Source organism: Delftia deserti (assembly GCF_042653485.1).
In the GTDB taxonomy this organism is placed as follows: Bacteria; Pseudomonadota; Gammaproteobacteria; order Burkholderiales; family Burkholderiaceae_C; genus Comamonas; species Comamonas acidovorans.
In genome coordinates this window covers 553,122-667,099 of sequence record NZ_JBHSIH010000001.1, presented here as the reverse complement: position 1 = coordinate 667,099, position 113,978 = coordinate 553,122, and the positions used below count along the sequence as shown (strand labels likewise).

95 protein-coding genes and 2 tRNA genes (2 of these 97 cut by a window edge) are annotated in these 113,978 nt (G+C 66.7%); 58 read left to right on the top strand and 39 right to left on the bottom strand.

Annotated features, from left to right (window positions below):
* On the top strand, positions 1-859 hold the final stretch of the coding sequence (locus ACFPFG_RS03290; RefSeq protein WP_380105026.1) for an AI-2E family transporter. The gene continues 1,775 nt to the left of window position 1, outside the view; 859 of the gene's 2,634 nt are visible here — the last part of the coding sequence; the start codon falls outside the window, past its left edge; its stop codon occupies positions 857-859.
* Between the two features lie 6 nt (positions 860-865).
* On the opposite strand, the gene ACFPFG_RS03285 is transcribed toward ACFPFG_RS03290, so the two are convergent.
* Complete coding sequence (locus tag ACFPFG_RS03285; protein ID WP_380105024.1) at positions 866-2,002, bottom strand: iron-containing alcohol dehydrogenase; 1,137 nt, start codon at positions 2,000-2,002, stop codon at positions 866-868.
* Positions 2,003-2,273: 271 nt separating this feature from the next.
* Between ACFPFG_RS03285 and ACFPFG_RS03280 the strand changes: the two genes are divergently transcribed.
* Both ACFPFG_RS03280 and ACFPFG_RS03275 read left to right on the top strand, forming a co-directional pair.
* Complete coding sequence (locus ACFPFG_RS03280; RefSeq protein ID WP_380105022.1) at positions 2,274-3,278, top strand: alpha/beta hydrolase; 1,005 nt, start codon at positions 2,274-2,276, stop codon at positions 3,276-3,278.
* A gap of 70 nt (positions 3,279-3,348) precedes the next feature.
* Positions 3,349-4,212, top strand: a complete 864-nt coding sequence (locus ACFPFG_RS03275) for a YbgC/FadM family acyl-CoA thioesterase (RefSeq protein ID WP_380105020.1) — start codon at positions 3,349-3,351, stop codon at positions 4,210-4,212.
* Between the two features lie 35 nt (positions 4,213-4,247).
* On the opposite strand, the gene ygfZ is transcribed toward ACFPFG_RS03275, so the two are convergent.
* A complete protein-coding gene (ygfZ, locus tag ACFPFG_RS03270; protein ID WP_380105018.1) occupies positions 4,248-5,195 on the bottom strand; it encodes a CAF17-like 4Fe-4S cluster assembly/insertion protein YgfZ in 948 nt (315 codons plus the stop codon).
* A 46-nt stretch (positions 5,196-5,241) separates the two neighbouring features.
* Between ygfZ and mltG the strand changes: the two genes are divergently transcribed.
* The 6 genes from mltG (at position 5,242) to ACFPFG_RS03240 (ending at position 10,180) form a co-directional block, all read left to right on the top strand.
* Entirely contained in the window at positions 5,242-6,243 is a 1,002-nt protein-coding gene (gene mltG, locus ACFPFG_RS03265; protein WP_310889403.1) for an endolytic transglycosylase MltG, read from the top strand.
* 94 nt (positions 6,244-6,337) lie between these two features.
* Positions 6,338-7,012: a dTMP kinase gene (gene tmk, locus ACFPFG_RS03260; RefSeq protein ID WP_380110223.1), complete on the top strand. Its 675-nt coding sequence runs from the start codon at positions 6,338-6,340 to the stop codon at positions 7,010-7,012.
* A complete protein-coding gene (locus ACFPFG_RS03255) occupies positions 7,009-8,058 on the top strand; it encodes a DNA polymerase III subunit delta' (protein ID WP_380105016.1) in 1,050 nt (349 codons plus the stop codon). The genes tmk and ACFPFG_RS03255 overlap by 4 nt, the downstream gene beginning before the upstream one ends.
* A 144-nt stretch (positions 8,059-8,202) precedes the next feature.
* The gene (locus ACFPFG_RS03250; protein WP_012205228.1) at positions 8,203-8,562 is read left to right on the top strand and encodes a PilZ domain-containing protein; all 360 of its coding nucleotides are present in this window, start codon (positions 8,203-8,205) and stop codon (positions 8,560-8,562) included.
* 83 nt (positions 8,563-8,645) lie between these two features.
* Entirely contained in the window at positions 8,646-9,458 is an 813-nt protein-coding gene (locus ACFPFG_RS03245) for a TatD family hydrolase (RefSeq protein WP_063326318.1), read from the top strand.
* On the top strand, positions 9,449-10,180 hold the full coding sequence (locus ACFPFG_RS03240) for an ankyrin repeat domain-containing protein (RefSeq protein WP_380105013.1): 732 nt from the start codon (positions 9,449-9,451) through the stop codon (positions 10,178-10,180). Before ACFPFG_RS03245 ends, ACFPFG_RS03240 begins: the two co-directional genes overlap by 10 nt.
* Before the next feature lie 45 nt (positions 10,181-10,225).
* Here ACFPFG_RS03240 and msbA read toward each other — a convergent pair whose 3' ends face one another.
* Positions 10,226-12,043 carry a lipid A export permease/ATP-binding protein MsbA gene (gene msbA, locus ACFPFG_RS03235; protein ID WP_183020490.1) on the bottom strand — a complete coding sequence of 606 codons (1,818 nt, stop codon included), beginning with the start codon at positions 12,041-12,043 and terminating at the stop codon, positions 10,226-10,228.
* 189 nt (positions 12,044-12,232) lie between these two features.
* Here msbA and tolB point away from each other — a divergent pair, with 189 nt between their 5' ends.
* The 5 genes from tolB (at position 12,233) to ACFPFG_RS03210 (ending at position 15,925) form a co-directional block, all read left to right on the top strand.
* Positions 12,233-13,552 carry a Tol-Pal system beta propeller repeat protein TolB gene (gene tolB, locus ACFPFG_RS03230; protein ID WP_013802697.1) on the top strand — a complete coding sequence of 440 codons (1,320 nt, stop codon included), beginning with the start codon at positions 12,233-12,235 and terminating at the stop codon, positions 13,550-13,552.
* Positions 13,553-13,629: 77 nt separating this feature from the next.
* Positions 13,630-14,172, top strand: a complete 543-nt coding sequence (gene pal / locus ACFPFG_RS03225) for a peptidoglycan-associated lipoprotein Pal (protein ID WP_183020491.1) — start codon at positions 13,630-13,632, stop codon at positions 14,170-14,172.
* A complete protein-coding gene (gene ybgF / locus ACFPFG_RS03220) occupies positions 14,172-14,954 on the top strand; it encodes a tol-pal system protein YbgF (protein WP_183020492.1) in 783 nt (260 codons plus the stop codon). Before pal ends, ybgF begins: the two co-directional genes overlap by 1 nt.
* Positions 14,954-15,781 carry a tRNA threonylcarbamoyladenosine dehydratase gene (locus ACFPFG_RS03215; RefSeq protein WP_197956512.1) on the top strand — a complete coding sequence of 276 codons (828 nt, stop codon included), beginning with the start codon at positions 14,954-14,956 and terminating at the stop codon, positions 15,779-15,781. The genes ybgF and ACFPFG_RS03215 overlap by 1 nt, the downstream gene beginning before the upstream one ends.
* Before the next feature lie 68 nt (positions 15,782-15,849).
* Positions 15,850-15,925: transfer RNA gene (locus ACFPFG_RS03210), tRNA-Lys, on the top strand.
* 591 nt (positions 15,926-16,516) lie between these two features.
* Here the strand turns inward: ACFPFG_RS03210 and ACFPFG_RS03205 are convergent.
* The 5 genes from ACFPFG_RS03205 to ACFPFG_RS03185 form a co-directional block, all read right to left on the bottom strand.
* Complete coding sequence (locus ACFPFG_RS03205; protein ID WP_380105009.1) at positions 16,517-17,044, bottom strand: hypothetical protein; 528 nt, start codon at positions 17,042-17,044, stop codon at positions 16,517-16,519.
* Positions 17,045-17,062: 18 nt separating this feature from the next.
* Positions 17,063-17,350: an integrase core domain-containing protein gene (locus ACFPFG_RS03200; protein ID WP_380105008.1), complete on the bottom strand. Its 288-nt coding sequence runs from the start codon at positions 17,348-17,350 to the stop codon at positions 17,063-17,065.
* Between the two features lie 197 nt (positions 17,351-17,547).
* Complete coding sequence (locus ACFPFG_RS03195) at positions 17,548-17,874, bottom strand: hypothetical protein (protein ID WP_232245833.1); 327 nt, start codon at positions 17,872-17,874, stop codon at positions 17,548-17,550.
* A gap of 432 nt (positions 17,875-18,306) precedes the next feature.
* Positions 18,307-19,380, bottom strand: a complete 1,074-nt coding sequence (locus ACFPFG_RS03190) for a linear amide C-N hydrolase (protein WP_232245832.1) — start codon at positions 19,378-19,380, stop codon at positions 18,307-18,309.
* Positions 19,381-19,703: 323 nt separating this feature from the next.
* On the bottom strand, positions 19,704-19,889 hold the full coding sequence (locus tag ACFPFG_RS03185; protein WP_197956409.1) for a hypothetical protein: 186 nt from the start codon (positions 19,887-19,889) through the stop codon (positions 19,704-19,706).
* Positions 19,890-20,156: 267 nt separating this feature from the next.
* Between ACFPFG_RS03185 and ACFPFG_RS03180 the strand changes: the two genes are divergently transcribed.
* The 3 genes from ACFPFG_RS03180 to ACFPFG_RS03170 all read left to right on the top strand — a co-directional run bounded on the left by ACFPFG_RS03180 (position 20,157) and on the right by ACFPFG_RS03170 (position 22,819).
* Positions 20,157-20,636: a GNAT family N-acetyltransferase gene (locus ACFPFG_RS03180; protein ID WP_380105005.1), complete on the top strand. Its 480-nt coding sequence runs from the start codon at positions 20,157-20,159 to the stop codon at positions 20,634-20,636.
* 135 nt (positions 20,637-20,771) lie between these two features.
* A complete protein-coding gene (locus tag ACFPFG_RS03175) occupies positions 20,772-22,073 on the top strand; it encodes a UDP-N-acetylglucosamine 1-carboxyvinyltransferase (RefSeq protein ID WP_183020568.1) in 1,302 nt (433 codons plus the stop codon).
* Positions 22,074-22,639: 566 nt separating this feature from the next.
* Positions 22,640-22,819, top strand: a complete 180-nt coding sequence (locus ACFPFG_RS03170) for a CsbD family protein (RefSeq protein WP_012205309.1) — start codon at positions 22,640-22,642, stop codon at positions 22,817-22,819.
* 109 nt (positions 22,820-22,928) lie between these two features.
* Here the strand turns inward: ACFPFG_RS03170 and ACFPFG_RS03165 are convergent, their stop codons facing one another.
* Positions 22,929-24,104 (bottom strand): GGDEF domain-containing protein, encoded by a 1,176-nt coding sequence (locus ACFPFG_RS03165; RefSeq protein ID WP_380105002.1) that lies wholly within the window; start codon positions 24,102-24,104, stop codon positions 22,929-22,931.
* Positions 24,105-24,450: 346 nt separating this feature from the next.
* On the opposite strand from ACFPFG_RS03165, the gene ACFPFG_RS03160 reads away from it, so the two are divergent.
* On the top strand, positions 24,451-26,013 hold the full coding sequence (locus ACFPFG_RS03160; RefSeq protein ID WP_380105000.1) for a methyl-accepting chemotaxis protein: 1,563 nt from the start codon (positions 24,451-24,453) through the stop codon (positions 26,011-26,013).
* Between the two features lie 486 nt (positions 26,014-26,499).
* Here the strand turns inward: ACFPFG_RS03160 and ACFPFG_RS03155 are convergent, their stop codons facing one another.
* On the bottom strand, positions 26,500-26,793 hold the full coding sequence (locus tag ACFPFG_RS03155) for an H-NS histone family protein (RefSeq protein ID WP_183017835.1): 294 nt from the start codon (positions 26,791-26,793) through the stop codon (positions 26,500-26,502).
* Between the two features lie 799 nt (positions 26,794-27,592).
* Here ACFPFG_RS03155 and ACFPFG_RS03150 point away from each other — a divergent pair.
* A complete protein-coding gene (locus tag ACFPFG_RS03150; RefSeq protein WP_380104998.1) occupies positions 27,593-29,431 on the top strand; it encodes a methyl-accepting chemotaxis protein in 1,839 nt (612 codons plus the stop codon).
* A gap of 32 nt (positions 29,432-29,463) precedes the next feature.
* Here the strand turns inward: ACFPFG_RS03150 and ACFPFG_RS03145 are convergent, their stop codons facing one another.
* Positions 29,464-30,954 carry a GGDEF domain-containing protein gene (locus ACFPFG_RS03145; RefSeq protein ID WP_380104996.1) on the bottom strand — a complete coding sequence of 497 codons (1,491 nt, stop codon included), beginning with the start codon at positions 30,952-30,954 and terminating at the stop codon, positions 29,464-29,466.
* Positions 30,955-31,617: 663 nt separating this feature from the next.
* On the opposite strand from ACFPFG_RS03145, the gene ACFPFG_RS03140 reads away from it, so the two are divergent.
* Complete coding sequence (locus ACFPFG_RS03140; RefSeq protein WP_183017838.1) at positions 31,618-32,097, top strand: Lrp/AsnC family transcriptional regulator; 480 nt, start codon at positions 31,618-31,620, stop codon at positions 32,095-32,097.
* Positions 32,098-32,253: 156 nt separating this feature from the next.
* A complete protein-coding gene (locus ACFPFG_RS03135) occupies positions 32,254-34,704 on the top strand; it encodes a penicillin acylase family protein (RefSeq protein WP_380104993.1) in 2,451 nt (816 codons plus the stop codon).
* A gap of 106 nt (positions 34,705-34,810) precedes the next feature.
* On the opposite strand, the gene selD is transcribed toward ACFPFG_RS03135, so the two are convergent.
* Positions 34,811-35,869 (bottom strand): selenide, water dikinase SelD, encoded by a 1,059-nt coding sequence (selD, locus tag ACFPFG_RS03130; RefSeq protein WP_312379082.1) that lies wholly within the window; start codon positions 35,867-35,869, stop codon positions 34,811-34,813.
* A 107-nt stretch (positions 35,870-35,976) separates the two neighbouring features.
* On the opposite strand from selD, the gene ACFPFG_RS03125 reads away from it, so the two are divergent.
* From ACFPFG_RS03125 to yfiB, 4 genes are all read left to right on the top strand, one after another.
* Complete coding sequence (locus ACFPFG_RS03125; RefSeq protein WP_380104991.1) at positions 35,977-36,801, top strand: GNAT family N-acetyltransferase; 825 nt, start codon at positions 35,977-35,979, stop codon at positions 36,799-36,801.
* 183 nt (positions 36,802-36,984) lie between these two features.
* The gene (yfiR, locus tag ACFPFG_RS03120) at positions 36,985-37,542 is read left to right on the top strand and encodes a regulatory sequestration protein YfiR (RefSeq protein WP_183017842.1); all 558 of its coding nucleotides are present in this window, start codon (positions 36,985-36,987) and stop codon (positions 37,540-37,542) included.
* A complete protein-coding gene (gene dgcN / locus ACFPFG_RS03115; RefSeq protein WP_183017843.1) occupies positions 37,539-38,768 on the top strand; it encodes a diguanylate cyclase DgcN/YfiN in 1,230 nt (409 codons plus the stop codon). The genes yfiR and dgcN overlap by 4 nt, the downstream gene beginning before the upstream one ends.
* A gap of 1 nt (position 38,769) precedes the next feature.
* A complete protein-coding gene (gene yfiB / locus ACFPFG_RS03110) occupies positions 38,770-39,276 on the top strand; it encodes an outer membrane lipoprotein YfiB (RefSeq protein ID WP_183017844.1) in 507 nt (168 codons plus the stop codon).
* Positions 39,277-39,309: 33 nt separating this feature from the next.
* On the opposite strand, the gene ACFPFG_RS03105 is transcribed toward yfiB, so the two are convergent.
* The 8 genes from ACFPFG_RS03105 to ACFPFG_RS03070 all read right to left on the bottom strand — a co-directional run bounded on the left by ACFPFG_RS03105 (position 39,310) and on the right by ACFPFG_RS03070 (position 50,379).
* A tRNA-Sec gene (locus ACFPFG_RS03105) sits at positions 39,310-39,405 on the bottom strand.
* Positions 39,406-39,585: 180 nt separating this feature from the next.
* Entirely contained in the window at positions 39,586-41,517 is a 1,932-nt protein-coding gene (selB, locus tag ACFPFG_RS03100) for a selenocysteine-specific translation elongation factor (protein ID WP_380104988.1), read from the bottom strand.
* Between the two features lie 10 nt (positions 41,518-41,527).
* Positions 41,528-42,982 (bottom strand): L-seryl-tRNA(Sec) selenium transferase, encoded by a 1,455-nt coding sequence (gene selA / locus ACFPFG_RS03095; protein WP_197956401.1) that lies wholly within the window; start codon positions 42,980-42,982, stop codon positions 41,528-41,530.
* 46 nt (positions 42,983-43,028) lie between these two features.
* Complete coding sequence (fdhE, locus tag ACFPFG_RS03090) at positions 43,029-44,003, bottom strand: formate dehydrogenase accessory protein FdhE (RefSeq protein WP_197956400.1); 975 nt, start codon at positions 44,001-44,003, stop codon at positions 43,029-43,031.
* A 213-nt stretch (positions 44,004-44,216) separates the two neighbouring features.
* On the bottom strand, positions 44,217-44,843 hold the full coding sequence (locus ACFPFG_RS03085) for a formate dehydrogenase subunit gamma (RefSeq protein WP_183017848.1): 627 nt from the start codon (positions 44,841-44,843) through the stop codon (positions 44,217-44,219).
* The gene (gene fdxH, locus ACFPFG_RS03080; protein WP_012205325.1) at positions 44,840-45,769 is read right to left on the bottom strand and encodes a formate dehydrogenase subunit beta; all 930 of its coding nucleotides are present in this window, start codon (positions 45,767-45,769) and stop codon (positions 44,840-44,842) included. The genes ACFPFG_RS03085 and fdxH overlap by 4 nt, the downstream gene beginning before the upstream one ends.
* 10 nt (positions 45,770-45,779) lie before the next feature.
* Positions 45,780-48,845 carry a formate dehydrogenase-N subunit alpha gene (gene fdnG, locus ACFPFG_RS03075; RefSeq protein ID WP_183017849.1) on the bottom strand — a complete coding sequence of 1,022 codons (3,066 nt, stop codon included), beginning with the start codon at positions 48,843-48,845 and terminating at the stop codon, positions 45,780-45,782.
* A 358-nt stretch (positions 48,846-49,203) separates the two neighbouring features.
* Positions 49,204-50,379, bottom strand: a complete 1,176-nt coding sequence (locus ACFPFG_RS03070; RefSeq protein WP_380104984.1) for an AI-2E family transporter — start codon at positions 50,377-50,379, stop codon at positions 49,204-49,206.
* A gap of 231 nt (positions 50,380-50,610) precedes the next feature.
* Here ACFPFG_RS03070 and ACFPFG_RS03065 point away from each other — a divergent pair, with 231 nt between their 5' ends.
* The 5 genes from ACFPFG_RS03065 to ACFPFG_RS03045 all read left to right on the top strand — a co-directional run bounded on the left by ACFPFG_RS03065 (position 50,611) and on the right by ACFPFG_RS03045 (position 58,286).
* Positions 50,611-53,490 carry a 2-oxoglutarate dehydrogenase E1 component gene (locus tag ACFPFG_RS03065; RefSeq protein WP_183017851.1) on the top strand — a complete coding sequence of 960 codons (2,880 nt, stop codon included), beginning with the start codon at positions 50,611-50,613 and terminating at the stop codon, positions 53,488-53,490.
* 54 nt (positions 53,491-53,544) lie between these two features.
* Positions 53,545-54,807 carry a 2-oxoglutarate dehydrogenase complex dihydrolipoyllysine-residue succinyltransferase gene (gene odhB, locus ACFPFG_RS03060; RefSeq protein WP_183017852.1) on the top strand — a complete coding sequence of 421 codons (1,263 nt, stop codon included), beginning with the start codon at positions 53,545-53,547 and terminating at the stop codon, positions 54,805-54,807.
* 90 nt (positions 54,808-54,897) lie between these two features.
* Positions 54,898-56,325 carry a dihydrolipoyl dehydrogenase gene (gene lpdA / locus ACFPFG_RS03055; RefSeq protein WP_183017854.1) on the top strand — a complete coding sequence of 476 codons (1,428 nt, stop codon included), beginning with the start codon at positions 54,898-54,900 and terminating at the stop codon, positions 56,323-56,325.
* A 97-nt stretch (positions 56,326-56,422) separates the two neighbouring features.
* Positions 56,423-57,526 carry a cell division protein ZapE gene (zapE, locus tag ACFPFG_RS03050; RefSeq protein ID WP_013802657.1) on the top strand — a complete coding sequence of 368 codons (1,104 nt, stop codon included), beginning with the start codon at positions 56,423-56,425 and terminating at the stop codon, positions 57,524-57,526.
* 40 nt (positions 57,527-57,566) lie between these two features.
* Positions 57,567-58,286 (top strand): hypothetical protein, encoded by a 720-nt coding sequence (locus tag ACFPFG_RS03045; RefSeq protein WP_380104981.1) that lies wholly within the window; start codon positions 57,567-57,569, stop codon positions 58,284-58,286.
* A 9-nt stretch (positions 58,287-58,295) separates the two neighbouring features.
* Here ACFPFG_RS03045 and ACFPFG_RS03040 read toward each other — a convergent pair whose 3' ends face one another.
* Positions 58,296-59,066: a PP2C family protein-serine/threonine phosphatase gene (locus ACFPFG_RS03040; protein WP_012205334.1), complete on the bottom strand. Its 771-nt coding sequence runs from the start codon at positions 59,064-59,066 to the stop codon at positions 58,296-58,298.
* 136 nt (positions 59,067-59,202) lie between these two features.
* Here ACFPFG_RS03040 and ACFPFG_RS03035 point away from each other — a divergent pair, with 136 nt between their 5' ends.
* Complete coding sequence (locus ACFPFG_RS03035; protein ID WP_380104978.1) at positions 59,203-61,413, top strand: ATP-dependent DNA helicase; 2,211 nt, start codon at positions 59,203-59,205, stop codon at positions 61,411-61,413.
* On the opposite strand, the gene ACFPFG_RS03030 is transcribed toward ACFPFG_RS03035, so the two are convergent.
* A complete protein-coding gene (locus ACFPFG_RS03030) occupies positions 61,376-62,167 on the bottom strand; it encodes an outer membrane protein assembly factor BamD (RefSeq protein ID WP_183017858.1) in 792 nt (263 codons plus the stop codon). The genes ACFPFG_RS03035 and ACFPFG_RS03030 overlap by 38 nt on opposite strands.
* Before the next feature lie 211 nt (positions 62,168-62,378).
* Here ACFPFG_RS03030 and dnaE point away from each other — a divergent pair, with 211 nt between their 5' ends.
* The 5 genes from dnaE (at position 62,379) to sbcB (ending at position 72,022) form a co-directional block, all read left to right on the top strand.
* Positions 62,379-65,912, top strand: coding sequence for a DNA polymerase III subunit alpha (dnaE, locus tag ACFPFG_RS03025; protein ID WP_183017859.1), 3,534 nt, complete (start codon positions 62,379-62,381; stop codon positions 65,910-65,912).
* A gap of 133 nt (positions 65,913-66,045) precedes the next feature.
* The gene (gene clpS / locus ACFPFG_RS03020; RefSeq protein WP_016454840.1) at positions 66,046-66,423 is read left to right on the top strand and encodes an ATP-dependent Clp protease adapter ClpS; all 378 of its coding nucleotides are present in this window, start codon (positions 66,046-66,048) and stop codon (positions 66,421-66,423) included.
* Between the two features lie 63 nt (positions 66,424-66,486).
* Positions 66,487-68,823, top strand: coding sequence for an ATP-dependent Clp protease ATP-binding subunit ClpA (gene clpA, locus ACFPFG_RS03015; protein ID WP_197956393.1), 2,337 nt, complete (start codon positions 66,487-66,489; stop codon positions 68,821-68,823).
* 267 nt (positions 68,824-69,090) lie between these two features.
* On the top strand, positions 69,091-70,545 hold the full coding sequence (gene cls, locus ACFPFG_RS03010; RefSeq protein WP_312379122.1) for a cardiolipin synthase: 1,455 nt from the start codon (positions 69,091-69,093) through the stop codon (positions 70,543-70,545).
* A gap of 37 nt (positions 70,546-70,582) precedes the next feature.
* On the top strand, positions 70,583-72,022 hold the full coding sequence (gene sbcB / locus ACFPFG_RS03005) for an exodeoxyribonuclease I (protein ID WP_380104974.1): 1,440 nt from the start codon (positions 70,583-70,585) through the stop codon (positions 72,020-72,022).
* Between the two features lie 75 nt (positions 72,023-72,097).
* Here the strand turns inward: sbcB and ACFPFG_RS03000 are convergent, their stop codons facing one another.
* The 3 genes from ACFPFG_RS03000 to ACFPFG_RS02990 form a co-directional block, all read right to left on the bottom strand.
* The gene (locus ACFPFG_RS03000) at positions 72,098-72,415 is read right to left on the bottom strand and encodes a HepT-like ribonuclease domain-containing protein (RefSeq protein WP_465251918.1); all 318 of its coding nucleotides are present in this window, start codon (positions 72,413-72,415) and stop codon (positions 72,098-72,100) included.
* Positions 72,416-72,482: 67 nt separating this feature from the next.
* Positions 72,483-72,773, bottom strand: a complete 291-nt coding sequence (locus tag ACFPFG_RS02995; RefSeq protein WP_013802651.1) for a nucleotidyltransferase family protein — start codon at positions 72,771-72,773, stop codon at positions 72,483-72,485.
* A gap of 53 nt (positions 72,774-72,826) precedes the next feature.
* The gene (locus ACFPFG_RS02990; RefSeq protein WP_312379127.1) at positions 72,827-74,056 is read right to left on the bottom strand and encodes a nucleoside recognition domain-containing protein; all 1,230 of its coding nucleotides are present in this window, start codon (positions 74,054-74,056) and stop codon (positions 72,827-72,829) included.
* 148 nt (positions 74,057-74,204) lie between these two features.
* On the opposite strand from ACFPFG_RS02990, the gene ACFPFG_RS02985 reads away from it, so the two are divergent.
* The gene (locus ACFPFG_RS02985; protein ID WP_183017863.1) at positions 74,205-74,600 is read left to right on the top strand and encodes a VOC family protein; all 396 of its coding nucleotides are present in this window, start codon (positions 74,205-74,207) and stop codon (positions 74,598-74,600) included.
* 19 nt (positions 74,601-74,619) lie between these two features.
* Here the strand turns inward: ACFPFG_RS02985 and tam are convergent, their stop codons facing one another.
* Positions 74,620-75,393, bottom strand: coding sequence for a trans-aconitate 2-methyltransferase (gene tam / locus ACFPFG_RS02980; RefSeq protein ID WP_380104972.1), 774 nt, complete (start codon positions 75,391-75,393; stop codon positions 74,620-74,622).
* A 107-nt stretch (positions 75,394-75,500) separates the two neighbouring features.
* Between tam and ACFPFG_RS02975 the strand changes: the two genes are divergently transcribed.
* Positions 75,501-76,409, top strand: a complete 909-nt coding sequence (locus ACFPFG_RS02975; RefSeq protein ID WP_310889364.1) for a LysR family transcriptional regulator — start codon at positions 75,501-75,503, stop codon at positions 76,407-76,409.
* 9 nt (positions 76,410-76,418) lie between these two features.
* Here the strand turns inward: ACFPFG_RS02975 and ACFPFG_RS02970 are convergent, their stop codons facing one another.
* A complete protein-coding gene (locus ACFPFG_RS02970; RefSeq protein WP_183017866.1) occupies positions 76,419-77,336 on the bottom strand; it encodes a LysR family transcriptional regulator in 918 nt (305 codons plus the stop codon).
* A 75-nt stretch (positions 77,337-77,411) separates the two neighbouring features.
* On the opposite strand from ACFPFG_RS02970, the gene ACFPFG_RS02965 reads away from it, so the two are divergent.
* The 5 genes from ACFPFG_RS02965 to ACFPFG_RS02945 all read left to right on the top strand — a co-directional run bounded on the left by ACFPFG_RS02965 (position 77,412) and on the right by ACFPFG_RS02945 (position 82,481).
* Complete coding sequence (locus ACFPFG_RS02965) at positions 77,412-78,281, top strand: HpcH/HpaI aldolase/citrate lyase family protein (protein WP_380104969.1); 870 nt, start codon at positions 77,412-77,414, stop codon at positions 78,279-78,281.
* Between the two features lie 81 nt (positions 78,282-78,362).
* Positions 78,363-79,358 (top strand): tripartite tricarboxylate transporter substrate binding protein, encoded by a 996-nt coding sequence (locus ACFPFG_RS02960; protein WP_312379135.1) that lies wholly within the window; start codon positions 78,363-78,365, stop codon positions 79,356-79,358.
* A gap of 58 nt (positions 79,359-79,416) precedes the next feature.
* Positions 79,417-80,580, top strand: coding sequence for a CoA transferase (locus tag ACFPFG_RS02955; RefSeq protein WP_312379136.1), 1,164 nt, complete (start codon positions 79,417-79,419; stop codon positions 80,578-80,580).
* A complete protein-coding gene (locus tag ACFPFG_RS02950; protein ID WP_380104966.1) occupies positions 80,580-81,425 on the top strand; it encodes an amidohydrolase family protein in 846 nt (281 codons plus the stop codon). Before ACFPFG_RS02955 ends, ACFPFG_RS02950 begins: the two co-directional genes overlap by 1 nt.
* Positions 81,426-81,488: 63 nt before the next feature.
* Positions 81,489-82,481 (top strand): tripartite tricarboxylate transporter substrate binding protein, encoded by a 993-nt coding sequence (locus ACFPFG_RS02945; RefSeq protein ID WP_380104964.1) that lies wholly within the window; start codon positions 81,489-81,491, stop codon positions 82,479-82,481.
* Positions 82,482-82,501: 20 nt separating this feature from the next.
* Here ACFPFG_RS02945 and ACFPFG_RS02940 read toward each other — a convergent pair whose 3' ends face one another.
* Positions 82,502-83,647, bottom strand: coding sequence for a PQQ-dependent sugar dehydrogenase (locus ACFPFG_RS02940; protein WP_380104962.1), 1,146 nt, complete (start codon positions 83,645-83,647; stop codon positions 82,502-82,504).
* A gap of 227 nt (positions 83,648-83,874) precedes the next feature.
* Between ACFPFG_RS02940 and ACFPFG_RS02935 the strand changes: the two genes are divergently transcribed.
* Complete coding sequence (locus tag ACFPFG_RS02935; RefSeq protein ID WP_380104960.1) at positions 83,875-84,576, top strand: YebC/PmpR family DNA-binding transcriptional regulator; 702 nt, start codon at positions 83,875-83,877, stop codon at positions 84,574-84,576.
* A 72-nt stretch (positions 84,577-84,648) separates the two neighbouring features.
* Here the strand turns inward: ACFPFG_RS02935 and upp are convergent, their stop codons facing one another.
* From upp to ACFPFG_RS02920, 3 genes are all read right to left on the bottom strand, one after another.
* A complete protein-coding gene (gene upp, locus ACFPFG_RS02930; RefSeq protein ID WP_012205354.1) occupies positions 84,649-85,278 on the bottom strand; it encodes a uracil phosphoribosyltransferase in 630 nt (209 codons plus the stop codon).
* Positions 85,279-85,334: 56 nt separating this feature from the next.
* Positions 85,335-86,312, bottom strand: a complete 978-nt coding sequence (locus tag ACFPFG_RS02925; protein ID WP_232245829.1) for a threo-3-hydroxy-L-aspartate ammonia-lyase — start codon at positions 86,310-86,312, stop codon at positions 85,335-85,337.
* A gap of 147 nt (positions 86,313-86,459) precedes the next feature.
* Positions 86,460-87,986, bottom strand: a complete 1,527-nt coding sequence (locus tag ACFPFG_RS02920) for a helicase HerA-like domain-containing protein (RefSeq protein ID WP_380104957.1) — start codon at positions 87,984-87,986, stop codon at positions 86,460-86,462.
* A gap of 78 nt (positions 87,987-88,064) precedes the next feature.
* Between ACFPFG_RS02920 and ACFPFG_RS02915 the strand changes: the two genes are divergently transcribed.
* From ACFPFG_RS02915 to ACFPFG_RS02875, 9 genes are all read left to right on the top strand, one after another.
* Positions 88,065-88,784, top strand: coding sequence for a YebC/PmpR family DNA-binding transcriptional regulator (locus ACFPFG_RS02915; protein ID WP_012205357.1), 720 nt, complete (start codon positions 88,065-88,067; stop codon positions 88,782-88,784).
* Entirely contained in the window at positions 88,781-90,064 is a 1,284-nt protein-coding gene (gene purD / locus ACFPFG_RS02910) for a phosphoribosylamine--glycine ligase (protein WP_183017875.1), read from the top strand. Before ACFPFG_RS02915 ends, purD begins: the two co-directional genes overlap by 4 nt.
* Positions 90,065-90,068: 4 nt before the next feature.
* A complete protein-coding gene (hemF, locus tag ACFPFG_RS02905; RefSeq protein WP_380104955.1) occupies positions 90,069-91,043 on the top strand; it encodes an oxygen-dependent coproporphyrinogen oxidase in 975 nt (324 codons plus the stop codon).
* 249 nt (positions 91,044-91,292) lie between these two features.
* A complete protein-coding gene (gene rsfS, locus ACFPFG_RS02900; RefSeq protein WP_183017877.1) occupies positions 91,293-92,093 on the top strand; it encodes a ribosome silencing factor in 801 nt (266 codons plus the stop codon).
* 21 nt (positions 92,094-92,114) lie between these two features.
* A complete protein-coding gene (gene rlmH, locus ACFPFG_RS02895) occupies positions 92,115-92,582 on the top strand; it encodes a 23S rRNA (pseudouridine(1915)-N(3))-methyltransferase RlmH (protein ID WP_012205361.1) in 468 nt (155 codons plus the stop codon).
* 127 nt (positions 92,583-92,709) lie between these two features.
* A complete protein-coding gene (locus ACFPFG_RS02890; RefSeq protein WP_183017878.1) occupies positions 92,710-93,324 on the top strand; it encodes a Maf family protein in 615 nt (204 codons plus the stop codon).
* A 161-nt stretch (positions 93,325-93,485) separates the two neighbouring features.
* Positions 93,486-94,973: a ribonuclease G gene (gene rng / locus ACFPFG_RS02885; protein WP_013802635.1), complete on the top strand. Its 1,488-nt coding sequence runs from the start codon at positions 93,486-93,488 to the stop codon at positions 94,971-94,973.
* A 179-nt stretch (positions 94,974-95,152) separates the two neighbouring features.
* A complete protein-coding gene (locus ACFPFG_RS02880) occupies positions 95,153-97,057 on the top strand; it encodes a LodA/GoxA family CTQ-dependent oxidase (protein WP_183017880.1) in 1,905 nt (634 codons plus the stop codon).
* 9 nt (positions 97,058-97,066) lie between these two features.
* Positions 97,067-98,290 (top strand): NAD(P)/FAD-dependent oxidoreductase, encoded by a 1,224-nt coding sequence (locus ACFPFG_RS02875; RefSeq protein WP_380104951.1) that lies wholly within the window; start codon positions 97,067-97,069, stop codon positions 98,288-98,290.
* Here the strand turns inward: ACFPFG_RS02875 and ACFPFG_RS02870 are convergent.
* Positions 98,226-99,218, bottom strand: a complete 993-nt coding sequence (locus tag ACFPFG_RS02870) for a Bug family tripartite tricarboxylate transporter substrate binding protein (protein ID WP_380104949.1) — start codon at positions 99,216-99,218, stop codon at positions 98,226-98,228. The two genes, ACFPFG_RS02875 and ACFPFG_RS02870, sit on opposite strands and share 65 nt — an antisense overlap.
* A gap of 235 nt (positions 99,219-99,453) precedes the next feature.
* Between ACFPFG_RS02870 and ACFPFG_RS02865 the strand changes: the two genes are divergently transcribed.
* The 4 genes from ACFPFG_RS02865 (at position 99,454) to ACFPFG_RS02850 (ending at position 104,464) form a co-directional block, all read left to right on the top strand.
* Positions 99,454-100,341: a helix-turn-helix domain-containing protein gene (locus ACFPFG_RS02865; protein WP_380104947.1), complete on the top strand. Its 888-nt coding sequence runs from the start codon at positions 99,454-99,456 to the stop codon at positions 100,339-100,341.
* A 161-nt stretch (positions 100,342-100,502) separates the two neighbouring features.
* On the top strand, positions 100,503-102,716 hold the full coding sequence (locus ACFPFG_RS02860; RefSeq protein WP_380104945.1) for a TonB-dependent siderophore receptor: 2,214 nt from the start codon (positions 100,503-100,505) through the stop codon (positions 102,714-102,716).
* 30 nt (positions 102,717-102,746) lie between these two features.
* Positions 102,747-103,157, top strand: a complete 411-nt coding sequence (locus ACFPFG_RS02855; protein ID WP_183017885.1) for a cupin domain-containing protein — start codon at positions 102,747-102,749, stop codon at positions 103,155-103,157.
* Between the two features lie 65 nt (positions 103,158-103,222).
* Positions 103,223-104,464 (top strand): RhtX/FptX family siderophore transporter, encoded by a 1,242-nt coding sequence (locus ACFPFG_RS02850; RefSeq protein ID WP_465251927.1) that lies wholly within the window; start codon positions 103,223-103,225, stop codon positions 104,462-104,464.
* On the opposite strand, the gene fauA is transcribed toward ACFPFG_RS02850, so the two are convergent.
* From fauA to lptF, 7 genes are all read right to left on the bottom strand, one after another.
* Positions 104,461-106,683 (bottom strand): TonB-dependent alcaligin siderophore receptor FauA, encoded by a 2,223-nt coding sequence (gene fauA, locus ACFPFG_RS02845; protein WP_380104941.1) that lies wholly within the window; start codon positions 106,681-106,683, stop codon positions 104,461-104,463. The genes ACFPFG_RS02850 and fauA overlap by 4 nt on opposite strands.
* A gap of 74 nt (positions 106,684-106,757) precedes the next feature.
* On the bottom strand, positions 106,758-107,705 hold the full coding sequence (locus ACFPFG_RS02840) for a helix-turn-helix transcriptional regulator (RefSeq protein WP_374622992.1): 948 nt from the start codon (positions 107,703-107,705) through the stop codon (positions 106,758-106,760).
* Between the two features lie 84 nt (positions 107,706-107,789).
* Entirely contained in the window at positions 107,790-108,956 is a 1,167-nt protein-coding gene (locus ACFPFG_RS02835; RefSeq protein ID WP_374622989.1) for a pyridoxal phosphate-dependent aminotransferase, read from the bottom strand.
* Positions 108,957-109,014: 58 nt separating this feature from the next.
* On the bottom strand, positions 109,015-109,956 hold the full coding sequence (locus ACFPFG_RS02830; RefSeq protein ID WP_183017890.1) for a CysB family HTH-type transcriptional regulator: 942 nt from the start codon (positions 109,954-109,956) through the stop codon (positions 109,015-109,017).
* A 64-nt stretch (positions 109,957-110,020) separates the two neighbouring features.
* A complete protein-coding gene (locus ACFPFG_RS02825) occupies positions 110,021-110,434 on the bottom strand; it encodes a sirohydrochlorin chelatase (protein ID WP_312379291.1) in 414 nt (137 codons plus the stop codon).
* Positions 110,435-110,444: 10 nt separating this feature from the next.
* Positions 110,445-111,554: an LPS export ABC transporter permease LptG gene (lptG, locus tag ACFPFG_RS02820; RefSeq protein ID WP_183017892.1), complete on the bottom strand. Its 1,110-nt coding sequence runs from the start codon at positions 111,552-111,554 to the stop codon at positions 110,445-110,447.
* Positions 111,554-112,681 carry an LPS export ABC transporter permease LptF gene (gene lptF, locus ACFPFG_RS02815; protein ID WP_197956371.1) on the bottom strand — a complete coding sequence of 376 codons (1,128 nt, stop codon included), beginning with the start codon at positions 112,679-112,681 and terminating at the stop codon, positions 111,554-111,556. The genes lptG and lptF overlap by 1 nt, the downstream gene beginning before the upstream one ends.
* A 23-nt stretch (positions 112,682-112,704) precedes the next feature.
* Here lptF and ACFPFG_RS02810 point away from each other — a divergent pair, with 23 nt between their 5' ends.
* On the top strand, positions 112,705-113,978 hold the 5' portion of the coding sequence (locus tag ACFPFG_RS02810) for a leucyl aminopeptidase (RefSeq protein WP_380104937.1). Its footprint extends 304 nt past the window's final position; only the first 1,274 of its 1,578 coding nucleotides appear in the window; it begins with the start codon at positions 112,705-112,707; the stop codon falls past the right edge of the window.

Sequence of the window (113,978 nt, the reverse complement as noted above, 5' to 3'; positions counted from 1 at the left end):
ATTGCTGGTGCTGTCCGTCTTCAGCACCCAGCCCCAGACCGTGGTGCGCCAACTGATGCGCCGCGTGCGCCGCCATTGGCCGCACCTGCGCGTGGTGCTGGCGCTGTGGAATGCGCCGGCCGTGGTGTCCGACCCCGAGTTCGCGCGCCGCTGCGGCGCCGCCGCCTGCGTGTCCAGCCTGCGCGAGCTGCAGTTGTGGGTGGACGCCTTGCGCCTGCCCGACGCGGCAGGCCAGGGCCTGGCCGCCCCCATCCCCGAGGACGATGAGCAGCGCGTGCGCCAGCTGCACGACAGCGGCGTGCTCGGGCCCGGCCTGCCGCCGCTGTACCACGAGGCAGCCCAGCAGGCCGCCAATGCCTTCGATGTGAAATGGGCCCAGGTCTCCTGGGTCGATGCCGACCGCGTGCACACGCCGGGCAGCCTGCTGGTGGCGGACCAGGGCGACCCGGCTTCCGCCGGCATGCCGCGTGCGCAGTCCATATGCTCCTACGTGGTCCATGGCGGTGACGCCCTGGTGGTGCATGACGCCGCGCGCGACCCCCGATTCGCGGGCAACCCCGCGTTGCAGGCGATGCGGCTGCGCTTTTACGCGGGCGTGCCGCTCAAGAACCGCCACGGCACGGTGCTGGGCAGCTTTTGCATCATGGACGACGCGCCGCGCGAGGTCTCGGCGGCCGATCTGGAGCTGCTGGGCGTCATGGCCGAGCAGTTGATGCAGAACGTGGAGGTGCGCCGGATGATGGAAGCTGGCGCCGCGCCGGCTCCGGTGCAGACACCGGCACAAACTCCGGCGCAGGTGACATCCCGACCGCCACGCCAGACACCATCGACAGCACCCCATCCGGCTGCCGGCGACTGAGACCGCTCACAGCGAGGTGGCCAGCATCTGCTCGTAGTCGTCGGCGCTGGCCAGGCGCGGGTTCGTGCCGTGGCAATGGTCCTTGAGCGCGCCGCCGATCACGGCCGCGAACTGGGCGCGCTCCACGCCCATGGCCGCCAGGCCCGTGGGCAGGCCCAGGCGGGCGTTCATGTCGCGTATGGCTTCGGGAATGTCGCTGCCCGAGTCCAGGCCCATGGCGTGGGCCATGCGCTGCAGGCGCTGTTCGGCGCGCACGCTCTCTGCCTCGGCATTGAAGCGCACCACGGCGGGCAGGAACATGGCGTTCAGCGTGCCATGGTGCAGGCGCGGGTTCACGCTGCCCAGGCTGTGGCTGAGGCTGTGCACGCAGCCCAGGCCCTTCTGGAACGCCATGGCGCCCTGCATGCTGGCGCTCATCAACTGGCGGCGTGCCTCGGCGTCCTGGCCATTGCGCGTGGCGCGCTCGATGTGGGCCCAGCCGCGCGTGAGGCCATCGAGCGCAATGCCGTCGGCAGGCGGGTTGAACGCCGCAGCCATGAAGGTCTCCATGCAATGGGCGATGGCGTCCATGCCCGTGGCGGCCGTCAGCATGGCGGGCAGGCCGTAGGTCAGTTCCGGGTCGCAGATGGCGGCTCGGGGCACCAGGTGCCAGCTGTGAAAACCCAGCTTGCGGTGGTCGTCAACGATGATGATGGCGCCGCGTGCCACCTCGCTGCCCGTGCCGCTGGTGGTGGGCACGGCAATCAGCGGGGCCACGCGCTCGCTGATGCGCGGCGAGCCTCCCTCGATGGTGGCGTAGTGCGACAGCGGCCCTTCGTGCGTGGCCGCAATCGCCACGCCCTTGGCGCAGTCGATGGCGCTGCCGCCGCCCACGGCGATCAGGCCGTCGCAGCGCTGCTCCTGGTAGATGGCAGCGGCCGCGCGCACGGCGGCCTCGGTGGGGTTGGAGGGCGTCTGGTCGAACACCGCATGCGGCATGCCGCCCAGCGCATCCAGCGCCTTTTGCAGTACGCCAGCGGCCTTGACGCCCTGGTCGGTGACGATCAGCGGCCGCGTGATGCCCACGCGCTCGCACTCCTGGCGCAACAGGCGCACGGCGCCGAAGTCAAACTGGATCTGGGTGACGTAGTTGATGAAGGCCATGGTCGGTGACTCGTTGCGGGCCGCTGCGGCCCGTGGTGGGGATCAGGGGAGTGCGCCGAATCTAGACCGCGCGTGCTGCACTGCAAACAAAGCAAACCCTGAGAGGGCGCTGCGGCGGTCACGGGGGCGACAGCGCGGGCATGCGCTGCCATCGCATGGCTGCCAGGGCCTTGCGCTCGCGGCACAATGCCTGCTGCGCCTGGCCTGCCGCACCTTGCCGTCCGCACCGGATTGCCTTGCCAGATAGCCCCCGCCGAACCTGTCCCTGAACGTGCCCCTGAACGTGCCCCAGCCTGAATCCTCCTCCCATGCCACGCCGCTGCCGGCGTCCCTGACCCACCAGATGCGCGATGTGCTGCGCCGCATGGAGCGCGCCGCGCGCACGCCCCTGCACCAGCTGGGCGCCGAGGGCGCACGTGCCGCCTACGAGGCGGGGGCCGGCGTGCTCGAGATTCCCAAGCCTGTCCTGCCGCGTGTCGAGGATCTGCCGATTCCCGCGCGCGATGGCGCCGTGCTGCCCGCGCGGCTGTATGCGCCCGTGGAGCGCTGCCAGGCGCCGGCCACGGGCCTGCCCGCGCTGCTGTATCTGCACGGCGGCGGCTTCACCGTGGGCAGCGTGGCCACGCACGACGTGCTGTGCCGCCAGCTGGCCCGTCTGTCGGGCGCCATGGTGGTCTCGCTGGACTACCGGCGCGCGCCAGAGCACAAGTTTCCCACCGCCCACAACGATGCCTGGGACGCGCTGCAGTGGCTGGCCGCGAAGGCGGCCTCGCTGGGCGCCGATCCTGGGCGCCTGGCCGTGGGTGGCGACAGCGCGGGCGGCACGCTGGCCGCAGCCTGCGCCATCCATGCGCGCGACGCGGGCCTCAAGCTGGCCCTGCAACTGCTGATCTACCCGGGCACGACGGCGAATCAGGACACCGACTCGCACCGCCGCTTCGCCCACGGGCTGGTGATCGACGAGCCGGCCATCACCTGGTTCTTCGCCCAGTACCTGAACAGCCCCGCCGACCGCGAGGACTGGCGCTTTGCCCCGCTGCTGGCCCCCGATGTGGACGGCGTGGCCCCGGCCTGGATAGGCCTGGCCGAATGCGACCCGCTGGTGGACGAGGGCGTGGAATACGCCGACAAGCTGCGCATGTCCGGCGTGCCCGTGGACCTGGAGATCTACCGGGGCGTGACCCATGAATTCGTCAAGATGGGCCGCGCCATTGCCGAAGCGCGCCATGCACATGCCGACATGGCGCGCGCCTTGGCCGACGCCTTCGCGGCCTGAAGGCCAAGACGCACCAAAACACACAAAGACACACCAAGACACCCCAAGACAACAGGAGAGAAACACACCCATGCAACGCCAAGATTTCCGCACGCTGCAACGCATCGAAGTGCGCTGGTCCGAAGTGGACGCCCAGAAGATCGTCTTCAACGCCCACTACCTGATGTACGCCGACGTGGCCGTCACCGACTACTGGCGCCAGCTGGGCCTGCCCTATGAATCGTCCTTCGCGGCCCTGGGCGGCGAGTTGTTCGTCAAGAAGGCCACCACCACCTACCACGCATCGGCCACTCTGGGCGACGTGCTGCACGTGGGCATACGCTGCGCCAGGCAGGGCAATACCTCGCTGCTGTTCGAGGCCGGCATCTTCCGCGGCATGGAGCTGCTCAATACGGTGGAACTGGTCTATGTGTTCGCCGACGCCGCCACGCGCCAGCCGCTGCCCGTGCCGCAGCCGCTGCGTGACGTGCTCACGGCCTACGAGGCTGGCCAGAGCGTGGTGCGCGTGGAGTCGGGCAGCTGGAACGACCTGGGCCGCGACGCCGAGCGCCTGCGCCTGGCCGTGTTCGTGCACGAGCAGGGCGTGCCGCGCGAGATCGAGATCGACGAATTCGACCCCGTGGCCCGCCACGCCGTGGTCTACAACGGCCTGGGCCAGCCGATCGCCACCGGCCGCCTGGTCAGCGACAGCCCCGGCGCGGGCAGGATCGGCCGCATGGCCGTGGACCGCAGCGTGCGCGGCGGCCGCTGGGGCCGCATCGTGCTGGACAGCCTGGTCGAAGCCTCCCGCCAGCGCGGTGACCGCGAAGTCGTGCTGCACGCGCAGCGCCATGCCGAGTCGTTCTACCTGCGCGCGGGCTTCACGCCGGAAGGCGAGCCCTATGAAGAGGCCGGCATTCCCCACATCACCATGAGGAAAGTGCTCACCGCCTGAGCTGCAGGCAGCTCAGGCGGTGCAAGGCTCAAATCTCAAATGTCCTCGCGCAACGCGTAGGGCAGGGGCTTGAGCTGCAGCGCCACGGCCTGTGCGGCATCGGCGCGCTGGCCTTCGCCCAGTGCGGCGTGGGCCAGCAGGGGCTTGTCGGCCGAGCTGGTCTGCATGGAGATGATGGCATCCCAGCTGCCATCGGGTGCCGGGGCGGCCTGGACCACGGTCCCGGTGGCCTGCTCCAGATCCTCGGGCGTGAAGACTTCCATGCCAGCTGCCAGCGGCTGCTGGGCATGGGCGATGTAGGCACGGCGCTTGAGCGTGCCCCGGAACTGGCTGCGGGCCACCACCTCCTGGCCCGGGTAGCAGCCCTTCTTGAAGTTCACGCCTTCCACCGATTCGTAGTTGAGCATCTGCGGCACAAAGGCATCCACCACAGGTGCCGACAGCGTGGCAATGCCGCTGGCGACTTCGCTCCAGAGCCAGTCTGCCTCGCTGAGTGCAGGGCCTTCGGGCAGGGGCGCGCCCACGGGCGCCACGCGCAGGGCGCGCGGCTGGCCGGCGGCCGGGTACAGGGCGATCAGGCTGGCGTCGCCGTCATCGGTCTTGGTCCAGGGCACGGCTGCCGGGCCCTGGGCCTGCGCGGCGGCATCGCCAGCCAGCCCGTGCAGCGTGAATTCGGCCGTGGCGTCGCTGAGCTTGCACTTGGCGCGCAGCACGAACATGGACAGGCGCTTGAGCGTGGGCGCCAGCAGGCTGCGGTCGCACAGCAGCAGGATCTCGTCCTTGCTGCGCTTGAAGCCGATGAAGCTGGCCAGCATGCGGCCCTTGGCCGTGCAGAACGCCGCCAGACGCGCATGCTGCAGATCCAGCAGCGCGAAGTCGTTGGTCAGCTGTCCATGCAGGAACTGGGCGGCGTCTTCGCCGAGGGCGCGTATCACGCCGAGATGGGAAACGGAAGCAATGCCGTTCAGTAAAGGCTGGGTCATGGCTGAATTATGATCAGCCGCTCTATTGCTTGCTTGGACCGAGGTTGTGCGCTTTATCTTTCGCGCTTTGATGATGCTGCTGGTGCTGGCCGCCGTGCTGGCCGGTGCCGGCTGGTGGTGGCTGAACCAGCCGCTGCCGCTGGCCCAGCCTACGCTGGAGCTGGAGGTCGAACCCGGCACCACGCCGCGTGGCGTGGCCCGCGAAGTGGTCAAGGCCGGCGTGCAGACCGATGCGCGGCTGCTGTACGCCTGGTTCCGCGTCTCGGGGCAGGACCGGCAGATCAAGGCCGGCAACTACGAGCTGACCACGGGCCTGACCCCCTATGTGCTGCTGCAAAAACTCGCGCGCGGCGAGGAATCGCTCAAGGCACTGACCCTGGTGGAAGGCTGGAACTGGCGCCAGGTGCGCGCGGCCCTGGCCCGCGAGGAATTCCTGCGCCAGGAAAGCGCAGGCATGGACGACGCAGCCCTCATGCAGGCCCTGGGCCGCGCGGGCGTGGCGCCCGAGGGCCGCTTCTTCCCCGATACCTATACCTATGCCAAGGGCAGCTCCGACCTGGCCGTGCTGCGCCGCGCCCTGCATGCCATGGACCGGCGCCTGGCCGATGTCTGGGCGCTGCGCTCGGCCGACACGCCGCTCAAGACGCCCGACGAAGCGCTGATCCTGGCCAGCATCGTCGAGAAGGAAACCGGCCGCGCGGCCGACCGCGCACAGATCGCCGGTGTCTTCAGCAACCGCCTGCGCATCGGCATGCTGCTGCAGACCGATCCCACCGTGATCTACGGCCTGGGCGAGAAATTCGACGGCAACCTGCGCCGCCGCGACCTGCAGACCGACACGCCCTGGAACACCTACACCCGCGCGGGCCTGCCACCCACGCCCATTGCCATGCCCGGCAAGGCCGCCCTCATGGCCGCCGTGCAGCCCGGACAGACCAAGGCGCTGTACTTTGTGGCGCGTGGCGACGGCTCCAGCCATTTCAGTGCCTCGCTGGACGAGCACAACCGCGCCGTGAACCGCTACCAGCGTGGCCAGCAAAAGCCCTGAGCAAAAGCCCTGAGCAAAAGCCCTGAGATATTCCCCAGGGCTGCTGCGCTCTGCGCAGCGCTTGCGTATCCTCTCTTTCCATATGACCACTGCAATTCCCGCCGGCCTGTTCATCAGCTTCGAAGGCATCGATGGCGCCGGCAAGTCCTCGCACATCGCGTCGCTGGCCCAGGCTTTCCGTGACCAGGGCCGCACGGTGACGCTCACCCGCGAGCCCGGCGGCACGCCGCTGGCCGAAAAGCTGCGCGCGCTGATGCTGCACGACCCCATGGACCCGCTGACCGAGGCCCTGATCGCCTTTGCCGCGCGACGCGACCACCTTGTGCAGGTGATCGAGCCTGCGCTGGCGCGCGGCGAAGTCGTGCTCTGCGACCGCTTCACCGATGCCACCTTTGCCTACCAGGGTGCGGGCCGTGGCTTCGACTTGCAGCCGCTGGCGACGCTGGAGCGCATGGTGCAGACGGGCACCGCCCCCCAGCCCGATCTGCTGCGCGAGCCCCACCTGACGCTCTGGTTCGATCTGCCCGCCGAGGTGGCCGCCGAGCGCCTGGCCTCGGCCCGCGTGCCGGATCGATTCGAGTCCGAGCCCGGCAGCTTTTTCGCACGCGTGGCCCAGGGCTATGCGGCGCGCGCTGCCGCCGCGCCCCAGCGCTTTGCGCGCATCGACTCCAACGCCAGCCGGCATGTGGTCTGGCAGCAGATCACCCAGGTCATGGTGCGCCGGGGCTGGCTGGCCATCATGGTCGGCGGACAGGCAGGTGCCGCATGAGCGAGGCCCTGCCACAACCGGCCGAGACCGACACCGCCTGGATCGCCGGGCAACGCACGCGCCTGCTGGCCCAGCGCGGCCACGCCTGGCTGCTGCAGGGGCCTTCCGGCCTGGGCCAGTACGCACTGTCGCTGTCGCTGGTGCGCGCCTGGCTGTGCGAATCGCCGTCGCCCCAGGGGGCCTGCGGCCACTGCGGCAGCTGCCACGCCATCGACGTGCGCGCCCATGCCGACCTGTGCGTGCTCATGCCCGAGGTGCAGATGATGGCGCTGGGCTGGCCGCTGCCCGAGAAGGCCCAGGCCGATATCGACGACAAGAAGCGCAAGCCCAGCAAGGAAATCCGTGTCGAGGCCATGCGCGACGCCGTGGAGTTCTGCCAGCGCACCAGCGCGCGCGGGCGCGGCAAGGCCGTGCTGGTCTATCCGGCCGAGCAGATGAACGCCATCACGGCCAATGCGCTGCTCAAGACGCTGGAGGAGCCGCCGGGCGATGCCCGCTTCGTGCTGGCCAGCGAGGCGGCCCACCAGCTGCTGCCCACCATCCGCAGCCGTTGCCTGACCCACACCATGGCCTGGCCCGATCAGCAAGAGGCCCTGGCCTGGCTGCAGGAGCAGGGCGTGGCCCCGGAAGCGGCCGCCGTTGCGCTGCGCGCCTCAGGCGGGCGCCCCGGCGACGCGCTGGCATTGGCGCACAGCGGTGGCGGCAAGGACATGGCCGCATGGTCCCAGTTGCCGCGCGCGCTGGCCAAGGGCGATGTGGCGGCCCTGGCCGCCTATGCTCCGCCCCATGCCGTGGAGGCCTTGCAGAAGATCTGCCACGACCTGATGGCCCTGGCCGCAGGCGCCGCGCCGCGCTACTTCACGCCGGCCGACCTGCCGTCGCGGCCGCTGGACATGGGCCTGCTGGCCGAATGGTCACGCGCGCTGGCCCAGGCCGCGCGCACGGCGGACCACCCCTTCAACGCCGGGCTCATGACCGAGGCCCTGGCCGCCGAGGCCCGGCGCGTGCTCATGTCCGGCCAGCCCGCCCGCCAGCGCCGGGGATGAGGCGCGGGGAGCGGGGCGTGGCGACAGTGCAGCAGCGCGGCTGGGTGCTTTTCGCCACATGAAAGCCCGGCCTGTTAACCTACTGCCCTGGGCCCGGTGCCGATCGCGCCGGCCGCTCACCGAACCAATGTCTGCAAACCACCCATGAGCACCGCACCCACCACACCCCGTCCCAGCGTGATGCAACTGGCGATCAAGGAAAAGGCCGCGCTGTACGCCGCCTACATTCCCATGTTCGCCGAAGGGGGCGTTTTCGTGCCCACGCAGCGTGAGTACCGTCTTGGCGATGATGTCTACGTGCTGCTGACCCTGCCCGACGAGCCCCAGCGCTATCCCGTGGCCGGCCGCGTGGCGTGGATCACGCCCGCGCGCGCCTCGGGCAACCGCACGCAGGGCATAGGCATACAGTTCCCCAAGGACGAGAAGTCCGCCGAGCTCAAGGCCAAGATCGAGAACATCCTGGGCTCGGCTCTGGCCTCGGATAAGGCCACGCAGACGGTCTGAGTCCTGCGCCTGCCTCTGCCCGCATGCCGACACGGAGGAAATGCTCTCCGGTCGGCATGCCTGTTTCTGAACCACGAGATTCCATGTTTACCGATTCCCACTGCCATCTGAATTTCCCCGAGCTGCAAAGCCGCCTGCCCGAGATCCGCGAGGCCATGGCGGCCGCGCGCGTCACGCGTGCGCTGTGCATCTGCACCACGATGGAGGAATTCGGCGATGTGCACCAGCTGGCGCTGGACCACGACAATTTCTGGGCCACGGTGGGCGTGCATCCCGATACGGAACACATGACCGAGCCCAGCGTGGCCGACCTGGTCGAGCGCGCCGCCCTGGCGCGCGTGGTGGCCATCGGCGAAACGGGACTGGACTACTACGGCATGGAAGACCGCAAGGGCGGGCGCACGATTGCCGACCTGGAATGGCAGCGCGAGCGCTTTCGCGTGCACATCCGCGCGGCGCGCCAGACGCAAAAGCCCCTGGTCATCCACACGCGCAGCGCCTCTGATGACACGCTGGCCATCCTGCGCGAAGAAGGCGAGGACGGCTCGGCAGGCCAGGCCGGCGGCGTGTTCCACTGCTTCACCGAGACCATGGAGGTCGCGCGTGCGGCGCTGGACCTGGGCTACTACATCTCCATGTCGGGCATCGTCACCTTCAAGAACGCCCAGCACCTGCGCGACGTGGCCGCCTTCGTGCCGGCCGACCGCCTGCTGATCGAGACCGACAGCCCCTACCTGGCGCCCGTTCCCTATCGCGGCAAGACCAACAATCCGTCCTACGTGCCTTACGTGGCACAGCAGATTGCGCAGGTGCGCGGCATGTCCGTGGAGGACGTGGCGGCCCTGACCAGTGCCAACTTCGACCAGCTGTTCAAGGGGGTTGTCGCATGCGACTGAATGCTGCGGCCAGTGGCCGCGTGGGCGTGGACCGTCGCCACTGGCTGGCCCAGGCCGGCCAGGCCGTGGTGGCCCTGGCCGCAGCCCGCGGCGGGCTGGCGCATGCCAGCCAGTACGACGACTACGTGCGCGCCATCATCAGCGACAACGAGCGCGCCATGGTCAACCTGATCTTTCGCGGCTTCGACCCCAACACCCGCGACACGCGCGGCCGCCCGGGCCTGGTGGCCGCCTTGCACCAGGGCTCGCTGGGCGTGTTCGACGTGCTGCTCAAATCCCCGGGCATCAAGGTCAACGAAGCCTCCCAGCAGGGCGAAACGCCGCTGATGATGGCCTGCATCAAGGGCCACCTTGACCTGGCCAAGGAACTCATACGCCGGGGCGCCGATGTCAACCGCCCCGGCTGGACGCCGCTGCACTATGCCACCTCCGCCGACCTGCCCAAGACGCTGGACATCGTCAAGCTGCTGCTGGACAAAAGCGCCTACATCGATGCCGAATCGCCCAACGGCACCACCCCGCTGATGCTGGCCGCCCAATACAGCAGCGAAGCCGTGGTGGACCTGCTCATCACGGAGGGTGCCGACGTCGTCCTGCGCAACCAGCGGGGCTTCACGGCCGCCGACTTCGCCAGGCAGGTGGACCGCCAGTACATGGTCGACAAACTCACCAAGGCCATCAAGGCCGAACGCAAGACCCAGCCTTCGCGCGGAAGCTGGTAGCAGCAAGCCAGGCGGGTGGCACCGTCGGTGTCGCTGCTGTCCCTCTCAGGGCGTGTGGTTCCTGCTCAATCGGGCGTACAGGCCGTCCCGCGCCAGCAGCTCGGCATGCGTGCCTTGCTCTGCAATGCGGCCGCGCTCCATCACCACCACGCGGTCGGCATGCTCGATGGTCGAGAGCCGGTGGGCGATGACCAGGGTCGTGCGGCCCTGCATCAGCCGCGTCAGCGCCTCCTGCACCAGGCGTTCGGATTCATTGTCCAGGGCCGATGTGGCCTCGTCCAGGATCAGGATGGGCGCATCCTTGTACAGTGCCCGCGCAATCGCCAGCCGCTGGCGCTGGCCCCCCGACAGCTGGCTGGCGTTGTGGCCCACCACCGTCTGCAGTCCATTGGACAGGCCGCGCACATGGGTGCCCAGATTGGCGGCATCCAGCGCGGCCCACAGCTGGGCCTCGTCTTCCACCCCGCCCAGCGCCACGTTGGCGGCAATGGTGTCGTTGAACATCACCACGTCCTGGCTGACCATGGCGAACTGCTGGCGCAGCGCGGCCAGATCCCATTCGGGAAGGGGCGTGCCGTCCAGCAGCAGCTGGCCGCCCGTGGGCTGCAAAAAGCGTGGCAGCAGGTTCACCAGCGTGGTCTTGCCCGCGCCGGAGGGGCCGACCAGGGCCACCACCTCGCCCGGGCGCACGCGCAGGTCCACATGGCTCAGGGCGGGTGCCTTGTCCTCGCCAAACTGCACGGACACGTCGCGCAACTCGATCTCGCCGCGCGCCTTGCCGGGCACTTGCGTGCCGCCGGTCTCGTCGCCCGAGCCCTCCAGCAGATGCAGGCCACGCTCCAGTGCCGCCACGCCACGCGTGATGGGGTTGGCCACATCGGCCAGGCGGCGGATGGGGGCAATCAGCATCAGCATGGCAGTGATGAAGGCCGCAAAGCTGCCCACCGTCACATCCTGCACATTGGCCGCGGCGGCGCCCGTGCCCCGGCTTTGCCACAGCGCGATGCAGATCACGGCCGACAGGGCCGCGGCGGCCAGCAATTGGGTCAGCGGCGTCATGGCCGCCGAGGCGATGGTGGCCTTGATCGCCAGCTTGCGCAGTTGCCCGCTCAGGCCTCCAAAGCGCTTTTGCTGGCCTTGTTGCGCTCCATGCAGGCGCACCATGCGATGGGCCAGAACGTTCTCTTCCACCACATAGGCCAGGGAATCGGTGGCCTCCTGGCTGATCTTGGTGATGCGGTACAGGCGGCGCGACAGCGTCTTCATGATCCAGGCCACGCCAGGCACCACGGCCGCCACCACCAGCGTCAGCTGCCAGTTCAGATACAGCAGGTAGCCCAGCAGCGCCACCAGCGTGAAGCCGTCGCGCGAGATACCCAGCATGGCCTGCACCAGCAGCGTGGAGCCTGTCTGCACCTCATAGACCACGGTATTGGACAGCGATGAGGCAGACTGGCGCGAGAACAGCGCCATATCGGCCGCCAGCAGCCGCTCGAACAGGCGCCTGCGCAGCGCCAGCATGCCCTCGTTGGCAATGCGCGCCAGCGCGTACTGGCCCACGAACTGCGACAGGCCCCGCACCAGGAACACGCCGATGATGGCCAGCGGCACCGACCACAGCGGCAGCGTGCCGTCGGTGAAGCCGCTGTCCAGCAGCGGCTGCAGCAGGGCAGGGATCAATGGCTCGGTGACCGCGCCCACCAGCGTGGCAGCCACGGCCAGCGTCCAGGCCAGGCGCTGGCCACCAAAGTAGGGTGACAGGCGCTTGAGGCGCTGCGACAGGGTCAGGGTGCTGGCGAGATCATGGGCCGCCGGTGCGGCGGACGGCGCAGGGGCCGGCGGCGGTGAGGATGGTGCTTGCATGAAGCGCGGATTTTACGGCGGGCTTGCCTGGGGCAGCCTCATGGGGAACTGATGCGGCTGCCGGTGATCGAGAAAGCCTGGGCCGACAGACCCTACAGTGCACGTTCTTACATCGTGACGCATCCAGTGTGTGTAACATTCGCACCTGTGCAAGTACCGGGGTCTTCCCGTAGATATTGATGAATGCCAATGACTATTGACCGACTCCTTTCTCCCTCCTCCCTGGCGGCCGTGCCGCGCACTTCGCGCCGAACCCTGCTGGCCGCTCTCGCCTCAACCCCCGCAATTCCCGCGCTGGCCCAGTTCCGCGTCGAAGTGACGGGCGTAGGCCTGACCCAGTTGCCCATCGCCATTGCAGCATTCAAGGGAGAAGGGCAGGCGCCCCAGAAGATCTCGGCCATCATCCAGGCCGACCTGGAGCGCAGCGGTCAGTTCCGCGCCGTGGACACGGCAGGCGTGCAGCTCGATGAAACCTCGCGCCCCGACGTCGCCATGTGGCGCCAGAAAAGCGCCGATTCCCTGGCCGTGGGCAGCATCACGCGCCTGGCCGATGGCCGCTACGACGTGCGCTTTCGCCTCTGGGACGTGGTCAAGGGCCAGGACCTGGGCGGCCAGGGCTTTGCCGTCACCACGGGCGACCTGCGCCTGGTGGCCCACCGCATCTCCGACTACATCTACGAGAAACTCACGGGCGAGAAGGGCGTGTTCTCCACGCGCATCGCCTACGTGACCAAGGCGGGCAGCAACTACCGCCTGTGGGTGGCCGATGCCGATGGCGAGAACGCCCAGTCGGCCCTGTCCAGCCCCGAACCCATCATCTCGCCTGCCTGGTCGCCCACTGGAACCCAACTGGCCTACGTGTCCTTCGAGTCGCGCAAGCCCGTGGTCTATGTGCACGATGTGGCCAGTGGCCGCCGTCGCCTGGTTGCCAACTTCCGGGGCTCCAACAGCGCACCGGCCTGGTCGCCCGATGGCAACTCCCTGGCCGTCACGCTCAGCCGCGACGGCGGCTCGCAGCTGTACCTGATCAGTGCCCAGGGCGGCGAGCCGCGCCGCCTGATGCAAAGCAGCGGCATCGACACCGAGCCGAACTTCTCCAGCGATGGCCGCTCCATCTACTTCGTCAGCGACCGTGGCGGCGCCCCGCAGATCTACAAGGTGCCGGCCTCGGGCGGCAGCGCGGAGCGCGTCACCTTCACCGGCAACTACAACATCTCGCCCAGCGTCAGCCCCGATGGAAAGTGGCTCGCCTACGTCTCGCGCGTGGGCGGCGGCTTCAAGCTCCACGTCATGGACCTGGGCACCGGCACAGTGAATGCCATTACCGACACCACGGCCGACGAAAGCCCCAGCTTCGCCCCCAACAGCCGACTGATCGTCTACGCCACCCTGCAGCAGGGCCGCGAATCCCTGATGACCACCACGCTGGACGGAAAGATCAAGGCGCGGCTGGCAGGGCAGGGCGGAGACATCCGCGAGCCCGACTGGGGTCCGTTCCAGCGCCAGTGACAGCCGGCTTCCCCGATTTCTCTTCAGTCAACCAGTCAACTCAGCACGAAGTCCACCCGGACATACGGAGATTTTTCATGATCACCATCAAACGACTTTCCCTGGCACTTGCAGTCACCGCACTCATGGCAGGTTGCAGCTCGGGCGTCAAGCTTGACGAAACCCCGGTCACCGACGCGGGCGCCACCAGCACGGGCCAGGGCAGCGGTGCCGGCACCGGCAGCACCTCGCAAAGCGGCATCTCGGGCGTGGACCTGACCGGCTCGGCCGCCGACAAGGCAGGTCCCCAAGGCGTCAGCCGCATCGTCTACTTCGACTTCGACAGCTACGTCGTCAAGGCCGACGCCCAGCCCCAGATCGAAGCCCATGCACGCTTCCTGAAGGCATCGTCTGCACGCAAGGTGCAGATCGAAGGCCACACCGACGAGCGCGGCGGCCGCGAATACAACCTGGCCCTGGGCCAAAAGCGCGCCGAAGCCGTGCGCCGCTCGCTGGGCCTGCTGGGCGTCAGCGATGCGCAAATGGAAGCCGTGAGCTACGGCAAGGAAAAGCCTGCCTCCGAAGGCCATTCCGAAGACGCCTACGCGCAAAACCGCCGCGCTGAACTGTCCTACCGTTGATGAACATGCAGCGCTCCCCGATCCTGCATCGCACCGCGCTGCGCACGCTGCTGGCGGCCGGCCTGATGGCCGGCTACGCCGCCAGCGGCCATGCCGCACTGTTCGGCGATGACGAGGCGCGCCGCGCCATCCTGGAAATGCGCCAGCGCGTCGACAGCATGCAGCAGTCGCAGCAGCGCATGACCGAGGAAAGCTCGCAAACGCGCCGTGGCCTGCTCGAACTGCAGTCGCAGATCGAGCAGCTCAAGTCCGAGCAAGCCAAGCTGCGCGGCCAGAACGAGCAGCTGCTGCGCGATGTGGCCGAACTGCAGCGCGGCCAGCGCGACATCGCCAAGGGCGTGGACGAGCGCCTGCGCCAGTTCGAGCCCGTCACGGTGACGGTGGACGGCCAGGAATTCGCGGCCGACCCCGCAGAAAAGCGCGACTACGAAGCGGCGCTGGCGCAGTTCCGCGCGGGCAGCTTCGCCGAAGCCGGCACCGCCTTCTCGTCCTTTCTGAACCAGTGGCCCAAGAGCGGCTATGTGCCCTCGGCACGCTTTTGGCTGGGCAATGCGCAGTACGCCAATCGCAACTACAAGGATGCGATCACCAACTTCCGTGCCCTGCTGGCGGCAGCCCCCATGCACGGCCGGGCGCCGGAGGCGGCCCTGTCCATCGCCAACTGCCAGATCGAGATGAAGGACACCAAGGCCGCGCGCAAGACGCTGGAAGACCTCATCAAGGCCTATCCCAACGCCGAAGCCACGGCTGCGGCCAAGAACCGTCTCGCCAGCCTCAAGTGATGAACGACACGGTCTCTTCATCCCTCCCGGAAGAAGACAAGACAGCGCCTGAAGCAGGCGCTGTTTTTTCTGATGCCGACCTGCAGCGCCGCTTCGGCGGCCTGGAGCGCCTGTATGGCGTGCCGGGCGCCGCGCGCATCCGCGCCGCGCACGTCGTCGTGGTGGGCATCGGCGGCGTGGGCTCCTGGACCGCCGAGGCGCTGGCGCGCAGCGGCGTGGGCGAACTCACTCTGATCGATATGGACCATGTTGCCGAGTCCAACGTCAACCGCCAGATTCACGCGCTTTCCACCACCGTGGGCCAGGCCAAGATCGAAGCCATGCGCGAGCGCATCGCCCAGATCAATCCGGCCTGCCGCGTGCACTGCATCGACGACTTCGTTGACCCGGACAACTGGCTGCGCCTGTTGCCCCCCGACGCCGATGCCGTCATCGACGCCTGCGACCAGGTCAAGGCCAAGACCGCCATGGCCGCCCATGCGCGCGCCACGCGGCAATGCTTCATCTGCGTGGGTGCCGCCGGCGGCAAGCGCCTGGCTCACAAGGTCGATATCGACGACCTCTGCGCCACCACGCACGACCCACTGCTGGCCCAACTGCGCTACCGCCTGCGCCGCGAGCACGGCGCGCCCAAGGAGGGCAAGCGCATCGGCATCGCCTGCGTCTTCAGCCGCGAAGCCGTGGCACCGCCTGACGCCTCCTGCGCCATCGAAGGCGACGGCACGCTCAACTGCCACGGCTACGGCTCGGTAGTGGCCGTCACCGCCACCTTCGGCCAGTGCGCCGCAGGTTGGGTCATCGATCAACTGAGCCGCATCAAGAATTGAGGCGTAAAATTTGGTGCTAGAATCTATGTCTTCGCTGAGCAGCATCTGATGCATGCAAGGCGTGGTTCGGGTCTTTAGCTCAGTCGGTAGAGCAGCGGACTTTTAATCCGTTGGTCGCGAGTTCGAATCTCGCAGGACCCACCAACAAACACGCGGAAGCCGCGCTATCGTAAAGGTAGCGCGGCTTTTGTTTTATTCCCAATTTGGGAATAGAGGTCAGCCCAGGGACTGCCGTTTCGAGACCTTCGAGCGGTCGTAGACCCGGGCCGTGGTGGCCGAGCTGGCGTGAGCTCGGGTGGTGACCTACCCCCTTTAGACGTGCCAATGTTCAATTAGCGAGCCCAAGGTTGTGGAGACTACTTGATCACCGGAGAGTCACTGCGGGCTTTTTCTCTTGGAGCCATTAGCATTCATGCCCGTCGCATGGCGGGCTGGCTGCCGACCATAGGGTTTTTGAGGAGCGATCCTCTGAGATAATTGCTTCATGTCAGACATCATCTTGGTAGCGCTCTGCTTTCTGGCCGCGCTCATACTGGTTTCCAGCGTGTGGCGCTATCCCAGGCTGAGGTGGCTACTTGCCGCTTTGGTGTTTGCCTCGTTCCTAACTCGCTTTGATTGGTTCAAGACATTTGTCAGTTGGCGGATTTAGCGCCCAAGGAAAAAAGCCCGCCAGGTTCGCCAGCGGGCTTTTGTGTTTTTGCTCTGGTCAATCCAGGTGTTGGCGTGCCAGAAAGGCTATGGCTCGCGTCGGACAGACAGATAGCCAGGAAGTGCACTCTCTCCTTCAAGAAAGATAGTGATCAACAGTCCATCTTTTAGGATCATCTCGTCGGGGAACAGTGAGGTACCTGTCTTTTGGGCGTGACCAGCTTTCCTCTCTGAGACTGAGAAGATGTTTGGCATGCCACCATAGGATGGCTTTTTGCCAGCGCAGTACAAGTAAGCCATGCCTGAAAATTTATTCTTGATATCGCCGGCACATTCATTGGCATCCATCACCAAGACAGCCTTTCCTTCTGCATTTTTGAAACGCATGACAGGAATATTGTCTTCTACAGAAAGACTCGCCGATGTGATTTTTAAGCGATTGCGGCGGCTATCCGTCACTGTGTAGTTTCCAGTGAAAATAGGTATTGCATCGGAAGCATCTCTTTGTCTTTTGGGTTGCTGTGCCTGATTGGTGCTGTTGCGACTTTGGTCTGTGGTTGCGCAGCCGGCAAGCAAGGTTGTCGCGATAAGAAGAGCAATGTATTGAAGCTTCATGTGACCTTGAAAATTATGTCAATCGTTTCGAGTTGAATATATCCGATGCGTACACCAGACGCTGACCAGTTGCCGATGCATGTACTTACCGGCCACCTTCGGGTGTATTGACCCAGCGGTTTCTGCACAGGTCAGGCGGCTAAAGCATATGCCTCCGCGGGGGTCTTCGTCGCCAGCCTGGTGAGGGCGCCGGTGGTTGTACAAGCCGATCCAGTCTGCGATCACGCGGCGGGCGTGCTGCAGGGTTTCGAGCCGGTGGCGATGCACGCATGGGTCTTTGAGCGTTCTGATCACGCGCTTGACCATGCCGTTTTGCTCCGGGCTGTAGGGAATGATGAACTACTGCTGCAGGCCATGGCTCCTGACCCAAAGTTCCCGGAGTGCGCCTGTTATTCGATGCAAAGGGCTTGCGCCAGGTGGCCAAGATGCCGGGCGCGAACGGGCATGCCTTGCGCGTTTCTGCAGGACGAACAGATCCTGGGCTGGCTGGACGCCGCGCTCCGTCAATTCACTACCGAAATCTTGAGCACGTACGCCGATGACTTGCCCTGGCGGGCGGCTGCGCGGTTGAGGAAGACACGCACACGGTAGTCCCCGCTGGCGGGCAATGCACCGGTCCATGTGGGTCCGTCTGCCACCTCGCCCCGGTACAGCGCTTCCTCGCTGCCGGGTGGCAGCACGTTGAAGTAGGTGGAGGTGGATTTCGTCTCCATGTGCACGGTCATCTTCTGCCCGGCACCCGCACGCACTATGTAGTCGCGCGCCTGTACCTTGTTGCCTTGGAGCTTGCCTTGAACAGTGGCGCCCGACGTGCCTTTCTTGAAGTTCACCGCAGTGGAGGGAACATCCGCCTGGGCGATCGCTGGCACTTGCGCAAGCGTGATGGAAGCGAAAAACGCGGCCGCGCAAATTCTGCAAAGCATGCTGGTCCTTTCTAGGAGGCACCGATCGCCTCGCTTGCATGCAGGCTGCCAGACGATCGAGGAGGTTGACCGCCACGATGCTCAACGAGACCGGCTAGCCGTGGCAGACCGGGACCGACGGAAGATTTGACCGCAGGCTGCGCGGGGAATACCTGTCCATCGGGTGGTTTCGCTTGCACGAAAAGCTGTCTCGAATATTCTTTCTCCATGCACGGATTTTTCATGATATTCGCTGAAGACGTCATGGATGAAAAAATACCTGAAGCAATTGCGATATGCCGGTCCATGGGAAAATCATGCCGATTGATTGTTGCGACAGCGCCGCATGGAGCCGTCGTCTCAGAGACCCAGAAATTGAAACGGCACTGATTCCTGGAACTGCCGCGTGGCATCGCCCGAGAAGGTGTGGTTCTGGTCCGTTCCCAGATCTAGCTTGAGCACCTTGCCGGTTTTCTGGCTGAAGTCGAGTGCCTTGAGGTCTATCCAGAAGGTGTTTGGTGTCAACGCTGATTCGAAGAAGTAGAGCTTGCGCTGGTGATCGAACACGGTTCGCCAGCGGGTCGAGGAGATGTTGGGTTCCTCGGGCGTATTCAGGCCGTAGGGCACCGAAGCGTTGCGGATCACGCTGAAGACGCTGGCAAGGGCCTTGTTGGGGTCCTGATTTTTGGGGATGGCGTTGACGTAGAACGACGCGCGGGCAAACCGGTCAGCGGCGCGATTGGTGCCGGGCAGCATGGTGGTGCCGCCCACTTGCTGCCAATAGGTGTTCAGCGCCAGTTGCTGATCAAAGGTCGGCGAATTGGTCATGACCTGGTATTGCCGGCCGTGGTGTATCACCTGCCGGCCGTCGATGTACTCGACGATGGCGCTGTCGCCGGTGGCGTCGGACATCGAGAGATGCAGCGTCGTCAGCCGGTTTTCTCCGGGAACGTTGTCGGAGACGATGGTGAAAGGTTCTTTCTCCAGCGCCGCAACGGCTTCCTGGACGGTGGCGAAGTTGTCGAGCACGTATTGCGCCCAGGCTGCGATGGTCAGGCCAGGCTTGCTGCCGGTCCCGAAGGCCGGGTATTGGGACTCCACCAGCCAGAGCAGATTGGCGTTCAGGCCGGCTTCATTGACTCCGTCGGTGGTGGATACGTCATAGCCCGAGGTGATGACGCTTCCGTATCTGGAGGTCCAGCGCAAGGAGTTCGGGCCTGCCTTGCCTGTACGCTCCATTCCACGCGGCAGCACCCAGAGATTGCTGACGATGTCGCTTTTCCAATCCATGGAGCGCGCGGTGACGACTTGGCCGCTCGCACCGAGAAAGACAAGGCGGGTACATGCCCAGGTGCTGGAAAGGGCCGTAAGGCCGGAAAATCCCATCAGCAATGCACCCATTACGGGATGAATCTGCAATCTGCGTTTCTTCACGGCAACTCCTTTGCGGGCAAATGGACTGGTGCACCAGTGTAGTGCTCCATTTGCATTCAAAGTCAGAAGAAGGAGGGCAGAAAAATCCGCCTTGGGATCTTGAGAAAAAGGTGGCTCGGAAATCTGGCGGTCTTGTGGCTGCGGCGCAAGGACCTGGGGCGCAGGCGAGCGCAGGGCGGCGCAGCTGTCAGATGGCGTGGCTGAACATGGGGCTGGCCAGCATCGCCACCGCAAAGGAGATGGCGCAGATCGCAGACCACAGGAAAACGAGGAAGAGATGGCGCATCGTGCAGTTCTCGGCAGTTGCTATGGTTCTTGCCCGCTCAATTGCGGATGCGGTCCAGAATGCGCAGCCCGAGCATGGAAAGGCGTTCCAGCAGGGGGCGTGGCTCCATGCGCAGCAGCAATAGCTGCTGGCCGCCGCGCACGGGAAAGGCTTCCAGCAGGCTGCGGTGGTAGCGGGCATCCGGATCCGGGTTGAAGCTTTCTGTGGGAACGACTCGATGCATCTTGTATCTCCGTCATGTGGTTTCTGAAGCCTTGCCGGAGCGCAGCCTCTGACGGGGTTTATTTCAATTGGTTTCGCGGCGTTTCGGTGCGGGTCAAGTTTGTGGTCGCATGTAGGCCGGGTCTGTACGCCGCGTATGTGTTTTGCGGACGTGCCGTGCGGCTTGGCCGCAGATCTTCAGAAGGTGTGAGGAGTGCGCCGGCAACTGCTTGGTGGCGGCTGGCAGTCCCTAGAATCCGGGGTCCTCACCCCATTTGCCAGGAGTTCCATGTCGTCCGTTCCCACGCTTCAGATCCGGCCCGTTACACAGGCAGACCATCAGCAATGGCTTCCTCTTTGGCTGGGCTACAACGCCTTCTACGGGCGCGCTGGCGAGACGGCGCTGCCAGAGGGCATCACGCAGGCGACCTGGGAGCGCTTTCTCAACCCGCTGGAGCCGGTGTTTGCGCTGGTGGCCGAGAGCGAGGGTGAGCTGGTGGGCCTGGCGCACTACCTGTTCCACCGCAGTACCACGCGGCTGGAGCCCGTGTGCTATTTGCAGGATCTGTTTGCCGATGCACGCCGGCGCAAGCAGGGCATAGGCAAGTCGCTCATCCACGCGGTCTACGAACAGGCCTCCCAGGCGGGAGCGCGCCGAGTCTACTGGCAGACGCAATCTTCCAACGAGGCAGGCCGTGCGCTGTATGACCAAGTGGCCGAGCACCGTGGTTTCATCGTCTACGGACACGAAGTCCAGGGCCGAGCCTGACGCTTTGTTGTCGGCTTGGCGGCCCAAAGACGAAACCTGTTGAAACAGCGGGTGCGCACAGCCGCTGCGCAGCCGCCAAGCGGGCTGGCAACCCTAGAATCACGCGTTGTCCTTTCGCCGCTTGCGCTGCACCCCATGTCCAATCTCATCGTCCACGGCGGCACGCCTTTGCGCGGCCGCGTCGTTCCCTCTGCCAACAAGAATGCCGTGCTGCCGATTCTGTGCGCCACGCTGCTGACCGATCAGCCCCTGCGGCTGCATGGCGTGCCGGACATCACGGATGTGCGCAAGATCCTCGACATCTTTCGCACGCTGGGCAGCGAGGTGCAACTGGACGAGGCCACGCGCACCCTGCAGCTGCACCACCGCGACACGCGCTTCGACGCGTCCTCGCACCGCCTGCCCGAGGAAATGCGCTCTTCCATCATGCTGGTGCCGCCGCTGCTGGCGCGCTTTGGCGTGGCGCGGCTGGAGGACAACGTCAAGGGCTGCACGCTGGGCGTGCGCGAGATCGATCCGCACGTGGACATCTTTCGCTCCTTCGGCGGTGAGGTGGAGCGCGCCAGCGGCTCCCTGCTGATCCACAGTGCTGCGCCGCTCAAGGCCGTGCGCCACTGGCTGGACTACGCATCGGTTACGGCCACGGAGAACTTCGTGCTGTGCGCCGTGGCTGCGCAGGGCGAGTCCATGCTGACCAATGCGGCATGCGAGCCGCACGTGCAGGAGTTCTGTCGCTTCATGGTGATGATGGGCGCCCACATCGACGGCATCGGTACCTCGCGGCTGACGGTGCGTGGCGGTGCGCCGCTGGGCGGCGGCGAATTCACCTTCGAGGAAGACTTCCACGAGATCACCACCTTTCTCGCGCTGGGCGCGATCACGGGCGGCGATGTGGAGGTGCGCAACAGCACGCCGGACAACTTTCCGCTGATCGACCGCACCTTCGCCAAGTTTGGCGTGCAGGTGGAGCACAAGAATGGCTGGTCGCGCGCACTGCGCTCGGGGCCGCTGAAGGTGCAGACGCCGTTCACCAGCAATGTGCTCACCAAGGTGGAAGCTGCTCCCTGGCCATACTTTCCGGTAGATTTGCTGCCCATCTTCATTGCGCTGGGCGTGCATGCGCAGGGCAATGCGCTGTTCTGGAACAAGATCTACGATGGCGCGCTGGGCTGGACGGGCGAGCTGTCCAAGTTCGGTGCCCATGTGTTTTCTTCTGACCCCCACCGCGTGGTCACCTTTGGCGGCAATCCGCTGACGCCGGCCGTGGTGGAGAGCCCCTACATCATCCGCGTGGCGATTGCGCTGTTCATGGTCGCCAGCAGCATCGAAGGCCGCTCGGAGATCCGCAACGCCACGCCGATTCGCCGTGCGCATCCGCACTTTGTCGAGAACCTGCGCAGCCTGGGCGCGCGGGTGGAGTGGACCCACGAGGAGTGAGGTCAGGCGGCGATGCGCAGGCCGCTATGCCTGCGGCGCCGCACCCGAGAATCTCTTGGCCGCCCTGAGCAGGTAGCTCGCGGCATAGGGGATGGGCCATTCATCTCGTCGTCGTTCACGCGGTCAATGATTTGCAGCAGGCCTGAAGGTCGGCCTACATCTGTGGCAGCACGCTCAGCCCTGCGCAAGGCGCGCGCAGTCGTGCATGTCTGTGTCCGGCATGGTTGTGTTCCTGCGCAACAGGTCTGGGGTGCAGTGCTCGTACGCACGAGCATCGCGCAGTTTCGAATTGGATGAAGCCGGCGACACGGCCCAGGCCGGCCCGGACCTGAGACCGAAGCGCTCGATCGCCTGTGCACCGAAGCGGGTGAGGCTGCAGCTCAGCCCAAGGCCACGGGCGGCGCGCAGGCCCGTCGCACCAGCAGGAAGCCCCGAGGCTGTAGGCCCCAGACCACGCTCATCGTTGCAGCGCGCTGGCGCGCGCTCCGGTTTGCCGCGCGTATCGTTGCGTTGGGTCTTGAACAACCTATCCCTTTTTGAAGGCTCTTGCAGCAAAGGACGCAACTATGAACACGGATCAGATCAAGGGCACGCTCAAGGATGCCGCAGGCAAGGTGCAGCAAAAGGCTGGCGAGTTGATCGACAGCCCGGAGCAACAGGCCAAAGGCATTGCCAAGCAGGTCGAAGGCACGGCCCAGAAGAAGCTGGGCGATGTGAAGGAAGTCTTGAAGGACGCGAAAAAATAAGGCATTCGCCGTGCCTTCAAGAACAAGCCCGCCATACCCTGGCGGGCTTGTTCTTTTCCACGAATTTCGATGAATAGGCGCGCGAAGAAGGCGCACCGCGCTGTCTGTTTCAGGCGGTCTGCGGCATCCTGCGGCCGGGGTCCGTGGCCACATGCACGCGGTCGCGGCCTGCCAGCTTGGCGGCGTAGAGCAGGCCGTCGGCGCGCGTCAGTGCGTCGGTCAAGGCGGTGTTGGCGGCCACGGGCGCAATGCCGAAGCTGATGGTGACGCGCTGGCCGGCCGCCAGCACATAGCCGTCCGCGCTGAGCTGGGCGCGTATGCGCTGGGCAACGCGCTCTGCCTCCTGGGGCGTGGTGCGCATCAGCAGCAGCACGAATTCCTCGCCGCCAAAGCGTGACACCAGATCGTCGTTGCGCACGTGTTGCCGCAGGGTCTGGGCCACGGCCTGCAATACACGGTCTCCGCAGTCATGTCCCCAACTGTCATTGATGCGCTTGAAGTGGTCTATGTCGCCTATCAGCACGGAGATCGGGGCCATGTGCGGATCGGCCAGGCGCAGCTCGGCAGCCTCCTGGAAGGCACGGCGGTTGAGCAGGTTGGTCAGCGAGTCGTGGTTGCGCTCCTCGCGCAGCGCGGTGAAGACATCGCGCACCGTGCAGGCCAGCAGCATGAGGGTGAACAGCAGCGCAAACGACAGCGTGCTGACCAGGGTCACCAGCCAGTAGGTGGAGCGTGCAATCTCGTCGAGGTCGGTGCTGCCCAGGGCCAGCACCAGCAGCGGCCGGGCAGCGGTGTAGCCGGCAAACACCACGTAGGACCAATAGAGCATTCTCTCCAGCCAGTCCTGCGGCGGCCGGCGCCGCAGCATCGCGGGCGCCGGCAGCATCTGCAGCAGGCCCAGGCCGGTGTTGAGCCAGTGCACGCGCACCCACAGATCGACCTGGACCCGGCTGTAGTAGTACAGCGCAGCCAATACGACGGCGCCTATGAGCAGCCCCAGCAAGGGATGGGCCGAGACGCCATAGCGCCCCGCCATGCAGCGCGCGAAGCACCAGGTGCCGAACAGGTACATGGCGCCCGTGAATACGGCCCAGTGGTGCAGTTCTTCCCGGGGTGCAAGGCTTTGCCAGGCCAGTGCCAGGGAAACCAGGGCGTATCCGCCCGCCATCCACAGCAGGTAGCGCTGGCGCCGCTGCACCAGCCAGCACACGGCCAGCGTGCAACCGAGCAGCAGGATGCTCAGCGGCGCAATCAATACATAGAGGCGATCGGTATCGAGTGACACATCCACAGCGTGTTATGCACTTGCAGGTGCGGGTGGCGACAGCTTCGCGATTGCGGCATTGAATGGTGCTGCATTCCGGAGCGCCGGTCCATTTTGCATCCGTTGCCACGGTGCCGGCGGCTGCATGTGCGCATGTTCCGCGTTGTGCACGGCTGGCGATATCGGGCCTGCCCATGCCGTGGCCTCAAGTCCCGGGCATTTGTGACGAAAGAGCAGGTCATCTTTTCCGGATTGGTGGCCTATGCCGATATGGCAAGGCGTTGCGCCGGGAAACGGTCGCCGCTGATGTGCGCGGCCTGTTGTTTCACCTTTCCTGTATTCGGTTTTTCCGACGAGAGTGCTACGAATGAAATTTGATCAATGGAGCGTGTCCGCCAAGCTTTGGGGCACGCTGGGCGGCTTGCTGGCGATGATGCTTGCGGTATCGCTGTGGGCACAGTTTGCGGCGGCCCGCGCCATGGACCACGGCATGCAGACGCTGTCCGAGTACGAGAGCCGCATCAGCCTGGCCATTCAATGGAAGGGCGCAACGGAGACTACGGGCGAGCGGGTGCTGGCCGGCAATGCCTCCACCGATGAGGAACTGACCCGCCTGCTCGACGGCCGGGTCAAGGAAGGCTCGGCACTGATCACCAAGCTGCAGGCCGAGATCGTCAAGGGCGCCAGCGATGCCGACAAGGCGGCGCTGGAGCGCATTGCCGCCATCCGCACCGAGGTGCTGGCACTGAACAAGCGGGCGCGCGAGATCAAGCTGACCGGCGATGCAGCGGCATTCCGCGAGTTCGTCCAGCAGCAGTACCTGGGCGCCATTGGCCGCTACGTGGACTCGCTGGAAGTCTTCGTGCAACTGCAGCGCAGCCAGCGCGATGCAGCCCGCGAGCAGGCCCAGGCCGCCCGGCAGCAGGCCAGCGTGCTGGCCTGGATCGTCCAGGGCGTGGTCCTTCTGGCGGGCCTGGCGCTGGCCTTGGTGCTGACACGGGCCATCACCCGCCCCCTGGAACGTGCCGTGCAGCTGACGGACGCCATCGCCCAGGGCGACCTCACGGTGTCGGCCGATGACAGTCGCAAGGACGAGTTCGGCCACCTGCTGCGCTCGGTCTCGGGCATGGCGGCGCGGCTGCGCGGGCTGGTGACGGAGGTGCGTGACAGCGTGCATTCCATCTCCACCGCATCCACCGAGATTGCCGCGGGCAACCACAACCTGTCTTCGCGCACCGAGCAGACGGCATCCAATCTGGAGGAAACGGCCGCCAGCATGGAGCAACTGACCGCCACCGTGGGCCAGGCGGCCGACACCGCGCGCCAGGCCAATCATCTGGCCGGCAGCGCCGCCCAGGCCGCCGAGCGCGGCGGCGCCGTGGTGGGCCATGTGGTGGCCAGCATGGATCGCATCGGCGACAGCGCACGCCGCATCTCCGACATCATCGGTGTCATCGACTCCATTGCCTTCCAGACCAATATCCTTGCGCTGAATGCTGCCGTGGAAGCGGCCCGCGCAGGTGAGCAGGGCCGCGGCTTTGCCGTGGTGGCCGGTGAAGTGCGGGCCCTGGCCCATCGCAGTGCCGAGGCCGCCAAGGAGATCAAGGTGCTGATCAGCACCTCCGTGGACGCCGCGCAGGAAGGCTCGGCCCAGGTGGCCCAGGCCGGTCAGGTCATGGACGATATCGTGGGCAGCGTGCGCAAGGTCTCGGACATGATCGGCGAGATCACGGCATCTTCCACGGAGCAGCGCGACGGCATTGGCCAGGTCAACCAGGCAGTCAGCCAGCTGGACCAGATGACTCAGCAAAACGCAGCACTGGTGGAGGAATCCGCAGCGGCTGCGGCCGCCCTCAGCGACCAGGCGCAGCGCCTGTCGGGCATGGTGGCAGTGTTCAAGGTGGGCAATGCCGTGCCAGCCTTGCGTTGACCCGTACCAAGGCGCAATAGCACACGCAGAAAAAAGGACCGCCCGAGGGCGGTCCTTGAAGAGAAAAGCCGGTGCCCTTGCGGGCCTGCCAGGGTAAGTCAGTGAGAGGGGAGGGAGGAGATAGTCTCCCTGGCCCGGCTGGAAAATGGTTCGTGGTGTCTGCGGATCGCTCCAGTGGCCACCTGGACTTTGCTGCTGCGTGGTTGCATCCACATGGCCTGCGCTTGCCGCAAAGGCGTGGCTGACATGATTTTGGAGAGCAGGGTTGTAGGACGGTTCCCTGTGTGATACCTGCCGTTTCCCTTGTTGTGATTGCTTGGGTACCGAAACATGCCGGCACCCGTCGGCTCACGCATCAGCACTACATTGAAGAATTTGTAACTTCTGAGCAATAGGGTTAACCCGTTACTTCTGGCGGCAAAAAGCCCGCACTTGGCGGGCTCTGTCGCGGCTTGGTGGCTGCCAGGGGGCGGGTTGCGCCGGACATCATATGGCGAAGGGAGTGCGGTCCTTGCCTTCGATCCAGCGGGGCTGCTTGCCACGGCCGGTCCAGGTCGCGCCCGTGGCCGGGTCGCGGTACTTGGGGATGCCGACCACGCGGAAACCGCCACCAGCCTTGGCTTTGGACGAAGGGAAGACGTCGGCCTCGGTCAATCCGTACTGGTCAATGATGGTGCGCACCTGGGCAACGGCTCCGGACTTCTCGGTCTTGAGCACTTCGGCGATCTGGGCTTCGAGATGGGCTTTCTGCTGCAGCAGTGTCTTGTAGTCGGTAGTCATGTATATCAATGGATGTTGATCTGCCAATATAAAGGAATCTTACGAGACTTTTGGCAAAGTGAGCCTACACTGCCGCGCAACACCCGGACGACGACAGGCGTATTGCCTGAAACCTGTTTGAGAACAGGTTCCCATCTTGCCTGAGTCTAGGCAAGTCGGACGCTGATTTTTGTGGCGTATGGAAACCGAGCCATCGCGTCTGCCACAGCGGCGCAGGTGCTGGGGAACAGGGCTGTGTAGCAGGCGCCGGCCACTTTGATGATGCATCGCTTCATGTTTCTCTTCCCTTGAGTGACAGATCTGCCTTCTTATCGGCATTTTTGTATCAAGGTGAAACACTTTCTTGTCCGGCTCCCTGCCGGCCCCCGGTGGGAGGCCGCTCTCGATCAATGGCGGTCCATGCAGGGGAAGAAAAGGCCGCGTGGTGCACCCCAAAAATATGAGGGAGGGAAAAACACAGGGTGCGCGGCGCAAACGGCAGGGTCCTGGAAGCAAGGCTCTGGCGTTTGCGACAGAGAAGTCCAGCAGGCAGGGCGGACAATATCTGTGTTACAAATTGACACTATAGCACGCATCCATCAAGCTTGTGACCAGTTCTTGCAAAAAGCTGACGGTTGCGGCTTGGGTGGCGCTGCCAGCAATGCAGTGCCTGCACGAAGGCGCTAGCCACCGGGCTTCTTTGCCGGGAGAAGCGGGCAATTACAAGGGCAAGTACGCACTCTTCGAGCTCTGGCGGCCGATGCGTCTCGGATAGGCTCGGTGGGCATTCACAGCCCTCGTTTTGCCTTCACTACGCATCATGTTTCAAACACTTCGTGCCCGCCTGATCCTCATCTGCGTAGCAATCACCGTGGCCGCGCTGTTCGCGCTGTCCATGGCCACCTTCTGGACGGCGCGCGGCAGCACGCTGTCCGATATCGACGAAAACATCGGCCAGCTCACGCAGGCCCATGCATCCACGCTGACCGATTGGGTTCAGGACAAGCAGCGCATCACCGGCTCACTGAAGAAGGCGGTGGAACAGCCGGACCCCATCCCTTTCCTGCTTGCAGGCCAGCAGGCTGGCGGCTTCGATGACGCCTATTTCGTCCATGCCGACAAGCGCGCCGTGTTCACCCATCCCATGCCGGCGAACTACGACGGCACCCAGCGCGACTGGTTCAAGCAGGCCGTGCGCGAAGGCCGGCCGGGCGTGACGCCGGCCTATGTCGATGCCAGCACCGGCGAGTTGACCATCAGCTTTGTCGATCCGGTCGGTGCCTCGGGTGCCATCACGGCCGTTGTCGGCACTGATGTGCGGTTGGCCGCCATGTCCAGGAAAGTGGCCGCCATCCGTCCCCAGGAAAAGAGCTTTGCCTTTCTGATTGATGGCGAAGGCCGCCTGCTGGCCTACGCCAAGCCTGAGCTGGCGCTCAAGCCGGCTTCGGCGATTGCGCCTGAACTCGATGCCGCGCTGATCAAGCGCCTGGCCGAGCAGGGCGGCCGCGCCGATCTGGTGCTCGATGGTGAGCCGCAGATGGTCTACGCCGCCAAGGTCGAGGGCACGCCCTGGACGCTGGCCGTGGTGATCGACCGCGCTCAGGCCACGCATTCGGTGCGTGCGCTGCTGCAGGTGGCCGCCCTCATCACCGTGCTGTCCGTGCTGGGCGCAGCGGTGCTGCTGACCGTGGCGCTGCGCCGCATGCTCAACCGACTGGCCGTGGCGCGCGATGCACTGCAGGACATCGCCTCGGGCGAGGGTGATCTGACCCGCCGCCTCACCTCTGCCGGCCGGGATGAGCTGGCGCAGATCGGCCAGTCCTCCAACCAGTTCGTGGACAAGATCGCCACGGTGCTGCTGCGCATTCGCGAGTCGTCGGAATCGGTGCGCATGGCGTCGGCAGAGATTGCGGGCGGCAACCAGGACCTGTCGTCACGCACCGAGCAGCAGGCCAGCTCGCTGGAGCAGACGGCAGCCGCCATGGAGCAGATCACGGCAACCGTGCAGCAGAACGCGGCCAATGCCCGCCAGGCCAGCGAGCTGGCCACCAGCGCCTCGCAGATCGCCACGCAGGGCGGAGAGGCCGTGGGCCAGGTGGTGCAGACCATGGGTGGCATCGAGGCTTCGGCACGCAAGATCGAAAGCATCATCGGCGTGATCGACTCCATTGCCTTCCAGACCAACATCCTCGCGCTGAACGCGGCGGTGGAAGCGGCGCGCGCCGGCGAGCAGGGTCGGGGCTTTGCCGTGGTCGCCAGCGAGGTGCGCACGCTGGCGCAACGCAGCGCCACGGCAGCCAGGGAGATCAAGGCGCTCATCGATGATTCCGTGGGCCAGATCGACACGGGCAGCCGCCTGGTGCGCAATGCGGGCACCACTATCGACCAGGCCGTGGACGGCGTGCGCAAGCTCAGCACGCTGGTGGCCGAGATCAGCAACGCCAGTCAGGAGCAAAGCCGTGGCATTGCCGAGGTGGGCAGCGCCATCGGCCAGATGGACCAGGTCACGCAGCAGAACGCCGCCCTGGTGGAAGAGGTCACAGCCGCAGCGCAGTCGCTGCAGCAACAGGCCGTGCAGCTGGCCCAGGCGGTGGCGGGCTTCAAGCTCGAAGAGGCGAGTGCAGGCAGCGCAGGAAGCGGCATGCGCCGCCTGCGCTGAGCGCGGGCGGCGCCAAGGCGGGGGCCGGGCGGTCAGGCCGCCTTGGCGCCGCCCGGATGCTCGCAGGCGAAGGCCGGTGCGTCAGTCTCGCCCGGCCGCTCTCCGGCCACGAAGTAGCGGTCGCGGCCGCTGGCCTTGGCCTGGTACAGCGCCGTATCGGCCATGCGTAGCAAGGCACTCAAACCCAGCGGAGGGCAGGCCATGTTCGTGCAGCCTATGCCAATGCTCAGCGTGGGGCAGATGGCTGCGCCATCGCTCATGTCGATGCGAATTTCGCGCGTGGCCTCGCACAGCCGCTGGGCCACGGCGCTGGCCGTGACGCAGTCGGCACCGGGCAGCAGTACCGCAAACTCCTCGCCGCCCAGGCGGCCTATGAGTTCATGCGGGCGCAGCGCCTGCGACAGGCGGGCCGATATCTCCTGCAGTACCCGGTCGCCAGCGGCATGGCCATGGCGGTCGTTGATGTGCTTGAAGTGGTCCAGGTCGAGCATCAGCATGGCGCCCGACTGGCGCTCGCGCTGCAGGCGCTCGAGCGTGCGCTGTGCGCGCTCCAGAAAGCTGGTGCGTGCCAGCAGTCCGGTCAGCGCATCGTGGTTCACCGCATGGCGAAGTTTGCTGAGCATGTCCTTGAAGGCCATGAGCGTGCAGGCCACGGCCAGCGGGCCAATCGACAGCATGGCCAGGCCCAGGCGAAAGGAGAACGTGGTCTCCAGCTCTGTGCCGGGCGAGCTGAACAACACATTGGAAAACGTGGCCAGCTTGATGGCACAGCTCACTAGATTGAGCAGGGCGACCACGAACAGCCGGTAGCGCATGGCGCACAGCAGCATGGCCGGCATGGTGAGCGACAGCGCGCCTGGCCCGCCCAGGTAGATGGCAATGGCTTCGGAAATCGCCAGGGCCAGCAGCGGCAGCAAGGCCTGCGCAGTTTGTTTGATTGGCTGGTTGCGCCAGGACAGCGGCTCCAGCTTTTCCGGAAGGCTCAGCAGCACAGGCAGCAACAGGGTCATGTGCATCAACTCGCTGCTGAACCACATGGCCATCATGGGCTGCCAGGGCCAATGCATGAGATGGTGCATGCCTGCCGAGCCCAGCACGGCCCCGACCACGCTCACCAGCAGACTGCACATCACCAGATGCAGCACCGAGGAAGGGGAGCGCATCTGCTGCACCCGCTGCGGCAGGCGCCGCATCATCACCCAGCCGCAGGCCACGGCGGCCAGGTCGGCAAAGGTCAGCCACAGGGTCTGGTCCAGCGGGCTGCCAGAAAGCCATTCGGCCAGCGCCATGGCAATGGCGGCGGCCGTCCAGCCATGTCTATGGCTGTAGGTAGGGCTGCGAAGCATCCAGCCCAGCAGCAGGGCGTTGGACAGCCACAGAGACGATAGATGTCCCGGAGAGCGCAGGCCCAGCGCCACGGCCGAGCACAGGAACAGCACCCCGCCCAGCACAAAGCTGTCCCGCCAGGGCGTTGCAGCTTGTGGAAGGCTCCACGGATCTCCGGATACGGCGCGATGTGGCATATGTCTCCCCTGTGGAGACCGAAATGGAGGCACCGGGCTCTTCGCGCGTTCGTCGGGCATGGCGGCCATGCCCTTGTCATGGTGGTGAACGAGCGGCCCGGCGGGCAGCGGGAACAGGAAATCCTCCTCGGGGCAGATCAGACAAGAGGCGCGGGGGTAACTTGAGTACACAAGATTTACGCCTGCAGGGCCAATCTAGCGGAAATGCATGTATTTGCAAGTACTGATCCATCTTGCATACAGCACGCGATGAAGGCGCTTCGCAGGCGACGGTGCGCCCGGTCAGCACCGCGCAAGTGGCTGCGGCGCGCCCCGCGCAGCTTTTTCGAAGGAAAGATGGAGTGCATGCTAAAGATTCATGTGATTCCGCAGTCAGGGCCCTGTGTGGTCCCTGCTTTCTGTTGCACCAAAAATTTGTAATTAGTTACTTTTGTTTCTGATGAATATCCCAAGAGCTGGTGGTGCCGGTTCGAGTGGCTGCTGCTTGGCGAGGGTTGGACAGGCAGTCCAGCCACCGTGGTACCAGGAAGAGTGCGACTCCTGTTGATAAAGCGACGATGTGCGACGCATAAAATCGCCACAATGGTAGAAATCTCTGCCGAAATGTTGAACCACATCCGGGCGGCCTCCATGGGCGCTTGCCATTGAAATCCAGGGAACCGCATGGAATACCGTCTTGATGAAACCGACCGCCAGCTGCTGCGTCTGCTGCAGACCAATGCGCGCGCCTCCACCGCGCATCTGGCCCGGCAGATGAATCTGGCGCGCACCACGGTGGTGGCGCGCATTGCCAGGCTGGAGCAAGAGGGCGTGATCGCCGGCTACGGCGTGCGCCTTGGCGCGCGCGTGGAGCAGTCTGCCGTGCGGGCGTATTGCGGCATCCGCGTGCAGCCCAAGACGGCCACGTTGGTCATGCAGGCGCTCAACCGCTTCACCGAGGTCGAGGAGGTCTCTGCCGTCAGCGGCCAGTACGACTACATGGTGTTCGTGCGCTGCGAGAGCAATGAAAAGCTCGATGCGCTGCTGGACCGCATCGGCCTGATCGACGGCATTCAGCAGACCTATACCTCGGTGGTGCTCAGCCGCAAGATCGACCGGCGCACGACGGCGGCCCTGAGCCAGCTGGGCGAATCCGCTGCCTGACGGGTGCGCTGCAACCTTTGCAACCACTGTCGCGTCTCTGACATCTGCTAGTGAAACTGCCGGGTAGGCAGTCCCTCGCGGCCCTCCTATGCTGTTGCGGGCCCCCGTACAAACAGGGGCCTTTCTTTGTGTACGCATAACACCAGGAGACAAAGCATGTACCCAGCGGTTCGCAGTGGATGGAAGCCCCTGTCATTGATTTGCCTGGCCGCCTTGGCGGCCTGCGGCGGTTCGGGCGACGGCTCCAGCAGCAAGTACAGCGCGGAGATCCGCCGTACGGAAATGGGCATTCCGCACATCAAGGCCAAGGACTGGACGGGCCTGGGCTATGGCGCCGGCTATGCCCAGGCGCAGGACAACCTGTGCACCATGGCCGACTCCTTCCTGACGTACCGCGGGGAGCGCTCGCGCTACCTGGGCGGCGATGCCCAGGCCGTCTACGACAGCACCATCGACCGGCCGCGCAATCTCGACTCGGACTTCTTCTTCCGCCATGTCGTCTCCGATGACGCCGTGGCCGCCATGATCCAGGCCCAGCCGGACAAGCTCAAGCAACTGGTCGATGGCTTCGTGGCCGGCTACAACCGCGTGGTGCGCGAGACCCCGGCCGGGGCCAAGACCAATGCGGCCTGTGCGGGCCAGCCGTGGGTGCAGGCCATCACCGCGCAGGACATCTGGCGGCGCATGTACACGGCCAATCTGGCCGGCGGCTACAGCAACTTCGTGGCCCAGATCGCCAATGCCGTGCCGCCTGCAGCGGCTGCGGCAGCAACGGCCTCGGCCAAGCCGGCGAAGGCCCGGCCGGCCGCGACGCAGCTGGCCGCGCTCAAGCCGGGCCAGGTGGTGGCGCCATCATTGCAGGTAGGCGGCACCACGGGCATCGGCAGCAACATGTACGGCTTTGGCCAGCAGGCCACGGGCGGCGGCAGCAGCGTGCTGTTCGGCAATCCGCACTGGTACTGGAAGGGGCCGGACCGCTTCTATCAATCGCAGCTCACGATCCCCGGCGAGATCGATGTCAGTGGCGCCAGCTTCCTGGGCATCCCGATGGTGCTGATCGGCTTCAACAACGACGTGGCCTGGAGCCACACCGTGTCCACGGCGCGGCGCTTCGGCCTGTTCATGTACCAGCTGGCGCCCAATGATCCGACCCGCTATGTGCGCGACGGCAAGACCGAGGCCATGCAGGCCAGCAAGATCACCGTGAGCGTGCGCAATGCCTCCGGCGGGCAGGACCAGGTCACGCGCACGCTGTACAAGACCGTGCACGGCCCCGTGGTCAACCTGGGCGCCATGGACCCGGCGCTGGGCTGGACCACGCAGAGCGTGTTCGCCATCCGCGACATCAACGCCTACAACTACCGCACCTTCCGCAACTGGCTGCGCTGGAACCAGGCCAAGTCGCTGGACGAGTTCATCCGCATCCAGAAGGAGGAGTCGGCCATTCCCTGGGTCAACACCGTGGCCGCAGGGCGCGGCAACGCCCAGGTCTGGTATGCCGACATCGGCGCCGTGCCCAACGTGCCGCCCGCGCAGCTGCAGGCCTGTGCCACGCCCGCCTCGGCCGCCATCAACGCGGCGCTGCCCCAGGTGCCGGTGCTGGCCGGTGGCAGCAGCCAGTGCGACTGGAGTTCGGATGCGGATTCGGTGCAGGCGGGCGCCATCGGCCCCGCACGTATGCCCAATTTGCTGCGCAGCGACTACGTGGGCAACATGAATGACAGCTACTGGCTGTCCAATGCCTCGGCGCCGCTGACCGGCTATCCGGCCATCTTCGGCTCCACTTCGTCGGCCCAGAGCCTGCGCACGCGCCTGGGCCACACCATGGCGCTGCAGCGGCTGGCGGGCACGGACGGCTATCCGGGCAAGCTGGCCACCAGCGACATCGTGCGCCAGATGGTGCTGGACAGCCGTGTCTACAGCGCGCGCTTCAAGGACGAGGCATTGGCCCAGGTCTGTCCAGGCCCCGTGTCCTCGGCGGGTGAAACGGTGGACGTATCGGCTGCCTGCACGGCGCTGCAGGCCTGGGACGGCACGGGCACGGCGGCATCCAGGGGCTCCCATGTCTGGGATGAGTTCTGGAAGCGCGTGGCCAGCCAGATCAAATCGGCCGACCTGTATGCCGTGCCCTTCGATGCGGCCGACCCCGTCAACACGCCGCGTGGCATCAAGCCCGCCGCCAAGGCGGCGCTGCAAAAGGCGTTCGCCGAAGCAGTGAAGGCCGTGCAGGCCAGCGGCTTTGCCATGGATGCGGCGCGCGGCACCGTGCTGTTCTCGCAGCGCGGCGGCGAGAAGATCGCGCTGTATGGCGGCTGCGGCGAGGTGGGCTACTTCACCATCACCTGCTCGGAAAACAAGATAGAGCAGGGCGGCTACAGCATGGATGGCCAGCCGCATGGCAACAGCTACATGCAGGTGGTTAGCTTCCCGTCGGCCGGTGTGGAGGCCCATACCTTCCTGACCTTCTCGTTGTCGGACGACCCTGCCTCGGCCCACTACGTGGACTACACCAAGGCCTATGGCGCACGCCAATGGCTCAAGCTGCCGTTCACCGACAGTGCCATCCAGGCCAGCCCGGCCTACAAGACGCAGACCGTGAGCGAGTGAAGCAACCTGTGACCCGGTGACGGGCCGCCGGTTCGCTGGCGGTTCACCGGGAGTGCAAAAAGCAACGGGGGCCTCGGCCCCCGTTGCTTTTGGAATGCGCCGGCCGTCAGTCCACGATGACGCGCGGCTCGCCCGCCTCCATGCGGCCGACGATGGCGGCACTGCCAAAGCCCTGCTCGGCAAACAGTGCAAGCACCTGATCGGCAACATCCGGCGCGCAGGACACGAGCAGGCCGCCCGAGGTCTGCGGATCGGTCAGCAGCGCGCGCTGCGCATCGGTGATGCCGGCGCCCAGCGCAACCTGCGCGCCATACGAGGCCCAGTTGCGGCCCGAGGCGCCCGTGATGACGCCCTGCTCGGCAAAGCCCTGCACCGTGGGCAGCACGGGCAGGCTGCGGCTGTCGATGCGTGCCGTGAGACCCGCGCCGCGTGCCAGCTCCAGGCCGTGGCCCAGCAGGCCGAAGCCGGTGACATCGGTCAACGCATGCACACCCTCGATCCTTGCCAGGGCGGTTCCGGGGCGATTGAGCAGGGTGGTTGCTTCCACCATGGCGCGGTAGCCGGCCTCGTCCAGCAGGTTCTTCTTGAGTGCGGCCGACAGAATGCCCACGCCCAGCGGCTTGCCCAGGATCAGCACATCGCCAGCCTGGGCATCGGCATTGCGCTTCATCTGGCGCGGGTTGACGATGCCTATGCCCACCAGGCCGTAGATGGGCTCGACCGAATCGATGGAGTGGCCCCCGGCCAGCGGAATACCGGCATCGCGGCAGACCGATTCGCCGCCTTCCAGGATCTTGGCAATGGTGTCGTGCGGCAGCACATTGATGGGCATGCCCACGATGGCCAGGGCCATCAGAGGCTGGCCGCCCATGGCGTAGATGTCGGACAGCGCATTCGTCGCGGCGATGCGGCCGAAGTCATACGGGTCGTCCACGATGGGCATGAAGAAGTCCGTGGTCGCCACGATGGCCTGCTCGTCATTGATGCGGTAGACGGCGGCGTCGTCAGCGGTCTCCGTGCCCACCAGCAGGTCCGGGAAGAACTGCTTGGGCAGCGCGCTCTTGCCTATCAGCTCCGCCAGCAGGCCCGGCGCGATCTTGCAGCCGCAGCCGCCGCCATGGGACAGCGAGGTGAGTCGGGGAGCTTGGGAGGTGTCTGTGGTCATGGAGCAATCCGGCGATCGGCGGCGATCGCAGTAGTGGGAAAGAGTGCCTGCCGCCAGCGCGGCGGCGCGGCGGCGCGCCATATTATGGGCGGGCACGGCGGGTGGCCATGGTACAAGCGGGCATGTCCAAGTCTTTCACTCATGCCGCCGTGCCTGCCCACTGCGATGCCGGGACCGTGGTCGGCGTGGAGCAGCGCGGCTTCAACGCTTGGCCGGCCCAGCGCACCGTGCTCTGCGGGGACTGGCTGCTGCGCGCCGCGCAGGGCCATACCAAGCGCGCCAACTCGGCCAATGCCCAGCAGCCCGGTGCCCGCCTTGACGCCTTGCTGCCGCAGATCGAGGCCTTCTACGAGCGCCAGGGCCTGCCTGCCATCTTTCGCCTCTCGCCCCTGGCAAGTGCCGAGGCGGATGCGCAACTGGCGCAGGCCGGCTACCTGCTGGCCGACCCTTCCCTGGTGATGCGTGCTGCATTGACGGACATGGCGCCGCCAGCGAACGACCAGGGCTGTACCCTTGCCATGCAAGCCCAGCCAGGCTCGGCCTGGCTGCAGGGCTTTGCCGAGGCCGGCGCCGTGCCGCAGCTGCACCGGCAGGCGCACCACCATATGCTGCAATCCATTGCCTGGCCCGCTGCATTTGCTTCGCTGCAAGTGGGCGGTGGGGTGGGTGGCGAGGTGGTCGGGTTTGGCCTGGCCGTCGTGGAGCGCGGCTGCGTGGGCCTGTATGACATCGTCATCACGCCTGCGCTGCGCGGCCAGGGACTGGGCCGGGCGCTGGTGCATGGCCTGATGCACTGGGGGCAGACACAGGGTGCGCAATGGGCCGAACTGCAGGTGCGTGCGCCCAACATGGTGGCGCGCGGGCTGTATGAAAGCCTGGGCTTCCGGGCGCTCTACGGCTATCACTACCGGTTGCCTGCCTCTGTACTTTGATGTGTTGCCGCATTGGCCCGTCATGGGCGCTCCGGTGTGACAGGCCCCGGCCGCCCGATGGAGGCGATATGTGAAAAAATGCTTCGATGCGCCAGCGTGGCGCAATGCATGGATATTCCGTTCAAGGAGCCCTGGTTGGCAACTCGCACACATCGCATACATCACACATACCGCAGGTGGGGCATGGATTGCAGGATCAAAGGCCTGTCTGCCCGGGCCTGGCTGGCCGTGGGTCTGCTGGCCTTGCAGGCGGGGCTGGTGGGGCAGGCACATGCCGAGCCACCGGCCGATGAGCATGAGCTGGGGGTGACGCGTACCGTCGTAGGCATCCTGGGTTACACGCGCTGGCCTACGGAAAGCCCCGTGCTGCGGTTGTGCGTGGTGGGCTCCACCGAATATGCCGACGACCTGCTCAATGGCGCTCCCCAGACCGTGGGAAGCCAGCGGCTGGAAGTGCGGCGCGTGGTGCCCGTCGATGCGCGCGCCCTGCTCGAATGCGAGGGAATTTATGCCGGCCAGCTCGATGAGGCTGCCTGGCGCAAGCTCATGGAGCAGCTGGCCGGGCGGCCGCTGCTGACCATCAGCGAGCGGGGCGAGCTGTGCCGCATAGGCGCCATGTTCTGCCTGCGCCGCCGTGGCGAGGGCGCGGGCTTCGAGGTCAGCCTCGACTCCGTGGCCCGCAGCGGCCTGCGTGTCAATCCCAAGGTGCTGCAACTGGCGCGCCACAGGACCTTGCCATGAAGTTGTCCCTGTCCGGCAATGCCTCGTTGCGCAACGTGATCCGCCGCGCGCACCTGCGCATGGCGGCGGTGGCCATCGCGCTGGCGGGGGCACTGCTGCTCATCGTCGGCGTGGCCACCCTGCGCCTGTACCTGTCCAACAACCTGCATCTGGTGGCCCGTTCGCTGGCCTATACGGTCGAGGCATCACTGGTCTTCGGTGACCGCGACGAGGCCGCTCGCGTGCTGGACCAGCTGCTGCGTGGCGAAGGCGTGGCCCATGCCGAGGTCTTCGATGCCGAGGGCCGCCCGTTCGTGCAGTGGTCTGGCCACGGTGGCTCGGCGCTGTCCAGCATCGGGGAGCTGCTGGCCGTGGGCATTGGCCTGCCGCGCGCCGAGGCCGATGTGCGCCAGGACGGCAGGCTGGTTGGCAGTGTGCAGTTGGCCAGCGATGGCGTGGGCCTGGTCCGCTTCCTGGGCGCGGGTTTCATCGTGCTGGTGCTGTGCGTGGGCGTCAGCGGCTATGTGGGCCTGCGCCAGTCGCGCCGCATGCTGCGCGACATTGCCGAGCCGCTGCAGCAGCTGGCGCGCGTGGCCAGGGCCGTGCGCCATGACCGATCCATGGACCAGCGCGTGCCGCTGGCGCGCATTGCCGAGCTGCGTGAGTTGGGCGACAACTTCAACGCCCTGCTGTCCGAGCTGCAGACGCGCCATGAGCGGCTGCAGCAGCAAAATTCGGCGCTGGAGCGCCAGGCTTCGCGCGACAGCCTCACGGGGCTGGCCAACCGGCTGCATTTCGAGCAGCGACTGCAGCAGGCGCTGGACAACGCGGCGGAGAGCGGACAGAAACTGGCCGTGCTGTTTCTGGACAACGACCGCTTCAAGCAGGTCAACGATGCCTACGGCCATGCCGTGGGCGATGTGCTGCTCAAGGCGGTGGGGGCCCGGCTGCGCTCGCAGGTGCGCGAGACCGACCTGGTCGCCCGCCTGGGTGGCGACGAATTCGCCATCCTGCTCTATCCCATCGGCGGCGGCGGCGACGCGCAGATGGTGCAGGACAAGATAGAGGCCGCCATGCGCGAGCCCCTGGTCGTTGGCGACGGCGTGGTGCTGCAGCCTTCGGTCAGCGCGGGCGTCGCCCTTTTTCCCAAGCATGGCCAGAGCATGGAGACGCTGATGCGCCATGCAGACCAGGCCATGTACCAGGCCAAGGCCATGCGCCAGGCCGAACGAATCACAGGAGGATGAAATGTTGAAACGACGGAGCTGGATCCGGATGTGCGGCGCAGGTGCGGCCGCAGTGCTGGCCCTTGCGCTGGCAGGTTGCCAGACGGTGCCGCAGGCGCCGGCCAAGGCGCCGGGGCTGACCGAACAGCAGCAGCTGCTGCTGCGCAGCCAGGGTTTTGCGCAGGCAGACCAGGGCTGGGAGCTGCAGATGTCGGGCAAGCTGCTGTTCGGCTTTGATTCGGCCGAAGTCGGCGCCCAGGCGCGCACCAAGGTGCTGGAGCTGGGCCGTGCCCTCAAGGGCGTGGGCATCGAGCGGCTGCGCGTGGAAGGCCATACGGACGATCGCGGCAGCGATGCCTACAACATGCGCCTGTCGCTGCGCCGCGCAGAGGCCGTGGCCGATGTGCTGGCCGAAGCCGGCCTGGCGCGCCAGGATATCGAGGTCAAGGGCCTGGGCCGCGCCATGCCCGTCGTGCCCAGCGATGCGGCGGAGAACCGCCGCGTGGCCATCGTCGTTCCCTTGCAATAGCGGGAACCTGGCTGGAGACAGCGTCGCAGGGATTGGCGGAAAGCAGCAGGAGTCGAACCTACCCAGGAGCGGCTGACGCCCCTGACCGGGTTTGAAGCCCGGGCGCACCACCGGGTGCGTATGCTTTCCTTCTGGCTTGAAGCTCCCCCTGAGCGGCTTACGCCGCTTCCCCCTCTCTACCCGCTTCGCGGGGGAGGGGGACGACACCCTTGCGGCGGGGCGGCCCTTGCTCGGTGTCTCTCGCCTTGGGCCGCGCCGGTTGCTGGCGCCGTGGCGAAGCAAAGCTCGCCATTGTAGCGGCCCCTTGCCTCAAATTCTTGCTGTGGCGCCAGTGGTCCACTGCACATCGGGCCGCAGCAGGTGGGCGTCGCGCAGGCGGCGGGTGTAGCCGATGCGGTCGAAGAATTCGAGGATCTGGATGGCGCGCTTGCGGCCCAGGCCGGTGGCGTCGCGGAAGGCGTGGGCCTGGACTTCGGCGTTGGGGGTGGAGGCGGCCAGCTCGCGCACCAGGGCCGCGAGTTCGTCCATGCGGGCTGCGGAGTAGAACAGGTCTTTGGTCACCTGAAAGAGCAGGCCCTGGCGTGCGAGCTTGCGCAGCAGCTGGCGCACGGTTTCCTCGCCGGTGGCGCTGTCGCGGGCCAGGTCGCGCACCCAGGGCGGGTCGTAGCGGCCGGCCTCGATGGCGGGCAGCAGTTTCTGGGCGATCTGCTTTTCACTGTCCGACAGCTGCACGCTGTGGCCGGGCAGGTGCAGCCAGGCGCCGCTGGCGGCCAGGCTGCCGTCCTGCAGCAGGGCTTGCAGCAGGCCTTTCCACAGCGCGTCATGCCCTGCATGCACCAGGCCCGACAGCGCCATGCGGCGCAGGCGTGCGGCGTTCACGCCGGGCTCGTCGGGGCTTTTCTCGTGAAAGCGCGCCATGCTGTCCAGCACCTGGCTGCGCAGCTGCTGCCAGCGTGCCTCGCCCAGCAGCAGCGTATCGCCCTCGGCCAGGGGGAGGCGGTGCAGGCGGGCATCCGCGACCACCGATGCACGGCCCGTCAGGCGCATGAGCTGCGATGTGGCAATGCCGTGCGCCGCGCCTTGCACCAGCGCGCTGGCGTCCCCGGTGGCAATCAGCGATTCCAGCGCCTGCAGATAGGCCGCGCGCTCGGGGCTGCGGCGCTTGCGTGCGGGTGCAAAGGGGTCGATGACGCTGCCACCGGCAATGGTGCGGCTGGCCTGGGCGTTGCGCACGATGAGCCGGTCGCCGGGTTGGGCATGTACGGGCATGTCCAGCACCAGTTGGACGATGGCCTGTTCGCCCGGGCCCAGCGGCTGGTCCTGCAGCAGGGCCACATGGGCCGTGCAGCGCGCCGTACCGATGTGCACATGCACAGGCGTCCATTGGGCCAGTGAGGGCGCATCGGCCAGCAGTTGCAGGCGCACGTCGATGCGGTCGCTGGCCTGCAGCAGCCGGGCGTCGGCCATCCAGTCGCCGCGCGTGATGTCTTCCTTGGCAATGCCCGACAGGTTGAGCGCGCAGCGCTGTCCGGCCAGGCCCTGCTCGCTGGCCTGGTTCTGGGCATGCAGGCTGCGCACGCGCACCTCGGTGCCCGAGGCCGAATGCACCAGCGTGTCGCCCACCTTCACCTGCCCGCCGAACACGGTGCCCGTGACCACGGTGCCCTGGCCCGGCAGCGTGAAGCTGCGGTCCACGGCCAGGCGGAACAGCCCGTCGCTGGCGCGCGCGGGAATGGACTGGGCGCGCGCCATGAGGTGATCGCGCAGCTGCGCCACGCCCGCATCACCGGGCTGGGCGGCGGCGGTGGGAAAGACCGGGGCGCCGGCCAGCGCCGTGGGCGCCAGCAGGGACTCGATCTCGGCACGCACCTGCTGCAGGCGCTCGGGCGTGGCGCGGTCGGCCTTGGTCAGGGCCACGGTGGCTTCGCGCACGCCCAGCAGCTGCAGGATGTCCAGGTGCTCGAGCGTCTGCGGCATGACGCCGTCGTCGGCGGCCACCACCAGCAGGGCGTGGTCTATGCCCACGGCGCCTGCGGCCATGGTGTGCACGAATTTCTCGTGGCCGGGCACGTCGATGATGCCCAATACCTCGCCATTGGGCAGCGGCGTGTAGGCATAGCCCAGCTCGATGGAGATGCCGCGCGCCTTCTCTTCCTTGAGGCGGTCGGTGTCCACGCCCGTGAGCGCGCGCACCAGGGTGGTCTTGCCGTGGTCGATGTGGCCGGCGGTGCCGATGATCATGCGTTCGTCCTCAGGCGATGTGCAGCAGCGGCAACTGTTCGGTGAAGGCCGGCTCGTCGGCCGCCTCCAGGCAGCGCAGGTCCAGCCACAGAGCGTCATCATGCAGCCGGCCGATGACGGGGCGCGGCAGGCCGCGCAAGCCCGCCTCCAGCCGGGTGAGCTGGCGGCCGGCCTGGCGACCGTCGGCCGGATGCAGGCGCAGGCCCCAGCTGGGCAGGTTCTCCACGGGCAGGGCGCCGCTGCCGATCTGGCTGTTCATCTCGGCGGTTTCCACCACGTAGCGGCTGCCCAGCGCCTGCTGCACCAGCGGCTGCAGGGCCTGCGCGCGGGCCTGCATGTCGGCCTGGGGCCGCGTGAACAGGCGCAGCGTGGTCAGGCGCTCGGCCAGCTTTTCGGGGTGCAGGTACAGGCGCAGCGTGGGCTCCAGCGCGGCCAGGGTGAGCTTGCTCACGCGCAGTGCGCGCTTGAGCGGGTGTTTCTTGATGCGGGCGATCAGGTCCCTGCGGCCCACGATCAGGCCGGCCTGCGGGCCGCCCAGCAGCTTGTCGCCGCTGAAGGTGACGATGTCGGCGCCCGACTCGATGGTCTCGCGCACCGTGACCTCGTAGGGCAGGCCCCATTCGCGCAGATCGACCAGGGTGCCGCTGCCCAGGTCCACCACCATCTGCAGGCCGTGCGCATGGGCAATGGCGGCCACCTCGGCGTCGCTCACGGCCTTGGTGAAGCCCGTGATGGCGTAGTTGCTGCAATGCACCTTCATGAGCAGGCCGGTGTGCTCGCCGACAGCGCCTTCGTAGTCGCGCGCATGGGTGCGGTTGGTGGTGCCCACCTCGACCAGGGTGGCGCCCGCGCGCGTCATCACGTCGGGAATGCGGAAGGCCCCGCCGATCTCCACCAGCTCGCCGCGCGAGACGATGACCTCGCGCCCGGCCGCCAGCTCGGCCAGGGTCAGCAGCACGGCGGCGGCGTTGTTGTTGACGACGGTGCAGGCCTCGGCGCCCGTGAGTTCGCAGACCAGGGATTCGATCAGGTCGTCGCGGTCGCCACGACCGCCGTCTTCCAGGTCGTACTCCAGGTTGGCCGGCGCGGTCATGGCCGCCACCACGGCGTCCACCGCCTCCTGCGGCAGCAGGGCGCGGCCCAGGTTGGTGTGCAGCACCGTGCCCGTGAGGTTGAAGACCGTGCGCAGCCGGGGCGCAAAGCGCTGCGCCAGGCGCAGGCCGGCCGCCTGGACCACCTCAGTGATGCCGGGTGCGCCTGCATCGGGCTCGCCCGACCGCAGCCGCTCCTGCGCATCGGCTCGCATCTGCGCCAGGGATTCGCGCACGGCCTGGGTGCATGCATCGAGGCCGTGGCGCTCGCGCAGCGCGAGCATGTCGGTGCTCAGCAGCACCTTGTCCACGGCAGGCAGGCGCAGCGCGGACGGAGCGGTGGGAGCGGCAGAGGTGGCGGCGGTATCGGTCATGGTGTGGGCACGGGTGTCACTCAGCGTCAGGCGCTTTCGGGCGGTATCAGGAGGCAGGCGTTGCAGGGTCGATCAGCGCGTCGCCGGCCTCGTCCTGCTCCTCGGCAAAGGCCACGTAGAGCAGGGGATTGGCGCTTGCGCGCTGAAAGCGCGTCTCCTCGCCCATCAGCAGGTCCAGCATCAGCGAGGCCAGGTCGTCGGCCAGGGGCTCGGCCATCGGGTCCTTTTCCTGGTTGACCACCTTGCGGTAGCTGCCGCATTCCTCGCAGGTCTCGGCCAGCACGGTATCGCCGGCGCCATCGATGCCCTGGTATTCGACGCCCTTGGTCGATTCGCAGTGCGAGCACTTGACGCGCACCATGTGCCACTCCGTGCAGCAGGTGCCGCAGTGCAGGTAGCGGTGGCCTGCCGCCTTGCCGCCGATGCGCAGCACGCTGGCCACGGGCTCGCTGGCGCAGACGGGGCAGATCGAGGCGGGATCGGTATAGGGCACGTCGCGTGCGCTCAGGCCGCTGGCGCGCGTGGCAAACACCACCTGCAGCGCAGCCATCACAAAGGGCGCCATGCCCACGTGGCGGGCCGCCACTTCCTTTTGCAGCAGCCGCTGCGCGATCTCGTCACGCCCGGCCGTGTCCAGCGCGCGCAGCTCCTGCAGCAGCGGCTGCAGCGGCTCCGGCAGGCCATCGGCGCCCGACAGGGCATCGAGCATGCGGTCGAGCACGCCATGCCAGGCGTCATCGATATGGTCGGCGGCAGGCAGCAGCGGCATGGAATGCTCCTGCGCCCGTGCGATCAGCGCCGCATCGGGCTCGGCCAGCGTCAACTGCCCGGCCGCCTTGGCCTGCGCGTCCACGATCTGCGCCACGAACCGCAGGTAGTCGGCAATCGGATTGCCCTCGGCCAGCTGCCGCAGCCGCGCTGCCCGCTCGACGAACAGCCCCGGCAACTGCGGCAGCAGCACGCGCGGAAAACTGGTGTGGTCCAGCGACTCGATATCGCCGGGTTGAAGAATGCGTTGCATTGGAATGTTCCAAAAAGACAATCGCCCAGCGTCCAGGGACGCCGGGCGGCTGGTGGCTTCAGGCGAAAGGCTAACACGGGGTTGCGCATTGTCCTTGGCCTATGAAACCGGCGTGCCCCAGATCAGGGGCACCGAGGAAGGGCCGCCCCGCACCGAGGGTGCCGTCCCCCCCCGCGAAGCGAGAGGGGGAAGCGGCGCAGCCGCTCAGGGGGCTCAGTCGTTGTCCCCGGTCATCTTGCGATACCACCCCCGGTGGTGCTGCTTGGCCCAGGCCCGCGTCACCGTGCCGTACAGCATGGCGCGGATGGTGCCCCGGGTCCAGATGGCCGCATAGACGTGCATGATGATCAGGCCGATCATCCACACGCCCGCAATGGCATGCACCACCGAGGCGGCGCGTACCACGTTGACGGGCAGCGTCCACCAGGCGCGCCACATGAGCGCGCCGGTCACGGTGATCGCCAGCATGCCGATGACCAAGCCCCAGAACAGCAGCTTCTGGCCGCCGTTGTACTTGCCCTGCTCGGGCATGTCATGGTCGTCGCCGTCGATCATCTTGTCGACGTTCTTGAGCCACTCGATGTCGCGCGGCTCCACCACGTTCAGGCGCCAGAAGCGCAGCGCCATGATGATGAAGAACAGCGCCATCACCACCCCGATGTAGGGGTGCAGGATGCGCGTCCACGGCCCGCCGCCGAACAGCTGCGTGAGCGGGAAGAAGGCCGGGTGGAAGAACGCCAGGCCCGACAGCGCCAGCAGGATGAAGCAGATGCCGACCACCCAGTGGTTGGCACGCTCCGATGCGTTGTAGCGCACCAGGTCACGTGGGTTGCGTTTCATCGGCGGGCCTCCTTTTCAGCGGCTTCCTGGTCCTTGCGGTCCATTTCGTCTTCCAGTTCCTTGGACACGTCGTTCGGGCCCTTGGTGATGTAGTGGAACAGGCTGCCGACGGCAGCTGCGCCCAGCGCGGCCATGGCCAGCGGCTTGGCCACGCCCTTCCACAGGGACACCATGGGGCTGATCTTCGGGTCGTCGGGCAGGCCCTTGTACAGCGAAGGCTTGTCCGCGTGATGCAGCACGTACATCACATGGGTGCCGCCCACGCCTTGCGGGTCATACAGGCCCGCTTCGGCATAGCCGCGCCGCTTGAGGTCGCCGATGCGGTGCTCGGCCTGGTCCTTCATCGCCTCCTTGGTGCCGAACATGATGGCGCCCGTGGGGCAGGTCTTGACGCAGGCAGGCTCGCGGCCGACGGCCACGCGGTCCGAGCACAGCGTGCACTTGTAGGCCTTGTGGTCCTTCTTGGAGATGCGCGGGATGTTGAACGGGCAGCCCGTGACGCAGTAGCCACAGCCCACGCACTGGTCCTGCTGGAAGTCCACGATGCCGTTGCTGTACTGCACGATGGCGCCCGGCGAGGGGCAGGCCTTCAGACAGCCCGGGTCCTCGCAGTGCATGCAGCCGTCCTTGCGGATCAGCCACTCCAGGTTGCCTGTCGCTTCGTTCTCGTACTCGGTAAAGCGCATGACGGTCCACGACTGATCGGTCAGATCGGTCGGGTTGTCATAGACGCCGGCCGCGCAGGTTCCGATTTCGTCGCGCAGGTCGTTCCACTCCATGCAGGCGGTCTGGCAGGCCTTGCACCCGATGCACTTGGAGACATCGATGAGCTTGGCCACCTCGCCGCTGTGCGTTTCGCGCGCACTGGGAGCAGGCGTCGTCGTGGCCGAGCGACGCTTGATATCGAGAGACATGGTTGATGACATCAGCTGCTCCTTAAACCTTTTCCACCTTCACGAGGAAGGTCTTGGATTCCGGGGTAAGGCTGTTGCCATCGCCCACCGATGCCGTCAGGTTGTTGGCCATGTAGCCCTTGCGGCCCGTCGACGAGAAGCCCCAGTGGATGGGCACGCCCACGTGGTGGATGGTCTTGCCATCGATCTTCATGGGCTTGATGCGCTTGGTCACCACGGCGGCGGCCTTGACGAAGCCGCGCTTGGAGCTGACCTTCACATGCTGGCCGGTCTCGATGCCCAGTTCCTTGGCCAGCGCCTCGCCGATCTCCACGAACTGCTCGGGCTGAACGATGTTGTTCAGCTGAACGTGCTTGGTCCAGTAGTGGAAGTGCTCGGTCAGGCGGTACGTCGTGCCCACGTGCGGGAACTCGCTGGGCGAGCCCGCCGAATCCTTGACGGAGTCGAAGATGCGCGTGGCCGGGTTGATGACCGCCAGCTTGTTGTCGGGATACATGGGGTTGTATCCCAGCGGGTTGTCGAAGGCCTCGTAGTGGGTGGGGAACGGTCCCTCGTTCATGCCCTTGCGGGCGAAGAAACGCGCCACGCCCTCGGGGTTCATGATGAACGGATCGGTGGTCTCCGGCGGCATGGTCGGGCCCATGTCGGGCACGTCGGCGCCGCCCCAGGCCTTGCCGTTCCAGCGGATCAGCGTGCGCTTGGGGTCGAACGGCTGGCCGTTGCGGTCGCAGGAGGCGCGGTTGTAGAGCACGCGGCGGTTGGCCGGCCAGGCCCAGGCCCAGTTCAGCGTGTTGCCTATGCCCGTGGGGTCGCTGTTGTCGCGCCGGGCCATCTGGTTGCCGGACGAGGTCCAGCAGCCTGCCCAGATCCAGCAGCCGCCCATCGTCGTGCCGTCGTCGCGCATCTCGCCGAAGCCGGCCAGCTGCTCGCCGGCCTTGCGGATGAGCTTGGTCGGGTCCTTGGGGTCGAACAGGTCCACCAGCGCGCGGCCGTTGTACTCCTTGGCGATCTCTTCCGAGGTCGGATGATCGGCATGGGCGTAGGGCCACCACAGCTTGGTGATCGGCTCGGGGAACTTGCCGCCGTCCTTCTCATAGGCCTGCTTCAGGCGCAGGTGCAGGGCCGACATGATGGCAATGTCGGTCTTGGCCTCGCCCGGGGGCTCGGCCGCCTTCCAGTGCCACTGCAGCACGCGCGAGGAGCTGACGACGGCGCCGTCCTCCTCGGCAAAGCAGGTCGTGGGCAGACGGAACACCTCGGTCTGGATCGATGCCGGATCCACGTCGTTGAACTCGCCGTGGTTCTGCCAGAACTCCGATGTCTCGGTGACCAGCGGGTCCATGATCACCAGGAACTTCAGCTTCTTGAGGCCTTCGCGTACATTGTTGCTGTTCGCAAGGGCCGCCAGCGGGTTGAATCCCTGGGCGATGTAGCCGTTGATCTTGCCCTGCGCCATCAGGTCGAACACCTGCAGCATGTCGTACTGCCTGTCCAGCTTGGGCAGGTAGTTGAAGGCCCAGTTGTTCTCGGCCGTGGCCGCCGGTCCCCACCAGGCCTTCATCAGGCTCACGTGGAACTTGGGCGTGTTCGACCAGTAGTTCATCTGGCCCGGGCGCATGGCCTTGGGCGTGCGCGCGTCGATGTACTTCTGGTAGTCCTGCTCGCCCTCGTTGGGCAGCGTCAGGTAGCCGGGCAGCGAGGCCGACAGGATGCCCAGGTCCGTCAGGCCCTGGATGTTGGAGTGCCCGCGCAGCGCGTTCATGCCGCCACCGGCCACGCCGATATTGCCCAGCAGCAGCTGGACCATGGCACCCGTGCGCAGGATCTGCGCGCCCGTGGTGTGCTGTGTCCAGCCCAGTGCGTACAGGATGGTCGCGACGCGACCCGGCACGGCGGTCGATGCCAGCTTCTCGCACACGTGCAGGAATTTTTCCTTGGGCGTGCCGCAGGCGCTCTCCACCTTCTCGGGCGTGTAGCTGGCGTAGTGGCGCTTGAGCCATTGGTACACGCAGCGCGGATGCTGCAGGCTGGCGTCCACCTTCACGTAGCCGTCGGCGTCGAGTTCGTAGTCCCAGCTGGACTTGTCGTATTTGCGTGTCTGCGGGTCGTAGCCCGAGAAGATGCCTTCGTCGAACGCGAACTCCTCCTTCACGATGTACGAGAAGTCGGTGTAGTTCCTCACGTATTCGTGATGGATCTTGTCGTTCGTGAGCAGATAGTTGATCACGCCACCCAGGAACACGATGTCCGAGCCCGACCGGATGGGGGCGTAGAAATCGGCCACGGAGGCGGAGCGGTTGAAGCGCGGATCGACCACCATGAAGTGCGCACCGTTGTGCTCCTTCGCTTCGGTCACCCACTTGAAACCGCAGGGATGTGCTTCAGCGGCATTGCCGCCCATGATCAGGATAACGTCCGCGTTCTTGATGTCGACCCAATGGTTCGTCATCGCTCCACGGCCAAACGTCGGGGCAAGACCTGCCACCGTCGGGCCGTGTCAGACACGTGCTTGGTTATCGAGTGCGAGCAGGCCCCAGGAACGGGCAACCTTGTGCGTGACGTAACCGGCTTCGTTGCTGGAGGCCGAGGCGGCCAGCATGCCGGTGGTCAGCCAGCGGTTCACCGTCTGGCCCTTGTCGTTTTGCTCGACGAAGTTCGCGTCGCGATCGTCCTTGAGCAGCTTGGTGATGCGCGTCAGCGCCTCGTCCCAGGACATGCGCTTCCACTCGCTGGAGCCGGGGGCGCGGTACTCGGGGTACTTCAGGCGGTGCGGGCTGTGGACGAAATCCAGCAGCGAAGCGCCCTTGGGACACAGCGTGCCGCGGTTGACGGGGTGGTCCGGATCGCCCTCGACGTGGATCACCGACAGCTTGGCGTTCTTGACGCCGTCGCTCAGCGAATACATCAGGATGCCGCAGCCTACCGAGCAGTAGGTACAGGTCTGGCGGGTGACCGTGGTGGCGGCCAGCTTGAACTGGCGCACTTCAGCCAGGGCGGCAGTGGGCGAGAAGCCCATCAACGCCAGGCTGGATCCGGCCAGAGTCGAACCAGTCACTTTCATGAACTGGCGTCTGGAGAATTGGACCATGTGGGGTACCTTCTAATAGAAATTGACGCTTGTAAGCAAATTCTACGAGTGCACCCCGGAATCAATCCGGGAAATAACCCTTAATCCTGAGTCCGCCTGTGCGGCATTCGCGCGCAAGCTCCACGCCAGCCCTTGCTGCGCGGGGCTTGCCGGGGCGCCGCCCGGCGGGATCATCAGGTGAAATGATTATCTGGATTCAGGGCTTCGGACATTTTGTTTTATATCAATCCGCCATTCATTGGATGGATTAATGAATTCGATCAATCCTGGCTATTGCGCGAATGCGATCCATTTGCAACCGTTGAAGGCCTGGAATTTGATTTCCGGTCCCTGCCCAGAGGGAGGGGCCGGAGCAGGCTCAGCGTGCGGGCGGGCGGGGATCGTGCGGTTCTTGCTTGAGGTCCATATCATCCGATGTCTGATATTCAGCATGCACCACACCTGCCTGGGCCATCGATTTTGCGATTTGGCGGCGCTTTTCCTCATCCTGCACTTGCATGCGCGTGAACATGTCCCAGATCGCCATGAACAGGGCCGCGATCACGGGCCCTATCACAAAACCCGTCAGTCCGAAGAGAGCCATGCCGCCCAGCGTCGAGATCAGCACGATGTAGTCGGGCATCTTCGTGTCCTTGCCCACCAGCAGCGGGCGCAGCACGTTGTCCACCAGGCCGATCACCAGCACGCCGTAGGCGATCAGGATCACGCCCTTGCCCACGGCGCCCGTGGCCAGGAAGTAGATGGCCACGGGTGCCCAGATCAGGCCCGCGCCCACGGCGGGCAGCAGCGAGAGGAAGGCCATGACCACGCCCCACAGCACGGGGCCCTGGATGCCCAGGATCCAGAAGATCAGCCCGCCCAGCGCGCCCTGGGAGGCGGCCACGGCCAGGTTGCCCTTGACGGTGGCGCGGATCACGGTGGTGAACTTGCTCGACAGCTCGGCCTTGTGGTCGGCCTGCAGCGGAATGGCCATGCGGATGCGCTGGGTCAGGTCACGGCCGTCGCGCAGCAGGAAGAACAGCAGGTACAGCATCACGCAAAAGCCCACCAGGAAGCCGAAGGTGTTCTGGCCTATGCCCAGCGCCTTGGTGGCCGCCAGCTTGGAGGCCTGCATGGCGATGCTGGACAGCTTGTCCTGCAGCTCGGCCAGCGAGCCCAGGTGCAACCTCTCCAGCCAGGGCGTCACCCAGGAGGGCAGGGCATCCATGATCTGTTGCAGATAGGTGCCCGCGTCGAGGTTGCCGCTGTTGACGCGCTCATAGATCACCGAGGCCTCGCGCACCAGCGAGGCGCCGATCAGCGCCAGCGGCAGGATGGCGATCACCAGGCACAGCAGCAGGGTGGACAGGGCGGCGAGATTGGTGCGCCGGGGCATGCGCGCCAGCAGGCGCCGGTGCAGCGGCGAGAACAGGATGGCCAGGGCGACGCCCCAGAAAATGGCCCCCATGAACTCCCAGAGCACGGCGCCGAAGCCGATGGTCGCCGCGATCAGCAGCAGCATGAAAGTGCGTTTGTGTAGGGGCAGCAGGTTCATCTGTCGGTCCGTTCGGAAGATGCGCCAATGTACGCGACTGCGGGAACTCCCGGAGGGTCCAGGTAATCGCTTGGTAACTGCCCTGCTGCGATGTTTGAACGGTGGCACAATGGCGGTCGCAACCAGGCCCTTCCCCAGCCACAGTCGCATCCGCCAATCGGTACAGCCGTGTCGCGGAAGGTTCTACAAACCAGCTAATGCCTCCTTCAGGGAGGCGGAGGTCAGCGCAATATGAGCGATCAGACGTCGGTCTACCAAGCCTATCAAGGCAATACTTACCTCTTCGGCGGCAATGCCCCCTACGTCGAAGAAATGTACGAGAACTACCTGGCCAACCCCGGTAGCGTGCCGGATTCCTGGCGCGAGTACTTTGATGCACTGCAACATGTGCCCGCAGTCGACGGCACGGACTCCAAGGACGTCCCGCACCAGCCCGTCATCAACGCTTTCGCCGAGCGCGCCAAGCAAGGCGGCACCAAGGTGGTCGTGGCCTCCGGCGCCGACTCCGAGCTGGGCCGCAAGCGCACCGCCGTCCAGCAGCTGATCGCCGCCTACCGCAATGTCGGCGCACGCTGGGCCGATCTCGATCCCCTCAAGCGCACCGAGCGCCCCGAAATTCCCGAGCTTGAGCCGTCGTTCTACGGCTTCACCGATGCCGACCAGGAAACGGTGTTCAACACGAGCAACACCTTCTTCGGCAAGGAAAGCATGTCGCTGCGCGAGCTGATGAACGCGCTGCGCGAGACCTACTGCGGCACCCTGGGCACCGAGTACATGTATGCCACCGACCAGACGCAAAAGCGCTGGTGGCAGCAAAAGCTGGAAACCAGCCGTACCAAGCCCAGCTTTGACGCCAGCCGGAAAAAGCGCATCCTCGACCGCCTGACGGCTGCCGAAGGCCTGGAACGCTACCTGCACACCAAGTACGTCGGCCAGAAGCGCTTCTCGCTGGAAGGTGGCGAAAGCTTCATCGTCGCCATGGACGAGCTGATCAACGCTGCCGGCCAGAAGGGCGTGCAGGAAGTCGTGATCGGCATGGCCCACCGCGGCCGCCTGAACGTGCTGGTCAACACCCTGGGCAAGATGCCCAAGGACCTGTTTGCCGAGTTCGATCACACCGCTCCCGAAGACCTGCCCTCGGGCGACGTGAAGTACCACCAGGGCTTCAGCTCCGATGTGTCCACCGCCGGCGGCCCTGTCCACCTGTCGCTGGCCTTCAATCCCTCGCACCTGGAAATCGTCAACCCCGTGGTCGAAGGCTCGGTGCGCTCGCGCATGGACCGCCGCGACGACCCGCACGGCAAGCAGGTGCTGCCCGTGCTGGTGCACGGCGATGCCGCCTTTGCCGGTCAGGGCGTGAACCAGGAAACCCTGGCGCTGGCCCAGACCCGTGGCTACACCACGGGCGGTACGGTGCACATCATCATCAACAACCAGATCGGCTTCACCACCTCCGATCCGCGCGATACCCGCTCCACGCTGTACTGCACCGACATCGTCAAGATGATCGAGTCGCCCGTGCTGCACGTGAACGGCGATGATCCGGAAGCCGTGGCACTGGCCGTGCAGCTGGCGCTGGAATTCCGCATGGAATTCTCCAAGGACGTGGTCGTGGATATCGTCTGCTTCCGCAAGCTGGGCCACAACGAGCAGGACACGCCTGCCCTGACCCAGCCGCTGATGTACAAGAAGATCGGCGCCCACCCCGGTACCCGCAAGCTGTACGCCGACAAGCTGGCCACGCAAGGCCTGGGCGAGACGCTGGGCGACGACATGGCCAAGGCCTACCGCGCCGCCATGGACGAAGGCCGCCACACCGTGGACCCGGTGCTGACGAACTTCAAGAGCAAGTACGCCGTGGACTGGAGCCCGTTCCTGGGCAAGACCTGGACCGACGCTGGCGACACCGCCATCCCGCTGACCGAATGGAAGCGCCTGGCCGAACGCATCACCACCATCCCCGAGACCGTGACGCCGCACGCGCTGGTCAAGAAGGTCTATGACGACCGCGCAGCCATGGGCCGCGGCGACGTCAACGTGGACTGGGGCATGGGCGAGCACATGGCCTTCGCATCGCTGGTCGCATCGGGCTACCCCGTGCGCCTGTCGGGCGAGGACTGCGGCCGCGGCACCTTCACCCACCGCCATTCGGTCATCCATGACCAAAAGCGTGAAAAGTGGAGCGAAGGCACCTACATCCCGCTGCAGAACGTGGCCGACAGCCAGGCTCCGTTCACCGTCATCGACTCCATCCTGTCCGAAGAGGCCGTGCTGGGCTTCGAGTACGGCTACGCGTCGAACGATCCCAACACCCTGGTGATCTGGGAAGCCCAGTTCGGCGACTTCGCCAACGGCGCCCAGGTGGTGATCGACCAGTTCATCGCCTCCGGTGAAGTCAAGTGGGGACGCATCAACGGCCTGACGCTGATGCTGCCGCACGGCTATGAAGGCCAGGGCCCCGAGCACAGCTCGGCACGCCTGGAGCGCTTCATGCAGCTGGCCGCCGACGCCAACATGCAGATCGTGCAGCCCACCACGGCCAGCCAGATCTTCCACGTGCTGCGTCGCCAGATGGTGCGCCCGCTGCGCAAGCCGCTGGTCATCATGACGCCCAAGTCGCTGCTGCGTAACAAGGATGCGACCTCGCCGCTGTCCGAGTTCACCAGCGGTGGCTTCCAGACCGTGATCCCCGAGCAGGACGAAGCCGTCGTGAAGAACGCGGCCAAGGTCAAGCGCGTGATCGCATGCTCGGGCAAGGTCTACTACGACCTGGTCAAGAAGCGCGCCGAGAAGGAAAGCAAGGACGTCGCCATCATCCGCGTCGAACAGCTGTACCCCTTCCCGCACAAGGCCTTCGCCGCTGAACTCAAGAAGTTCGGCAACGCCACCGAGATCGTCTGGTGCCAGGACGAGCCGCAGAACCAGGGCGCCTGGTTCTTCGTGCAGCACTACATCCACGAGAACATGCTCGATGGCCAGAAGCTGGGCTACTCCGGCCGCGCTGCCTCCGCATCGCCCGCCGTGGGTTACGCACACCTGCACCAGGAGCAGCAAAAGGCCCTGGTGGAAGGCGCGTTCTCCAAGCTCAAGGGTTTTGTCCTGAACAAGTAAGGCAGCCCCCACCCGCTACGTATCAGTACAGAACACTTTTGGAAAGAATCACAAATGGCTATCGTTGAAGTCAAAGTTCCCCAGCTGTCCGAGTCCATCGCTGAGGCCACCATGCTGACCTGGAAGAAGAAGGCCGGCGAAGCGGTTGCAGTCGATGAGATCCTCATCGAGATCGAAACCGACAAGGTCGTGCTCGAAGTGCCCGCGCCCGCCGCTGGCGTGCTGGCCGAGATCGTGCAAGGTGACGGCGCCACCGTGGTGGCCGAGCAGCTGATCGCCAAGATCGACACCGAAGGCGTGGCCGGCGTGGCCGCTGCCGCTCCTGCAGCCGCTCCCGCCGCTGCAGCCGCTCCCGCTGCGGCGCCCGCAGCCGCGGCCGCCACCGGTGGCAGCAAGGGTGATGTCGCCATGCCCGCCGCTGCCAAGCTGCTGGCCGAGAACAACCTGTCGGCCGCCGGCGTGGCTGGCTCCGGCAAGGATGGCCGGGTGACCAAGGGCGACGCCCTGGCCGCCATCAAGGGCGGCGTGCAGTCCACGGCTGCCGTCATCCCCACCGGCGTGCCCACCAAGGCGCTGCCCCAGGTGTCGGCTCCCGCTGCCAAGGAAGACCTCAGCGGCCGTCCCGAGCAGCGCGTGCCCATGAGCCGCCTGCGTGCCCGCGTGGCCGAGCGCCTGCTGCAGTCGCAGTCCACCAACGCCATCCTGACCACGTTCAACGAAGTGAACATGGCCCCGGTGATGGACCTGCGCAAGAAGTTCCAGGACGCCTTCACCAAGGAACACGGCACCAAGCTGGGCTTCATGTCCTTCTTCGTCAAGGCGGCAGTGCACGCCCTGAAGAAGTACCCCGTGCTCAATGCTTCCGTGGACGGCAACGACATCGTCTACCACGGCTACTTCGACATCGGTATCGCCGTGGGTTCGCCCCGTGGCCTGGTGGTGCCCATCCTGCGCAATGCAGACCAGATGAGCTTCGCCGACATCGAAAAGAAGATTGCCGAATTCGGCAAGAAGGCTGCCGAAGGCAAGCTGGGCATTGAAGAAATGACCGGCGGCACCTTCTCCATCTCCAACGGCGGCACCTTCGGCTCGATGATGTCCACCCCCATCATCAACCCGCCCCAGTCGGCCATCCTGGGCGTGCACGCCACCAAGGACCGCGCCATGGTCGAGAACGGCCAGGTCGTGGTCCGCCCGATGAACTATCTGGCCATGTCCTATGACCACCGCATCATCGACGGCCGCGAAGCCGTGCTGGGCCTGGTGGCCATGAAGGACGCGCTGGAAGATCCTTCGCGCCTGCTGTTCGACCTGTAATTCCACAGGGTTCGACACGACGAAAACCCACCCTTGGCCGCGTGCCCTGCGGTGGGTTTTTTCATGCACTACAGACAAGAGATTTTTGACATGAGCAAGCAATTCGACGTCATCGTCATCGGCGCCGGCCCCGGCGGCTACATCGCCGCCATCCGTGCCGCACAACTGGGCTTCAACGTGGCCTGTATCGACGAGTGGAAGAACGCCGCTGGCGGCGCCGCTCCGGGCGGCACCTGCACCAACGTGGGCTGCATTCCCTCCAAGGCCCTGCTGCAGTCGTCCGAGCACTTCGAGCACGCCAATCTGCACTTTGCCGACCATGGCATCTCCACCGGCAAGGTCGAGATGGACGTGGCCAAGATGATCGCCCGCAAGGATGCGGTCGTGAAGCAGAACAACGACGGCATCCTGTACCTGTTCAAGAAGAACAAGGTCACCTTCTTCCACGGCCGTGGCTCGTTCGTCAAGGCGGTCGAGGGCGGCTACGAGATCAAGGTTGCCGGCAAGGAAGAGGAAGTGCTGACGGGCAAGCAGATCGTGGTCGCCACGGGCTCCAGCGCCCGCGCGCTGCCCGGCGTGCCTTTCGATGAAGAGAACATCCTGTCCAACGACGGCGCCCTGCGACTGGGCAAGGCCCCGAAGAAGCTGGCCCTGATCGGCGCTGGCGTGATCGGCCTGGAAATGGGATCGGTCTGGCGCCGCCTGGGCACGGAAGTGGTCGTGCTCGAAGGCATGGACAAGTTCCTGTCCGCCGTGGACGAGCAGATCGCCAAGGAAGCCAAGAAGGCGTTCGACAAGCAGGGCCTGAAGATCGAGCTGGGCGTGAAGATCGGCGAAATCAAGAGCGGCAAGAAGGGCGTGTCCATCGCCTACACCAACGCCAAGGGTGAAGCCCAGGCGCTGGAGGCCGACAAGCTGATCATCTCCATCGGCCGCACCGCCAACACGGCCGGCCTCAATGCCGAGGCCGTGGGCCTGGCACTGGACGAGCGCGGCTGCGTCGTGGTCGATGACGACTGCAAGACCAGCCTGCCCGGCGTCTGGGCCGTGGGCGACGTGGTGCGCGGCCCGATGCTGGCGCACAAGGCCGAGGAAGAGGCCGTGGCCGTGGCCGAGCGCATTGCCGGCCAGCATGGCCATGTGAACTTCGGCACCATTCCCTGGGTGATCTACACCAGCCCCGAAATCGCATGGGTGGGCCGCACCGAGCAGCAACTCAAGGAGCAGGGCGTCAAGTACAAGGCCGGCAGCTTCCCCTTCCTGGCCAACGGCCGCGCGCGCGCCCTGGGCGACACCACGGGCATGGTCAAGTTCCTGGCCGATGCCGAGACCGACGAAATCCTGGGCGTGCACATGGTCGGCCCCATGGTCTCGGAGCTGATCTCCGAAGCCGTGGTCGCCATGGAGTTCAAGGCATCGAGCGAAGACATCGCCCGCATCTGCCACGCCCACCCCTCGCTGTCCGAGGCCACCAAGGAAGCGGCCCTCGCCGTTGACAAGCGCACTCTGAATTTCTGAGTGCCAGGCTAGCCATCTAGCCCAAGCCAAAGACCTGAAAGCGCTTGCCCTGCAAGCGTTTTCAGCTTCTGAATACATAGCGAATGGTTGATGCTGCATGAGCGTTTCAGTGCGAGAGGCCTACGAGGCCGAACTGGTAGCCAAGGGCTTTCACAGTGATCCTGCGCAGTTGCGCGCCGTCGAGGCGCTGCAGCGCTGTGCCGACGACTGGGCGGTCTACCGCCAGCGCCGCTCCAACGCCTTCAAGAAGCTCATCAACCATCCCGAGATTCCCCGCGGCGTCTACATGTACGGCGGGGTGGGGCGCGGCAAGAGCTTTCTCATGGACTGCTTCTTCAACGCCGTGCCGCTCAGGCGCAAGGTGCGCCTGCATTTCCACGAATTCATGCGCGAGGTCCACCGCGAGCTCGCCGTGCTGCAGGGCACGCAGAACCCGCTGGACGTGCTGGGTGCCCGCATCTCCAAGAAGTACAAGCTGATCTGCTTCGACGAATTCCACGTGGCCGACATCACGGACGCGATGATCCTGCACCGGTTGCTGGTCTCGCTGTTCGCCAACGGCGTGGGCTTTGTCACCACCTCCAACTTCAAGCCCGACGAACTGTACCCGGGCGGCCTGCACCGCGACCGCATCCTGCCGGCCATCGACCTGCTCAACGAGCGCATGGAAGTCGTCAACGTGGACAACGGCACGGACTACCGCCGCCGCACGCTGGAAAATGCCCGGCTCTATCACACTCCCCTGGGTGCACAGGCCGATGCGGCCATGACCGAAACCTTCGACAAGCTGGCCGAAGTCAAGGACGAAGACCCGGTGCTGCACATCGAGGCGCGCGAGATCCGTGCGCGCCGCCGCGCCGGTGGCGTGGTCTGGTTCGACTTCCGCGAGCTGTGCGGCGGCCCGCGCTCGCAGAACGACTACCTGGAGATCGCAAGCCAGTTCCACACCGTGCTGCTGTCCGACGTGCCCTATATGCCGGTCAACATGGCATCGCCCGCGCGGCGCTTCACCTGGCTGGTGGACGTGCTGTACGACCGCAGGGTCAAGCTGGTCATCTCGGCCGCCGTGCCGCCCGAGCAGCTTTACACTGAGGGCCCGCTGGCCCATGAGTTCCCCCGCACCGTCTCGCGCCTGAACGAGATGCAGTCCAAGGAATTCCTGGCGCTGGAGCGCCGTGTGGTGGACACCAGCCTGACCTGAGGCCGGTCCCGGCCGCTGGCGTCGTTTGCCGGACCTGTACATGCTGAAACTGCCTACCTCTGCTTTCGCCCTTTTGAAGAAACTGCCCGCTCCCCTGGGCGCTGCGCTGGCCTGCCTTGTGCTGGCCGGCCCGGCGATGGCTGCGGATGCCGGCGTGGATGCCGATGCCGATGCGCGGCAGGAACGCGCCCAGGCTGCAAAGCAGGTCCAGGCCGAGCGCAAGGCCGCACGCGCCGAGATCGCGGCCCAGCGTGCCGTCATCGACCGGCGGCGCACCGGCCTGGAGTCCGAGTGCTATCAGCGCTTTGCCGTGGAAGACTGCCTCAGGCAGGCGCGCGAAGAAGCCCGCGAGCAGGACAAGCCGCTGCGCGAACGCGAGCTGCAGCTCAACGATGAGGAGCGCAAGGAGCGCGCCGCCCAGCGCCTTGAGGATATCGAGGCCAAGAAGGCCCAGAAAGCCGCCTCGTCCATGCAAGCCAAGGAGCGGCCACCGGCCGCCCAGCGCGACACCCAGGCCCTCAGGGCCCAGCGTGCCCAGGACGCACAGCAGCGCGCAGCCCAGCAGGCCAGCCACCAGCGTGATCGCCAGGCGCAGATCGAGCAGCGCCAGTCCGCACAGGAGCAGGAGCGACGCACCGCCGCCCGCGCCCAGTTCGAGGCCAAGCAAAAAGAGGCCGCCGAGCGCAAGGCCCGCGCAGCCGATGCCGCCCGCGAGCGCGGCCCGCAGGCAGCGCCGCTGCCCGCTCCACCTGCGCCCTGAGTCCGGTGGTCAGGCCGTCACCGGCTCCAGTGCCTCGAGCTTGAGCACCACCAGCGACAGGTTATCACCCCCGCCCTGGGCGCGCACGCGTGCCTTGTCGATCAGGAACTCCGTTGCCTCGCGCGGCGTGAGCGCGTTGAGCACGGTGCCCAGTTCCTCCGCCGTGTAGTAGTGCCAGACGCCGTCGCTGCAGGCCATGAGCGTGGTGCCCGGATGCACATGCTCGATCACGTGGTGGCTCATGGGCGGCTCGGCCTCGGTGCCGAGGCAGCCCAGCAGGATGTTGGACTTGGGGTGCACATGGGCCTCGAATTCGGTGAGCTCTCCCCTGTCCACCAGGGACTGGACGTAGGAGTGGTCCTTGGTGCGGTGGACCATGGTCGCGCCCTGGTAGTGGTAGATGCGCGAATCGCCCGAATGCACCCAGTGGCAGCGGCCCTGGGGCAGCAGCACGAAGGCGGCAATGGTGCTGTGCGGCTCCTGCTCGGCCGATATGGCCGTCAGCCGGATCACCATGTGCGACTCGTGGACGATGCTCTCCAGCAGCGCCGTGCAGTCCTCCTTGCCCGGCTCGAAGCGCTCGAACAGCTGGCGCGCCGTGAGCATGACTTGGTCGGAGGCCTTGCGCCCGCCACTGCGCCCGCCCATGCCGTCGGCCAGCACGCCGAGCAGGCAGCCGTGCACATAGGGGTGGGCCATGAGCATCACCTGGTCTTGCTGGTATTGCCGGTCACCGCGATGGATGCCTGTGGCGGCTTGGAGTCGGTACGCTGGCTGCATGGTCTCTGGTTTGGTGGGCTCTTGGGGCGGTGGATGGGCACACCAATGTCATGGCGCATATTATCGGAGCACCGTCCCCCGCACCGGCCCGTCGCACCCCGGCGGCGCTCTCTTTTTCAACAAACGGACCTGCCCTTTGCATTCCCTGACCGCCGCCGTGCAGGCGGCCTTCGCGCCGCAAGGCCTGCTGTCGCGCGCCGAGGCGCTGTTCCTGCCGCGCGAGGGGCAGACCCGCATGGCCCTGGCCGTGGCCCAGGCCATCGAGCAGCGCCAGACCCTGGTGGTCGAGGCCGGCACGGGCGTGGGCAAGACCTATGCCTACCTGGTGCCGGCCCTGCTCAGCGGCCAGCGCGTGCTGGTGTCCACGGCCACGCGCGCGCTGCAGGACCAGCTGTATGCCCGCGATCTGCCGCGCCTCGTTGCCGCGTTGGGCATGCCGCTGCGCATGGCGCGCCTCAAGGGCCGCAGCGCCTACCTGTGCATGGAGCGGCTGGAGCGTGTGCGCCAGGGCCGCACGGCGCCGCAGGACCCGCAGGTGCTGCGCAGCGTGGCCCTGGTCGAGCGCTGGGCGCGCACCACGCGTACGGGTGACCTGGGCGAGTTGCCTGCGCTGGATGAGCGCTCGCCCGCGCTGCCCCTGGTCACTTCCACGCGCGACAACTGCCTGGGTTCCGACTGCCCGCATTGGCAGGACTGCCATGTCAACGTGGCGCGCCGTGCTGCGCTGGAGGCCGACGTGGTGGTCATCAACCACCACCTGATGTTTGCCGACCTGGATGTGCGCGAGTCGGGCGTGGCCCAGTTGCTGCCCAGCGTGGGCGTGGTCGTGGTGGACGAGGCCCACCAGCTCAACGACACCGGCGTGCAGTTTGCGGGCCAGAGCCTGTCGGGCCAGCAACTGACGGGCTATGCCCGCGATGTGCTGCGCGCCGGCCAGGAGATGGCGCGCGGCATGGCCGACTGGATGCAGCTCTCGGCACGTGTGGAGCAGGCATTGCGCGAACTGCGCCTGGCGGCGGGCAAGCCACCGGTGGGCGGGCGCCTGCCCTGGCAGGGCGTGACGCCGCAGGGGCTGGACGCGCAGCGCTGGCGCACCGCCCTGGTCACGCTGGGGCGCAGCCTGCGGGCACTGCTGGAACCGCTGGTGCAACTGCAGGTCAGCGACCCCGAACTGCGCAGGTTGTTCGAGCGCGGCAACGAGTTGCTGCGGCGCCTGGCCACGTTCGCCGCCGCCGCCGTGCAGGACACGGTGCGCTGGCTGGAGCTGGGCAGCCAGCAGATGCGCATGCTGGAGTCCCCGCTGACCATTGCGCACATCATGCGCACGCGGCTGCTGGGGTTGACGCAGGAGCCGCAGGGGTCGGAAGAGCAAGAGAGAGAGGATGCACAGCCCGTGCCCGAGCCACAAGAACAGGAAGAAGGCGTGCCCGCGCCCGTTCCCGAAGCTGCAGGCCTGCCCCGGCAGCCATCGGGCACCGCCTGGATCTTCACCTCGGCCACGCTGGGTGACGACGAGCGCCTGAGCTGGTTCACCGAGCCCTGCGGCCTGCGCGAGGCCCAGGTGCTGCGCGTGGACAGTCCCTTCGACTATGCGCGGCAGGCGGCGCTTTACGTGCCCCGGCCCTTTGCCCAGGCCGGAAGTGCCACGCACAGCGCCGAGGTGGCGCGCCTGGCGCTGGATGCTGCCCAGCGCCTGGGCGGGCGCACCTTGGTGCTGACGACCACGCTGCGGGCGCTGCACGCCATAGGCGATGCGCTGCAGCAGTCGCTGGGGCTGTTTGGTGAACTCGATGTGCTGGTCCAGGGGCAGGCGCCCAAGCTGGCCTTGATCGAGCGCTTTATTGCGGCCGGAGAAGGCAGGGAAGGCACGCAAGGCGGGGAAGGCACGGGGGCGAGCCCGGGGCGGGGCTGCATTCTCGTGGCCTCGGCCACTTTCTGGGAGGGGGTGGACCTGCCGGGCGATGCGCTGCAGCTGGTGGTCATCGACAAGCTGCCGTTTCCGCCACCCGACGATCCGCTGGTCGAGGCGCGTTCGCGCAGTCTGGAATCCGTGGGCCGCCAGGCCTTTGCCGACTACATGCTGCCCGAGGCCGCCATGGCGCTCAAGCAGGGCGCCGGCCGCCTGATCCGGCGCGAGACGGATCGCGGCGTACTCGTGGTCTGTGATTCCCGTTTGGCCACCATGGGTTACGGGCGGCGGCTGCGTGCCGCGCTGCCGCCCATGCGGACACTGGTGGACGAGGCGGCCTTTGCTCAGGCCCTGCAGGCGCTGCAGGCGCTGCAGGCGCTGGCGCAGCCTGCGCCGCAGATCACCACAGCTTCCACCACGACTTCTGCTTTGCCGTGAGGTCCTGGTCCGACTCCTGGCTATAGGAGGCGGTCAGCACGCGCTGCGCGTCGTCGCGCAGCTGCGTCATGCCCAGGGCGTCGTATGAATTCACCAGGATCTGCATGGCCTCGCGCACGGCGGGAACGCCCTGGTAGTCCTTGACGGCCGTTTGCGCGCGCGCGATGGCGGCCACGTAGGCGCCGCGTCCGTAGTAGTAGCGGGCCACATGCACCTCGTACTGCGCCAGCGAGTTGACGATGTACTGCATGCGCAGCCGGGAATCCTCGGCGTAGCGCGATTCGGGGAAGCGCGTCACCAGCTCGCGGAAGGACTCGAACGAGTCCTTGGCGGCCTTCTGGTCACGCTCGGACAGATCCTGGCGCGACAGCCAGGAGAACATGCCCAGGTTGTCATTGAAGTTGACCAGGCCCTTCAGATAGAGGGCGTAGTCGGTGGCGGGGCTGGCCGGATGCAGCTTCAGGAAGCGGTCCAGCGTGGCGGTGGCCTGGATCTTGTCGCCGCTCTTGTACTGGGCATAGGCCTTGTCGAGCTGGGCCTGCTGGGCCAGGGGCGTGCCGGCGGCACGGCCTTCGAGCTTCTCGAACAGCGGAACGGCCTTGTCGAACGCGCCGGAGGCGGCTTCGTCGCGGGCCTCGGTATAGATGCGGTCCGGGGTCCACTTGGCAGTAGGGTCTTGCTGCGTACTGGAGCAGGCTGTCAGAACGCCTGCGACCAGCATGGCGGGAACGATGGACAGGGGAATACGCTGCATGGTGGACGTTTCTCGGGCAATCGAAGGGCGGTGAGAGGGGTGGCGGGCAGGGAAGCGGGCCGCGCTGGGGGCCGCACAAAGCCTGATTTTCCCGCAACCGGGCCGAAGCATTGTAACGGCCTGCGATGCCCGCCCCGCAGGCGGGGGCGGCGGCAAAGGCATGGCCGTGAACGGGTCCCGGCCTTGCGGAGCTTTCTACAATGGCGCCCATATGTTTGTCCATTTGCGCCTGCACACCGAATTCTCCGTCGTGGACGGAACCAACCGCATCAATGCCATCGTCAAGGCCGCCGCCGAGGATGGGCAGGTCGCACTGGCCGTCACAGACTTCAACAACCTGTTCGGCGGCGTCAAGTTCTACCGCGAAGGGCGGGCCAAGGGCGTCAAGCCCGTGCTGGGCGCGGAAATCCAGATCGAAGGCGAGAACGGCGCCGCCGTCTCGCGCATCATCGTGCTGGTGCAAAGCCCGCTGGGCTACCACAACCTGTCCGAACTGCTGGCCCGTGGCTGGACCCGCAACGTGGTCAAGGGCCAGGCCGTGCACACCTGGGCCTGGCTGCAGGAGCTGGGCGAGGGGCTGATCGTGCTGGCCGGTGCCCAGGCCGGCCCCGTGGGCCAGGCCTTGATGCGCGGCGACGAGGCCGGCGCAGCCGCCGTGGCCCAGCGGCTGGCAGGCATGTTCCCGCACCGTTTCTTCATCGAACTGCAGCGCGCCGGGCGCCAGGACGATGAGGCGCACGTGCTGGCTGCCGTGCAACTGGCCGAGCGGCTGAACCTGCCCGTGGTGGCCACGCACCCCATCCAGTTCTTCGGCCCCGACGACTACGAGTCCCACGAAGCGCGCGTGTGCATCGCCGAAGGCGAAATCCTGGCCAACCCGAAGCGCGTGCGCCGCTTCACGCGCGACCAGCATTTCAAGACCGCAGCGCAGATGCAGGCGCTGTTCGCCGACATTCCCAGCGCCATTGCCAACACCGTGGAAATCGCGCGCCGCTGCAGCCTGACCCTGGTGCTGGGCAAGCCGCAGCTGCCCAATTTCCCCGTGCCTGACGGCATGACCATGGACGAGTTCTTCCGCAGCGAATCCTTCAACGGCCTGGAAGACCGCCTGACCCACCTGTATCCCGATCCCGCCAAGCGCGAGGCGCAGCGCCCGCGCTACGTGGAACGGCTGGAATTCGAGATCGGCACCATCCTCAAGATGGGCTTTCCGGGCTACTTCCTCATCGTGGGCGACTTCATCAAGTGGGCCAAGCTCAACGGCTGCCCCGTGGGCCCGGGCCGCGGATCGGGCGCGGGCTCGCTGGTGGCCTACGTGCTCAAGATCACGGACCTGGACCCGCTGGAATACAACCTGCTGTTCGAGCGCTTCCTGAACCCAGAGCGCGTGTCCATGCCCGACTTCGACGTGGACTTCTGCCAGGCCAACCGCGACCGCGTCATCGACTACGTGAAGCAGCTCTATGGCCGCGACGCCGTCAGCCAGATCGCCACCTTCGGCACCATGGCCGCGCGCGCGGCCATCCGCGACGTGGGCCGCGTGCTGGACATGAGCTACACCTTCTGCGACGGCATCTCCAAGCTCATTCCCAACAAGCCGGGCCTGCACGTCACGCTCAAATACCCGCCCAACCCGAAGAAGGAGGGCGACAAGTACACCTACGCCATCGAGGCCGAGCCCATGCTGGCCGAGCGCATCGAAAAAGAAGAAGACGTCAAGACCCTGATCGAAATGGCCCAGAAGCTCGAAGGCATGACTCGCAACATCGGCATGCACGCGGGCGGCGTGGTGATCGCCCCGGGCAAGCTGGCCGACTTCTGCCCGCTGTACCAGCAGCCGGGCAGCGACTCGGCCGTGGCCATGTACGACAAGGACGATGTGGAGGCCGTGGGCCTGGTGAAGTTCGACTTTCTGGGCCTGGCCACGCTGACCATCCTGGAGATCGCGCGCGAGTTCATCATCAAGCGCCACAAGGGCCAGGAGAACTTCGCCTTCGAGAACATCCCGCTGGACGATGCGCGCACCTACCACCTGTTCTCCGAGGGCAAGACCGAAGCCGTGTTCCAGTTTGAATCGCGCGGCATGCAGGGCATGCTGCGCGACGCCAAGCCCAGCCGCCTGGAAGACCTGATCGCACTGAACGCGCTGTACCGTCCGGGCCCCATGGACCTGATCCCCAGCTTCGTCGCGCGCAAGCACGGCAAGGAAGTGGTGGAGTACCCGCACCCGCTGGTCGAGCAGGTGCTGGCCGAGACCTACGGCATCATGGTCTACCAGGAGCAGGTGATGCAGACCGCCCAGGTGCTGGGCGGCTACTCGCTGGGCGGCGCCGACCTCTTGCGCCGTGCCATGGGCAAGAAGAAGGTCGAGGAAATGGTCATGCACCGCGGGATCTTCCGCGAGGGCGCGGCCAAGCAGGGCATCAGCGAGGACAAGGCCGACGAGGTCTTCGACCTGATGGAAAAGTTCGCGGGCTACGGCTTCAACAAGTCGCACGCCGCCGCCTACTCGCTGCTGGCCTACCACACGGCATGGCTCAAGGTGCACTACACGGCCGAGTTCTACTGCGGGAACATGACCGTGGAAATGGACAACACCGACAAGCTCAAGGTGTTGTACGAAGACGCGCTGAAGATGGGCATCAGCTTCGAGCCGCCGGACGTCAACCGCGGCATGTACCGTTTCGAGCCCGTCACCGACAAGGTCATCCGCTACGGCCTGGGCGCCATCAAGGGCACGGGCCAGCAGGCCATCGAGGCCATCGTTGCGGCGCGTGAAGGCCGCGGCGTGGGGCCGCGCGGCACCGACAAGGGGCCTTTCAAGAGCCTGGCCGACTTCTGCGTGCGCGTGGACCGCACGCGCCTGAACAAGCGCACGCTGGAGGCCCTGATCAAGGGCGGCGCCTTCGACGCCATCGAGCTCAACCGGGCGTCGCTGGTGGCCTCCATCGACCATGCCTTCGAGTTCGGCAACAAGACGCTGGCCAACGCCAACCAGGGCGGCCTGTTCGACATGATGGGCGATGACGCCGTGGGCTCCAGCACCCAGGAGCCGCCTCTGGTCGAGGCACTGCCCTGGGGCGTGAAGGAGCGGCTGACCCAGGAAAAGACGGCGGTGGGCTTCTACCTCTCGGGCCACCTGTTCGACGAGGTCGAGAAAGAGGTGCGCCGCTTCGTGCGCACGCCCCTGGCCGAGCTGCGCGACAGCCGCGAGCCCCAGACGCTGGCCGGCATCATCAGCGACTTCCGCGCCATCAACGGCCAGCGCGGGCGGCTGGGCCTGTTCAAGATCGATGACGGCTCGGGCGTGATCGAGGCCTCGGTGGACGAGAACACGCTCAACACCTACCGCGAACTGCTCAAGGATGATGAATTCGTCGTCATCACCGGCCGCCTGCAGCTCGACCATTTCAGCGGCGGCCTGCGCATGAAGGCCCAGCAGCTGTTCAACCTGGCCGATGCGCGCTGCCGCTTCGCGCGCTACCTGCAGGTCAGCGTTGGCGACAGGATGCCCGATGTGGTCGGCCTGCTGCGCCAGTTCCCCGCCGTGGTGGAGCAGGGCGAGCATGGCGAGCTGCAGCGCGGCATGAAGGTGCGCCTGGGACTGGTCTGCGAGGACGAGCGCGGCTCGGCGAGCTGCGAGCTGGCCCTGGGCGACGGCAGCCGCTTCTATCCCAGCGACGCGGCCCTGGCCGCCTGGTATGCCCAGGCAGGCAGCGCCCAGGTCAAGGTGGTCTACGAATAACGCGCAAGGTGGTGCAGCTCCCGGTGGCGGCAAGCAGGCACTGCTTTGGTGCGTGCTGGCCATCCCGGGCGGGCACCGCGCTTGAATTCTTCAGGCACGCCTCGCATATCCCTTCCGGAAAACAGTGGCTCCGATGGCTAGAATGATTTTCATGGCAACCCAACCCCCTTCGACCCCTCCTGCCATTCCCACGGTGCGGCCCGTGTCCGACGACGACGGCGCCGTGGTGCTGGAGCGGCGGCGCCAGCGTGTGCAGCCGCCGCAGATGTACCAGGTCGTGATGCTCAACGATGACTTCACGCCCATGGAATTCGTCATCATCGTCCTGCAGGAACTCTTCGGCAAGGACCGCGAAACGGCCACCCAGATCATGCTCAAGATCCATCTCGACGGCCGCGGCGTCTGCGGCGTGTATTCGCGCGATGTTGCGGCCACCAAGGTCGAACAGGTGCTGCAGGCCGCCCAGAAGGCGGGCCATCCGTTGCAGGCCATGTTCGAGCCTGTTGAATAAACCCGGGCCGCCCTGATTTATGGTTGCAGTCAATAATCCCCAGCAAGCGAAAAGGAGTCATCAATGATCGCCCAGGAACTGGAAGTCAGCTTGCACATGGCCTTTGTCGAAGCGCGCCAGCAGCGCCACGAGTTCATCACCGTGGAACACCTGCTGCTGGCCCTGCTGGACAACCCCAGTGCAGCGGAAGTGCTGCGCGCCTGCTCAGCCAACATCGATGACCTGCGCTCGGCCCTGTCCAACTTCATCAAGGACAACACGCCCCAGGTCGCGGGCACCGACGAAGTGGACACGCAGCCCACGCTGGGTTTCCAGCGTGTGATTCAGCGCGCCATCATGCATGTGCAATCCACCGGCAACGGCAAAAAGGAAGTCACGGGCGCCAACGTCCTCGTGGCCATCTTCGGTGAGAAGGATTCGCACGCCGTCTACTACCTGCACCAGCAGGGCGTGACGCGCCTGGACGTGGTCAATTTCATTGCCCACGGCATCAAGAAGGGCGAACCGCCCGAGCCCGCCAAGGCCGAAAACCCTGCGGAGTCCGAAGAGGGCGCCGGCGGCGAGCGCAACGAAAAGGCTTCGCCCCTGGAGCAGTTCACGCTGAACCTCAACCAGGCGGCCAAGGACGGCAAGATCGATCCGCTGATCGGGCGCGACTACGAGGTCGAGCGCACCATCCAGATCCTGTGCCGCCGCCGCAAGAACAACCCGCTGCTGGTCGGCGAGGCCGGCGTGGGCAAGACGGCGATCGCCGAAGGCCTGGCTTGGCGCATCACCGAGGGCAAGGTGCCCGAGGTGCTGACCGAAGCCGTGGTCTATTCGCTGGACATGGGCGCGCTGCTGGCGGGCACCAAGTACCGTGGCGATTTCGAGCAGCGCCTCAAGGGCGTGCTCAAGTCGCTCAAGGACCGGCCCAACGCCATCCTGTTCATCGATGAAATCCACACGCTGATCGGCGCGGGCGCCGCCTCGGGCGGCACGCTGGACGCGTCCAACCTGCTCAAGCCGGCGCTGTCCAGCGGCCAGCTCAAGTGCATCGGCGCGACCACCTTCACCGAGTACCGCGGCATCTTCGAAAAGGATGCGGCGCTGTCGCGGCGTTTCCAGAAGGTCGATGTGGTCGAGCCCACCGTGGCCGAGACCGTGGACATCCTCAAGGGCCTGAAGTCGCGCTTCGAGGAGCACCACAGCGTGCAGTACGCCGCTGCCGCCCTGCAGGCTGCGGCCGAGCTGTCGGCCAAGTACATCAATGACCGCCACCTGCCCGACAAGGCCATCGACGTGATCGATGAGGCCGGTGCCGCGCAGCGCATCATCCCGGTGGAGCAGCGCAAGCAGACCATCGACAAGGCCGAGATCGAGGCCATCGTGGCCAAGATCGCGCGCATTCCGCCCGCCAACGTGTCCAACGACGACCGCAGCAAGCTGCAGACGCTGGAGCGCGACCTCAAGAGCGTGGTCTTCGGCCAGGACAAGGCGCTGGAGGCGCTGGCCTCCTCGGTCAAGATGGCGCGCTCGGGCCTGGGCAAGCCGGACAAGCCGATCGGCTCCTTCCTGTTCTCGGGCCCCACGGGCGTGGGCAAGACGGAAGCGGCCAAGCAGCTGGCCTACATCCTGGGCGTGGACCTGATCCGCTTCGACATGTCGGAGTACATGGAGCGCCACGCCGTCAGCCGCCTGATCGGCGCGCCTCCGGGCTATGTGGGCTTTGACCAGGGCGGCCTGCTGACCGAGGCCGTGACCAAGAAGCCGCATTCGGTGCTGCTGCTCGACGAAATCGAGAAGGCGCATCCGGACATCTTCAACGTGCTGCTGCAGGTCATGGACCACGGCACGCTGACGGACAACAACGGGCGCAAGGCCGATTTCCGCAACGTGATCCTCATCATGACCACGAACGCGGGCGCCGAGACCATCAACAAGGCCTCGATCGGCTTCACCAACCCGCGCCAGGCCGGCGACGAAATGGGCGACATCAAGCGCCTGTTCACGCCGGAGTTCCGCAACCGTCTGGACGCCATCGTCAGCTTCAAGCCGCTGGACGAGCAGGTCATCCTGCGCGTGGTCGACAAGTTCCTGCTGCAACTGGAGCAGCAACTGGCCGAAAAGCGCGTGGAGGTCACCTTCACCGACGCGCTGCGCAAGCACCTGGCCAGGAAGGGCTTCGATCCGCTCATGGGCGCCCGCCCCATGCAGCGCCTGATCCAGGACACCATCCGGCGTTCGCTGGCCGACGAGCTGCTGTTCGGGCAGCTGGTCGACGGTGGCCGCCTGGAAGTGGACTGGGTGGTCGATGCCGACGATGCCGAAAAGGGCGAGGTCAGGCTCGACATCACGCCCCAGCCCAGGCAGGATCCGGCTTCCGAGCCGGCCGAGCCCAAAGAGGCCACCGCCGATTGAGATGAAACACCCCCTTAGGCGCTGCGCGCCTTCCCCCTCTCTACCCGCTGCGCGGGGGAGGGGGGCGACACCCTCGCCGCGGGGCGGCGCGGCCGGCGTAGGCCCTTGCTCGGTGTCCATGGCCTTGGGGCGCGCCGGTTTCATTGCGTCCGGGTGGCGCTTAGCGCTGCGGGTGCCTGATATGCGTATCGTCTGATACCCACCGCACAAGCCGACAGTCCCACGGGCTGCCGGCTTTTTCTTTGATCGCCTTTCGGGAGAGCTTGTGTGCAGTGGATTCATCAGCACCTGACCCAGGACAACGCGACGTGGCTGTTGTCCATCACCTGGTCGGTCTATGTGGTGATCGTCGCGGTGTGGATCCTTCTGCAGCGCAGCGCGCCCGTGGCCACGCTGAGCTGGCTGCTGTCCATGGCGGCGATTCCCGTGGGCGGGCTGGCCATCTACTATTTCTTCGGCCCGCAGCGGCTCAAGCGCCAGCGCATCAAGCGGCTGCGCGCGCGCAAGACATCGCGCGTGCGCTCGGGCGTGCAGCGGCTGCGCGAGCGCATGCCGGGCAGCTCGGAGCGCCTGCACCAGGTTGCGCGCCTGGTGGCGGCCACCAGCGACTTTCCCGTCAGCACAGCCACCGACCTGCGGCTGCTGGTCGGTGGCGCGGCCACCTTCGACGCCATCATCGATGCGGTCAATGCCGCGCGCCACCACATCCACCTCGAGTACTACATCTTCGAGCCCGACCAGACCGGCACGGCCCTGCGCGACCTGCTGATGGAGCGGGCCCGCGCAGGCATACAGGTGCGCCTGCTGGTGGATGCCCTGGGCTCCAAGAAGCTGGGACGGCGCTTTCTGCAGCCACTGGAGGATGCGGGTGCCGAGGTCGCACTGTTCCATGGCTCCAAGATCGGCCGGCGCCTGCGACCGGTCATCAACTTCCGCACCCACCGCAAGATCCTGGTGTGCGACGGCAAGGTGGGCTTCACGGGCGGCGTCAACGTGACCGACGAAGAGAACGCGCGTGTCATGCCCGATGCCTACCACGACGTGCACCTGCGCCTGGAGGGCGCCATCGTCAACTGGCTGCAGACCGTATTCCTCGAAGACTGGGCCTATGCGCTGGAAAAGGACCCCAAGAACGAGCCCGCCGACATCGACCTGCTGCTGCCGGACGCGCCCGAGGGCCCGCTGCCCGTGCAGATCATCACCTCGGGCCCCGACAACGGCCTGCAGGCCATCTACCGCGCGCATCTGGCGGCCATCAACGCAGCCCAGGAACGTGTCTGGCTGACCACGCCGTACTTCGTGCCGACGGAGGCCGCACTGGCCGCGCTCACCAATGCCTCGCTGCGCGGCGTGGACGTGCAACTGCTGGTGCCGCGCCGCTCCGATTCGGCCCTGGTCACGGCGGCGGCGCGCTCCTACTACGACGAGCTGATCCGTTGCGGCGTGCGCGTCTACGAGTACAAGGCACGCATGCTGCACTCCAAGACCCTGGTGGTGGACGACAACATCGCCATCATCGGCACGGCCAACTTCGACTACCGCAGCTTTTTCCTGAACTACGAGGTCTGCGCCATCGCCTACGGGCCTGCGCTCAACGGCGATCTGGCCAAGCAGTTCGAGGCCGATCTGGAGCAGGCCCAGCGCGTGCACTTCAAGCGCGACCTGGGCTTTGCGCTGCGCCTGTTCGACTCGGGCGCGCGGCTGTGCTCGCCCCTGCTGTGAGGGCCGGTAGCCCGTTTTTCGCAGGCATACTCGCCCGATGGCCCATACCTTCTTCTGGCACGACTACGAGACCTTCGGCGCCCAGCCGCGCTATGACCGGCCCGCGCAATTCGCGGGCATCCGCACGGATGCGGAACTCAACGAGATCGGCGAACCCGTCATGTGGTACTGCCAGCCGGCGGGCGACTACCTGCCCGATCCGCAGTCCTGCCTGATCACCGGCATCACCCCCCAGCAATGCCTGGAGCAAGGCGTGCCCGAGGCCCAGTTCGCCGCCCGCATCGAGGCAGAACTGGCCCAGGCCGGTACCGTGGGCGTGGGCTACAACACCATCCGTTTTGACGACGAGATCACGCGCTTCATGTTCTGGCGCAACCTCATCGATCCCTATGCACGCGAATGGCAGAACGGCTGCGGGCGCTGGGACCTGCTCGACGTGGTGCGCATGGTCTATGCGCTGCGCCCCGAAGGCATTGTCTGGCCGAAAAAGGAGGATGGATCTCCGAGCTTCAAGCTCGAGGACCTGGCCCGTGCCAACGGCCTGCTGCACGAGAAGGCGCACGACGCGCTGTCCGACGTGCGCGCCACCATCGGGCTGGCGCGGCTGATCCGCAAGGTCCAGCCCAGATTGTTCGACTTCGCCTTCTCGCTGCACAAGAAGGATCGCGTGCTGCAGGAAATGGGCCTGCCGGCCGAGCCGGCGCATGCCCGGCCTTTCCTGCACGTCAGCGGCATGATCCGGCCCGAGCGCGGCTGCATCGCCGTCATGTGGCCGCTGGCCACGCACCCCACCAACAAGAACGAGATCATCTGCTGGGATCTGGCGCAGGACCCGTCCGAGCTGGCCTCCATCGACGTGGACACGCTGCGCCTGCGCCTGTTCTCGCGCGCGGCCGACCTGCCCGAGGGCGTGCAGCGCCTGCCCATCAAGAGCATCCACATCAACAAGTCGCCCATGGTGGTCGGCAGCCTCAAGACGCTGAGCCCGGCCATGGCCGCGCAATGGGGCATCGATGTGGAGCAGTGCATGGGCCATGCGGCCATTGCACGTGACCTGCCCGACATGAGCGCGCTGTGGCGCGCCGTCCACCAGCGCCCTGCGCAGGAAGGGCTGGATGCCGACCAGGACCTGTACGGCGGCTTCGTGGGCAATGAGGACCGGCGCCGCCTGAACCACCTGCGCAGCCTGTCTGCGCAGGAGCTGGCGCTGGACCGCACGGGCTTCGACGATGCCCGCCTGGCCGAGCTGCTGTTCCGCTACCGCGCCCGCAACTTCCCCGCCAGCCTGAACCCTGCCGAGCGCCAGCGCTGGCTGCAGCACTGCGCGGCCTGCCTGATCGAAGGCAAGGGCGGCGCACGCACGGCCGAGCAGATGTTTGCCATGGTCGATCAGCTATCGGAGAGTGCCGACGAGCGCGGAGAGGAAATCCTGGGGGCGCTGTATGACTATGCGGAAGCCATCATGCCGGAGGTCTGACGCTGGGGCGTCAGGAGGTCGGTTCCATCACAATCACGGAAGAGGGGCTGCACACCGGCAGCTTGCTGTTGTCAGTCACGGCTCCATGCCAGAGTCATTGCGGTCTTCTTCGTCGGCATCCAGACGCACGGCAGGCAACTGCCTGAGCAGTGCCGGCAGCCACTCCTGCACCGTCTCCCACACCACATCAAGGTTGATGTCGAAATAGCCGTGAGCCATGCGATTGCGCATATTGCGCATGCTGCGCCACGGCACCTCGGGGTGCGCCTGGGTGAACTTGGCGTAGCCGTCCATTACCTTCGTGGCTGCCTCGCCGATGATGATGAAACTCATGATGACGGCTTGCTGGGAGCGCTTGTCGGCGAAGAAGTCCTCCTTGGTCAACCCTTCCACGAAGCTGCGCGCATCGATCGCAGCCTGCTGGATGTGGTCCAGTAGTCAGGCAGGCGGTAGTTCTCGCTCATACCGGTTTTGCCTCTGCAAGCACCTTGGCCCGGAACTTCGACGGCAGGTCACCGGGCGTCAGCAAATCGACGTCAACGCCGAGCAGCAATTTCAGCTCGTCTTCCAGATCACCCAAGTCCAACAAGGTGGCACCGGGCAGCGCGTCGACCAGCAGGTCGAGGTCGCTCCCATCCCGGTCGGTGCCGTGCAGTACCGAACCGAAGACTCGCGGGTTTGCCGTGCGAAAGCGGCTGACCGCTTCGCGCACCGCGCTTCGCTTCATGTCAAGCACAACGGACGGGCGCATAGGCATCCTTTCTTGTCGAATCTCGTTGAGATGATATGCAATCCACTGTGCTGTCAGCCAAAGAACTTGTAGCAGACCACGATGGCCGCCACCACGCCGGCCAGTTCGGCGATGAGGGCGCAGGGCACGGCGTGGCGGGCGCGCTGTATGCCTACGGCGCCGAAGTAGACGGCCAGGACGTAGAAGGTGGTTTCGGTGCTGCCCTGGATGGTGGCGGCCACCAGGGCGGCGAAGCTGTCCACGCCCTGGGTCTGCATGGTCTCGATCAGCATGGCGCGTGCCGCGCTGCCCGAGAAGGGTTTGACCAGGGCCGTGGGCAGGGCGTCCACGAAGCGGGCGTCCATGCCCAGGGCATCGACCACCCAGCGTATGCCCGACAGCGCGTACTCCAGCGCACCCGATGCGCGGAACACGCCCACGGCGCAGAGCATGGCCACCAGGTAGGGCAGCAGGCCCCTGGCCACGTCAAAGCCTTCCTTGGCGCCCTCGATGAAGCTGTCGTAGACCGCGACCTTGCGCCAGGCGCCCAGGGTGACGAACAGCACGATCAGGGCAAACAGCGTCAGGTTGCCCAGCAGCGATGACAGCTGCGCCAGCGCGGCCGCCGACAGCGTGGCCAGAAAGGCCATGAAGCCCGCCAGCGCCAGGCCCAGCGGCAGCAGATAGCCCAGCACCACGGGGCTCCACAGCGGCAGCCTCTGCACGGCGGCCACGGCCAGCAGGCCGACCAGGGTCGAGGCCGAGGTGGCCAGCAAGATCGGCAAAAAGACCAGGGTGGGATCGGGCGCACCCTGCTGCATGCGGTACATGAAGATGGTCACGGGCAGCAGGGTCAGCGACGACGCATTGAGCACCAGGAACAGGATCTGCGCATTGGTGGCGGTGTCGGGCCGGGGATTGAGCTCCTGCAGCGAGCGCATGGCCTTCAGGCCCATGGGCGTGGCCGCGTTGTCCAGTCCCAGCCCGTTGGCCGCGAAGTTCAGCGTGATCAGGCCCAGGGCCGGATGGCCGCGCGGCACCTCGGGCATGAGCCTGGCGAACAACGGGCCCAGCACGCGCGCCAGCCACTCCACCACGCCGGCCTTCTCGGCGATGCGCAAAAAGCCCAGCCACAGCGTCAGCGTGCCGAACAGCAGCACCATGACCTCGACCGACAGCCTGGCCATGGCAAACAGCGCCTGCACCATGGCCGAGAAAATCCCGGCCTGGCCGCCGACCAGCCATTGCGCCAGCGCAGCCACGGCTGCCACCATAAAAAAGCCCAGCCACAAGGCATTCAGCATGGATTCCCGTCCCTCGCGAGGCAATTGCAAGCCGCCATTGTGGGGCCAGCCGCAGGGCTTACGGGCCAGGGCGGCAGGGCATTGACAGGGCTCCGTTATCCTCGCGGCCCCGTGGTCCGAGGACCGCACCATTGCTGCAAAGGATTCCATGCCCCAGGTGATAGGACAGGTGAGCGTCGCCGTGCGCGACTATGACGAGGCGCTGCGCTTTTATGTGGGCGCGCTGGGCTTCGTGCTGATCGAGGACACCGCCCTGTCCGAGGGCAAGCGCTGGGTCACCGTGGCCCCCGGTGGCGGCGGTGTGCGCCTGCTGCTGGCCCGCGCCACGAACGAGGAGCAGGCCGCGCGCGTGGGCAACCAGACGGGCGGGCGCGTGTTCCTGTTCCTGCAGACCGACGACTGCCTGCGCGACTTCGAGGCCTACCGCTCGCGCGGCGTGCGCTTTGTGCAGGATCCCCAGCGCAAGCCCCACGGCACCGTCGCCGTGTTCGAAGACCTCTACGGCAATCTGTGGGATCTCATCGGGCCGCATCCGGCGCGCTGAGGGCCGAAGGCGCGCTGCTTCAGCGGCTGGCCACGATGAACAGTCGGGGGAAGGGCAGCAGCACCGTGCCATCGTCCAGCGCGGGGTAGGCCTGGGAGATGGCCTGCAGATACGCTGCGTGGAAGCCGGCCTTTTGCTCCTCGTCCAGCGGCGCGACGAAGGGACGCAGCGCCGAACCCTTGAACCACTCAACCACCGCGGCATGGCCGCCCGCCAGCGGGTGGAAGTAGGTGGTGCGCCAGACATCGACGTTGCTGCAGTGCGGGCGAAGCAGGGCGTAGTAGAAGTCCGCGCTGTGACGTGCGGGGTGGCGCACATCGCCAATCCTGGCAGCCCAGGGGCCGCTGGCGGCCACTTCGCGCGCCAGCCGGTGGGCCGGTTCTTCCAGGTTGTCCGGTGTCTGCACGGCCAGGCTGCCACCGGGTGCCAGGTGGCTGACGAGGCGCGGGTAAAGCCGCTGGTGGTCGGGCAGCCACTGCAGCGAGGCATTGGCCAGGATCACGTCCTGCGGCTGGTCGGGCTGCCAGGTGGCGATGTCGGCCAGTGAGAAGGCCGTGCCCGGCAGCCGCTTGCGTGCGGCATCCAGCATGTCCTCGGAATTGTCCAGTCCCGTCACGGTGGCCCCGGGGAAGCGCTGGGCCAGGACCTCGGTGGAGTTGCCGGGGCCGCAACCCAGGTCCACGGCCAGCCGCACGGCGCGGCCAGGCAGATCGGGAATGACGGCCACCAGGTCGCGCACGGGGCGCGTGCGTTCCTGCTCGAACGTTGTGTACTGCTTTGCGGACCAGGTCATCGTGTTGCCTTTCAGGTAGGTGTGTTTGTGGGGCGCGAGCGTAAATCCGTCCATCCATGATTGCAAATGCCACAATTGAAGTCTTCCCATACCTTGAAAGTATTGATGTGCCCGAGCTTCGCCAACTGCGCGCCTTTGTCGCCATCGCCGAGGAAGGCCACATCACGCGTGCGGCCGAGCGCCTGGGCATGCAGCAGCCGCCGCTGACGCGGTTGCTGCAGGGCCTGGAACACGAATTGGGCGTGGAGCTGGTGCAGCGCCTGCCGCGCGGCGTGCGGCCCACGGCGGCGGGGCTGGCGCTGCTGGAAGAGGCCAGGGCGCTGCTGGAGCGCTGTGATGTGCTGGCCGAGGTGGTGCGCCGCGCCGCCCGGGGCGAGACGGGCCGGCTGGCCGTGGGCTTTACCAGTTCGGCCGCGCTGCATCCCTTCGTGCCCGGCGTGCTGCGCATGTTCCGCCAGCAGGTGCCCGGCGTGGCCGTGGCGCTGGAGGAGGCGGGCACGGGTGAACTCATGGATGCATTGCTGCACGAGCGGCTGGACGCGGCCTTTGTGCGCTCGCCCCTGCATGGCAGCCAGGGGCTGCAGGCCGTGCCGATTCTGGAGGAGCCCATGCTGCTGGCCCTGCCGGCAGGGCATGCGCTGGCACGCCCATTGCGCCGGCCCGTGCCTTTGCCGCAGCTCGCCTCGGAGGATTTCGTGCTGTACCGGCGCAGGGTGGGGCAGGGCCTGTACGACGCCATTCTCAAGGCCTGCCTGGAGGCGGGCTTCAGCCCGCGCGTGGTGCAGGAGGCGCCGCGCATGACGGCCACGCTGAGCCTGGTCTCGGCAGGGCTGGGGCTGTCCATCGTGCCGGCCTCCATGCAGCGCCTGCGCAGCGACGGCATTGTCTACCGTGGGCTGTCGCAATGCCCCGGGCTGGCCGCTCCGCTGCATCTGGCCACGCGCGTGGGCGATGCGTCGGCCGTGCTGCGCAGGTTCCAGGACCTGGTTGCCGCTGCGGCCGTGGCGGAGTCCTGACGGCGCGGGCTACGGCGTCCTGGTTGCTGCGCGTGCGGCAGCGCGCGGGCCGCCGCGCTGCCTGACCACGGTGCGCGCGCATTCCACCAGCCTGTGGATCAACGGCAGCCGTGCCGACGAGCGCAGCCACATCACGCCAAAGCGCCGCGACTGCGATTCCTCGGGCAGGGCCAGGCGCACCACGCCCTGGCCATCGGGCAGGTTCAGGGCCGTGTCGGGCACCAGCGAAACGCCCAGGCCGCGCTCCACCATCATGGCGATGGCCACCAACGAGCTCAGTTCAAAGCGCTCCTGCGGCGCAATCTGCGCGGCGCGCAGGTAGCGCTCCACCATTTGCCCGCCGCCCAGGCTGCGGTCATAGCGGATCAGCGGCTGGGTGCGCAGCAGCGTGTGCGGGTCCAGGTGCGCCAGCTGGTGCGGCACCAGAAGCACCAGCGGCTCCTCGCGCAGCAGCGTCCAGTCGAAGGTCTTGGCCAGGGCGAAGGAGGGGTGCAGGCACACGGCCGCATCCAGCTCGCCCTGCTGCACGGCCTGGTACAGCTCGCGCGTGGTGGCCGAGCGCAGGAAGACCTTGGTCTGCGGGCACTTCTTCACAAAGCCCGCCAGGATGTCGGGCAGCAGGCTGTGCAGGGCCGTATTGATGGTGCCTATCACCAGCTCGCCGTCGGCGCCCTCATGGTTGACATGGGTCTTGGCGTTGGCCAGCTCGCGCAGCAGCAGCGGGGCCGATTGCGCCAGCCGGTGGCCGGCTGGCGTGGGCAGCACGGTGCGCCCGGCGCGGGCCAGTAGCGGAGCGTCGAACTCGCGCTCCAGGATGCGGATCTGCTGGGCCACGGCGGCGGCCGTGATGTTCAGGCGCCGCGCGGCCTCGGCCATGGAGCCCGTCTCGACCACGAGCAGGAAGCTGTGCAGGTAGCTGGTTTCCATAAACAAAGAATTTGTGTGGTTTGAACAAATATTACCTGTGTTTCTCTTGGCTTTCTGCCGCCCACAATGCGGTGCATGAGAAGCAAACTGTTTGTTCCCGCATCGCGTCCCGAGCTGTTCGCCAAGGCCCTGGCCGGCGACGCCGATGCACTGTCCTTCGACCTGGAGGACGCGGTGGCCGAGGCCCGCAAGGACGAGGCGCGCGGCCTGCTGCGCAGCTTCCTGCTCAGCCCTGAAAGCCGGGGCCATGGCAAGACGCTGATCGTGCGCGTCAACGCCATGGAGACGCCGCATTTCGGAGCCGACATCGCCGAGATGGTGCGCGACGGCGTGCACCTCATCAACCTGCCCAAGCCCGAGACCGTGCAGCAGGTGCGCGAGGTCGCGCAGCGCATTGCCGAGGCGGCAGATGCCAACGGCGTGGCCCAGGTGCCTGGCCTGCTGCTCAATATCGAAACACCCCGCGCCCTGCGCTGCGCTGCCGAACTGGCCAGCGCCCATGCCAGCGTGGCCGGCCTGCAGATGGGTCTGGGCGATCTGTTCGAGCCCTTTGGCGTGAACCGGCGCGAGCCCGCCGCCATTGCCCAGGCGCTGTTTACCGTGCGCATGGCCGCCGCCGAGGCCGGCGTCTACGCCTACGACGGCGCCTTTGCCGACATCCGCGACAGCGAGGGCTTCAGCGCCGAGGCCCGCCTGTCGCGCGGCCTGGGCTTTCTGGGCAAGACCTGCATACACCCCAGCCAGATCGCTCTGGCCAATGCGGTCTACCAGCCCACCGAGCAGGAAATCGGGCATGCCCTCAAGGTGGTGGAGGCGGCCCGCCAGGCAGATGCCAACGCCCTGGGCGCCTATGTGGTGGACGGGAAGATGGTGGACAAGCCCTTTGTGCTGCGCGCCCAGGCCATCGTGGCTGCGGCGCATGCACAGGGGCTGCTGGGGGCCTGAATAGGGATCTGGCATTCCGGTGCACCGGCGTCCTGCATGCCGTGCACCACAACGACAAGAAACAGGACAGGAGACAAAGAGATGAGCATTTCGCATTGCCGCACGCGGCGCAGGCTGGTGGCGCTGGCCGCCATGGCAACGGTGGCCACGCTGGCTTCGCCGGGATTGATGGCGCAGGGCGCCTTCCCGTCCAAGGCCATCACCATGGTGGTTCCCTATCCGCCCGGTGGCTCCAATGACGTGTTCGCACGCCAGGTGGCCAAGGAAATGGGCGACGTGCTCAAGCAGACCGTGATCGTGGACAACCGGCCCGGCGCCAGCGGCAACACGGGCACGGCCTCGGTGGCCAAGGCGGCGGCGGACGGCTACACGCTGGTGGCGGTCTCGTCGAGCATGACCACGAATGCGGCGGTACAGGCCAAGATGCCCTTCGACCCCGTCAAGAGCCTGGCGCCCGTGGCCATGTTTGCCAAGGGGCCGCTGGTGGTGGCCGTCAACAATGAGTTTCCCGCCAAAACGCCTGAGGAACTGGTGCGCGCCATCAAGTCCCGCCCCGGCCAGTTCAACTACGCCACCTCGGGCACGGGCAGCATCAACCATTTCGCGACCGAGATGATGCGCTCCATGGTGCCGGGCATGGACATCATGCATGTGCCCTACAAGGGCCAGGGTCCGGCCGTGACCGATGTGATCGGCAACCAGGTGCAGATGCTGGTCTCCAGCGGCCCGTCCATCCTGCCCATGGTGCGCAACGGCAAGCTGCGCGCCATCGGCATCACCAGCCTCAGACCCAGTCCCATTGCGCCGGACCTGACGCCCATGGCAACGGCCATCCCGGGCTATGAATTCGATCTGTGGTGGGGGCTGCTTGCGCCCGCCGGCACGCCGGCCGACATCGTGGATCGCCTCAACCAGGCCGTGAACCAGGTGCTGGCCAAGCCGGCAATCCAGGCCAGCTTTCTGCGCGAAGGCGCCATTGCCAACCCCGTGACGCCGCAGCAGTTCGGCGAGGTGATCCGCACTGACGTGGCACGGTGGAAGCTGCTGGCCAAAGAGCGAAATATCCAGGCCGATTGAACCCGGCCTCTGGCGGGAGGCTTCGCATGCCTTCCTGCATCCCTATCAGGAGAAATGAATGAGTTTTGTGCCAGGTGAACGCCAGGGCCCGAAGGGGCCGCTCAGCGGCGTGCGTGTGCTGGACCTGAGTGCCTATATCGCAGGGCCCTACGGCTGCTCGCTGCTGGCCGATCAGGGCGCGGAGGTCGTCAAGATCGAGCCGCCCGTGGGCGACAACCTGCGCAAGTACCCGTCCACGCTGGAGGCGGAAAGCCGTGCCTTCCTGGGCGTGAACCGCAGCAAGTGGGGCATGGTGCTCGACCTGAAGAACGAGGCCGACCACGCCGTGCTGCTGCGCCTGGTACGCGAGGCCGATGTGCTGGTCCACAACTTCCGGCCCGGCGTGCCCGAGCGGCTGGGCATCGGTTTTGCGCAACTGGCCGCCATCAACCCACGCCTCATCTATTGCAGCGTCACGGGCTATGGCAGCCGGGGGCCGCTCAAGGCCAAGGCGGGCTACGACCAGGTGCTGCAGACCATGACCGGCATGTGTGCCATGCAGGGCAAGGCAGGCGGGCCGCCCGAGATTCTCTACGGCTCCGTGGTGGACTACTACGCCTCGGCCCTGGTGGCGGGCGGCGTGTCGTCGGCGCTGTACGAGCGCGAGAAAAGCGGGCTGGGCCAGCATGTGGGCGTGTCCCTGCTGCGCGCGGCGCTCACCATGCAGTCCGCGCGCATGGTCTGGGCCGAGGGCGAGCCGCGCGAGGTGGGGCGCGACATGCGCTCGGGCGGCATCACGGGCATCCACCCCACGCGGGAAGGGCATCTCTACATTTCGGCCAACACCGCGCATTTCTGGGCGGCGCTGTGCCGCAAACTGGATCTGCCCGAACTGGCCGGCGACGAGCGCTACGACTCCGTGCGCAAGCGCGCCCAGCACCGCGACGTGCTGGTGCCGCTGCTGCGCCAGGCGCTGGCGGGGCGCAGCGCGCTGGAATGGGAGGCCTTGTTCGGCGAGGAAGTACCCTGCGCGGCGGCCCGCACGGTGGAGGACATGTTCGACGACCCGCAGGTGCAGGCCGAGGGCATGGTCACCCGCTTCGAGCACCCGACCCTGGGCAGCTACCGGGGCTTTGCCGGCGCCGTGGAGTTCGACCGCACGCCCGGCCCGCCGGCCTTTGCCGCGCCCACGCTGGGCCAGCATACCGAGGCACTGAAGGCCGCCGCGCAAGAGGGCTGCTGATGCAGGCACTGCCCGCTGGCGCCTGCGACGCCCATCTGCATGTCTTCGATCCGCGCCTTGATACGCGTTTTGGGGCCGAGGCGCCGCAGGCCATGCGCGCGCATGCCACGGCTGCCGACTATGCGCAGCTGCGCGGCGCCATGGGACTGGAGCGCGCCGTCATCGTGCAGCCGCGTGCGCATGGCACGGACAACCGCGCCACGCTGCAGGCCATCGGGTCGCTGGGAGCCTCCCGCACGCGCGGCATTGCCGTGGTGCACCCCGATATCACCGACGCACAGTTGCAGGCGCTGCATGACGGCGGCATTCGCGGCATCCGCTTTTCGCTGCATACCGACCACGATGCCGTCGTGCGGCTGGACATGCTGGAGCCGCTGGCCGAGCGCATTGCCGCGCTGGGCTGGCATGTGCAGCTGCACTGGCTGGCCAGCCAGATCGAGGCCCATGCGGCGCTGCTGCAGAGGCTGCCATGCATCCTGGTGTTCGACCACATGGCGCGGCTGGCTGACAGTGCTGACGGCGCTGGCGTGCACCAGTCCGCCTTCGGCGTGGTCCGTGGGCTGGTGCAGCAGGGCAGGGCCTGGGTCAAGCTCTCGGGCCCGTATCTGAACAGCCGGGCCGGTCTGGCCGCAGGCTATGCCGACTGCGACGCGCTGGCGCAGGCCTGGGTGGCCGAGGCCCCGCAGCGCCTGGTCTGGGGCAGCGACTGGCCCCACGTCACCGAAGCTGCCCATCCGCCGCAGACCCCCATGCTGCTGGCGCTGCTGTCGCGCTGGATTCCCGATGCGGCGCTGCGCGCCCGCGTGCTGGTGGACAACGCCGCCGAGCTGTACGGATTCGATTGAGGGCGCGGGGGCATGCAAGCCCGCAGCCCAGGTTTTCACCATTGAGCAACAGGAGACAGGAACGTGAAGAAGATCAAGACACTGCGGCCCGCCATGACGGTGCTGGCCTTGGGTATGGGGGCGGGGCTGGGCCTGTTCCAGGGCACGCTGCATGCGGCCGACTATCCGGCCACGCAGGCCATCACGGTCGTCGTGCCGTTCTCGGCCGGTGGCGGTGCGGACAATGCGGCGCGCATCATCGCCAAGGCGCTGGGCGAGGTCTCGGGCCAGACCGTGGTGGTGGACAACAAGGCCGGCGCCAGCGGCGCCATCGGTGCCGCCCTCGTGGCGCGCGCCAAGGCCGATGGCTATACGGTGCTGTATGACGCGTCGTCCTTCGCCATCAACCCCGCATTGCGCAAGCTGCCCTATGACCCGGCCAAGGACTTCATTGCCGTGTCCCAGGCCATCAGCGTGCCCAACATCCTCGTGGCGGCGCCGTCCTCGCCCTACAACAGCCTGGCCGACTTCATGAATGCCGCGCGGCAAAAGCCCGGCAGGCTCACCTATGCCTCCTACGGTCCGGGCAGCCTGGCCCAGATGGCGACGGAACTGCTCAAGGCAGACGCCAAGTTCGATGCCGTCCACGTTCCCTACAAGGGCGGGGCGCCCGCCATCGTCGATGTCATGGGCGGCCAGGTCGATGTGTACTTCGCCAACGCCGCCTCCAGCATCAACTATGTCAAGGGCGGCAAGCTCAAGGCCCTGGCCGTGTCCTCGGCCAAGCGCATGCCGGACCTGCCCGACGTGCCCACGGTGGCGGAAAGCGGCATCAAGGGCTTCGAGGTGACGGAGTGGAACGGCTTCTTCCTGCCCGCAGGCACCGCGCCCGAGACGGTGCAGAAGCTGCAGGACCTGGTGCAAAAGGCACTGGCCTTGCCGGCCACGCGCGCCAGCCTTGAAAAGCTGGGCCTGACGCCCGTGGGCAGTTCCTCCGCCGCCTTCACGGGCTTCGTGGCGGCCGAGCGCAAGCGCTGGGAGACCGTGGTCAAGGCCAACGGCATCACCGTGCAGTGAGCCGCCGCGCGTGACGGGACTCAGGGCGTGGCGGTGATGCGCAGCAACTGCCCGCCCTGGGCGTCCGTCAGCAGGTACAGCCAGCCGTCAGGGCCCTGGCGCACATCGCGCACGCGCTGGCCCAGGCGCGGCAGCACCTGCTCGCTGGCCGTCACCTTGCCGGACCTGATCGTCAGGCGCTCCAGCCGCTGGAACTTGAGCGAGCCCACGACCAGCGATCCCTTCCATTGCGCCCCATACCGATCACTGGTCACGAAGGCCATGCCTGAGGGGGCGATCGACGGCACCCAGTAGTGCAGCGGCTGCTCCATGCCCTCCTTGCGCGTGATGCCCGCGCCGATCTTGCCGCCGCCGTAGTTCTCGCCATGGGTGATCACGGGCCAGCCGTAGTTCTTGCCCGCCTCGGGCCGGTTGACCTCGTCGCCGCCCTGGGGGCCGTGCTCGTGCATCCAGAGGCTGCCATCGGGTGCCAGCGCCGCGCCCTGGGCGTTGCGGTGGCCGTAGCTCCAGATCTCGGGCAAGGCATCCGCGCGGCCCGCGAACGGGTTGTCCCTGGGCACGCTGCCGTCCTTGGCGATGCGCACGATCTTGCCCAGGTGGCTTTTCAGGTTCTGGGCCTCTTCCTTGTAGCGCGAGCGTTCGCCCAGCGCCAGGAACAGCGTGCCATCGCTCTTGCCGTCCACCATGCGCTCCACGATGCGGCAGCCGAAATGCAGCGCGCTGGCGTACTTGGGGCGCTGCGAGAACAGCACTTTCACCTGCTCCAGCCGGCTGGCATCGTCGGACAGCCGCGCACTGGCCAACGCCGTGCTGTTCTTGCTGCTGTCGGCGCCGCTGCCGGGCTCGGAGTAGCAGAAGTACAGCTGGCGGTTGCGCGCGAAATCGCTGTCCAGCACCACGTCCAGCAGCCCGCCCTGGCCTGCGGCCTCCACGGCCGGAAGGCCTGCCAGGGGAGCGCCCAGCCTTCCGTCGCCCTGCACGATGCGCATGCGGCCCGGCCGCTCGGTCACCAGGTAGCGCCCATCCGGCAGGAAAGCCACCGCCCAGGGATGCTCCAGGCCGTCGGCGACGATTTCGGTGGAGAGGTTGGGGCTGCCGGCGGCCCACAGTGCAGCGGACAGGCCCAGGGTGCTAATGGCGATTGCGGCGGATAGGGATGGCGGCATGCCGATGTTCCTGTGAAGAGGGGGCAAGAGTCGGGAGGCTTTGTCAGGCAAGCATCATGCACGACGCGGCCAGAGCCTGCGGCGCCCTGTCAACCACTGCGCAAAAAGCCCGCGCAGCCACTTGCGCGGGTGTATAAACAGCGCTCTTTCGGCGCCGGGCCGGGTCCCTGCGTGGGGCGGTCGGCGGCGCCTCCTACCCACCAGAGAATCCGCAAGGGAAAGCAGCCATGGGCGCGCAATGGAAAGCAAAGGGCAAGGCGCTGGTCGCCGATGCCAAGGGAAAGCTGTTTGGCAAGCTGGCCAAGGAAATCATCGTCGCGGCGCGCGCCGGCGCCGATCCGGCAGGCAACTCGCGCCTGCGCATGGCCGTGGAAGCCGCCCGCAAGGCCTCCATGCCCAAGGACACGCTCGAGCGTGCGATCAAGAAGGGTTCGGGCGTGGGGGCCGATGCCGTCAACTACGAACGCGTGGTCTATGAAGGCTACGGCCCCAACCGCGTGCCCGTGATGATCGAATGCCTGACCGACAACGTGAACCGCACGGCGCCCAACATGCGCGTATGTTTCCGCAAGGGCCAGATGACGGCCGTGGCCTGGGACTTCGACCATGTGGGCATGATCGAGGGCGAGCCCGAAGGCGGTGCCGATGCCGAGCTGGCTGCCATCGAGGCCGGCGCACAGGACTTCGAGCCCGGCGAGGAAGAGGGCACGACGCTGTTCATCACCGACCCGACGGACCTGGATACCGTGAGCAAGGCGCTGCCGGCCCAGGGCTTCAAGGTGCTGTCGGCCAAGTTGGGCTACAAGGCCAAGACGCCGGTCAGCATGACCAGCCTGTCGGCCGAGCAGCAGGAGGAAGTGCAGGACTTCCTGGCCGGCATCGAGAACGACGATGACGTGCAGCACGTCTACGCGGGCCTGGTGGATTGATCCCGCTGCCCCCCGCTCCCCAGCAAAAAAGCCGCACGATGTGCGGCTTTTTTGTGGGTGCGGGCGCCAAGCCTACTTGGTGCCGAAGATGCGGTCGCCCGCGTCGCCCAGGCCCGGCAGGATGTAGCCGTGCGCGTCGAGCTGGCGGTCCACGGCGGCCGTGTAGATGTCCACGTCGGGATGGGCCTTTTGCATGGTGGCCACGCCTTCGGGCGCGGCCAGCAGGCACATGAACTTGATGGACTTCGGGTTCAGCTGCTTCAGGCGCGCCACGGCGGCTGCGGCCGAGTTGCCAGTGGCCAGCATGGGATCGACGACCAGCACGTCGCGCTCTTCCATCTCGGAGGGCATCTTGAAGTAGTACTCGACGGGCTGCAGCGTCTCGGGGTCGCGGTACAGGCCGATATGGCCGATGCGCGCGCCGGGCACGACGTTGAGCATGCCGTCGAGGAAACCGTTGCCGGCGCGCAGGATGGACACCAGCACCAGCTTCTTGCCGTCGATGACCTTGCCGGTCATGGTCTCCAGCGGGGTCTCGATCTCGATGTCCTGCAGCGGCATGTCGCGCGTGATCTCGTAGGCCATCAGCGTGGACAGCTCGCCCAGCATGCGGCGAAAGCTGTTGGTGCTGGCTTCCTTGCGGCGCATCAGCGTGAGCTTGTGTTGGACCAGCGGGTGGTCGATCAGGTGCAGAGTACTCATGGTTTTCTTCTGGAAAAAAGGGGCGCCGGCATTTGCGGCCGGCGCCAGGGGGCGGTTCAGTCGTGCAGAAAGCGTGCGTAGCGCGCCAGGTCCACATTGCCGCCGCTGATCAGGATGCCCACGCGCGCGCCCGACAGCGCAACCCCGCCATGCAGGGCGCCCGCCAGCGAGAGCGCTCCCGTGGGTTCGACCACGATTTTCTTGCGTTCCGCGTAAAAGCGCATGGCCTGCACCAGATGCTCGTCCGCCACGGCCAGGATATCTTCCACATGCTCGCGGATGATGGCGAATGTGATATCGCCGATGGACTGGGTCTGGGCACCATCGGCAATGGTGTGGGGCGTGGGGATCTGCACGATCTGGCCTGCCCGCAGCGACTGGCGGGCATCGTCGCCGGCCTGGGGCTCGACGCCGTAGACCTTGCAGCGCGGCGCCAGTTGTCCGGACGCCAGCAGGCTGCCCGACAGCAGGCCGCCGCCGCCCAGGCAGACGAACAGGTAGTCCAGGTCGGGCACCTCTTCGAACAGTTCCTTGGCTGCCGTGCCCTGGCCGGCGATCACGTCGCGGTGGTTGAACGGCGGGATCAGCGTCATGCCGCGCTCGTCGGCCAGGCGGCGGGAGATGGCCTCGCGGTCCTCCGTGAAGCGGTCATAGGTCACCACCTGGGCGCCGTAGGAGCGCGTGGCCGCCATCTTGGAGGCGGGGGCATCCTCGGGCATGACGATGAGCGCGGGCATGTCCAGCATCTGCGCGGCCAGCGCCACGGCCTGGGCATGGTTGCCCGAGGAGAAGGCCAGTGCGCCGCGCTTGCGCTGCTCGGGCGTGAACTGCGACAGCGCGTTGTAGGCGCCGCGTATCTTGAAGGCGCCCGTGCGCTGCAGGTTCTCGCACTTGAAGAACAGCTGGGCGCCCAGCAGCTCGTCGGCGGTGCGGCTGCGCAGTATGGGTGTGCGGTGGGCCACGCCTTCCAGCCGGCGAGCGGCGGCGGCGACATCGTCATAGGTGGGCAGCGAGGGAGGGCTGTTCGTCGTCATGGCGTGCGGTTCCGCAAAGTGGATGGAGGCACTTTCGATCATAGCCGCATGCGCGGGCTTTCAGAGCCCTGAAATGCGCCAGCCGTTGCATGGCAACGGCTGGGTGCTATGGTGTTTGATGCGGCGCAGGGCCGGTGCGCCAGCGCTTCAGCGCTTCTTGTTGCCAAGGATGCCGCCGAGCACGCCGCGCAGGATTTCCTTGCCCAGCGAATTGCCCATGGTGCGCATGGTGGACTTGGCCATGGTCTGCACCAGGCCGTCGTGCTTGCCGCCGCGTGGGCCGGTGGTGCCGAACAGCAGGTCCTTGAGCCCGTCCATCATGGCGCCACCTTCGCTCGCCGCGGGCGTGGCCCCTGCCGGGCCCGTGCCGGTTGGCGCTGCGCCGTCGCCGGTCGCTGCCGTGCGGTCGCGCAGCACCTCGTAGGCCGATTCGCGGTCCACTGCCTTTTCATAGACGCCGGCCACCAGCGACTGTGCCAGCAGGGTCTTGCGCTGCTCCTCGTTGATGGGGCCGATCTGGCTGCCGGGCGGGATCACGTAGGCACGCTCGGTGATGCCGGGGCGTCCCTTGTCGTCGAGGAAGCTCACCAGGGCCTCGCCCACGGCCAGCTCGGTGATGGCGGCTTCGATATCCAGGCCGGGCTTGGGCCGCATGGTGGTGGCCGTGGCCTTGACGGCCTTCTGGTCGCGCGGCGTGAAGGCGCGCAGCGCATGCTGCACGCGGTTGCCCAGCTGGGCCAGCACGGTGTCGGGCACGTCCATGGGGTTTTGCGTGACGAAGTACACGCCCACGCCCTTGGAGCGCACCAGGCGCACCACCAGTTCGATGCGTTCGAGCAGCACCTTGGGCGCGTCGTTGAACAGCAGGTGGGCCTCGTCGAAGAAGAAGACCAGCTTGGGCTTGTCGGGGTCGCCGATCTCGGGCAGGCGCTCGAACAGCTCGGACAGCATCCACAGCAGGAAGGTGGAGTACAGGCGCGGCGAATTCATCAGCTTCTCGGCGGCCAGGATGTTGACCACGCCCTTGCCGCCGGCATCGGTCTGCATCAGGTCGTTGATGTCGAGCATGGGCTCGCCAAAGAACCTGTCACCGCCCTGCGACTCGATGGCCACCAGCCCGCGCTGTATGGCGCCCACGCTGGCCGCGCTGATGTTGCCGTACTCGGTGGTGAACTGCTTGGCGTTGTCGCCCACATGCTGGAGCATGGCACGCAGGTCCTTGAGGTCCAGCAGCAGCAAGCCGTTGTCGTCGGCAATCTTGAAGACCAGGTTGAGCACGCCCATCTGCGTGTCGTTCAGGGCCAGCATGCGGCCGATCAGCAGCGGACCCATGTCCGAGACCGTGGCGCGCACCGGGTGGCCCAGCTCGCCGAACACGTCCCACAGCGTGGTGGGGCAGGCCAGGGGCTGGGGAATCTCGATGCCGCGCTCCTGCAGGGAGGCCGCCATCTTGGCGCCCGTGCTGCCGGCCTGGCTGATGCCGGACAGGTCTCCCTTGATGTCGGCCATGAACACCGGCACGCCGATCTCGGAGAATCCCTCGGCCATTTTCTGCAGCGTCACGGTCTTGCCGGTGCCGGTGGCACCGGTGATCAGGCCATGTCGATTGGCCAGTGCGGGCAGCAGCAGGCATTCTGTGGCAGAGTGGCGGGCGATCAGAAGTGGAGCGGCCATTTCGGGTTTCCTCGGGGGAGCTTGCGGTCAAAAGTAAAATCCCAGCCGCAAGGTTAAATCAATATCAAAGGACAGCCTGTGGCAGGACACAGTAAATGGGCCAATATCCAGCACCGCAAAGGCCGCCAGGACGAAAAGCGTGGCAAGGTCTGGACCCGCATCATCCGTGAAATCATGGTGGCGGCGCGCACGGGAGGGGGCGATCTCAGCGCCAACCCGCGCCTGCGCCTGGCGGTGGAAAAGGCCAAGGCGGCCAACATGCCGGCCGACAATATCAAGCGCAACATCGACAAGGCCACGGGCAACCTCGAAGGCGTGACCTACGAGGAAATCCGCTACGAAGGCTACGGCATTGGCGGCGCGGCCATCATCGTGGACACCATGACCGACAATCGCGTGCGCACTGTGGCGGATGTGCGTCACGCCTTCAGCAAGTACGGTGGCAACATGGGCACGGAGGGTTCCGTGTCCTTCCAGTTCAAGCATGTCGGACAACTGATCTTCGCTCCCGGAAGCGACGAGGACCAGATCATGGAAGTGGCGCTGGAGGCCGGCGCCGAGGACGTGATCACCGATGACGAAGGCGCCATCGAGGTGCTGACCGCACCCGCAGAGTTCGAAACCGTGCGCGACGCGCTGCAGGCCAAGGGCCTGACGCCGGAGGTGGCCGAAGTCACCATGCGCCCGGAAAACACCATCGCCCTGCAAGGCGATGACGCAGCCCGCATGCAAAAGCTGCTGGACATGATCGAAGACCTGGATGACGTACAGGACGTCTACCACAACGCTGAACTATGAAAATTCTTGTGATTGGTGGCGGAGGCCGCGAGCACGCCCTGGCGTGGAAACTGGCTGAATCGCCGAAATCGACCAAGGTCTATGTGGCCCCCGGCAACGGTGGCACGGGCCTGGCCGGCGGCAAGGTGGAAAACCTCAACATCACCGACCCGCAGGCGCTGCGCGAGTGGGCGCAGGCCGAGAAGGTCGCGCTGACCGTGGTCGGCCCCGAGGCTCCGCTGGCTGCCGGCGTGGTCGATGAGTTCCGCGCCCACGGCCTGCGCATCTTCGGCCCCTCCAGGGCGGCCGCCCAGCTGGAAAGCTCCAAGGCCTTCTCCAAGGACTTCATGGCGCGCCACGGCATCCCCACGGCGCTCTATGAAACCTTCACCGACCCGGTGGCGGCCCATGCCTACGTGGACCGCCTGGGTGCGCCCATCGTGGTCAAGGCCGACGGCCTGGCCGCAGGCAAGGGCGTGGTGGTTGCGACAACGCTGCAGGAAGCCCACGACGCCGTGGACTTCATGCTCGTGGACAACAAGTACGGTGTGGCCCACAACGACGGCGGCGCCCGCGTGGTGATCGAGGAATTCCTCGCCGGCGAGGAGGCCAGCTTCATCGTGCTGTGCGACGGCAAGAACGTCCTGGCCCTGGCAACCAGCCAGGACCACAAGCGCCTGAAGGACGGCGACCAGGGCCCGAACACGGGCGGCATGGGCGCCTACTCGCCCGCGCCCGTGGTCACGGCCGACGTGCATGCCCGCGCCATGCGCGAGATCATCCTGCCGACCATCCGCGGCATGGAAAAGGACGGCATTCCCTACACCGGCTTCCTGTATGCGGGCCTGATGATCGATGCATCCGGCCATCCCAAGACGCTGGAGTTCAACTGCCGCATGGGCGACCCCGAGACCCAGCCCATCATGATGCGCCTCAAGAGCGATCTGGTGGACGTCATGCTGGCGGCCACCGATGCCAAGCTCGACCAGGTCGAGCTGCAATGGGACCGCCGCACGGCGCTGGGCGTGGTCATGGCCGCAGCAGGCTACCCCGAGGACCCGCGCAAGGGCGATGCCATCAGCGGTCTGCCGCAGGATGCCGCCGATGCCATGGTCTTCCATGCCGGCACCCAGCTCAAGGACGGCGTGCCCGTCACCAGCGGTGGCCGCGTGCTGTGCGTCACCGTGCTGGCCGACAGCGTCAAGCAGGCCCAGCAAAAAGTCTATGACGTGGCGCGCGGCATCCATTTCGATGGTGCCCAGTACCGCCGCGACATCGGCTTCCGTGCTGTGAAGAACTGAGTCCATGGCAGAGCAATCGACCGGGCAGGCGCTGCCCGTGGCGCAGGTGCGCGAGTACCTGACGGGCCTGCAGGCCCGCATCACGCAGGCGTTGGAGCAGGTGGAGGGCGAGGGCGGTGCACGCTTTCTGTCCGACGCCTGGAGCAAGGGCCCCGGCGAGCGCCTGCAGGGCGATGGCATCACCCGCATCATGGAGGGTGGCCGCGTGTTCGAGCGCGCGGGCTGCGGCTTCTCGCATGTGCGCGGGCCGCAGCTGCCGCCCTCGGCCACGCAGCACCGGCCTGAATTGGCGGGGGCTCCTTTCGAGGCCATGGGCGTGTCCCTGGTCTTCCATCCGCGCAATCCTTTTGTGCCTACGGTACACATGAATGTGCGAATGATTGCGGCCGGCTCAGGTGCGGCCGGCTCAGGTGCGGCCGGGCATCCGGGCAACGAGCCCACCTGCTGGTTCGGCGGCGGCATGGACCTGACACCGGTCTACGGCTTCGAGGAAGATGCACGGCACTTTCACCGCGTCTGCCGCGATGCGCTGGCGCCTTTTGGCGACACGCTCTACCCGCGCTTCAAGACCTGGTGCGACGAGTACTTCTGCCTCAGGCACCGCAACGAGCAGCGCGGCATCGGCGGCATCTTCTTCGACGACTTCTCTGAGCTGGGCCAGGCGCGCAGCTTCGACATGCTGCGTTCGGTGGGCGATGCCTTTCTGGAGTCCTACCTGCCCATCGTCGAGCGCCGCCAGTCCATGGACTACGGGCAGCAGCAGGTCGATTTCCAGCGCTACCGGCGCGGCCGCTACGTGGAGTTCAACCTGGTCTGGGACCGGGGAACGCACTTCGGCCTGCAGTCCGGCGGGCGCACGGAGTCCATCTTGCTGTCCATGCCCCCGCATGCGAGCTGGAGCTACCAGCGCGAGGACGCGCCCGGCACGCCCGAGCGCGCGCTGCTGGAGCAATTCCTGGTGCGCCGCGACTGGCTTTGAGTTCCATTGCCGCCAGCCCCGGCCGCGTGGCGAAATCCGCGCGTGCAAGGGAATAGGCGGCAAAACTATAATTTCAATAGCTTGAGGCGCAGCGTTGGCTGCGTTCTCCACTTTCTTCGGCGCGAAATCTTCCGGCGATCTGTGGGCGAACTCCATGCATTTTGGAGCGCCGCTACAGCCAAGCCCTCTACGGGCCGCACGGCGCTCGCGCTATATTGATCCCATTTCTATTCCACTGATCACCGCCTGATGACCACTTCCACCAAATCGGATTCCGCAGCCAAGCGCGACGTGACCAAGCTGCAACGCGCCATTGTTGACGGCCTCGAAAACGTCAAGGCCCAAGACATCCAGGTCTTCAATACCGAAAAGCTCTCGCCGCTGTTCGAGCGCGTGATCGTGGCTGCTGGCACCTCCAACCGCCAGACCAAGGCGCTGGCCTCCAGCGTGCGCGACGCCGTCAAGCAGGCCGGTTTTCCCGTGCCACGCCAGGAAGGCGAAGAAAACGGCGAGTGGATCATCGTGGACTGCGGCCAGGCCGTGGTCCATGTCATGCAGCCAGCCATCCGCCAGTACTACCGCCTGGAAGAGATCTGGGGCGAGACGCCTGTGCGCCTGAAGCTGGGTGCTCCCAAGCCCACGCGCTCGGCCGCCACCGACAAGGCCGAGGAAAAGGCCAAGAAGGCTGCTTCCAAGAAGGCTGCTGCAACGGCCGCCAAGCCTGCTGCCAAGAAGGCCGCTTCTGCCGCTGCACCTGCTGCAGGCAAGAAGCCCGCTGCCAAGAAGGCAGCTCCTGCCAAGGCCGCTGCGCCCCGTTCCGCGGCTGCCAAGCCGGCCGCATCCCGTACGGTGGCCGCCAAGCCGGCTGCTGCAAAGTCGGCCGCTCCCAAGTCCGCCGCCGTGAAGTCTGCCGCCGCCAAGGCGCCGGCCCGCAAGACGGCAGCGCCCAAGGCCATCAAGACCGTGGTGGTCAACCGCGCTCCCGCCAAGCCCAAGGCAGGTGCCGCTGCCAAGCCGGCCGCCAAGCGCGCTCCCCGCGCCAAGGCCTGAACGGTTCGGGACTGACGCTGCATGAAGCTGTTGATCGTGGCCGTGGGCCAGCATGTGCCCGACTGGGCGCAGACGGCCTACGACGACTATGCCAAGCGCTTTCCCCCGGAACTCAAGGTGGAGCTCAAGGCCGTCAAGACCGAGCCGCGTGGCTCCAAGACGGTCGAGACCCTGTACGCGGCCGAGCGCAAGCGCATCGAAGCCGCCATTCCGCGCGGCACGCGCATCGTCGTGCTCGATGAGCGCGGCACCAATCTGACGACCAAGGCGCTGGCCCAGCGCCTGCAGGGCTGGCAGCTGGAGGGCGACGACGTGGCCCTGATCATCGGCGGCCCGGACGGACTGGACCCCGCCTTCAGGCAGGCCGCGCACGAGCGCATCCGCCTGTCGGACCTGACCCTGCCGCATGCCATGGTGCGGGTGCTGCTCATCGAGCAGCTGTACCGTGCCTGGTCGGTCAACGCCGGCCATCCCTACCATCGGGAATAGGGCCTGTCCCGGCTCCCAGCCTCTGCCAGCGGCCCTGTCACGCGGATCCGAGGATCTCGTGATACTATGATTTTGATAGCCTTCAGCGCTTTGCAACAAAGGGCTGAAGGCATTTCTCATTCTTATCATGCCGCCATTCATCTACCTTGCCTCCCAAAGCCCCCGCCGCCGCCAGCTGCTGGAGCAGCTGGGTGTGGCCCATGAGCTTTTGCTGCCCAACGCCGAGGGCGACATTGCCGAAGATGCCGAGGCCATAGAGGCCGAACTGGCAGGCGAGGCAGCGCGCGTCTATGTGCAGCGCGTCACCGCGCTCAAGCTCGATGCCGCCGTGGCCCGCCATGCGCGCCGCGCCCTGGCTGTTGCCCCCGTGCTGTGCTCGGACACCACGGTGGCGCTGGATGGCCGCATTCTGGGCAAGCCTGCCGATGCCGACGATGCCCGCCGCATGCTGGCCGCGCTTGCGGGCCGCGAGCACGAGGTGCTGACCGCCGTCGCCATACAGCACGGCACGCGGCGCCTGGCTGCGCTGTCGGTGTCCCAGGTCTGCTTCTCGGCCATGAGCGCGCAGCAGATCGACGCGTATGTGGCCTCGGGCGAGCCCATGGGCAAGGCCGGCGCCTATGGCATACAGGGCCGCGCGGCGGCCCATGTGCAGTGGCTGCACGGCAGCTACTCGGGCATCATGGGCCTGCCGCTGTTCGAGACGGCGGCGCTGCTGCGCGAGCTGGGCTGGGCACTGTAGGCCGGCTCCCCGACCTGGGCCCGCAGGGGCGTGCAGGCATGCGCAGACCGCCGATGGCAGCGGATGGCGCGGCAAGATAGTGGCAAGCGGCCACCGGCGCAATGATTGCCGGGCCGCCATGGCCGAGAAATACAAACGACAAAGCACACCACAGGCACAGCATGCAGCAAGACATTCTGATCAATTGGTCGCCACAGGAAACGCGCGTGGCCATCATCGAGAACGGCGCCGTCCAGGAGCTGCACATGGAGCGCCCCCTGGAGCGCGGCCTGGTCGGCAACGTCTATCTGGGCAAGGTCTCGCGCGTGCTGCCGGGCATGCAGTCGGCCTTCATCGACATCGGCCTGGAGCGGGCAGCCTTCCTGCACGTGGCCGATGTCTGGCAGCGGCAGGAAGGGGGCGAGGCCCCCATGTTCGCGCGCAAGGACATGCCTGTCGTGCCCATCGAAAAGCAGGTTTTCGAAGGCCAGACCATCATGGTGCAGGTCATCAAGGACCCGATCGGCACCAAGGGTGCGCGCCTGTCCACGCAGATCAGCATTGCGGGGCGATTGCTGGTGCTGCTGCCCCAGGATGACCATATCGGCATCTCGCAGAAAATCCCGCAGGGCGAACGCGACGCGCTGCGCGCCCGCCTGCAGGGCCTGGTGGGCACCAAGGAAACCGGCGGGGGCGGCGGCTTCATCCTGCGCACCAATGGAGAGGACTCCAGCGACGCCGAGCTGGCCGACGACATCCGCTACCTGCGCAAGACCTGGAGCCGCATCAAGGACGCCTCGGTGCGCCTGCCGCCCATGTCGCTGCTGCACCAGGACCTGAACCTGCTACAGCGCGTGCTGCGCGATCTGGTGGGCGAGGGCACGCAGAGCATCCGCATCGACTCCAAGGAGCAGTTCGCCCTGCTCATGACCTTCGGCCAGGAATACATGCCGGCGGCCGTGCCCAAGCTGCAGCACTACCGCGGCGAGCGGCCCATCTTCGACCTCTTCGCCATCGACGAGGAAATCGCCCGCGCGCTGGGCCGCCGCGTGGACCTCAAGTCCGGCGGCTACCTGATCGTGGACCAGACCGAGGCGCTGACCACGGTGGACGTCAACACCGGCGGCTACGTGGGGGCGCGCAACTTCGACGACACCATCTTCAAGACCAACCTGGAAGCGGCCCAGCAGATCGCGCGCCAGCTGCGCCTGCGCAACCTGGGCGGCATCATCATCGTGGACTTCATCGACATGGTGCGGGACGACCACCAGGCCGAGGTGCTGTCCGAATTCAAGCGCCAGCTCGGGCGCGACCGCGTCAAGACCATGGCGGGCGGCTTCTCGCAGCTGGGCCTGGTGGAGATGACGCGTAAGCGCACGCGCGAATCGCTGGCCCACATGCTGTGCGAATCCTGCCCGGTCTGCCAGGGCAAGGGCCATGTGAAGACCGTGCGCAGCGTCTGCTACGAGGTGCTGCGCGAAATCCTGCGCGAGGCGCGCCAGTTCAACCCGCGCGAGTTCCGCATCGTGGCCTCGCCCAAGGTGGTGGAGATGTTCCTGGACGAGGAAAGCCAGCACCTGGCCGGCCTGTCCGACTTCATCAAGAAGCCCATCTCGCTGCAGGCCGAGACAGCCATGGCGCAGGAGCAATACGACATCGTGCTGCTGTGAGTCGGCCTTTCTCCTGCTAATTCATTATCAATAGCAGCTAATTTATTGGGGCATGAATGGGTTCGATTGGAATCATTCTTGCGCCTCTATGGATTGTGGATTCCCGATAATTAACTTTGTCTCGGCTTTTTTGATACTGTTTGTTGCAATCAGTGCCTCAGAAACTGAAAGGGCGACGAATGGGAATCGACTCCACCATTGTGCGTGCAGCCATACACCCGGGAATTGGTGTGGCGCGTATTGGCAATAGTCCGGATGAGTACTATGTCGGCCCCGAGCTGATGCATGTGCCGCCCATGGCGCCGGGCAGCCTGCGTGATGCGCAGGGCGCGCTCAAGCGGCAGGCTGCGCGCTTTCGCATCTACGGCTACAACGCTGCGGGCGAGGTGGTGCGTGAACTCACGGCCGACCAGGACCGGATCGAATGGGAAGTCGAACTGGCCAATACCAAGGCCGCCTGGTATCAATTCCAGTTGGCGCTGGACGTGCCTGAAGCCGCAACGGCCGATCCCACCATTTTGCGCAATGCCACGGTGAAGGACCGGAAAAGCCTGGCCATTCGGCCCGGAGCGCGGCGCATTGCCAAAGGCTCGGCCCCGGTGGCATTCGACAGCGGCAGTTTCTGCGGCAAGCCGGTTTATCTGGGCGAATTGCGCATTGAAAAGACGGGCCAGCTTCTCGTGCTGGGAGGCCGTGGCGTCTCTGCCTCCGTGGATGGCTCCAAGGCCACCACGTTTGCGAACAACGAGGGCTGGCATGACGATGTGGCCGACGGCCCCGTGCGCGCCAAGGTCGTCGTGGCCGGCGTTTCCGTGCCGGTGGATGCGGCATGGGTCACGGTTGCGCCGCCCAACTACGGCCCGCAGATGAAGTCGGTGCGCACCATGAAGGACCTGATGGAGGATGTGTACATCCACTCGGGCATGGCCGCCTTCCCGCTGCACGTCTCCTTCAGCCGGCACATCCTGCCCATACTCCAGCGCCAGAGCAGCCTGCAGTGGGCGAACAAGGGCTTTGCATCCCAGTTCGGCTGGGGCGGGGCGGCCAGTGCGGATGACGAGGCGTGGATCGCCAGGCTCAACAGCCCGGGCACGACCTGGGCCGAGCTGCGCCAGCAGGTGGCCAATGCCTTCCGCCGCTTCGACCGTGATGGCGCATCGCCCCAGCCCTGGCCCTGGCTGTATGGCGACGCCATGGCCGTGCCGCCCGCCGACACACCGCGCCAGCATGCGGCGCTGACCCCCACGCAGCTGAGAATGCTGGACCTGTGGGCCGGCGGCCATTTCCTCTCCGACTGGAAGCCTGGCCAGCAGTACCCTGCCCAGCTGGCCGACGTGCCGCTGCAGGAGCAGCCGGCCATGCTCGACCATGCCGCCATGGACGACTGCCTGGCCGACGCCTTCCACCCGGGCTGCGAGATCACCTGGCCCATGCGGCACGCCAGCATGTACCGGGCGCCATTCCGCATCCGCGAGGCGGCAGTGAACCCGCCCGAGCTGCAGCTCTACGGCTCCCGGCTCACGCCTGCGGTGGCCCTGTCCGAGAGCGGGCCGCTGTATGCGCAGGTGGCCGGCGACCTCACGCGCTGGATGGCGGTCCCCTGGCAGACCGACACCGCCAGCTGCCGCAGCGGCTATTACGCCGGCTATGGCCCACGCTACGACCCCTACCTGCCCACGTTCTGGCCGGCCCGCGTGCCCAACCAGGTACTGACGCAGGAGGCCTATGAAAGGGTCATCGACACGGAGCTGCCGCGCGAGCAGCGTGTCGCTGCCTTCAACCGGCGCGAGTCGTGGTTCCGCACACTGGGTGAGGAAGGCTATGAGAGCGAGATCAACCGCATGATCAGCCACTTCGGTGACATGGGCGTCATCGAGAGTCGGCCCGGTGTGCGGGGCGACAAGGACTTCCCGCCGGTGATGCAGGTGGAAAACCGCATCGCCCCGGCGCCGTCTCACATGCTGAAGGCGGCTGCGCAGCAGCCGGCCGGGCAGGAGGCGCCTCCCCGCATCGAGCCCTTCGACGCAGACAACGAGCAGCAGTTGCGCGCCATGACGCAGCGCGGCCCGGTGCTGCCGCGCTGAGTGCCGGCCATGCCGTCGTACGCCATGGCCGCCGTGCCGCTGCCCGATGAACTGGATGTGCTCGTCGTGGGCGCGGGACCGGCGGGCGCGGCCGTTGCCGCGCAACTGGCAGGGCACTGCCGCGTGGCGCTGATAGGGCGTGCCGTGCAGGCTGGGCGGGCCATTGGCGAAACCCTGCCCGCTGCGGCCCGGGTGATCCTGTCCGACCTGGGCGTGTGGGATGCGTTCGCGGCACAGGGCCACCGTCCTGCCTGGTCGCGGCGGTCATTGTGGGGAAGCTCCGAGGTCATCTTTCAGGACGCGCTGTTCGACCCGCAGGGTGCGGGCTGGCATCTGGACCGTGCGCGCTTCGACGCCATGCTGCTGGAGGCTGCGCGCAGCCGTGGCGTGCCCTGCCTGGTGCCCGCCACGCTGCGCAGCCTGCAGCGCCAGCCGCCAGGCGCACCCATGCGCTGGCGCTGCCTGATCGATAGGGCGCAGGGCGACCCGGCGCACGGCCCGTTGGAGCTGTCCTGCCGCATCGTGGTCGATGCCACTGGCCGCGCAGCCCGCGTGGCCCGGCAGGCGGGCGCCCAGGTCCGCCGTGATGGCCGCCTGGTCTGCTTTCACGCCTGGGTGGAGCCGCCATCGCATGGGCATGCAGGCACCACCATGATCGAGTCCGACGCCGAAGGCTGGTGGTACAGCGCCGACCTGCCCGATGGCAGTTGCGTGATTGCCTGGCAGACCGACATCGATCTGCCTGAAGCCCGGCGCCTGCGCAGCACGGCCGATCTGTTGGAAATGGCGCAACACACGGCCCTGGTGGGCGCGCGCAGCAGGGGCAGCCGGGTGCTGGAGCCGTTGCGGGTGGCCGCCGCCCACGAGCAATGGCTGGATGCAGCCAGCGGGCCGGACTGGCTGGCCGTTGGCGATGCAGGCCTGTCCTTCGATCCCCTGGCATCGCAGGGCCTGCTCAACAGCCTGGTCACCGGCAGCGAGGCCGCCACGGCCGTGCGCCGCAGCCTGGCAGGGGATGCCGATGCGCTGCCGTCCTGGAATGCGTGGATCGGCACGATACGCGCCGCGTACCGCACCCATCACCGGCACTACTACGCGCTGGAGCAGCGCTGGGCGAACGAGACGTTCTGGGCGCGCCGCCAACGGACGCCGGAGGCCGGGGCCGACGTTATTGCCGCTCCAGCTTTGCCGTCTGCACGATCGCATTCCAGCGCTGGTACTCGGCCCGCGTGAATTCGCGGAAGGCCTTGGACTCCAGCAGGCGCACTTCGCCGCCCAGTGCCGTCACCTTGGACTTGAAGTCGGCATGGCCCGCCACCTTGAGCGTGGCCTCTTCCAGGCGCTTGACGATGGCGGCCGGCGTGCCCTTGGGTGCCAGCACGCCGTTCCAGGTGCCGGTCACGAAGGTGGGGTAGCCGCTTTCCTTCATGGTCGGCACATCGGGCAGGGCGGGCAGGCGCTGCTCCGAGGTCACGGCCAGGGCCTTGAGCTTGCCCGATTGCACGAAGGGCAGGGCGGGCGTCACGTTCTCGAAGATGAAATCGATCTGGCCGCCCAGCAGGTCGGTCAGGGCTGGCGCGCTGCCCTTGTAGGGCACATGCACCATGTCCAGCTGGGTGGCGCTCTTGAACAGCTCGCCCGACAGATGGACCGTGGAGCCGCTGCCCGGCGAGCCATAGCTCATGCCGGTCTTTTGCGCGGCGGCGCGTGCCACCAGGTCCTTCACCGTCCTGGCGGGCGTGCGCGTCTCGTTGACGACCAGCACATTGGGAATGGTGGTCACCAGGGCCACGTACTCGAAATCGCCCAGGCTCTTCTCGCTCAGGTTCTTGTACAGGCTCTGGTTGATGGCCTGGGTGCCGGCCGTGCCGAACAGCAGCGTATAGCCATCATTGGCCGCCGAAGCCACGCGGCTGGCGCCGATGGAGCCGTTGGCGCCGGAGGTGTTTTCCACGATCACGGGCTGGCCCAGCGACTCGGACAGGCCCTGCGCCACCATGCGCGCCAGCACATCGGTATTGCCGCCAGGGGCGAAGGGCACGACCAGCTTGACGGGCCGGGTGGGATAGGCATCCGCCCAGGCCTGGGGCAGGGGCAGCAGCGTGGCGCCGAGCAGCGCGGCAGCGCGCAGGAATTGCTTGCGTGAAAGGGTGCGGGGCATGGGGGATGTCTCCTTGTCGGTGTTTTTGGGGACGCGGCGGCCTTTGGCGGCAGCGGATTTTTCAGGCGGGCCAATGCTGGGCGGTGGCTGTCTTGACGTCAATCAATGTTTTGGCAGGACGTCATGCGGCGGGCGAATGACCTGTTCGGCCTTGCTCGGCAAATGAGAATGGATTGCATTAACATGCGCCCCTCATGATCCCTGCCACCACGGCGCAAGCTGCCCGGACCCGCCCATGAACAAGGACCGCACCCTTCCTGCTTCTCCCCCCGGCGGCGCCGTTCAAATGCCCACGCCCATGCTCAGCCTGTCGGCAGGCCGGCTGCGCTTTGACCGCACGCAGTGGTTCAGCGAGAGCGAGCAGGCCGGGGTCAAGCTCGTGCTGGTGCTGTCCGGCAGCATCAGCTACCAGCTGGAACGCTCGGCGCCCGTGCGGCTGTGCGGTCCCTCCGTACACCTGCGCCTGCGCGACGCACCCCATGATGTGCTGCATGGCATGGAGCAGGGCGCGGATCTGGAGTACGTGTCGGCCAGCCTGCCCATGTCGGGCCTGGCGTCCAGCCTGGGCCTGACGCCGCAGGGACTGGCCGATGCGATGGAGGCAGGCGCTCCAGGAGATTGCGGTGCCTCCGGCGCCTGCGGCTCGCTCATCCGCGATGCCCGGGCCAGCGCTGCCCAGCGCGCGGTGGCGCAGCAGATCCTGCACTGTCCGCTGCAGGGCGCGGCGCGCCAGCTCTACCTGGCGGGCAAGGGGCTGGAGCTGCTGGCCCTGTGCATGCCCCGGCCCGGGGAAGAAGACCTGTCCGGGCGCGGACGCCAGCAGCTGGAGCGCGCGGCGCAGCTGCTGCGTGAGCGCCTGGATGATCCACCGGGCCTGCGCGCTCTGGCGCGTGAGGTGGGGCTCAACGTGAACAAGCTCACCCAGGGCTTTCGCCAGTGCTTTGGCTGCACGGTGGCCGAATGGCTGCAGGCCCAGCGCATGGCGCGCGCCTACGAGCTGCTGGCTTCTGCGCATATGGATGTGGCCCAGGCGGCGGCGCTCAGCGGCTACAGCCCCTCGCATTTCAGCAAGGTCTTCCAGCGCCACCATGGCGTGCTGCCAAGCGCCTTGCGGCGCGGATAGTCTCCGTCCCAGTTCAGGCTGCACTGCCGCTTTGCCGCGCTGCAAGCGTGCCGCGATCGTGCCGCGATCGCGGCAGGCCGTGACGCAATCGCGCATGGATGCTGCCCACTTCTTTCAGAATTTGGATGAGATTGGTTCTCATTTGAAATTCGGGAGGAGTGATGGATTCATCGTCAATGAAAGCGGCGCGGCCCCTGGTGTTGCGCCCCTTGCCACTGGCCCTGTGCCTGGCCTTTGCCACGGGCGGGTCGGCCCGGCTGCATGCGGAAACGCAGGCCGTTGATGCAGGCGAAGCACGCGCACTGCGCGAAGTACGCGAAGTACGCGATGCAGGCAGCGCGCCTGAAGCAGCCGCACTGCCGGGGGTCACGGTCCGCGCCAGCGCAGTCACCGGCACGGGGGTGGACAAGCTGGGCCAGAGCCTGCGGGAAATCGCCCAGTCGGTCACGGTGATCGGGCAGGAGCGCATGCGCGAGCAAAACCTCTACAGCCTGGACGACGTGATGCAGAACGCCCCCGGTGTCACCGTGCAGCCCTTCCAGCTGCTGACCACGGGCTACTACCAGCGCGGCTTCAAGATCGATTCGTTCCAGCAGGACGGCGTGCCCATTCTCATGGGCAACACGGCCAGCCCGCGCATGGACATGGCCATGTACGAGCGCGTGGAGATCGTGCGCGGCGCGGCAGGCCTGCTGCATGGCACGGGCAATCCTGCCGCCACCGTCAACCTCGTGCCCAAGCGGCCCACGCGGGAGTTTGCCGGCAGCGCGGGGCTGACCCTGGGAAGCTGGGGCCGGCGCCGCGCCGAGGCCGATGTCGGCGGCCCGCTCAATGCCTCGGGCAGCCTGCGTGCCCGCGTGGTGGCCACGCAGGAGGAGCGTGACTTCTTCTACGATGTGGCTGGCGAGCGCACCGGCAATCTCTACGCCATTGCCGAGCTGGACCTGGCGCACGGCACCACGGTGCACGCCGGGGTGCATCACCAGCGCATACGCTCCACCACCAACATGGCGGGCGTGCCTTTCTATGCAGACGGCCGCGATGTGGGCCTGCCGCGCAGCACCTATCTGGACGCGGCCTGGGACCGCTTCGACTGGAACACCACGCGCAGCTTTGCCGGCATCGAGCATGCCTGGGGCAACGGGTGGCAGGCCAGGCTCAACCTCAATCACCTCTCCGGCGATTCCGAGCTGCTCTATGCCGGGGCCAACGGCGCCGTCAATCCCGCCACGGGCCTGGGCGGGCGACTCACGGGTGCGGCCTACCGCTTCGATGACAGCCAGACCAGCGTCGATGCCTTTGCCAGCGGCCCGGTGCAGCTGTGGGGGCGCACGCACGAGCTGCTGGCCGGCTTCAACCACCAGCGCACGCGCAGCACGCAATGGGCCGCCTCCATCCTCAATCTGCCGCAAAGCCCGGTCGATGTCTGGAACTGGAATCCGCACGGCGTGCCGCAGCCCCTGGTCGGCAGCTATTCCACGCGCGGCCCCACCGAGACGCGGCAGAGCGGCCTGTACGGCATGGCGCGGCTGCAGCTGGCCGACCCCTTGAAGCTGGTGCTGGGCGGGCGCTTCACGCGCTGGGAGCAAGAGGCGGGCGGCGCAGGCGGAGCCGCCAGCCGCGTGCGCACGCGCATGGGCACACAGTTCACCCCCTATGCAGGCCTGGTGTACGCGCTCAGCCCGCAGTGGAACGCCTATGCCAGCCATGCGCGCATCCTCCAGCCGCAGAGCAGCTACACCTATGCCGGTGAACTGCTGGACCCGGTACAGGGCAACAACCTGGAGGCCGGCATCAAGGGCGCACTGCTGGGCGGCCGCCTGAACCTGGGCCTGGCGCTGTTCGAGATCCGGCAGAAGAACCGCGCCCAGGCCGATCCGGCCCATCCCTGCGTGGGCAATGCCTGCTGGTACATCGCCACCGGCGAGGTGCGCAGCCGGGGACTGGAGGCCGAGATCGAAGGCCAGCTCCACCGCGACCTGCGCCTGAGCGCCTCCTACACCTGGAACCGCACGCAGTACCTGCGGGACGCGCAGAACCAGGGCCTGCCCTTCGCCAGCTTCACGCCGCGCCACATCCTGCGCCTGTGGGCCAACTACCAGGTGCCCGTGGCCGAGCGCCGCTTCAGCATCGGCCTGGGCCTGCGTGCGCAAAGCGACTTCTACAACCAGGCGCAGGGCGTGACGCTGCGGCAGGGCGGCTACGCGCTGGCCAGCCTGCGCCTGGGCTGGCGCATCAACCGCCAGCTCACGGCGGCCCTGCAGGTGGACAACCTGACGGACCGCCGCTACTACCAGAGCCTGTCCGGCACGGGCTGGAACAACCGCTATGGCGAGCCGCGCAGCGCCACGCTCAGCCTGCGCGCCCAGTTCTGAGACCCCGCTTCACCATCGATGGAACACACCATGGACAAGAACGCCCATTCCCTCATCGCCCGGCCGCTGGCGCAGGCCAGCCACCTCATCGGCCTGTGCGCCCCTTCGCAGGTGCGCGTGCTGGGCCCGCACGAAAAGCTGGACCCGGCCAGCGACTGGATCATCGGCATCAAGCCTTTCAGCGACGGAGCCTCGCTGCATGACGGGCACTGGGAGCGCCATCCCGTCGGCGACGAAGTGCTGTGCCTGCTGGACGGCGAAGTGCGCGTGCTGCTGCGCCCGCAGCGGCGCGGGCAGGAGGCGCCGGTTCTGGAACTCTCGGCAGGCCAGATGCTGGTCGTGCCGCGCGGCTGCTGGCACCGGCTGGAAGCGGTGCAGCCGGGCCGCCTGATGTTCATCACGCCCGCGCGTGGCAGCGAGCACGAGAAGGTGCAGCCATGAGCGTCCCCATGAATCATGCCGGCAGTGCCCCTGTGGTCCAGCCGCCGGGTCTGCATGCCTGGCTGATGGTTGCCGGCCTGTACCTGACCCAGGGCATGCCCCTGGGTCTGGCCATGGACGCCGTGCCCACGCTGCTGCGCAGCGAAGGCGCCCAGCTGGGGGCGTTGGCCTTCCTGCCCCTGGTGGGCCTGCCCTGGGTGCTGAAATTCCTGTGGGCCACACGCGTGGACAACCGATGGTCGGCCCGCCTGGGGCGCCGTCGCAGCTGGATCCTGCCCATGCAGGCCCTGGTGCTGCTGTGCCTGGCGGCATCGGCTGCGCTGGGCATCACGCTGCAGACGGCGCCGGCCATCGTGGCGCTGGCGGCCCTGGGTTCCCTGGCCAGTGCCACGCAGGACATTGCCACGGACGGGCTGGTGGCCGAGCATTTCAGGGGCCGTGGTCTGGCTGGCGCCAATGCGCTGCAGGTGGGCGGCACCATGGTGGGCTTCTTCGTGGGCGGGGCTGGCAGCATGGTGCTGGCGGGCTTGCTGGGCCAGCGTCTGGCGCTGGCGGCCCTGTGCCTGCCCGTGGCCTTCAGCCTGCTGCTGGTGGCGCTGTGGCGTGAGCCGGCTGCGCTGCAGGGCCTGCGCAGCCGGCCGGGCGTTCGCTGGCCGCCAGCCCGTCTCAAGGCCTTTGTGCAGCGCTCCGGCGCCTGGCCGCTGGTGGCGGCAGCCGTGCTGTCGTCCATCACGGCCGTCAGCGGCTTTGGCCTGGCCAAGCTGTTTCTCGTGGACGCAGGCTGGCCGGTCGAGGCCGTGGGGCGCGTGGGCATGGCGGGCGGTGCGGTGACCGTGCTGCTGGGCTGTGGCGGCGGCGCCTGGCTGGTGGCACGGCTGGGCGCCAGGCCGGCGCTGGCCTGCGGGCTGGTGGCCTGCGCCGCCTCGGCGCTGGGCTGGATGGCCCTGGCCGCAGGCCTGCTGCCGCTGGACATGGGCACTGCCTTTGCGGCCCAGGCGCTGGGGGCGTTTGGAACGGGTGCATCTTCGGTGGCCGTAATGACGCTGGCCATGCGCTTTGCCGGTGCCGGCCCGCAGGCCGGCACCGACATGACCGCCGTGCAAAGCGCCCGCGACACGGGGGAGATTCTGGCCTCCACCCTGGTGACATCGCTGGCGGCGGGCGTGGGCTACGGCGGTGGCTTTGCTGCCGGATTGCTGGCTGCGGCGGTGACGCTGGCCGTCTGCTGGCGCATGCTGGGGCACCTGGGTGGGGCGCAGAGCATCGTTGCCGATGCCGGCGCCGATCCGGTGGCGAAGTCCTCCTAGAAATCCGCCTTCAGGCTCACCGTCAGATTGCGCGGCTCGCCCCACCAGCCCTGGTTGTAGAAGCCGATCTGGCTGTAGTACTGGCGGTCCAGCAGGTTGTTGAGCTGAACGCTGGCCGACCAGGTGGGGTCGATGCGGTAGTGGGCCGAGAGGTTGACCACCAGGTAGCTGCCCTGGCCGACCTGCACGCTCTGGCGCAGCGGGTTGGTCACGTTCTGCCAGATGCGGCTTTGCCAGCGCAGATTGCCGCCCAGGCTCAGCCCCTGCAGCGCACCCTCGAAGCTGCGCATGGCCGTGAGCTTGACCAGGCTGCGCGGGTGCGTGGTGTTGAAGGCGGCGCCGCTGGCGCTGCGCGCCGTGTAGTGGGTGTAGCTGGCGCCCAGGCGCCAGCCTCGCGCCGGCTCGCCGCTGAGTTCCAGATCGATGCCGCGCACCTGGGCGCCCTTGACGCCACGATAGGCCTTCTGGTCCGTGGTGCCGTCGATGAACTCGCCCGTGTCCTGCGCCAGATTGTCCTGGCGGGTCTGGAACAGCGCGGCCGAGCCCTGCAGCCGGTCCTGCAGCCAGGAGCCCTTGAGGCCCAGCTCGAAGGCCTGGCCGGTGACGGGGTCCAGGATGCTGCCTTGCTTGTCGCGGTAGTTCTGGGGCGTGAAGATTTCGGTGTAGCTCAGGTAGGCCGTGTGCCGGGTATCGATGTCCCACAGCAGGCCGGCGTAGGGCGTGACCTGGCTGCTGTAGCGGTAGTCGCGCAGGCTGCCGAAGTAGTTCTGGCGCGTGGACCAGCGGCTCAGGCGGGCGCCGGCCACGGCCGTCCAGCCATCGGCCAGCGAGAAACGCCCCACGGCATAGCCGCCGCTTTGGCGCATGCGGCTGTCGTCGCCGCCGTTGGTGACGTCGGACCAGCCGGGCTCGGCCAGGCTGCCATTGCGCCAGTCGAGGAAGTTGTCCGTGGCAGGCGGCGTGCCCAGCGGCGCATAGCGGCGGATGTCGATGTCGTCGCGCACATGGTTCCAGCCCACGGCAATCTCGTGCTGGCGCCCGAACAGCGCGACCGGGCCGCTGGCCGTGAGGTGGAGGCTGTCGCGCGAGCGGTCGCCCCGGTATTTGATGAAGGAGTTGGCCATGCCCAGGCCGGTTGTGGCGTCCGGCGCGCCGCCCCGGTAGACGTAGCGCATGTCGTAGTTGCCATTGTTGCGGCTGTAGGCGGCACGCAGCAGCCAGCGGTTGTCCAGGCGGTGGGTCAGGTCCAGCGTGGCCGTGGTGTTCTCCGTGCCGAAATGCGACCAGCGCGTGTTGTTGGACACCGAGCGGTCGAAGTCCGTGCGGCTGCCGTCCGCATGGAACAGCGGAAAGCCGGCGCCCATGCCGGGGCTGGTGTTCTTCTGGTATTCGAGGCTGGTCACGAGCCGGGTGGCGGGCGTCAGGGCCGCGCTGACCACGGCGTACAGGCCCTGTTTGCGCTGGCCGAAGTGGCTGACGTAGCTGTCGCTGTCCGATTGCACGGCCACGACGCGGCCGCGCACGCGGCCTTCGCGGTCCAGCGGCAGGGACAGATCGGCCTCGGCGCGGCGCAGGTTCCAGCGGCCCAGCGTCAGCGAGGCATGGCCGCCCGCCGTCTCGCGCGGCTGCTTGCGCACGAAGTTCACCGTGGCCGACGGATCGCCCGAGCCATTGAGCAGGCCCGTGGCGCCGCGCACGATTTCGACGCGGTCGTAGAAGGCCGTGTCCATGTCGGTGGCGCCGAAGTTCCACAGGCTGTTGATGGGCGAGGCCAGCCCGTCGAACTGGAAGTTGCTGACGCCAAAGCCGCGTGAGGAAAACTGGTAGCGGTTGCTGTCGCTGCGGCTCACCGACAGGCCGGGGGCGGAAGCCTCCAGCGTCTGCGAGACGGTGAGCTGGCCGGCATCGTCCATCAGCTGGCGCGTGATCACGCTGACCGACTGCGGTGTCTCGCGCGCCGACAGTTGCAGGCCCGTGGCCGTGCCTGTGGCGCCGCTGGTGTAGCGGGTCGTGCCTTCGGTGGCGCCGGCATCGGCGGTGGCACGCACGGTGACCGTGCCGAGTTCGGTGCCGCTGGTGGTGGTGGGATGCGTGTCCTCATCGGTGGCCCAGGCTGCTGGTGCAGGGGCAGCACACAGGGCGCAGATCAGCAGGGACAGCGGGTTCCGCGCACCTTGGTGGTGGCGCAGTGCGGGGTTTTGAATGCGAATGCTCATCATTTCCATAATCCTGGGCGAGAGTCCGGATTGTGGGAAATGTGTGCTGTTGCCGCCTGTTCCCGGCGACGCGAAGCCTATGCCTTGCGACGCAGGCTGCCTTGGCTGGGCGCGTGGCCGAAGCGCTGGCGAAAGGCCGTGGCGAAATTGCTGGCGTGCTGAAAGCCCACGCAGTCGGCGGCTTCCTGCACGCTCCAGCCCTGCGCCAGCCGTTCGCGCGCCAGCTGCATGCGGCGTTCGCGCAGCCAGCCGAACACGGTCTGGCCGTAGGCGGCCTGGAATTTTTCGCGCAGCGTGGTCGGGCTCATGCAGGCCAGGCGCGCCAGGTCTTCCAGGCTGTGCGCCTGGCCTGGCGCTGCATCCATGCACTCGCGCACGCGCTCCAGCCCGCGCCTGTCCCGGGGGTGGATGCGCGGCGAGGGCGCAGGCCGTTGCAGCGCACAGGCCAGCACCTGCAGCGCAATGCCTTCGCGGTGCAGCCGGGCCAGGCTGCCGCCCCAGACACCATCGAGCAGCTGGCGCAGCGAGACCGCCAGATGCTCGGGCAGCGCCCAGGCATGCAGCGGCGAACCGGACTGCCGCATGGCCTGGTGCAGCAGCGCGGCCAGCTCTGCATCGGCGCAGGCCTCGGGCGCCTCGATGGACAGGTTGAAGCCGCGCACCCTCTGGCCTGCCGCGTGGGTGGCCTTGAGAACCTCGGTGTCGCCGCAGGAGAATGCCGCTGCGGCATGGCGCGTCACGCTCAGCGCCCGGCGGGTGCCCGGCAGCTGCAGCTCGGCCTGGCCGTCGAGCAGGACCACGGCGGTAAAGCGCCGCGGGTGCTCGGACGTGGATTCATAGCCGTGGTTGATGCGGATGTCGGAGCTGACCAGTTGCAGGCCCGAGGGCAGCTGGTGCTCCTGCACCTGGCCTTCGAAAATGCAATCGTTTTCGGAGACGGCGGAGAGAAAGCGCACGCTGAAACCGTGGCGCTGGCGCATGGCGTCGAGCTGCACCGCGGTGTAGTGCTGGGAAGAGGAGGGCATGGGTGAGCGGAGTAAAAGGCCCGCAGCCGGATTCGAGAATGCTTCTCATTATCCAGGCTCTGCAGGCCCGCTCGCCGAGAGGCCTCAGAGTCTGCGCAGCCGATCCAGTGCCGCGCGCAGCGTGCTGTCCTGCTTGGCAAAGCAAAAGCGCACCACGCGCTGGTCGAAGCCGTCGCCATAGAAGGCCGACAGAGGGATGGCAGCCACGCCATGCTCCCGGACCAGCCATTGGCAGAACGCGGCTTCGTCCAGGTCCGACACGGCCGAGATGTCGGCGCAGACGAAGTAGGTCCCCGCCGTGGGCAGCAGGCGCAGGCGCGAGCCTTCCAGTCCCTGGCAGAACAGGTCGCGCTTGGCCTGGTAGAAGGCGGGCAGCTGCAGGTAGGGCGCAGGGTCGGCCATGTAGCTGGCAAGGCCCGCCTGCATGGGCGTGTTGACGGTGAAGACGTTGAACTGGTGGACCTTGCGGAACTCGGCCGTGAGCGCGGCCGGCGCGACGACGGTGCCCACCTTCCAGCCCGTGACATGGTAGGTCTTGCCGAAGCTGGAGACGATGAAGGCGCGCGCCGCCAGGCCGGCAAAGCGCGCGGCGCTCTGGTGCTGGCGGCCGTCGTAGACCATGTGTTCGTAGACTTCGTCGCTGATCAGCAGCACGTCGGTGGGCGCCAGCAGTTCCTGCAGCTGCAGCATCTCGGCATCGCTCCAGATGGTGGCGCTGGGGTTGTGCGGGCTGTTGATGATCAGCAGCCGGGTGCGAGGCGTGATGGCGGCGGCAATTTTGGCGAAGTCGGGCTTGAAGCTGCCCGGCGTCAGCGGCACGCGCACGGGCACGCCGCCGGCCAGCTCGATATTGGGCACGTAGCTGTCGTAGCAGGGGTCGAGCACGATGACCTCGTCGCCCGCATGCACGGTGGCCAGGATGGCGGTGAGGATGGCCTGCGTGGCGCCTGCCGTGACCGTGATCTCGGTGCCCGCGTCGTAGCGGCGGCCGTACAGCGCCTCCATCTTGTCGGCCATGGCCTGGCGCAGCTGCGGCAGGCCGGGCATGGGCGGGTACTGGTTGTGGCCGGCCTGCATGGCGGCCGTGACGGCATCGACCAGCCTGTTGTCGCAGCCGAAGTCGGGGAAGCCCTGGCCCAGGTTCACCGCCTGGTGTTCGGCGGCCAGCGCCGACATGGTGGTGAAGATGGTCGTTCCCACATGGGGCAGGCGGCTGGGGAAGGCGGGCGTGCGGGGCGTGGCAGAGGTCATGGCGTAGGCGGCGGAAAGCGGGAACGGGCCCGCGCTACGGGCCCGTTGGGGCGGAGGATCAGAGTTCGTAGTCGTGCACGTGGCCGGTCATGGCGCGCATGATCAGGTCACGCGTCAGGCGGTCGCTGAGCAGTTCGGCGAATCGGTAGACGAAGTTGCGCAGATAGGCGCCGCGCTTGATGGCCACGCGCGCCACGCTCTGGCCGAACAGATGGCCCATGGGGCGCACCACGAGGTCGTTGACCGGATCGTCGCGCATGGCCATCTCGGCCACGATGCCGATGCCCAGGCCCAGGCGCACATAGGTCTTGATCACGTCGGAGTCAATGGCCTCCAGCACGATGCGCGGACGCAGCCGGCGCGTGGCGAAGGCCTGGTCGATCTTGCCGCGCCCGGTGAACGAGGGGTGGTAGGTGATCAGCGACTCATGGGCGATGTCGTCCAGCGTGATGCGCTCTTTCTGCGCCAGCGGATGGCCCGTGGGCATGACCAGCACATGCTGCCATTCGTAGCAGGGCAGGGTGACGAGATCGGGATAGTCGGCCAGGGACTCGGTGGCCATGCCGATGTCGGCCACTTCGTCTATGACCATGCGCGCCACCTCGGCCGGCGTGGCCTGGTGCAGGCTGATGGTGACCTTGGGATACAGGTCGCGCAGCCGTGCCACGGCGGGCGGCAGCACGTAGCGGGCCTGGGTGTGGGTGGTGGCAATCGACAGCGTGCCGCTGTCCTGGGCGCTGTACTGCTCGCCGATGCGCTTGAGGTTGCCGATCTCGCGCATGATGAGTTCAATGCTCTTGAGCACCTCCAGGCCGGGCTCGGTGATGCGCTTGAGGCGCTTGCCGTGGCGCGCGAAGATGTCGATGCCCAGCTCCTCCTCCAGCTCGATGATGGCCTTGGAGACGCCGGGCTGCGAGGTGTGCAGGGCCTTGGCCGCCTCGGTGAGGTTGAGGTTGCGGCGCGCCGCCTCTTGGACGAATCGGAATTGGTGCAGGTTCATGGCGATGACAGCTGGGTGCAGCGCGCCATTATGCTGCATTTATATAAAGAAGCGATTCGTTATTTCAGCCTCCTGGCCTGCCGGAAGGTTCCATGGCCCCTAGCGCCAGCTCTGCCAGCAGGGCCGTGACAAGTGGATGCTCGCCGACGGCCGGCTCCAGGTCCACGGCCACCTGCGGGTGGGTGTCGCGGATCTCCTGCACCAGCTTCGGGATGTCCTCGCGCGCATGCTTGCCCGTGCCCAGGAACAGGGGCAGCACGGTGATGCGCGTGGCGCCCGCCTCGACCAGTCCGCGCGCGGCGGTGGGCAGGTCGGGCGCACAGGCTTCCAGGTAGGCGCAGGCGGCCAGGGATTGGGGATGCGTCTGCTGGACGGCCTTCAGCACGGCCTCGATGGGCTGGCGCCACAAGGCGTCGCGCGAGCCGTGTGCCAGCAGGATCAGTCCGGTCCTGCCGGCAGATGTTGTCTCGTTTTGCATGGCAACGGTCCTAGCGGCGCAGCACAAGCCAGGTGAAGGCGGTCAATGAAAGAAGGCTGTAGAGCAGGCCCGGCGCCGCAGCCGTCAGCCAGGGCGACCAGGTCTGCAGCGTCCCGATGTAGCCGAACACGTTGTTCAGCAGGAAGAAGCTGATGCCGGCCATCACACCGCCGAACACATAGGCCGCGATGCCGCCCGAGCGGAAGTGCAGATAGGCGAAGGGCAGGGCCAGCACCACCATCACCAGGCAACTCATGGGATAGAAGACCTTGCGCCAGAACTCGATCTCGTACTTCTGCGCGGCCTGGCCGTTGGCCTCCAGGTGGCGCACGTACTGGAACAGCGAGATGGTGGACATGCGGTCGGGCTTGAGCAGCGCGGCCGAGACCATTTCGGCGCTGATGCCGGTCTTCCAGGCCAGGCTGTCCTTCTTCTCGCGCAGCAGCACCATGCCTCCGTCGGCCTTGGCCGTCAGGCGACTGGCCTCAACGTCCTGGAGCATCCAGGATTCGCCATCCTCGCTGACCTGTGCCGCCTGTGCATGGATCTGGGCCGAGATGCGGCCCTGGCCGTCAAAGTCGAAGATGCGCACATTGGAGAAATCGCCGGGCCCGCGGATGGCGCGCACATTGATGGCGATGGAATGATCGCCCTGGCGCTCCTTCAGCCAGGCACCCGTGGCACCGCGTGACAGCTGGGCCAGGTGGATGGCGCGGATATTCTGGCCCGCGTTCTCCGCCGCCGGCGCCAGGTAGTCGCCCGTGCCGAAGGTGGCCAGCACAAAGCCCAGGCCCAGCACCATCAGCGTGCGCAGCGCCAGCCAGGGGCCCATGCCGCTGGTACGCATGATGGTGAACTCCGAACTCTGGGCAAAGCGCGCCATCACGTAGATGGTGCCGATCAGCACGGTGATGGGCATCAACTCGTACAGGTGGCTGGGGATGCGCAGCACCACGAAGAGCAGGGCGTGCGTGATCTGGTAGCCGTTGTCGCCGCCGCGCCCGACCCAGCGCAGCTCATCGACCAGATCGAAGAAGAAGAACAGCGCCAGGAAGGCCAGCGTCACATAGCTGACGGCCGCGATGATGTCGCGGTACAGCAGGTTTCTCAGAACTCTCATCAGGGCACCGCCTTTGCGTCGTCCAGGGCAGTCGGCTTGCAGGGCCTGCGCCACAGGTCGCGCGGCGACCAGCGCTTGTGCCGGGCCAACAGCACCAGCAGTGCCAGCAGCAATGTTCCACCATGCAGCAGGGCCGTCATGGCGGGCATGCTCAGTTTGCCCGAGGCCACCCAGTTCTCGCCCAGCGTCATCAGGTTGTAGTACACGATGAAGGCGAACAGCGCGAGCATGAGGCTGCCGCTGCCACCAGCGCGCGGGTTCACGCTGGCCACGGCCAGGCCCAGGATCACAAAGTTCAGTGCCGCCAGCGGCAGGCCTATGCGCCAGCCCAGCTCGGCGCGGTAGATGGGTTCGGTGCGCGGCAGCAGCTCATGCGTGTAGGTGCTGCGCGCGGCCATTTCCTCAGCAGCCGCCAGGTTGCTGCCGCTGCCGATCTGCGTGCCGTACTCCTTGAATTCGCTGATCTTCACCGAGCCGTCGCTGGTCTGCGTCTCCATGCGCTGGCCATCGGTGAGCACGGCCATGCGCTCGCCCTTTATCACTTCCAGCCGCGCGCCGCGTGCCGAGGTCACGGACTCGCGCCCGCGCTCATTGGCCACGATGAACACATTGTTGGCAGCGGTGGCGCTGGGCACGTCCTTGTCGATGAAGAACACGCGCGATCCGCCCGCAGACTCCTGGAACTCGCCGGGGGCGATGCGATCGATATCGCTGCGTTGCTCGAACTGGGTCTTGATCTGCTCGATCTGCTGGTTGGCCCAGGGCAGGATGCCCAGGCCCAGCACGGCGATCACGGCCAGCACCGGCCAGGCAAAGCGCAGCAGCGGGCGCAGCAGGCTGGCCAGGCCCTGGCCTGCGGCGAACCAGATCACCATCTCGCTGTCGCGGTACATGCGAGACAGCGAGCCGACCACGGCCACGAAAAGCCCCAGGCCCAAAATCGTGGGCAACTGGCCAAGCACCGTATAGCCCATGACCAGCAGAACGTCGGAAGGGCTGACATTGCCCTTGTAAGCCTGGCCCAGCGTGCGGATCAGCATCATGGTCATGACGACCGTGATCAGCACCACGACCGTGGCACCGAAGCTGCGGGCCAGCTCTTTGCGTATGGATGAATCGAATAACATTGGCTGAAAGGAAAACGCCGATTATGAACTTTGAACTGAAGCCGTTGACGACTGCCGCAGCAGTACGTGAAAAGTGTGACCTGTTGTTGGTGCTGGTGACCGAAGCCACGGTCACGGGCAGCGACGCGCTGTCCACCCTGGTCGCACACGCGGTCAAGGCCGGAGATTTCGAAACGGCGGCCGGCAAACAGCTGGCACTGTACGGCCTGCCGGCCGTCGCCGCCCGCCGCGTCGTGCTGCTGGGCACGGGCAGCGGCTCGGCGCGGGAAGTGCGCCAGGCCGTGGCCGGCGCAGGTGCCGCACTCAAGGCGACCGGCGTTGGCAAGGCCTTGCTGTGCTTTGGCTTCGATGCGGCAGGCCCTGCCGTTGCGGCCGCCGTTCTGGCGGCGGCCGATGCCTGCTACAGCTATACCCACACCAAGCCGCAGGCCAAGCCCGTGGCGCTCAAGAAGCTGGTGATTGCCGCAGCCGGCAAGGCGGGCGCCAAGAATGGCGTTGCCGACGCTTTCAAGACCGCCGTGGCCCAGGCCGAAGGCATGACCCTGGCACGCGAATGGGCCAATCGCCCCGCCAACCACGCCACGCCCACCTTGCTGGCTGACGCGGCCCGCGCCCTGGCCAGGCTGCCCGGCATCAGCTGCAAGATCCACGGCCCCGCCGAAGTCGCCAAGCTCGGCATGGGCGCCTTCATGGCCGTGGCCCAGGGATCGGAGCAGCCGCTGCGCTTCATCGAACTGCACTACAACGGCGGCACCAAGGGCGCCGCGCCCGTGGTGCTGGTCGGCAAGGGCATCACTTTCGATACCGGCGGCATCTCGCTCAAGCCTGCCGCTGAAATGGACGAGATGAAGTTCGACATGGGCGGCGCCGCCAGCGTGCTGGGCGTGTTCCATGCGCTGTCCCGGCTGCAGCCGGCCGTCAATGTCGTCGGCCTCATTCCTGCGTCCGAGAACATGCCCGGCGGCGCTGCCGTCAAGCCGGGCGACGTGGTCACCAGCATGAGCGGCCAGACCATAGAAATCCTCAACACCGATGCCGAAGGCCGCCTCGTGCTCTGCGATGCGCTGACCTACGCCGCCCGCTTCAAGCCCCGCGCCATGGTGGATATCGCCACGCTGACCGGCGCCTGCGTCATCGCCCTGGGCGGGCTGCGCAGCGGCATGTTCTCGCCCAGCGACGAACTGGCCCGCGCGCTGGAGCAGGCCGGCGATGCGGCGCTGGACCCCTGCTGGCGCATGCCGCTGGACGAGGAGTACGGCGAAGGCCTCAAGAGCAATTTCGCCGACATGGGCAATGT

Excerpts from the sequence above, each read along its gene's own strand:
- ACFPFG_RS02850 (WP_465251927.1), top strand. The coding sequence starts at position 103,223 with ATGGTTGCCGGCCTGTACCTGACCCAGGGCATGCCCCTGGGTCTGGCC.
- ACFPFG_RS02925 (WP_232245829.1), bottom strand. The coding sequence starts at position 86,312 with ATGACGACGAACAGCCCTCCCTCGCTGCCCACCTATGACGATGTCGCC.
- ACFPFG_RS03140 (WP_183017838.1), top strand. The coding sequence starts at position 31,618 with ATGGAATACCGTCTTGATGAAACCGACCGCCAGCTGCTGCGTCTGCTG.
- ACFPFG_RS03150 (WP_380104998.1), top strand. The coding sequence starts at position 27,593 with ATGTTTCAAACACTTCGTGCCCGCCTGATCCTCATCTGCGTAGCAATC.
- purD (WP_183017875.1), top strand. The coding sequence starts at position 88,781 with ATGAAAATTCTTGTGATTGGTGGCGGAGGCCGCGAGCACGCCCTGGCG.
- dnaE (WP_183017859.1), top strand. The coding sequence starts at position 62,379 with ATGTTTGTCCATTTGCGCCTGCACACCGAATTCTCCGTCGTGGACGGA.
- clpS (WP_016454840.1), top strand. The coding sequence starts at position 66,046 with ATGGCTAGAATGATTTTCATGGCAACCCAACCCCCTTCGACCCCTCCT.
- ACFPFG_RS02840 (WP_374622992.1), bottom strand. The coding sequence starts at position 107,705 with ATGCCCTCCTCTTCCCAGCACTACACCGCGGTGCAGCTCGACGCCATG.
- ACFPFG_RS03065 (WP_183017851.1), top strand. The coding sequence starts at position 50,611 with ATGAGCGATCAGACGTCGGTCTACCAAGCCTATCAAGGCAATACTTAC.
- tolB (WP_013802697.1), top strand. The coding sequence starts at position 12,233 with ATGACTATTGACCGACTCCTTTCTCCCTCCTCCCTGGCGGCCGTGCCG.
- ACFPFG_RS03170 (WP_012205309.1), top strand. The coding sequence starts at position 22,640 with ATGAACACGGATCAGATCAAGGGCACGCTCAAGGATGCCGCAGGCAAG.
- ACFPFG_RS02890 (WP_183017878.1), top strand. The coding sequence starts at position 92,710 with ATGCCGCCATTCATCTACCTTGCCTCCCAAAGCCCCCGCCGCCGCCAG.
- ACFPFG_RS03215 (WP_197956512.1), top strand. The coding sequence starts at position 14,954 with ATGAACGACACGGTCTCTTCATCCCTCCCGGAAGAAGACAAGACAGCG.
- ACFPFG_RS03285 (WP_380105024.1), bottom strand. The coding sequence starts at position 2,002 with ATGGCCTTCATCAACTACGTCACCCAGATCCAGTTTGACTTCGGCGCC.
- zapE (WP_013802657.1), top strand. The coding sequence starts at position 56,423 with ATGAGCGTTTCAGTGCGAGAGGCCTACGAGGCCGAACTGGTAGCCAAG.
- ACFPFG_RS02985 (WP_183017863.1), top strand. The coding sequence starts at position 74,205 with ATGCCCCAGGTGATAGGACAGGTGAGCGTCGCCGTGCGCGACTATGAC.
- ACFPFG_RS03145 (WP_380104996.1), bottom strand. The coding sequence starts at position 30,954 with ATGCCACATCGCGCCGTATCCGGAGATCCGTGGAGCCTTCCACAAGCT.
- selD (WP_312379082.1), bottom strand. The coding sequence starts at position 35,869 with ATGACCACAGACACCTCCCAAGCTCCCCGACTCACCTCGCTGTCCCAT.
- ACFPFG_RS02855 (WP_183017885.1), top strand. The coding sequence starts at position 102,747 with ATGGACAAGAACGCCCATTCCCTCATCGCCCGGCCGCTGGCGCAGGCC.
- ACFPFG_RS02830 (WP_183017890.1), bottom strand. The coding sequence starts at position 109,956 with ATGAACCTGCACCAATTCCGATTCGTCCAAGAGGCGGCGCGCCGCAAC.
- fdxH (WP_012205325.1), bottom strand. The coding sequence starts at position 45,769 with ATGTCATCAACCATGTCTCTCGATATCAAGCGTCGCTCGGCCACGACG.
- ACFPFG_RS02970 (WP_183017866.1), bottom strand. The coding sequence starts at position 77,336 with ATGGAAACCAGCTACCTGCACAGCTTCCTGCTCGTGGTCGAGACGGGC.
- msbA (WP_183020490.1), bottom strand. The coding sequence starts at position 12,043 with ATGCAAGCACCATCCTCACCGCCGCCGGCCCCTGCGCCGTCCGCCGCA.
- ygfZ (WP_380105018.1), bottom strand. The coding sequence starts at position 5,195 with ATGACCCAGCCTTTACTGAACGGCATTGCTTCCGTTTCCCATCTCGGC.
- dgcN (WP_183017843.1), top strand. The coding sequence starts at position 37,539 with ATGAAGTTGTCCCTGTCCGGCAATGCCTCGTTGCGCAACGTGATCCGC.
- lptG (WP_183017892.1), bottom strand. The coding sequence starts at position 111,554 with ATGAGAGTTCTGAGAAACCTGCTGTACCGCGACATCATCGCGGCCGTC.
- ACFPFG_RS02965 (WP_380104969.1), top strand. The coding sequence starts at position 77,412 with ATGAGAAGCAAACTGTTTGTTCCCGCATCGCGTCCCGAGCTGTTCGCC.
- ACFPFG_RS03040 (WP_012205334.1), bottom strand. The coding sequence starts at position 59,066 with ATGCAGCCAGCGTACCGACTCCAAGCCGCCACAGGCATCCATCGCGGT.
- ACFPFG_RS03135 (WP_380104993.1), top strand. The coding sequence starts at position 32,254 with ATGTACCCAGCGGTTCGCAGTGGATGGAAGCCCCTGTCATTGATTTGC.
- ACFPFG_RS02935 (WP_380104960.1), top strand. The coding sequence starts at position 83,875 with ATGGGCGCGCAATGGAAAGCAAAGGGCAAGGCGCTGGTCGCCGATGCC.
- ACFPFG_RS03045 (WP_380104981.1), top strand. The coding sequence starts at position 57,567 with ATGCTGAAACTGCCTACCTCTGCTTTCGCCCTTTTGAAGAAACTGCCC.
- upp (WP_012205354.1), bottom strand. The coding sequence starts at position 85,278 with ATGAGTACTCTGCACCTGATCGACCACCCGCTGGTCCAACACAAGCTC.
- rsfS (WP_183017877.1), top strand. The coding sequence starts at position 91,293 with ATGACCACTTCCACCAAATCGGATTCCGCAGCCAAGCGCGACGTGACC.
- ACFPFG_RS02880 (WP_183017880.1), top strand. The coding sequence starts at position 95,153 with ATGGGAATCGACTCCACCATTGTGCGTGCAGCCATACACCCGGGAATT.
- lpdA (WP_183017854.1), top strand. The coding sequence starts at position 54,898 with ATGAGCAAGCAATTCGACGTCATCGTCATCGGCGCCGGCCCCGGCGGC.
- ACFPFG_RS02960 (WP_312379135.1), top strand. The coding sequence starts at position 78,363 with ATGAGCATTTCGCATTGCCGCACGCGGCGCAGGCTGGTGGCGCTGGCC.
- ACFPFG_RS03160 (WP_380105000.1), top strand. The coding sequence starts at position 24,451 with ATGAAATTTGATCAATGGAGCGTGTCCGCCAAGCTTTGGGGCACGCTG.
- ACFPFG_RS03180 (WP_380105005.1), top strand. The coding sequence starts at position 20,157 with ATGTCGTCCGTTCCCACGCTTCAGATCCGGCCCGTTACACAGGCAGAC.
- odhB (WP_183017852.1), top strand. The coding sequence starts at position 53,545 with ATGGCTATCGTTGAAGTCAAAGTTCCCCAGCTGTCCGAGTCCATCGCT.
- rng (WP_013802635.1), top strand. The coding sequence starts at position 93,486 with ATGCAGCAAGACATTCTGATCAATTGGTCGCCACAGGAAACGCGCGTG.
- ACFPFG_RS03245 (WP_063326318.1), top strand. The coding sequence starts at position 8,646 with ATGTTTACCGATTCCCACTGCCATCTGAATTTCCCCGAGCTGCAAAGC.
- rlmH (WP_012205361.1), top strand. The coding sequence starts at position 92,115 with ATGAAGCTGTTGATCGTGGCCGTGGGCCAGCATGTGCCCGACTGGGCG.
- sbcB (WP_380104974.1), top strand. The coding sequence starts at position 70,583 with ATGGCCCATACCTTCTTCTGGCACGACTACGAGACCTTCGGCGCCCAG.
- ACFPFG_RS03250 (WP_012205228.1), top strand. The coding sequence starts at position 8,203 with ATGAGCACCGCACCCACCACACCCCGTCCCAGCGTGATGCAACTGGCG.
- ACFPFG_RS03070 (WP_380104984.1), bottom strand. The coding sequence starts at position 50,379 with ATGAACCTGCTGCCCCTACACAAACGCACTTTCATGCTGCTGCTGATC.
- clpA (WP_197956393.1), top strand. The coding sequence starts at position 66,487 with ATGATCGCCCAGGAACTGGAAGTCAGCTTGCACATGGCCTTTGTCGAA.
- ACFPFG_RS03240 (WP_380105013.1), top strand. The coding sequence starts at position 9,449 with ATGCGACTGAATGCTGCGGCCAGTGGCCGCGTGGGCGTGGACCGTCGC.
- ACFPFG_RS02865 (WP_380104947.1), top strand. The coding sequence starts at position 99,454 with ATGAACAAGGACCGCACCCTTCCTGCTTCTCCCCCCGGCGGCGCCGTT.
- ACFPFG_RS03275 (WP_380105020.1), top strand. The coding sequence starts at position 3,349 with ATGCAACGCCAAGATTTCCGCACGCTGCAACGCATCGAAGTGCGCTGG.
- pal (WP_183020491.1), top strand. The coding sequence starts at position 13,630 with ATGATCACCATCAAACGACTTTCCCTGGCACTTGCAGTCACCGCACTC.
- tam (WP_380104972.1), bottom strand. The coding sequence starts at position 75,393 with ATGACCTGGTCCGCAAAGCAGTACACAACGTTCGAGCAGGAACGCACG.
- ACFPFG_RS02955 (WP_312379136.1), top strand. The coding sequence starts at position 79,417 with ATGAGTTTTGTGCCAGGTGAACGCCAGGGCCCGAAGGGGCCGCTCAGC.
- ACFPFG_RS02950 (WP_380104966.1), top strand. The coding sequence starts at position 80,580 with ATGCAGGCACTGCCCGCTGGCGCCTGCGACGCCCATCTGCATGTCTTC.
- ybgF (WP_183020492.1), top strand. The coding sequence starts at position 14,172 with ATGAACATGCAGCGCTCCCCGATCCTGCATCGCACCGCGCTGCGCACG.
- ACFPFG_RS02835 (WP_374622989.1), bottom strand. The coding sequence starts at position 108,956 with ATGACCTCTGCCACGCCCCGCACGCCCGCCTTCCCCAGCCGCCTGCCC.
- ACFPFG_RS03200 (WP_380105008.1), bottom strand. The coding sequence starts at position 17,350 with ATGGTCAAGCGCGTGATCAGAACGCTCAAAGACCCATGCGTGCATCGC.
- yfiB (WP_183017844.1), top strand. The coding sequence starts at position 38,770 with ATGTTGAAACGACGGAGCTGGATCCGGATGTGCGGCGCAGGTGCGGCC.
- ACFPFG_RS02875 (WP_380104951.1), top strand. The coding sequence starts at position 97,067 with ATGCCGTCGTACGCCATGGCCGCCGTGCCGCTGCCCGATGAACTGGAT.
- ACFPFG_RS02995 (WP_013802651.1), bottom strand. The coding sequence starts at position 72,773 with ATGCGCCCGTCCGTTGTGCTTGACATGAAGCGAAGCGCGGTGCGCGAA.
- ACFPFG_RS03255 (WP_380105016.1), top strand. The coding sequence starts at position 7,009 with ATGAGCGAGGCCCTGCCACAACCGGCCGAGACCGACACCGCCTGGATC.
- ACFPFG_RS03175 (WP_183020568.1), top strand. The coding sequence starts at position 20,772 with ATGTCCAATCTCATCGTCCACGGCGGCACGCCTTTGCGCGGCCGCGTC.
- ACFPFG_RS02860 (WP_380104945.1), top strand. The coding sequence starts at position 100,503 with ATGGATTCATCGTCAATGAAAGCGGCGCGGCCCCTGGTGTTGCGCCCC.
- ACFPFG_RS02990 (WP_312379127.1), bottom strand. The coding sequence starts at position 74,056 with ATGCTGAATGCCTTGTGGCTGGGCTTTTTTATGGTGGCAGCCGTGGCT.
- ACFPFG_RS02920 (WP_380104957.1), bottom strand. The coding sequence starts at position 87,986 with ATGGCCGCTCCACTTCTGATCGCCCGCCACTCTGCCACAGAATGCCTG.
- ACFPFG_RS03205 (WP_380105009.1), bottom strand. The coding sequence starts at position 17,044 with ATGAAGCTTCAATACATTGCTCTTCTTATCGCGACAACCTTGCTTGCC.
- selB (WP_380104988.1), bottom strand. The coding sequence starts at position 41,517 with ATGATCATCGGCACCGCCGGCCACATCGACCACGGCAAGACCACCCTG.
- lptF (WP_197956371.1), bottom strand. The coding sequence starts at position 112,681 with ATGTTATTCGATTCATCCATACGCAAAGAGCTGGCCCGCAGCTTCGGT.
- ACFPFG_RS03085 (WP_183017848.1), bottom strand. The coding sequence starts at position 44,843 with ATGAAACGCAACCCACGTGACCTGGTGCGCTACAACGCATCGGAGCGT.
- ACFPFG_RS02940 (WP_380104962.1), bottom strand. The coding sequence starts at position 83,647 with ATGCCGCCATCCCTATCCGCCGCAATCGCCATTAGCACCCTGGGCCTG.
- ACFPFG_RS02870 (WP_380104949.1), bottom strand. The coding sequence starts at position 99,218 with ATGCCCCGCACCCTTTCACGCAAGCAATTCCTGCGCGCTGCCGCGCTG.
- hemF (WP_380104955.1), top strand. The coding sequence starts at position 90,069 with ATGGCAGAGCAATCGACCGGGCAGGCGCTGCCCGTGGCGCAGGTGCGC.
- fauA (WP_380104941.1), bottom strand. The coding sequence starts at position 106,683 with ATGATGAGCATTCGCATTCAAAACCCCGCACTGCGCCACCACCAAGGT.
- selA (WP_197956401.1), bottom strand. The coding sequence starts at position 42,982 with ATGACCGATACCGCCGCCACCTCTGCCGCTCCCACCGCTCCGTCCGCG.
- ACFPFG_RS03155 (WP_183017835.1), bottom strand. The coding sequence starts at position 26,793 with ATGACTACCGACTACAAGACACTGCTGCAGCAGAAAGCCCATCTCGAA.
- yfiR (WP_183017842.1), top strand. The coding sequence starts at position 36,985 with ATGGATTGCAGGATCAAAGGCCTGTCTGCCCGGGCCTGGCTGGCCGTG.
- fdhE (WP_197956400.1), bottom strand. The coding sequence starts at position 44,003 with ATGCAACGCATTCTTCAACCCGGCGATATCGAGTCGCTGGACCACACC.
- ACFPFG_RS02825 (WP_312379291.1), bottom strand. The coding sequence starts at position 110,434 with ATGCAAAACGAGACAACATCTGCCGGCAGGACCGGACTGATCCTGCTG.
- ACFPFG_RS03185 (WP_197956409.1), bottom strand. The coding sequence starts at position 19,889 with ATGCATCGAGTCGTTCCCACAGAAAGCTTCAACCCGGATCCGGATGCC.
- ACFPFG_RS03030 (WP_183017858.1), bottom strand. The coding sequence starts at position 62,167 with ATGCAGCGTATTCCCCTGTCCATCGTTCCCGCCATGCTGGTCGCAGGC.
- ACFPFG_RS03125 (WP_380104991.1), top strand. The coding sequence starts at position 35,977 with ATGGTACAAGCGGGCATGTCCAAGTCTTTCACTCATGCCGCCGTGCCT.